The organism is Sporosarcina cascadiensis (assembly GCF_009650995.1).
In the GTDB taxonomy this organism is placed as follows: Bacteria; Bacillota; Bacilli; order Bacillales_A; family Planococcaceae; genus Sporosarcina; species Sporosarcina cascadiensis.
In genome coordinates, this window is sequence record NZ_WHVV01000005.1 from 1 (window position 1) to 115,343 (window position 115,343).

Genomic DNA, 115,343 nt, shown 5'->3' on the forward strand with positions numbered 1-115,343 from the left:
TACTCATTTTGTTTGTGTCACTAGAGTGCACAAACTGTATTTCGTTAACGTTTTGCTGTTCAGTTTTCAAGGTTCATGTTGTTGCGCTTTCGTAAGAGGCAACTTTTTAATAATACCAAATCGCTGTATTGTTGTCAACACTTTTGTTTAATTTCTTTTAAAGTGTTTTTCCAGCTGAGTTGCTGTCTTGCAAATGCGACGCTTATTAATATACCATCGTCTATTTCATAATGCAAGCAATTTTATCAATTTCTTTGAAACTTTCTCTTTAAAGCTAGTTCTAAGACTCTCTATAGAAGTAAAGAGCAAGAATCCTTCTATAATGAGAGGCTTCCTTGCTCCATTTATCAAAAGATCTTTTCAATTGTAATTTTTCTGTTTGATGATAAATCTAAATGAGTTCCGCTTCCCAGCACTTTAACGATCGGCCGTAACGGGAAATCACGGTGAAGATAAATAACTTCTGCTATTTCATCTGTTGTCAGCTTCACTTTTGTACCGATCGACAGCTTATTGATCAGGTCATGGAGCACTTGAATAATCTTTACATCAAATTTCCCAAACTCTTCTTCTCTCATTAACTCTATTACTTTGAAGGAGTTCTCCTTTTGACGATAGGGCCTTTCTGATGCCATTGCATGATAAACGTCGGCCACAGAAATAATCTGAGAGATTTCCGTGATTTCCTGGCCTTTCAAGCCGCGTGGATAGCCGCTGCCGTCAAAGCGCTCATGATGCTGCAAAATTGCTGCTTTCATTTCCGGGCGCACTAAGGAAGAATCCTGCACCATCTGAAAACTGTGGATGACGTGCTTCTTCACTTCACTCAGTTCTTCACTGGTCAGAAATGCTACCTTATCAAGAATTTTTTGGTCAACTTTTGCCATTCCGCTGTCAGCTAACACGCCGGCAATGCCCACTTGCAGAACTTGTCCCCTTGGATAACCCATCTGCTCACTAATGAGCGCCGCCAATATTCCTACGCTGATGGAATGGTGGGAGCGGTAGTTTTGAATAGTTGAAAACTCGTTCAACCTTCTAACATACTCTTTATTTTCAAGGAAAGCCTGGATGACAGGAAGTACGATTACCCGTACTGCAGCCACATCCAGTTTCTTGCCCGATCTATAACCCGCAAACTCTTTTTGATAAACCTCTACCGTTTCATCGTATAAAGCTTCCAAAGTTCTTGATTTCGGCGGTGAGCTCTGCATTACTAATTTTTCGACTTCAGGTGTCAATTTTACTTCTGTAACTTGATCAACCAGAGGCTGTTCGGATGAATTTTGAGCTTTGGATTCTATTAGTACTCTCGAGATGCCGAATGTACGGAGCACTTCGAAATGTTCTAATGTCAGCTTTGTATCTTTTACTATAATGGGATTTTTTGTATTTGCATATAAATCTTCTTTCAGGAAGCTGCCCGGTCTTAATTCACTTATCTCTTTATAAATATCCATACTCTCACCCAATTTCTTCTATACTCTATCTATTATCATATAATATTCTCAAATATTTGGATAGATGAATGAGTAAAAAATACTAAATCATAAAAAAGGTCATTGAAGCGGCACTTTACGCCCTTCAATGACCTAAGATCAATCTACTTCTTCCGAATCCTCTGTTTCAATTTCAGCAATCTCACTGTCTTCTGCCATGTCAATTGCTTCAATTGAGTCCGGCTCTAGCTCTTCTTCCGGATCTTCCTCACTTTTTTCGACTTTCGCTACTGTCGCTACGCGTTCATCATCAGCTAATCGAATCAAACGCACACCTTGCGTAGATCGCCCAAAAATAGAAATATCGCCGATTGACATACGAATTAGAATTCCATGAATCGTAATCAGCATCAGATCTTCTTCACCGTTTACTGACTTCATCGCAACAATATCTCCATTGCGTTCTGTCATATGCATCGTTTTCAAACCATATCCGCCACGTGACTGCGAACGGTATTCACTTTCAGGCGTACGTTTACCGTATCCTTTTTCAGTTACTACGAGGATGTCGTCGCCTTGATCCACTATATCCATGCCGACAACTTCATCATCTGTACGTAAGCGGATACCGCGCACACCGGCGGCTGTTCTTCCAAGCGGGCGTATATCCTCTTCTGCAAAACGAATAAGCATGCCTTGCTTGGTACAAATCGCGATATCTGATTGACCGTCTGTTGATTTAACAGAGATCAGCTCATCTTCATCACGCAGACCTAATGCAATCAGACCGTTCGCCCGGATATTCGCGTAGCCCATAATGGACGTGCGCTTGATGACTCCGTGTTTTGTTGCAAAGAATAGATAATGATCTTCGCTGAACTCGCTGATTGGAATCATGGCCGTTACCTTTTCACCTTTTTCAAAATCAATGAGGTTGATAATCGGCAATCCCTTCGCAGTCCGGCTGTATTCAGGTACCTCATAGCCTTTCTTACGGAACACACGGCCTCTGGTAGTAAACAGTAGAATCGTATCGTGTGTTGATGTATTCAACAGATGCTCAACAAAATCGTCTTCATTTGTACCCATGCCTTGAATACCGCGGCCGCCGCGCTTTTGACTGCGATAGGTATTCGCAGGCAGACGTTTAATATAGCCTTGGTGAGTTAATGTCACGATGGAGTTTTCAACCGGGATCAAGTCTTCGTCTTCAAGCATTTCAGAACCGCCCAGCATAATTTCAGTCCGGCGTTCATCTGAGAAACGTTCTTTAATCTCTGTTAATTCTTCACGGATAATTTCGATTACCTTTTGCTCATCCGCTAAAATCGCGCGCAACTCTTCGATCAGCGTCACAAGCTCTTGGTATTCAGACTCAATCTTGTCCCGCTCCAAACCTGTCAGACGCTGTAAACGCATGTCCAGGATTGCCTGGGACTGACGGTCGGAAAGCTCGAACGTTTCCATCAGATTCGCTTTTGCTTCTGCCGTAGTTTTCGATCCTCGAATTAATGCAATGATACGGTCGATATGATCGAGCGCAATACGCAAACCTTCTAAGATGTGAGCACGGTCTTCAGCTTTATTCAGCTCAAACTGTGTACGGCGTCGGATAACCACTTTTTGATGCTCTAAGTAATGAAAGAGAATTTCTTTCAATCCAAGTACTTTTGGCTGCTTATCTACAAGTGCCAGCATGTTAATACCGAAGCTTGTCTGCAAGGCAGTCTGCTTGTACAGATTATTCAACAATACATTGGCGTTTGAATCTCGTCGCACTTCAATGACGATCCGCATTCCTGTCCGGTCGGATTCATCTGCCAGGTGAGTGATGCCGTCAATTTTCTTATCGCGCACCAGCTCTGCAATTTTTTCAATGAGCTTTGCTTTATTCACCTGGAATGGAATTTCCGTGACAATAATAGTTTCTCGTCCGTTTGACGCCGTTTCAATTTCCGCTTTACCGCGGATAATGAGGGAACCGCGGCCTGTCTCGTACGCTCTGCGGATACCGCTGCGTCCTAAGATCATACCACCGGTGGGAAAATCAGGTCCCGGAACGATTTCCATCAATTCTTCGGTAGTGATTGCACTGTTTTCCGCTAACGCTAGCACCGCGTCAATTGTTTCGCCCAGATGGTGAGGGGGAATGTTCGTGGCCATTCCAACCGCGATCCCTGATGTACCGTTAACCAGTAAGTTGGGATATCGGCCTGGCAGGACAGCCGGCTCTTTTTCCTGCTCATCATAGTTGGCCTGGAAATCAATCGTATTTTTATTGATATCACGCAGCAGTTCCATAGCGATTTTCGACATGCGCGACTCTGTATAACGCATGGCTGCTGCTCCGTCCCCGTCAACAGAACCGAAGTTTCCGTGACCGTCTACGAGCATATAGCGATAACTGAAATCCTGCGCCATCCGTACCATTGTGTCGTAAACGGCACTGTCACCGTGCGGGTGATACTTACCGATTACGTCCCCTACGATACGAGCAGATTTCTTATGCGGTTTGTCAGCTGTAATGCCCAGGTCGTGCATTGCGTATAAAATCCGTCTGTGTACTGGCTTGAGCCCGTCACGGACATCAGGAAGCGCCCGTGAAACAATAACACTCATTGCATAGTTCAGAAATGAAGTTTTCATTTCCGTATTAATATTTATTTCTTGCACACCGCTTCGTGGCAAATCTGCCATGTTGTCAAGCTCCTTTCACCACTTATATCTATAAGTTCAGCTGTGCCGGTCAACTGGCTGCTGATCAGGTATCGATATTCTGTACGAATACCGCATTATCTTCAATGAACTTTCTGCGCGGCTCTACTTCATCGCCCATCAGTTCATCAAACGTAGTATTTGCTTCCATTGCATCTTCCAGACGGACTTGCAGGAATGTACGCTTATCAGGATCCATCGTTGTTTCCCACAGTTGCTCAGGATTCATTTCACCCAGACCTTTGTAGCGTGTGATGTCTGGCTTTGGTGAGGCGGGCATACTTGCCATGATTTCCTGCAATGCTTCCTCGTCGTAGCAATACTCTTCTCTTTTACCCGCACGCACGCGGTATAGCGGCGGTTGTGCAATGTAAACATAGCCTGCTTCAATTAACGGACGCATGAATCGGAAGAAGAAGGTTAATAATAACGTACGGATGTGCGCACCGTCGACGTCAGCATCTGTCATAATGACAAGCTTATGATAACGGGCTTTTTCTAAATTAAATTCTGAACCGATTCCTGTACCCATTGCCGTAATGATCATGCGGATCTCTGCGTTGCCGAGTATACGGTCTAAACGGGCCTTTTCTACGTTCAGAATTTTCCCGCGCAACGGCAGGATTGCCTGGAAATGACGGTCTCGGCCATTTTTGGCTGAACCTCCGGCAGAGTCACCTTCTACGATGTACAGTTCACTGAGAGCCGGATCTCTTGAAGAACAGTCGGACAGTTTACCCGGCAGACTGGACACTTCAAGCGCTGACTTGCGGCGCGTCAATTCGCGGGCGTTTTTAGCTGCCATGCGTGCTCTTGCCGCCATCGTGCTTTTTTCGACTACTTGCCGGGCGACTACAGGATTTTCAATCAGAAAACGCTGCAATGCTTCAGAAAACAGCGAGTTTGTAATCGTGCTGACCTCTGAGTTTCCAAGCTTCGTTTTTGTTTGTCCCTCAAATTGAGGATCAGGGTGCTTGATAGAAACGATCGCAGTCAGGCCTTCACGTACATCATCGCCGGATAAATTGCCGTCCGCTTCTTTCAGCAGGCCATTTTTCCGGGCATAATCATTAATGACACGTGTCAATGCTGTTTTAAAGCCGGATTCATGTGTACCGCCCTCATACGTGTGTATATTATTAGCGAATGAAAGCAGGTTTTCCGCATAACCGCTGTTATACTGCATAGCGATTTCTACAGCAATGCCATCACGTTCTCCTTCAATGTAAATCGGATCTTCAAAAATCGGTTCCTTATTTTCATTGAGGTGCTGAACGTATGATTTAATACCGCCTTCGTAATGAAACAGTTGAGACTTTGGCTCTTCTTCCCGTTCGTCTGTAATCGTAATACGCAGACCGCGGTTTAAATACGCCAGTTCACGCAGGCGCGTGGACAGCGTGCTGTATTCATACACAGTCGTTTCCGTAAAGATTTCAGGATCGGCTTTAAATCGGATGGTCGTACCTGTTTCAGTCGACTCACCGATGACTTCCAGCTCTTTTGAAACCGGTCCTCTTGAAAATTCAATCGCATATAATTTATTGTCACGCCGAACAAATACTTCAGTCTTTTCTGACAGCGCATTAACAACCGAAGATCCTACGCCGTGGAGACCGCCTGATACTTTATAGCCGCCACCGCCAAACTTACCGCCGGCGTGAAGAACCGTCATAATGACTTCTACAGCAGGTCTGCCGGTAGACTCTTGAATGCCTACAGGAATACCGCGGCCGTTGTCTTCTACCCGGATCCAATTGTCTTTCTCAATTGTTACTTCTATGTGATCGCAATAGCCGGCGAGCGCTTCGTCGATACTATTGTCGACAATTTCCCATACGAGATGATGAAGTCCCTTTGCACTTGTCGTCCCAATATACATACCCGGGCGTTTACGGACAGCTTCTAGACCTTCCAACACTTGTATCTGATTCGCATCATAAGCTGTCTGTACATCTTTCTCTTCCATTGCCAACGTCTTCACCTTTCCTTTCAACCATCTCAAACTCCAAAAACCTATTCCTTACACAAAACCGAACCATCGTGCACTTCGAAAATAGCTGCCTTCTGCAGTGTTTCGTGATCGATTCCGGCAATATTTGTTGTCGTAACAAATGTCTGAACCTGTCCCTGCATCGTGCTCAGCAAATGAGACTGGCGGTAATCGTCTAACTCTGATAACACATCGTCCAGCAATAAAATCGGTGTTTCTCCCACCTCTTGTTTAACCAGCTCAATTTCAGCGAGTTTCAAAGACAGTGCAGTTGTCCGCTGCTGGCCCTGTGATCCATACGTCTGAATATCATAGCCATTGACAAAAAACTGCAAATCATCACGATGCGGGCCTACCAGCGTAAGCCCCCGTTCTAATTCGCGTCTTCTTACCGATTTCAGCTGATCTTCAAAAATTGTCTCCATTTCTTCAACAGTCTGCCCAGAATGAAGGTCTTTTAAAGTTCCATATGAAACTTCCAGTGTTTCCAAACCGCGTGAAATTCCCTGATGAATGGGATTTGCCCATTTTTGCAGTAATTCCATGAAGTAAAACCGTTTGCGGATAATTTGTACCGCGACTTGAATATATTGTTCTGTATACACATCGAACATGACATCCTGCAGATCCAGTTTGCCGCGATGGGTTTTCAACATGGCATTTCGCTGTTTCAGGATCTTTTGAAAATTGACCAGATCGTGCAGATAAACTCTCGAAATCTGTCCAATCTCCATATCTAAAAATCGCCTGCGCAGTTGGGGGCTGCCCTTTACGATATTTAAATCTTCAGGCGCGAACATGACTACGTTCATCTGTCCCACATACATACTCAGCCGGTTTTGTTCTAAGTGATTGACTCTTGCTTTCTTTCCTTTTTTGGAAATCGTCAATTCTAATGGCAAACGACCAAATTTCCGTTCGACATCCCCTTCTATTTTACCACACTCTTGTTCCCAGCGTATGAGTTCACGATCATTTGCAGTGCGATGAGATTTTGCCATGGCCAATACGTAGATTGCCTCCATGATATTGGTCTTTCCTTGGGCATTTTCACCAATTAATACGTTCATAGTTGGGGAGAATTCTAATTCGAGCGAGGCGTAATTTCGATAATTCGTTAAAGCAAGCCGGTCAATATGCATCCGGCTGTCCAGATTCATCCGCTGACAGTTTAAACTTTCCTGCGCCCGGAATATTCACGACATCTTCATCATATAATTTCTTACCGCGGCGCTGTTCCGGCTCGCCGTTTACATAAACAACATTCTCTGACAAAAACCATTTGGCCATACCGCCTGAACTGATCGTATTTGTCATTTTCAATAATTGACCAAGTGTAATGTACGGTGCATTGAATTGTACTTTTTCCATATTTGCTCAATCCCTCATCAATAGTCTGTCCCTCTAGTTTACCTAACTTTTCGCAATAAGTAAAAAGGATAGCCAACATGTTGACTATCCTATCCATACTTATTTTCTTATCGGTGAAATTAAAACGTCCGAACCGGCAAAATTAATTGCAGAATTGCTTCACTGTCAATGGATTTTAAAATGAACGGTCGCATGCTGCCAGTGAAATGAATCATCAGATCCTGACCGTCAATCGCTTTCAATGCGTCCATCATATATTTTGCACTGAATGAAATTTTCAAAGGTTCTCCTTCGATATTCACCGCTTCCACTACTTCCTCTACATTTCCGACGTCCGGAGAGTTTGAGGAAATTTGGATATTGTTGCTGCCGTCTGTGGAAAAGTGAACAATATTATTGCGGTCTTCGCGGGCAAGCAATGATGCACGGTCAATTGCCTGTAATAAATTCCGCCCGTTTACTGTAATCGATGTCTTGTATTCATTCGGAATTAAACGGGATGTATCCGGATAATTGCCTTCAAGCAGTCTCGAATAAAATAACACGTTATGCAATTTAAACAATACTTGTTGATTCGCAATGAAAATTTCTACTGCCGTCGAGTGATCCGGAAGAATTTTGCTCAATTCCTGAAGACTTTTACCGGGAATGACTGCATTGAATGGTGTGCTCGCCTGTACTTCAGGTTTGATAATACGTCTTGCCAAACGGTGGCTGTCCGTTGCGATGCAATACAGCTCATCCTCTTTTACTGTCCATTGAACACCTGTCAGTACGGGACGTGTTTCTTGTTGTGATACAGCAAATACCGTTTCACGAATAATGGATTTCATCAGGTCTGCCGGCAGTTCAAAACGTTCTGCATCTTTAATATCCGGAAGAATTGGATATTCATCAGCACTTTGGGCAATGATATGGAATTCAGACTGTCCTGAACGGATATGTGTTTTCATTCCATCACGCAATTCAATCATCACTTCATTTGTTGGCAACTTGCGAATAATCTCGTTAAAGACTTTTGCCTGCAGCACTAATGTACCCGGCTGAATCATTTGGATAATCTGATTGCCGTCCTCTTCGAGTGGAATGAATGTGGAAATCGTAATATCCGAGTCACTTCCGGTCATCGTCAATCCTTTTTCTGTTGCCTCTAATTTTATCCCGGTCAAAATAGGTGTCGTTACTTTTGAACTGATTGCTTTGATGACATCGCTTAATCCATCCAGCAATCTATCACGCATAATTTCAAACTGCATCTCGATACCTCGCTTATATAATAGTTATTAAAGTACTTAAAGATAGTAGTAATAGTAGTAGGGCCTGTGGATATGTGGAAAACGCCAATAAACTCATGCGCAGTAAAGTTTCCCACATGTGCATAAACAGTGGATGACCCTGCACACCTTGTCCACATTTATCCACAGCTTTTTTACGCGCGCCCTAAGGTTTTCTTAATGTCCTGTATATCCTGCTGTAAAGACTTATCCGATTCCAGCATCTTCGAAATCTTCTCATGAGCATGAATCACGGTCGAGTGATCACGTCCCCCAAATTCCGATCCGATCTTCGGCAAAGAAGAATCGGTCAATTCTCTTGATAAGAACATCGCAACCTGGCGCGGATAAGCAATAGCCCGCGTTCTTTTTTTCGCAACGAAATCCTCAAGACGTATATTGTAATGCTCACCGACGGACTTTTGAATATCTAAGATGGAAATAATGCGAGGGCGTGAGTTAGGGATAATATCTTTCAATGCCTCTGCTGCCAAATCAGTTGTAATGTCTGCGTTTACTAAAGAAGAGTACGCTACCACACGGATCAGCGCGCCTTCAAGCTCCCGGATATTCGAATCAATTTGATTGGCAATGTACAGCATTACATCATTAGAGATATCAATCAGCCCGTCAGCCTTTGCCTTTTTACGAAGAATGGCAATCCGCGTTTCCAGATCAGGCGGAGCAATATCTGTAATCAAACCCCATTCAAAGCGCGAGCGCAGCCGGTCTTCCAATGTAGGAATCTCTTTTGGCGGCCGGTCACTGGAGATAATGATCTGCTTGGATTCCTCGTGCAGCGTATTAAATGTATGGAAGAATTCCTCCTGTGTCTGTTCTTTTCCTGCCAGGAACTGAATATCATCAATCAGCAGCACGTCTACGCTGCGATACTGATCCCTGAAGTCGCCAGCCTTATTATCACGAATTGAATTGATGAATTCATTGGTGAATTTTTCGGATGACAAATAAGAAACTTTCAAGGCAGGGTTTTGTTCCAGCACATAATGACCAATTGCATGCATTAAATGTGTCTTTCCCAGCCCAACGCCTCCATAGATAAAGAGAGGATTGTAAGCTTTAGCCGGTGCCTCTGCGACAGCAAGCGAAGCAGCGTGGGCGAAACGGTTTCCTGATCCGATAACAAATGTATCGAATGTATATTTCGGATTCAGCATGCCTGCAGAATTAGGCATAGGTACTTTCTCAGCAACCTTTGGCGGTGTTTTAGGAATTTGAATATCGTTTTCCGCCATATCCTGCGGCACGATAAACTCAATAATCCGGTCTTCGCCTGTCAGTTCGGACAAAATCCCTGTGATCAGATGAACGTAATGAGTTTCGAGCCAGTCTTTTGCGAATGAATTTGGAACCGAAATCGTGGCATTTTCCGCTTCGTATGTCAGCAGTTTTGTCGATTTCAGCCATGTCTCAAAACTGGGCTTCGAAACACGCGCTTCGATATTCTTCAATACCTGGTCCCATAAATTCGATAAATTTTCCAATCGTGTGCCTCCTTTTCGATGAGATAATAAAAGTCTGGAATCTGCTTATACACAGTATCCAAACTTGTGGATAAAAAATATCGAAACATGTTGAAAAAACTATCCACACTGTATTCACAACTGTGGATAAGAATTTATAAAATAATTATGCACACAATAAAAGCTTTTTAATTGTAACAGGGAACCTGAATATTGACAAGGAGTCTAACGATTTATTCACAATCCCTTCAGCTGTGCATAAAGTGGTTATCCACAAGCCTTGGTATGTGAAAAACTTGTCGACAAATGCCGGAATAAAAAATCCACAATTTTTATATGCGCACACTTTGTCCAGAAGTGAAGCTCAGTAGACTGTGGATAACTTATTAGGATTTATAGACAAACTCAAGTGAGAACCAGATTGCATCATTATAAAATCATTGACATTCTTTTACTGGGTCGCTATACTATTCAAGACTGTCACAATAGTAAAAGAGACAATCAAAGCAGGAGGTGTCTTACGAAATGAAACGTACATTCCAACCAAATAAACGTAAACGCAGTAAAGTCCACGGATTCCGTCAGAGAATGAGTTCAAAAAACGGCCGTAGAATTTTAGCAGCTCGTCGTCGTAAAGGAAGAAAAGTTCTTTCAGCATAAGGCCACTGACTTATCAGTGGTTTTTTTTTTGCTGTTTAAGCTAATACCTACGAAGATCGGCTTGGAAGCTGAAGAAAATTAAAGCAGGTGGAAACGTGAAGAAGAGCCAGCGAATTAAAAAAAATAAAGAATTTCAGACGGTTTTTAAGAAAGGGAAATCTTTCGCCAACCGCCAATTTATTGTCTATACCTATAAAAAAGAAGACCAGGAAGAGTTTCGTATCGGACTGTCCGTCAGCAAGAAAGTAGGAAATGCAGTCACTAGAAATCAAGTAAAACGCTATATACGGCAAGCATTTCTGGAGATGAAGGATGAGGTCAGACAGGATCTCGATTATGTTATTATCGCAAGAAATCAAGCTGCCACGCTTGATTTCCATACGGCCAAGAAAAATCTGCAGCATGTCCTGCGAATTGCAAAAGCATATAAGAAGTAGAACGTTTGGAGTCATCATGATAAACTGAGAAAAAAGTTGAGAAATCAGCTTGCTACTGTTTGGGGGAAAAAATGTGAAAAAGAAATTAGTATTTCTTTCGCTGCTCGTTGTTGTTGCTGTCTTTATGGCAGGGTGTTCAGAGTTCAAGCAACCGATTACAGCAGAGAGTACAGGGATTTGGAACGAGTACATCGTCTGGCCGCTCGTTTCATTAATTACGACATTTAAAGGATGGCTTGGAACTTATGGACTGGCGATTATTGTCGTTACAGCAATCATTCGTACCGCATTGCTTCCATTAATCATTCAACAGACGAAAAGTTCAAAACGCATGCAGGAAATTCAGCCGCGTTTGAAAGCGCTAAAAGAAAAGTATAAGTCGAAAGATGCTGTGACGCAGAAGAAGTATCAGGAAGAAATGCAGCAGATCATGATCAATGAGAAAATCAATCCGGTAGCCGGATGTCTTCCTGTCATTATCCAGATGCCGATCTTCATTGGTTTCTATCACGCAATCAGCCGAATGAATGCTACACCGACCATTGAATTGGGAAGCTTCCTCGGAGTTGCACTCGGTACACCGAGTATCATATTTGCAGTCATCGCCGGGTTATTTCAGCTAATGGTACTTCGCACAGGACCTGCAATGGATAATCCGCAGATGAAAACGATGATGTATATCATGCCGTTCATGATCATGGTATTCGGTGCATTCGTGCCGTCCGCACTTGCTTTGTACTGGGTCGTCGGAAATATCATTTCATTAATCCAAAACATTTTTATCTACAAACCATTTGATAAACCCAAAGAGGTTGACGTAGTAAAAACAGGAGGGAAAAAGAAATGAAGCAACTTACACAAAGGGCTGCAACCGTTGAGCTAGCGATTAAATCGGCTTTACAGGACCTGGGTGTAACAAAAGATGAAGTTGAAATAGAAGTGCTTGAAAACGGAAGAAAAGGTTTTTTGGGCTTTGGGGCCAAAGATGCGGAAGTTCTCGTAACAGTTACACAAACTGAGGTAAAACCGGAATCAGTTCCTTCTATAAAAGAAGAAAAACCTGAACCGGAAACTTCAGTTATACTGACAGAGAACAGTGAAGTACCGCCTCTTGTTACAGAGCCGGCACCGCAGGCTGTTCTGAATCCCGAGCCAGAAATTGATACAGACGAAGAACCAGAACCCGCCGTCATCTTCCATGAAGCTGCTGAAAGTACAGACGAAGATCTCGCACGAGCGAAGAAATGTAATGAGCAAGAAGCAATTGAAGAAACGAAGTGCTATATAGATGATATGGCAAAAGAAATGGGAATTACGGATTTAGTGATTACTTGCGAAACCAAAGGAAAGTACATGAATTTCCATCTGGAAAGTGAAAAAGCTGCTTTCTTAATCGGAAAAAGAGGCCAGACACTCAACGCTATCCAGCAACTGGCCCAGCTGGTCACCAACAAAGTCACGAACCAGTTCAAGATTGTACGCGTCGACGTAGGTGATTACCGTGAACGCCGTGAACAATCACTTGAACAGCTCGCAGACCGCATGGCTGACCGGGCAATCCGCACAAGACAACAGGTAGCACTCGAACCGATGCCTTCCTACGAAAGAAAAGTCATCCACAACGCCTTATCACGCAGACTGGACGTGGAGACATTCTCAGATGGCAAAGACCCATACCGCCACATCGTCATTAAAGGAATTGAATAATTCGAAAGAGCTGTCCAGAAAGTGAGAAATCACTTCTGGACAGCTTTTTTAGTCTGGATATTAGCTGCGCGCACCAAAATAGCCCGGATCCGTGCCAAAAGCGGTAGGAAGAGCATCAAAACCATTCAACACCGCGCCAAAACCGCCTCGCACCGCGCCAATCTGCTATCGCGGCGAACTAAAACAACTGCAGGCCGCACATTGCCCGATTTCCTTCAAACATACTGCCATATCCACAAGTTTTATTCGTCAGAAATCTTCTAGCACGAACGTAATTCTGCAGCAAGACAAATTATCCACAACTTTTCATTTCGCATGCTAGGAGATTTCGACGATTTATGATAATATAGGATGTTAGAAAGCTGTGTCCGCGTTGAAGATATTCACATGTGGATAACGAAGCCAGGAAGGTGAAAAACTTGCATTTTGATACAATAGCCGCCATTTCAACTCCAATGGGAGAGGGAGCCATCGCAATTGTTCGGATCAGCGGAGAAGACGCATGGAAAATTGCAGACCGCATATTCCGTTCACCTGCAGCCAAACCGTTATGCGAACAGCCCACTCATACCATTCATTACGGACATTTACACGATCCCGCTACAGAGGAAACAGTGGAAGAAGTCATGGTCTCTATTATGAAAGGACCTAAGACGTTCACACGGGAAGACATCGTGGAAATCAATTGTCATGGAGGAATCACTTCAGTCAATCGGGTACTAACACTTGTTTTGTCAGAAGGGGCGAGATTGGCGGAACCAGGCGAGTTCACCAAGCGGGCATTTCTAAATGGTCGGATTGATTTATCGCAGGCTGAAGCAGTTATGGATCTCATCAGAGCCAAAACGGATAAAGCGATGAATGTAGCGCTCAATCAAATGGAAGGAAAGCTGTCCCATTTAATCGGCCAGCTGCGTCAGGCTCTTCTCGAAACACTGGCACAGGTGGAAGTAAACATTGATTATCCGGAATACGATGATGTGGAAGAAGTGACGATTCCCTTGATGATTGAAAAAGGGGAATGGGTGCGCGATGAAATCGATCAGTTATTACGGACTTCTTCGCAGGGGAAGATTTTACGCGAAGGACTGTCTACCGTTATTGTCGGGCGTCCGAATGTCGGAAAGTCTTCATTGCTCAATAGCTTAGTTCAAGAAAATAAAGCAATTGTGACTGACATTGCAGGCACGACCCGTGATATTATAGAAGAGTATGTCAATGTAAGAGGAGTTCCGCTGCGTCTGGTTGACACAGCAGGAATCCGGGAAACCGAAGACATTGTGGAGCGAATTGGTGTGGAACGTTCCAGACAGGTGCTGAAAGAAGCCGATTTGATTCTGTTGATGGTCAGCAGTTCAGAGCCGCTGACCGAGGAAGATGAACGGTTATTTGAAGCAGTGGATGGGATGGACGTCCTGGTCATCGTCAATAAGACCGACTTGCCGGCAAAAATTGATTTGCAGCGAGTGAAGGAATTGGCGGGAGAAGAGCGTGTGATCACCACTTCTATTCTGCAGGAGCAGGGCATCACAGAATTGGAAGAAGCAATTGCCTCGCTATTTTTTGGAGGAGCAATTGAATCAAATGACCCGACGTATGTTTCCAATGCCCGTCATATTGCACTGTTGAAACAGGCGCGCAATACGATAGAGGATGCGGTTCAGGCAGCTCAGTCGGGTGTACCGGTTGACATGATTCAGATAGATGTGACACGTACATGGGAAATTCTCGGTGAAATCATCGGGGATACTGTTCAAGATAGTTTAATTAAAGAGTTGTTTTCAAAATTCTGCCTCGGAAAATAACCATTTTATATATAGGAAGGATGAACGAACATGCCACAATTTGAAGCAGGCACGTTCGATTGTATCGTCATTGGTGCTGGACATGCCGGCGCAGAAGCTGCTTATGCTGCAGCGAAAATGGGCGCATCGACTTTAGTGTTAACAATGAATTTAGATATGATCGCTTTCATGCCGTGCAACCCGTCTCTCGGAGGTCCTGCAAAAGGAATCGTCGTGCGTGAAATTGACGCACTCGGCGGTGTGATGGCGAAAGTAATAGATAAAACGCATATTCAAATGCGTCTGTTGAATACAGGGAAAGGTCCGGCTGTCCGTGCACTGCGCGCGCAGGCCGACAAAGTGCTGTATCAGCAGGAAATGAAACGAGTGCTTGAAGAACAGCCGAATCTGACACTGCGTCAGGCGGTTGTCGAGCGATTAATTGTAGAGGACGATGAGGTAAAAGGTGTCGTAACGCAAATCGGTGCTATTTTCCGTGCGAAAACGGTTATCATCACAACGGGCACATTTTTACGCGGGGAAGTCATTATCGGCGACCTGAAGTATTCCAGCGGCCCGAATAATCAGATGCCTTCAATAAAGCTTGCAGATCACCTGCAGGAACTCGGCTTGAAGACGGTGCGCTTTAAAACAGGTACACCGCCGCGGATCAATGCCAATACGATTGATTACAGCAAAACAGAAATACAGCCGGGCGACGACGTACCGCGTTCATTCAGCTATGAAACGACGGAGTTCATCATGGATCAGCTGCCGTGCTGGCTGACATACACAACGCCTGAGACACACGAAATCATCAATGAAAATCTTCATTTGTCGCCGATGTATTCCGGCATGATTAAAGGGAAGGGGCCCAGCTACTGTCCTTCTATTGAAGATAAAATCGTCCGCTTTGCAGATAAATCCCGTCACCAGATTTTTCTGGAACCTGAAGGGCGCAATACGCGTGAAGTATATGTGCAGGGGCTTTCCACAAGTCTACCTGAACATGTGCAGCATCGTTTGATTGCCAGCGTTCCGGGACTTGAGAAAGCGGAAATGATGCGTGCTGGATATGCAATTGAGTATGATTCTGTCATTGCCACGCAGTTATGGCCGACACTGGAAACAAAGAAAATTAAAAACCTTTATACGGCCGGCCAAATTAACGGAACATCCGGTTATGAGGAAGCGGCTGCACAAGGATTGATGGCCGGAATTAATGCCGCGTGCAACGTTCTTGGAAAAGAGGAAGTTGTGTTGGCGCGCAGTGATGCGTATATCGGAGTGCTGGTCGATGACTTGGTCACGAAAGGCACAAGTGAGCCATACCGTTTACTGACTTCAAGAGCAGAATATCGTTTACTATTACGCCATGATAATGCAGATATGCGTTTGACGGAAATCGGCTATCAAAATGGCATGATCAGCGAAGAACGTCACGAAAAATTCTTGACGAAGAAAGCGCAGATCGAAGCAGAAATAGATAACCTTCGTAAAGTTTCCGTTAAACCAACTGAAGAAATTCAGGCTATCATCGCTGAATCAGGGGGCACAGCACTTCGTGAACCAATGAAAGCTGCCGATCTTTTGAAGCGGCCTGAAATGAAATACAGTGATTTGCGTAAAATCGTTCCTCCTCTTGAAGAAATGAATGAGGAAGTGGCGGAGCAAGTAGAAATTTTCATTAAGTATGAAGGATATATCGAAAAGTCCATGCAGCAAGTAGAACGAATGAAGAAGATGGAGAATAAGCGGATTCCGGAGCACATTGATTATGATGCGATTTCAGGAATTGCGAAAGAAGCGAAAGCGAATCTGAAAGCTGTACAGCCATTGTCGATTGCACAGGCTTCCCGTATTTCAGGTGTTAATCCTTCTGATATCTCCATCTTGCTGGTCTACATTGAGCAGGGGAAAATCGCAAAAGTATCCGGTTGAGTATATGACTGGCGCTTACAGGCGTCAGTCTTTTTGAAAAGGAATGAGAACATGACGGAAGAAGAGTTTTACGAAGCATTGAAGCAGAAAGGCATTGAATTGTCGGACGCACAGAAGCAGCAATTCAAGCGCTATTTTGAAGTGCTCGTAGAGTGGAATGAAAAAATGAATTTGACCGCGATCACTGACGCACCATCCGTTTATCTAAAGCATTTCTATGATTCGATCACTAGTTCATTCTACATGGATCTGACATCTGTCAAATCCGTTTGCGATGTGGGTGCAGGTGCAGGATTTCCAAGTATTCCATTGAAAATTTGCTATCCTCATCTCGAAGTGACGATTGTTGATTCATTGAATAAACGGATTACCTTCTTAAATCATCTGGCAAGTGAATTGAAATTGGAAAAGGTGGCTTTTGTTCATGCCAGGGCAGAAGAGTTTGGACGCAATCTGAAGTTTCGCGAACAGTTTGATTTAGTTACAGCCCGTGCGGTTGCGCGTCTATCCGTGCTATCTGAGTTATGCCTGCCATTAGTGAAGCAGGGCGGATTATTTGTTGCAATGAAAGGCGCGGCTGCCGCAGAAGAATTACAGGATGGTGCAAGAGCAGTAAAATTACTCGGTGCAGTATTGCAGGAAGAGCATGAATTTTTATTGCCGGTTGAAAATAGTGAACGGCATATTTTCATATTTGATAAGAAGAAACAAACTCCAAAAAAGTATCCGCGCAAAGCCGGGGTGCCTAATAAGACACCTATTACAGACTAAATTTGTAAAAGTGTTTCACGTGGAACAAAAAAAGAGATAGAATGGTAAGAGGGACTAGTTTCGAAAAGGTGGTGCAGGGGTTGAAAAATACTTTTTCGCGCTTTTTTGGTGGGGGAGAGAAGATGGGTGCTATAGAAGAAGAGGCCCATCAACTTGAAAAGGTAGAACAAATTGCAATTGACATGATTAAACCGAATCAATTCCAGCCGCGAACGATTTTTAGTGAGGAGAAAATTGAAGAACTCGCTAGAACCATTCATACGCATGGTGTGATTCAGCCAATTGTAATTCGTCAAATGGATGAAGAACAGTATGAAATCATTGCAGGAGAAAGAAGATACCGCGCCATGCGCAAGCTGGGCTGGTCAGAAGTTCCGGCAATCGTTCGAAATCTCAGCGATAAGGAAACAGCTTCAATTGCTTTGATTGAAAACTTGCAGCGTGAAGAACTGACTGCGATTGAGGAAGCCTATGCTTACGAAAATCTGCTGAAACTTCACGAACTGACGCAAGAAGCATTGGCTCAGCGATTAGGTAAAGGGCAGTCTACAATCGCTAATAAAATGCGTTTATTAAAGCTGCCTGAAGAAGTGCAGGACGCCATTTTACATCAGCAGATTTCCGAACGGCATGCGCGTGCTTTGCTGCCGTTGAAAGATGCTGTTCTTCAGTTAGAAGTAATGGAAGAAGCGAAGGCGAATCATTATAACGTCAAACAGCTTGAAGAACGAATCCAAGAAATTCTGCATCCCAGTGAAAAAGCGCAGCCTGCCAAGAAAAAAGCACCCCGTCGAAAAGCAGTCAGCAAAGATGTGCGAATTGCAGTGAATACACTGAGACAATCGCTTTCGCTCATGAGCAAAAGCGGGATTGACGTAGAATCGGAAGAAGTGGACTCAGAAGAATTCTACACAATCACAGTTAAAATACCTAAAAAGTAACGACTAAAAAACTCTTGCTGCGCAGCTGTAGCAAGAGTTTTGTTATATATCAATAGAGTTCGTCTAGTGAAGATGATAAAATGAATAAGAGAGTTAAAAATTTAGTCTAATAATTTTGAGTCTGCACCAAAATTTGATCATAACAATCTGTCACGTACGAAATGCGAAATTCGTGTTACAGTTTTAACCCGCCTCGGCGCTAGAGGATTGCCTTACGCTATGAGCCTACTGGCGAAGAGAGTGCATCACTGCCTTAATTTCTGCAAAGGACGCAGAAATACGGCAAAGCGAACCCTATGCCGTTCGCTTAGCAACGGCCGACCCCGCAGTTGCACCTTCGCTGGTGTTAGAGAAAGTATGTCATACTGCTCTTTTACAAAGTGTGGATTTAGTTAGTATGGTTTTCGTTTCTCGACTTTGTAAATTCATTGATCACAAGAATCTAAGCCTTTACAGAATGGTAGGCAGTGCATGCCTTACCTATAATAAAAATCTCAAATAGTATGCTCATACTGTCAATTACATGAAAAGTTTTGAAAAACCAGCCAGTGTACCGAAGTGGAAGGCAACCTAAGTACGCCGCGTCCTGCGGCAACGGTTGCATGACTCACTTCGTGTGAGCCCGCGGCTAAAAACACTCGGGGAGGATCAGCCCGATAGGATGAGACAACTAAAGGGAGCGAAGCGAAAGAAGGTGGCAGAAGGAACCCTGTATTGCCTTAATTTCTGCAAAGAGCGCAGAAATACGGCAAAGCGAACCCTTCGCTGTTCGCTTGGCTCACCGAGGGCCCTCCGGAACGCGTCCGCCTGGAACGCAGGGAAACGGTCTCCTCCCATTTCCCCTTTGGTGAAGACACTTAATTTTATAGTATATAGCGCACGTTAGGTTAAATAGAGAGAACTAAGAAGGAAAGCAGGTGCTAGAGTGGGTAAGATTATTGCCATAGCAAATCAAAAAGGAGGAGTCGGTAAAACGACGACTTCTGTAAACTTAAGCGCATGCCTTGCCCATATCGGCAAGAAAGTGCTTTTAATCGACTCTGATCCTCAAGGAAATGCGACAAGCGGAGTGGGTATTAATAAAGGAGATGTGCAGGACTGTATTTACAGTATCCTGATCGATGACGTGCCGGTAAAAGATGTGATACTCCAAACAGAAATTGAAAACTTAGAAATTGTCCCTGCAACCATATCTTTAGCAGGCGCTGAAATTGAACTGGTGTCGACAATTTCGCGGGAAGTGCGAATGAAACATGCTATTCAGGATATTAAGGATGAATACGACTATGTCATCATTGACTGTCCGCCTTCATTGGGACTGCTGACGTTAAATGCATTAACAGCGGCTGACTCGATTATTATTCCTGTGCAATGCGAGTATTACGCTTTAGAAGGACTTAGTCAGCTCCTCAGTACCATTCGTCTCGTTCAAAAACATCTGAATGATCAACTGTATATTGACGGTGTGTTGCTTACGATGTTCGATGCGCGTACAAATTTGGGGATCCAAGTCATTGAAGAGGTTAAAAAGTATTTCCAAGACAAAGTATATCGGACTATTATTCCCCGGAATGTCAGATTAAGCGAAGCACCCAGCCATGGAAAACCGATTATTATGTATGATATGCGTTCAAAGGGTGCGGAAGTCTATTTAGAGTTGGCAAAGGAAGTGGTGGAGAATGAGTAAAGGTCTAGGTAAAGGTCTGAATGCATTATTTCCTGGCGAGTCACTGGAAAAGGTAGAGCTTCTGCGGTTGAACAGCATCATTGTGAATCCTTATCAGCCTCGAAAAGAGTTTGATGACGCATCGCTTGCGGAATTAAGTGAATCCATTAAAGAACACGGTGTTTTACAGCCGATTATTGTGCGTAAAGCAGGAACACAGTACGAAATTGTCGTAGGGGAACGGCGCTACCGTGCTTCTAAACTAGCTGGGAAAAAGGAAGTACCGGCCGTCATCCGCGAATTGTCAGATGAACAGTCCATGGAAATGGCGATTTTGGAAAACTTGCAGCGAGAAGATTTGACACCGATTGAAGTGGCGGAAGCTTATCAGAAACTGATGGAAAACCTTCATCTGACACAGGAACAGCTTGCTTTCAGATTAGGCAAGAGCAGACCGCATATTGCGAATCATATACGGTTGCTTACGTTGCCCGAGCAAGTGAGAAAAGACATTTCCCAGGGGAAGTTAACGATGGGACATGGCCGAACATTGCTGGGACTGCGAAAAAAAGAACAAATTTTATTGATTGCTGAAAAGGTGAAGAAAGAACACTTGAATGTTCGCCAGTTGGAAAGACTGGTTCAGCAATTAAACGAAGATGTTCCACGTGAAACAAAAAAAGAACCAAAGAAAGACGTCTTCATTGCAGCTCAGGAAACTACGCTGCGTGAACAGTTCGGAACGAATGTTACGATCAAAAAGACGAAAAACAAAGGGAAAATCGAAATTGAGTTTTTCTCGGATGAGGATTTCGAAAGAATACTTGAATTATTGAATGATTAATTGGATGTAACTGCCTATTTTGCAAAACAGCAAAATAGGTTTTGTCTGTATACAGATAAAAGCCTCTGGCGGAATCTTGAAAAGAACATGGACGTGACGGTATGGTGTTATTTGGTTCTTTATTTAATGTGTTGACGATAATACTCGGTACATTGATTGGCCGCTTTTTGCACGGAATTCCCGAGCGGATGAAAGAGACGATCATGTATGGTATTGGGCTGGCTGTTGTCGCAATCGGTCTGCAGATGACATTTGCAACAACGCAGATTGTCATCGTGATTGTCAGTATAGTTATTGGCGCGATCATTGGAGAATGGATGAATCTTGATGGTAAGATTAATCTGCTTGGCCAATGGATAGAAGGGAAACTTCCTGCGAAAAAGGAAGGGCCGGGTATAGCGCAGGGATTCGTTACCGCTACGCTCATATTCTGTGTAGGCTCCATGGCGATCATCGGAGCGATTGACAGTGGCTTGCGAAATGACCACAATGTGCTGGTGATGAAAGGCATACTGGATGGATTCACTTCCATCATCTTAAGTTCGACACTTGGAATTGGTGTGGCGTTTTCTGCTGTACCGTTATTCTTATATCAAGGAAGTATTACGTTTCTGGCTTCAATTATCAGCCGTTTTGTGCCGGATGATCTGCTGCAGTTCTTTATTTCTGAAATGACAGCTACCGGCGGTTTAATGATTGCAGCGATTGGCTTGAATTTAATCGGCTTGACGAAAATCAGGATAGCGAACTTCATTCCGGGAATCGCCGTAGTGGCGGTTGCCGTGACGATTGTCTATGCTTTCTGACTTCTGACGGTGATGGGCAAGCTGCAGGGCTCTGCCGATGATCCGGCTCATTTCGAATGGCAGATGCAGCCGTGTGCTTTGCAGGACTGCCTGCTCCATAAAGCCCGCAATATTGACGATTCCTTTAATCGAGACATCACCGACAGGCGGCAGTTCTTTACCTACTGCTTTACCTGGAGAAATCGGCCCGCTATGGAACAATAGATCCCCGACTGCGTCCCTTTTACTGAGGCAGGCATCTATGGCTACGGCAAAAGCGTCTGGATGTAAAACGGTTGTCTGTTCTGTGCGCTGCTTTAGATTTAAAGCATGCAGCGGCTCCTGCAATGTACCGATGACCGGGTAAGGGAACAGACTTAATTCGGATAAATAGGAACCGGTCAGAGGGCCGAGTGAATCACCTGTGGAACGGTCCGTGCCAATGCAGTAGAAGACGATTGGCTGCTGTTTGAACGGGATATGTTCCAGAAAGTAAGAACTTAATTTCCATGTGACACCGGACTCTTTATAGGGTATTCGGTAATGATAAGAAGAAGGCTCAGCAATATACATAGGGAAACACCAGTCCTTTATGAATTTTTATATGAAGTACGGTGAACAATGAAGGTCAGTGCGTATTGCTGTGAAGTATAGCCTCAGGGGGTGAGGTTTATACGAAAGGAGGATTTCTTTCCATGACAGTACCTGCAAAAGCAGACGTGAAAGAAAATCTGGAAGGCGTGGAAGAGAAGCTGAAGGATGTAGTAGACCAAACCGCTAAACATGCAAACGATACAATATTTGATACAGCATTTTGGCTGGATACCGGACTTTTTGTGTTTAAAATTATTATGATCGTTGTTGTGGCGGGTATTATGGTAAAAGTTGGACAAGTGATGATCCGGCGGTTTTTTGCCATAAAACTGAAAAGCCCGACGCAAAAATCTGATCGGCGTGAAAAAACGTTGATTAAGCTGCTGGAGAATACGCTGAAATATGTCGTGTATTTTTCTGCCATCCTGGCTATCCTGACAGAGTTTGAAATTGATGTAAAAGGACTGCTGGCTGGTGCCGGGGTCCTCGGTCTTGCTGTCGGTTTCGGTGCACAGAGTTTAGTGAAAGATGTGATTTCTGGGTTTTTCATTATTTTTGAAGATCAATTCGGCGTCGGAGACTATGTGCGAATTAACGCGGCAGAAGGAACTGTGACGGAAATTGGTCTGCGCACGACGAAAATAGCTTTGTTCGGAGGCGAACTGTATACGGTGCCGAACGGTCAGATCGGTGAGGTCATTAACTTTTCCGTGACGAATTCGCTCGTACTGTTGGATATCGGTGTGTCATACGAGACGGATATCGATCATGCCGAAGAGCTGATTAAAGAGTTTTTGAAGAATCTGCCCAAGGAACGTTACAGTCAGGTAATAGGGATTCCCGAGGTGCTCGGTGTGCAGAATATTGAGCCTTCGCGGATTGTACTGCGGATCATGGCTGAAACGGAGCCGGTTGCAAACTTTGGAGTCGGACGTAAATTGAGACAGGATTTGAAGAAGTTCATGGACCAGAACGGGATTGAAATGCCTTATCCGAGAATGGTTCTGTACGAAGAAAAGAAGAGAGGGGATTCAGGAGATGGCGGAGAAAGAATTTAATTTGCATGACGTAGTGGAAATGAAAAAGCAGCACCCTTGCGGCAACAATGCATGGAAGATCATCCGCATGGGTGCCGATATCCGAATTAAATGTGAGGGCTGCGGCCACAGCGTCATGATTCCTCGCAATGAATTTGCCAAGAAGATGAAAAAAGTGCTGCTGAAGAACGAGTCTTGAGAACAAATAGACATTCAGTCAACTTGTCCTTATAATGAAATGGTTGACCAACGAATAATGAAGGTTTGAATAGATGAGAAAGGTGTGGGAAGAATGGCGTTAACAGCTGGGATTGTAGGTCTTCCGAACGTGGGAAAATCAACATTATTTAATGCAATAACGAAAGCGGGAGCCGAGGCGGCAAATTACCCGTTCTGTACGATTGATCCGAACGTCGGGATCGTGGAAGTGCCGGATGAGCGTTTAGATAAGCTGACAGAGCTTGTTGTGCCGAAGAAGACCGTGCCGACTGCATTTGAATTTACAGATATTGCAGGAATTGTAGAAGGCGCGAGTAAAGGGGAAGGACTTGGAAATAAGTTTCTTTCACATATTCGTGAAGTAGATGCAATTTGTCAGGTCGTCCGCTGTTTCGTGGATGAAAATATTACACATGTAGCCGGCAAAGTAAGTCCGATTGATGACATTGAAATCATTAATCTCGAATTGATTCTGGCAGATATGGAAAGCGTGGACAAGCGATTGGCACGTGTGTCCAAGATGGCGAAGCAGAAAGATAAAGCAGCGATGATTGAAGAGCCGGTTCTATTGAAGTTAAAAGAAGGGTTTGAAAATGAATTGGCTGCGCGTTCTGTTGACCTGACAGATGATGAGTACCAGGTCGTCAAAGGCATGCATTTATTGACGATCAAGCCGATGCTTTATGTGGCGAATGTATCAGAAGATGAAATTGCGGATGCTGATAATAATCCATATGTACAGCAGGTTCGTGACTTTGCAGAGAAGGACAATGCAGAAGTGATTGTCGTCTGTGCGAAGATTGAAGAAGAGATGGCAGAGCTTGAAGATGACGAGAAGGAGATGTTCCTTGAAGAACTCGGCATCAAAGAATCAGGTCTTGACCAACTGATCAAAGCGACATACAATTTGCTTGGTCTGGCAACATACTTCACAGCAGGTGTGCAGGAAGTACGTGCATGGACGTTCATTAAAGGCATGAAAGCGCCTCAGTGTGCGGGTGTCATCCATACTGATTTCGAACGCGGATTCATCCGTGCGGAAACGGTGGCCTATGATGATTTAGTAGAGAACGGTTCGATGGCGGCAGCAAAAGAAGCCGGCAAAGTCCGTTTGGAAGGTAAAGAATACATCGTGAAAGACGGCGACGTTATGCTGTTCCGTTTTAACGTGTAATTGCAAAGTTGAAAAGCTGTTTCCTCGTTATGATGGGGAAGCAGTTTTTTTTGCGTTCAATAGGTACTTACATGGCAATAGAAAAATAAATTTACCAATATGCAAACTTTTTTCGGATGGCTTACGAATATACTTAAGAGAACAAAAGTGAATGAAGCAAGTAGGTGGCGTCTGAATGGATCAAGAGAAGAAGTGGATTAAACAGCTTCAAAAAAATATAAAAGCATCCGCTGCGAATGATCTTGTAGCAAAATACTATAAAGAAATCTATGCGTTTAGTTATAAGCAGACGCTGGATGTCGAGTTGTCTCTTGATTTGACACAGGATATTTTTATGGGTGCGCTCCAGTCCATTCATCAATACAATGATAAAAAAGCATCGTTTCGAACGTGGTTGTATAAGATTGCATCGAATCGTCTGGTAGATTATTACCGGTCGAAAAGTTATCGGTATGCACAGCTTACACAGCCGATGGAGGATGACCAATTCGAAGATGAATATGATATGACTCTTTCTTTGGAATATAAAGAGGACTATGCGCGTGCGGCTGCATACATAAACAAACTGGATGCCCGTTCTCAACAAGTCGTTCGTCTCAAACTATTTGGGGAGTACACATTGCAGGAAATTGCGGAAATCGAAGACCTCCCGTTGTCGACAGCGAAAACGAGATATTATACGGCTCTACGGTGGATTCGGTCAAAAATGGAGGCAGATCATCTTGAATAAAGATAAGTTTCAGGTACCAGAGTTGGATGAACATTTGATGCAAACACAGATAAAACAAATTGTAGAACAAAGTGTTTTCGCCAGACCTGCGTTTTCTCGTCAGATGGCTGCAATGTACTCACAAATCAGCATACGGCAGATATTTGCAGATCGAAAGGAATTAAGCCTCGTTTTCTTAATTGGAATGTTTTTGTTTGGCTGGTTGTTTTCCATGCAGCACCACTTAGAGAGTGAGGCAGTCTATACTGGACTGTTTCTCATATCACCTGTTTTATTTCTTGGGTTTTCCTTATATAGCTATTGGACAAGAGTGGAAAAGGATACGTATGAAGTCGAAATGGCTTGTAAGTTTAACGTTTATCAACTCATGGCATTTAGGATGCTGGCCTTTAGTGTGCTGTCCATCTTAGTCAATAGTTTATTCATAACTTTAGTTGCACAAGTTCATCCGAATATTCATTTCATTCGGGCATTGATGATTTCCTTAACTTCATTGTTTATTTTCTCGAATCTGTTTTTATGGACTTTGATGAAGCGACACTCGCTTGTAACTACTGCAGCTATGGTGTTTGGTTGGATCTTTTCGAATCTTCTGCTCCACTATGGAATGGGCTCATTATACGGTGAGCTGCTTGTGCAGATCCCCATAGTTATCTATGTGCTTGTTCTGCTTGGCAGTTTGTATGTATATGGTGGCCTGCTGAAAAAATATTTTGATTTACGACAAATGAAAGGAGCTGTTTAACGTGTTAGTGGTAAAAGAGGTTTCAAAACAATATGGAGATTTTACTGCCTTGCGAGATATACAGTTGGAATTTGAAACAGGACTCTATGGCTTGCTGGCTCCGAATGGTGCAGGCAAAACAACGCTCATTAAAATGCTGGCGACTTTACTATATCCAACAAAAGGAGAAGTTCTCTATAACGGCAACAATATTATCGATATGGACAGCAGTTATCGGGAACTGCTCGGCTACTTACCGCAGCAATTTGGCTATTACAAGAACTATTCGCCTAAGCAGTATTTACTTTATTTATCCGCCTTGAAGGGAATAAGCAAAAAAGAAGCATTACCTAAAATTATAGAACTGCTCGATAAGGTAGCACTTGGCGATGTCGTGAATAAAAAGATGAAAAAATTTTCGGGCGGGATGGTCCAGAGGGTCGGCATTGCACAGGCTTTGCTCAATGATCCGAAGATCTTGATTTTGGATGAACCGACTGCCGGCCTTGATCCAAAAGAGAGAGCAAGATTTCGAAATTTGCTGACCGATCTGGCTCGTTCGCGGCTTGTCATAGTTTCCACCCATATTGTATCGGATATTGAATCCATTGCAAATGAAATTATCATGATTAAAAACCAGCAGATTCTTTACAAAGATTCGGTAGAAACTATTTGTGGAACATTGGATGGAGCAGTTTTTGAAACATCAATGGAATTCGAACAGCTGGAATCCTTCCGTCAAGATCATGTATTGCTTTCTGAAAAGCAGGAGTACGGAAAAATGATTGTCCGATTTATTCATAAAGAAACTCCACTCGTTGATTGGCTGCCTGTACAGCCGCAGCTAGAAGATGTTTTTCTGTATGAATACCGGGATGAAACAAACGGAACAGTGCAATGAGGATTTTATTGTATGAGTGCAGGAAAGTAATACAATCGCCAATTTTCTTAGGACTGTTTCTCCTATTTTCTGTTTATAACATTTATCTGATCGTCAGTTCATCAGATCATAAAGAAGAGTTGAAAATAGTCAACGAACTGATTGATACATATGGACGTGATATTTCAGACACTTCACTTGCACAGTTGGATCAGGATATTCAGCAGGAAATGACCCAGTTGAAACGCAGTGCAGGACTGGAATTCCAAAGCGTACATGAACTCTTAGAAAATATGTCGTTAGAAGAACAAGAAGCATACAGCCAGGAACACTGGAATCAAATTCAGCAGCTTGCAGTAAAAGAAATGTATTTCAATACAGCCCGTTCAATAGATGAGAGCTATGCAGGAATTGACATTCAGGCAACAGGAGAAGGAGAAGTGAGAATGTACGGGCTCAGCGGCTCGTCAGCGTCCTATCTTTTGCAGGAATATGAGAAACTGGATAAACGTTTTGAAGAGCTAGTGAAAAATGGAGAGCAGAAGCAATGGTTTTTTGCGGGCAAAGCCTACTTCATGCATAGCTTTCTTTTTCAAACGGTTTTCAGGCATATCATCATTGAATCGTTGCTGCTGATTGTCCTAGCAACAGCTTTAATTACCGCGTATGAATTTGAACAAAAAACACAGCTGCTTACATTTTCGACGAAGCGTGGAAGGAAGTTGATGAAAGATAAATTTTCTGCTTCCATAGCCATTGCAGTTGCCACGATGATTTTATTACTCGGCATCACCTTGGGTACTTTTTTTATTGTATTTGATTATTCGCATGTATGGTCAACTTCCATTAGCAGTGCATTCAACTGGGAATATAATTTTCCTTATATTGCTTGGTGGGATATATCGGTGGGAACATTTTTATGGCTGGCGGCTGGCATGGTCTTGGCGGGGGGGCTACTCATGTCTTGTTTGACATTTGCGTTGGCTACCGTAGTGAAAAATAGTTACATCGCTTTTGCAGGCATCGCCCTCTTTTTTGTGGCTGTTTTGCTATTGCCGAGTTTTATGTCCAAATCGTCTATTCTGTTTTTCATTACAGGCTATAATCTTTCTCAATTATTGCTCGGAATCTCTAACTCGTTTATGGGAGGCGGTCTGACTGGTTCTCGAAATTACGAATGGCTGACAGTCAGCTGCTGGACGCTGATTGCAGCAGGAATTTGCTTCGCAGCATATAGAAGATTTACTAAAACGGATATAGGGTAGGTGATAGGCGATGCGAATGATTTTGAATGAAATGAAGAAAATTTTAACGTGGAGAATGCTGACGTTTTTGCTTCTTGTCAATACTGTTTTGTATTTTTTATTAATAAGTTTTGACATTGAATATTTTCCGAATGGCAGACCAGCACTTGACGGATACCGTCTGGGCATAGAAATGATAGAAGAATATGGTGTGAAGATGGATGAAGAAGACATGCTGGATTTCAGCCGGCAGTATAAATCGCTAAAAAAGGAAGCAGATGAGTATTTGCAGGCGCGTCCTGAATTTGCAGCTGCCGGCTTGGAGAATTATGAGAAGCTTATAACTTCTGATTGGAATAACGAGGAGCAACAGAAGTTGAGTAATCAAATATTTCATGAAGAGCAGGTAGATCTTTTTTGGGAACTGCAGGAGAGGTCACGGCTCATGGAATTTCATGACATGAAAGAAATGATAGGGTTTGAGGCGAATGCTTTGCAACAAAAACGTTTTGACGAATTACTCGCTGAAGGAAAGTATCAAGCATATTCAGAAGTAGTCATCCAAAATTTTAAAGACTTTATTGTCCATGTCGGAATTACGGTCTTATTCAGCGTCGTACTTCTCATTTCACCATTCATATTAAAAGATCGAACAAGGCGGCTGCTTGATCTGCAATACACGGCAAAAGTCGGCAGAAATCTCTATAAAACAAAATTAATTGCCGGCATTCTTTCCGCAGGGATGGTCATCACGGTGCTGTTGGCTTTCTATTTCAGCTTATACGCACAAAATGGCACTTCACCATATTTTGGATTAGGAGTGAATGCATTCATTGCGAACCTGACTTGGTATGATCCAACTTTTTTACAGTATATTTGGCTGTGCATCTTGGCGATTTACGTCATCGGAATAATTTTTACGATGCTGGCAATGACTGTTTCAAGTGTTGTACCTAATTTCGTCACATTGATTGGTATTCAAATACCTTTACTATTTGTGATGCTTCTAGTGGGATTCAAAATATTGTTGAGTCACATTATTTCTGTGCAATCTCCACAATGGCTCGTTCCATGTTTGTATGGCTTATTGAGTATTGTGAGTGCCGGTCTTCTAATTTATTTGATTAGGCGAGAAAAACTCAGGGATATTTTGGAGTGAACCAGAAATTACTGCTATGTACAGATGAAGAGCTGTTTCCTCGTTGAATGGGGAAACAGCTCTTTTCATTCCCCAGGATAAATATAAAGCTTCGGCAGTTCAGGATCGTCTTTCACCATCGACTCATCCGGAAACTTCTTGAGTTCTTTATACATCGCAAAATCACCGGCCGCCCCGCCGATCAGCAGTGCACCAAGCGTCAGAAGAACACCGTCACCGATATAAAGTGCAATGACGGCAGGCAGGATTCCTGTCATCCAGAACGGCAGCAGCAACGCTTTGCGGATCCCTTTATTGTCCATCAGCTGGTCTGCCGTGGCGTAGGCAATCCCCATTTTCAGATTCACGCCATAGTCCATGTTCTTCCAAGGAACATTACAGAAAATACGGAAGCCGAGCAAATGGAAAAACTCATGAACCACAATTAAAACGAGATAACCGATAAACCCATAAAGCAGATACCAAAATGAAAATGTCAGATGCAGTCCGCCATCCAAGAAGAAGCGGATCAGGAAGAGCGTCAAAAGCGGAAGGACAGTCAGCCAGATGCTTTCCTTCGCCACTTTCTGTAAATCTAATTCCACAATGACAGGCCTTTGTTCTTCCATATGAATTCACTCCTTAATTCATTCAGTATAGTATATTCAGGGTTGATGTTCCAATCAGGATATGATAATATATACTGATGTGAGTAATAGTAAAATTACTTACTCCTTGCCCGCTTGAAAAAGCAGGGCCCAAGTCCATAAGGAGGTGACTATTGATGAGAAAGTACGAAATTATGTACATTATGCGCCCAACTCTTGAAGATGACGCGAAAAAAGCGTTGATTGAACGTTTTGACACTGTCCTAACTTCAAACGGTGGGGAAATCATCGAGTCGAAAGAGTGGGGCAAGCGCCGTCTTGCATACGAAATCGACGACCTGCGTGAAGGTTACTACCAGTTAGTAACACTTAACTCTGGTGCTGAAGCAATCGATGAATTTACACGTTTAGCGAATATCAATGAAGGTATCATCCGTCATATGGTAACTCGCGTTGACGCGTAAGCTGATATAAATTACTGAATTCTAAATGATGAGGGAGGTTTGATTCTGAATGATAAACCGTGTCGTTTTAGTTGGTCGATTAACGAAAGATCCTGAGCTGAAGTATACACAGAGTGGTATTGCTGTGACTCGATTTACACTGGCAGTGAACCGTGCGTTCTCTAACCAGCAGGGTGAACGGGAAGCAGATTTTATCAGCTGTGTAGCTTGGCGTAAACAGGCTGAGAACATCGCGAATTACTTACGAAAAGGAAGTCTTGCCGGAGTAGATGGCCGTATTCAGACGGGCAGCTTTGAAGGACAGGACGGTAAGCGTGTTTACACGACAGAAGTTGTTGCGGACAGTACCCAGTTCCTTGAGCCGCGCAGTGCAAATGCAAATCAAGAGCGGCAGCCGTCACCGTCTTACGGTGGAGGAGCGCCATCTTATAATAACGCACCTGCACAAGATCAAGGACAGGGCTACAATCAGCAATCCTACCAACCAAGTCAGCAAAATATGACGCGTGTCGACAATGATCCATTCCAGCCGGGCGGCGGTCCAATCGAAGTAACAGATGACGACTTGCCATTCTGATTGAAATAGATTTACGATTACGCAAACAGGAAGGAGGACAACAATTATGGCACCACGTCGTGGAGGTCGCAAACGCCGTAAAGTTTGCTATTTCACTTCTAACAACATTACACACATCGACTATAAAGATGTAGATTTGTTGAAGAAGTTTATCTCTGAGCGCGGAAAGATGTTGCCTCGTCGAGTTACTGGTACAAGCGCTAAATACCAACGTAAATTGACGATCGCAATCAAACGTGCACGCATCATGGCACTTCTTCCGTTCGTAGCTGAAGAGCGGTAATATAGGAACCGTCGCTGACATTTTAGTCAGTGGCGGTTTTTTTATTTAAATGAAAATGATCATACAACTACCCGCAATGATCATACACACAGCATCCGCGCTCAAACGGCTTGGCCAGCCGCTCATTCAGCACGTCCGCATGATCATAGAGGCATTACATGTGATCATTGACTATCGTTTCGTGATCATAGAACAAATGAAATCACCGGCCGCGCGCGTAACCCGGGTTTCCGCGCGCCAAACTCCGTCGCTGACGAACCAAAACACCACGCGTCCACACCAATCATAGTCTCAGTTCCTCCTATCAGACAGCTTGTCTGTGAAATGACAGCAGCAGACAGCACATTCTCAGCAGTTTAGAAAGTAGATGATTATTTGCCATTTAATTGGAATAATATACTGTCTCTACTTTTGTTTTCAGACCGAATCGTGATACAATTAGAAAGATGATATTAAAATTATTAGAGTGGTCAGAAACACTTCTTCTATCCGGAAGTATTTTTTGTTTTTCCTGACGGCAGAAGCTGTAAATGAATTGAGGCGTGAACTTTATGCATGATCAAGCAAGAAAAATAACGCATGGTGCCATGATGATTGCACTGTTCGCTATATTACTGGCACTTACGCTGTATGTGCCGATTTTTATTATTGTGACAGTACCGATGCTTCCTTTACCTGTCACTCTGTACCGTTTGCGCTATGACCGGACTTCAACATTTGCAGTGATGGCGGCTATTGTTCTCATCAGCCTGATTATCGGCGGACCACTGTCTGTTCCGACAGCTATTGTAATGGCTTTGATCGGCTTAATTATTGGCGACACCATCCGCACAGGCAAATCAAAGCTCTACATATTCATGGCGACAGGATTGACGCTGCTGATTTCGCTCACTGTACTTTATCTCGGGACGGTCTGGTTAGTTAAAGTGAATCCCGTTGAACAGTTTATGGCAAGCTTTGGAACTGTGCAGCAGGAAGTGTTAAAGACCCTGTCAGATATGGGCAGTTCAACAAGAGATGTAGAAAAGATGGTAGCTGAATCAATTGCTTATTATCAAACGGTCGTTCCATCGCTGTTTATATTAGCTGTTTTTATCATGGGCTATCTGTTTGTCATGCCGATTATGGCAATTGCTGCCCGATTACATTTTGAAGTGCCGAAGTTTGCTTCATTTACGAACATGCGTCTTCCATTTGCAACAGTTGCGGTTTATATGGTGCTGCTATTGGTTTCTATTCTCACTCAGGCAGAGCAGGGAACTACATTCTATCTCATGGAAGCAAATGCCATTCTCATCTTTAGATTCTTATTCTTCATGCAAGGTTTGGCGCTGATCTATTTTGCACTGCAAACGATGAAGATTTCAGGAATTGTCAAAGTACCGGCCACACTGCTTGCGATGTTCCTCAGTCCGTTCACTGTCATGCTCGGTGTGATCGATATCGCTATCAATGTACGTGCTTGGATAGCGAAAGACAAGAGAGGGTAGGAGATGAAATATTGAATTTATTTTATAAAAAACGGGCGGTTCGAATACCGTTGGCACTTCTCTCTCTTCTTGGGGGAGTAAGTGCCGTGCTGCTGATGCTGTTCCAATTTTGGGTAGGGCTATTTTTTGCAGTCGGTTATGCCCTTGCTTTGGGAATGGCCTGGAAATTGGAGAATGACAGCTATCAAGAAACTGAAAAGTATATTGAAACGCTGTCCTATCGAATGAAAAGGGTCGGAGAAGAAGCATTATTGGAACTGCCTATCGGAATTATTCTGCTCAATGACAAACATCAAGTCGAATGGGTGAATCCATTCATTTCCTCTATCTTTCCGGGTGAATCGTGGATCGGCACGGATCTGTATGATATGAATGAAGATTTCCGGCAAGTAACGAAAGAGGATAATGACCAGGACATCATCATTCTCAATGGACGTTCTTACAAGGTGTACTACAAGCCGGAAGAAAAACTACTCTATCTATTCGACGTTACAGAACGTGTGAAGATCCAGTCACTTTATTATGCTGACCGGACGACCATTGGAATTTTGCTGGTCGATAACTACGATGAACTGTCACAGACGATGGATGACCAGACCAGAAGTCAGATGAACTCCCTGATTACGTCTCTCGTGAATGAATGGGCAGATGAATATGGTATTTTCGTAAAACGTATTTCATCCGAGCGTTTCTTGGCAGTCTTCAATGAAGAAACGCTGGAGCAATTGGAGAAAACTAAGTTTGCGCTGCTGGATACGATACGTGAGAATACAGCTAAACACACGGCACCGCTAACCTTGAGTATCGGGGTAGGGACAGGCACAACGTCTCTCACAGAGCTCGGTGAACTGGCTCAGTCCAGTCTGGATTTGGTTCTTGGACGCGGAGGAGACCAGGTGGCCATTAAACACCACGACGGCAAGCTGAAGTTTTTCGGCGGGAAGACCAATCCTGTTGAAAAACGAACGAGGGTGAGAGCACGAGTGATCTCACATGCGCTGCGCGACTTGATCCAAGGCAGTGACCGGGTGTTTGTCATGGGCCACAAAATGCCCGATATGGATGCGATCGGCGCCTCGATTGGTGTGCGCAAGATGGCGCGTATGAACGGAGTAGAAGGCTATGTGGTTGTAAACTTCAATGAGCTGGATGCCAGTGTCAACCGTTTGATGGATGAGGTTCAAAAAGACGAAGAGCTGTACAATCATATGCTTATGCCGGATGAAGCGCTGGAATTGATGACAGACCGTTCATTAGTCGTCATTGCCGACACACATAAACCGAGTATGGTCATCGACGAACGAGTGCTGGACAAGGCTCAGAAGGTCGTTCTCATTGACCACCATCGCCGGGGAGAAGAGTTTATTAATAATACGGTGCTCGTTTATATGGAGCCGTATGCATCTTCTACAGCAGAATTGGTCACGGAGCTGCTGGAATATCAGCCGAAGAATGAAAAACTGACAATGCTTGAATCGACAGCGATGCTTGCAGGGATTGTGGTCGATACGAAAAGCTTCACGCTGAGAACCGGTGCGCGGACATTCGAAGCAGCTTCTTATCTGCGGACAAATGGAGCGGACACCGTAATGGTTCAGAGACTGCTGAAGGAAGATATTGAGACGTACATTGAACGCTCTAAATTAATTGAAACCGTAGAATTTGCAGGAGATGGAGAAATTGCGATCGCGAAGGGCAATTCCGGAGTGATTCATAGCTCCGTACTCATCGCACAGACCGCAGATATTCTTCTGACAATGCAGGGCATTTCCGCATCGTTCGTTGTCGCACAGCGCAATGATGGAAAAGTCGGCATCAGTGCGCGGTCACTTGGTGAGTTGAATGTACAAGTTATTATGGAAGACTTGGGCGGCGGAGGCCATCTGACAAATGCGGCGTGTCAATTACAAGCAGCGTCAGTGGAGGAAGCGGTCGATATGTTAAGAAATACATTAAATCAATACGTGGAGAGGGGAAATGAAGGATGAAAGTGATTTTCTTGCAGGACGTTAAAGGAAAAGGTAAAAAAGGCGAAGTGAAAGAAGTATCAACAGGCTACGCGCAGAACTTTTTATTGAAAAACAATATGGCGATTGAAGCTACAGCAGCGAGTATGAGCCAGCTGGAAGGTCAGAAAAATCGCCAGAAAAAAGATGCAGCGGCTGAATTGGCTGAAGCGAAAGAACTGAAAGAAACGATTGAGAAGCTGACAGTGGAACTGAAAGCAAAGTCTGGTGAAGGCGGCCGCCTCTTTGGCTCCATCACATCCAAACAAATTGGACAGGCGCTGGAAAAGCAGCACAAGATTAAAGTGGACCGCCGTAAAATGGAATTGCCTGACGCAATCCGTGCACTTGGTTTCACGAATGTACCGATTAAATTGCACCCTGATGTAACTGCAACGTTAAAAGTACAGGTTACAGAAGAATGATAAGGAGATAATAGCTTGGACCAGATGATCGAGCGCACGCCTCCCCATAACAATGAAGCTGAACAGTCGGTCATCGGGGCTATATTTTTAGAACCGCAGGCACTGATTACCGCATCGGAAATTTTACTGCCGGAAGACTTTTACCGGATTGCCCATAAAAAGATATTCGAAACGATGCTGGTGCTAAGCGATAAAGGACAGCCGATTGACCTGGTGACCATCACCGAAGAATTAAAGGTGAAAAATGAGCTTGAGGATGTCGGAGGAATCTCCTATTTAGCCGAGCTCGCGAATGCAGTTCCGACGGCTGCGAATATTGTTCATTATGCAAATATTGTAGAAGAGAAGTCTTTACTGCGCCGTCTAATCCGTGTGGCAACCGGCATTGTCGAAGACGGCTATACACGGGAAGACGAAGTCGAAGCGCTGCTCGGTGAAGCCGAAAAAAAGATGATGGAAGTATCCAACCGGAAAAACGCAGGAGACTTCCGTCATATCAAGGACGTTTTAGTAGAAACATATGACAACATCGAATTGCTGCATACCCGTAAAGGTGAGGTTACAGGAATACCGACGGGTTTCCGTGATCTTGATAAGATTACAGCGGGTTTCCAGCGCAATGATTTGATTATCGTGGCGGCGCGTCCGTCTGTCGGTAAGACGGCATTCGCTTTGAATGTCGCACAGAACGTTGCGACGAAGACTGATGAAAATGTTGCGATCTTCAGTCTCGAGATGGGAGCAGAACAGCTCGTCATGCGTATGCTATGTGCAGAAGGCAACATCGATGCGCAGGTGCTGCGTACCGGAAATCTGGAAGCGGATGACTGGCGTAAACTGACGATGGCGATGGGCTCACTGTCTAACGCAGGAATCTTCATTGACGACAGTCCGGGTATTCGAATCAATGAAATCCGTTCGAAATGCCGCCGGCTGCAGCAGGAGCACGGGCTCGGCATGATTATGATCGACTATTTGCAGCTCATTATGGGAAGTGGGCGCGGCAGTGATAACCGTCAGCAGGAAGTTTCCGAGATTTCCCGTTCATTGAAGGCACTGGCCCGTGAATTGAAAATACCTGTCATTGCACTTTCGCAGCTTTCACGGGGTGTGGAGCAGCGGCAGGATAAGCGGCCGATGATGTCCGACTTGCGGGAATCGGGAAGTATTGAGCAGGACGCCGATATTGTATCGTTTCTATACCGGGAAGATTATTACGATAAAGAAACCGAAATGCAGAACATGATTGAAATCATCATCGCGAAGCAGCGTAATGGTCCGACTGGCACGGTCACTTTGGCATTTGCGAAGGAATATAATAAGTTCTTGAATATTGATTGGAGCCAGCATGAAGGCCCACCGTCATTTTAAACGGCAACACTTCCTTTTCTATGGACGTAGAAAAGGAAGTGTTGTTTTTCGACATGAATCGGGAAAATATTCCCCGGGAAATAACACCAAGTGGAAACTACTTGAAAAAAGTGCGAAGTGGCGGTAATCGTGATAGAGTTAAAAGATATGAAAAGAACTTTTTTGATTGCTAGCTGTCTATAAAACGACTGCCTATATGGCGGGAAAGGAACAAATCATGCAAAACAAAACCATATTTATAGTAGATGATGAAAAGCCCATCGCAGACATAATAGAATTCAACTTAAAAAAGGAGGGTTTCACAGTATTTTGCGCATATGACGGAGAAGACGCCATCAATCGCGTAGAAGAAATCCAGCCGGACCTCATGCTGCTCGATATCATGCTGCCGAAACGCGACGGAATGGAAGTATGCCGCGAAGTGCGGAAGAAGTATGACTTTCCCATCATTATGCTGACGGCTAAGGATTCCGAGATTGATAAGGTGCTCGGCCTTGAACTTGGAGCAGATGATTACGTAACAAAACCATTCGGAACACGTGAATTGATTGCACGAGTGAAAGCAAACCTGCGCCGTCATGCAAGAACCCTCGAAGAAGATAAAGAGGAAGCAACAAATGATATTACAGTCGGCCAGCTCATTATACAGCCGGATGCTTACTTCGTACAAAAGCGCGGTGAAACGATTGAGCTGACACATCGTGAATTCGAATTACTCTTTTACCTGGCCAAACATATCGGACAAGTTATGACACGTGAGCATTTGCTGCAGACTGTTTGGGGCTATGATTACTTTGGAGACGTACGGACGGTTGATGTAACAATCCGCCGTTTGCGTGAAAAAATTGAAGACACGCCGAGCCATCCGAGCTGGATCGTGACAAGACGGGGCGTAGGGTATTATCTGCGCGATCCGGAACAGGAGTAAACCGCTATGCAGAAAGTCGGTTTTTTTCGGTCAATTCATGTCAAGTTCGTATTGATTTATGTACTGCTAATTCTTGTTTCCATGCAGATTATCGGGCTGTACTTTGCTCGCGAGCTGGACCAGAGGCTGAAAGAGAATTTTATGAACTCGATTGTAGACCGGATGAATCTCGTGGAGTTCAGTGTACGGGAAGAAATTACGAAAAAGCGTATGGACAGTGATCCGACACCTGAACAAAGCCTGAAAAACGTTCTGGCCGAGTTTACTTCGGATGACATCATTGAGATCCGGGCAATCAATAATAAATATCGTATTTTAGCCACCTCTTCATATGAAAATCAAACCCGGGTCGGTCAGCATTCTACCGATGAAAGCGTAAAAAAGTCCATCACTTCTGAACAAATACAAGATGTCATTAGAATCGATCGGCAATCACGTAATCACGTGCTGTCATTGGCCAAACCAATATTTGACGGAGATGAAGTGATCGGATCGCTTTATGTAGACGCGAATATCGAAACCGTTTTCAGGCAGATTGAACAGATTAATGGAATATTGGCGAAAGGCGCTGCTGTCTCGCTGACTATTACCATTATCGTAGGAATTTTCATTGCCCGGACCTTTACACGGCCGATTTCGGATATGCGGAGGCAGGCACAGGCGATGGCGAGCGGAAACTTTATGCGGAAAGTAAAAGTCTACGGAACAGATGAAATGGGTCAGCTGGCGATTGCGTTCAACCATCTGACCAATCAGCTGCAGGAGTCGCAGTCCACGACTGAAAGTGAAAGGCGAAAGTTGGCCTCCGTTCTCGAAAATATGACAGACGGAGTCATCTCAACGGATCGCAGGGGACGGGTCAGTCTGATCAATGACTCAGCTCTGCAGATGCTTGATATGACGACCGATCTTGTGATTAACCGCCCGATCGCCAGTATTCTGGGCATTGAATCAGAGTATACATTTGAAGAATTGATTCAGGTTAAAGAATCGATTCCGCTGGATTTCAGTACAGAAGAGCAATCCTATATCCTGCGTGCGACCATTTCCGTTACACAGCGGGAAACCGGCTTCGTCAACGGCCTGATTGTTGTGCTGCATGATAATACCGAGCAGGAAAAGATTGATATGGAACGGCGTGAATTCGTCTCGAACGTATCGCACGAATTACGAACCCCGCTGACGACCATGCGCAGTTATTTGGATGCACTCGCCGAAGGTGCCTGGAGAAACGAAGAAATTGCGCCGAATTTCCTGAGTGTGACACAAAACGAAACCGAGCGGATGATCCGTCTGGTAAACGACTTGCTGAAACTTTCGAGAATGGACAGCAAAGAGTATGAGCTCAACAAGGAGTATGTAGAGTTCAATCGCTTCTTCAATGCAGTCATCGAAAGATTTGAGTTTTCAAAATCGCAAAATGTCCGCTTTGCACGCAATCTGTACTCAAGCAGCCTGTTCGTTGAAATCGATACCGATAAGCTGACACAGGTGCTTGATAATATTATTTCTAATGCATTGAAATACTCACCTGACGGCGGCGAAGTGCGCTTTGGCGTAACCGTTTCGGGCGATTATATTAAAGTAATGATTTCTGACGATGGCATGGGAATTCCAAAATCCAACGTCAACCGCATTTTCGATCGTTTTTACCGGGCAGACAGAGCCCGTTCCCGCGCACTTGGCGGAACAGGTCTTGGACTTGCGATTGCAAAAGAAATGATTACGGCACATAAAGGAGATATTTGGGCTCAGAGTGAGGAAGGGAAAGGAACAACGATTTTCTTCACGCTTCCATTTGAACAACAAGAGGACGGTGAATGGGATTGAAATATATAGAGACCATCAAATCCATCGTATTGCTGTTGCTTGTCATTCTGAGTGTCATGTTCACGTTTACCATCTGGACTTTCTCGCCAAATTACGAACAGATGGAACAATCCCAAACGGTTGATATTTCTATTGCAGAAAAAAAGACCATCGATCAGATCATAAAACCGTATAAAGTGATTACGAATTTAAAAGATCAGGTTCTGGGATCTGTGGAAACTAGTAAAATCGAGACGATTCTTTCCGAAATGAGTACATGGCATGTAACGGATTTGCAGCTCGTCAGCACGGATTTGACCAAGTTTGACGTGGCACAGGTACTGCGGCAGCCAAGTCAGATGTCTCTGTACTTTTCGGGGGAAGTACCGATGCTGGTCTATGATAATGTGCTGCTGATGGATGATGCCAATATTCCGGAAGCCACTTTCAATCGTCTGGTCATTGACTGGAGTCAGTCCACACAAATGCCGTTGGTTCATTTTCTGAGTGAAGCGGGAGGCGTACATTACCAGGCGCAGGTCAATTTGCAGAGCCGATCAAATTTCCTGCGCAATGTGTTGGATGTCGGCCAGTCGTTTGATGAATACGCGGAAATTGACCGCGGCAATGCGCCGTTCCTGGCTGTCCCGAAAAATCCTGTGATGACGACACGCAATACGTATTTGCAGCAGGAAATCGATCCGCTTGTATTTCGGGATGCGCTCTTCAGTGATCCGAAAGCAGTTCGCCGCAATCAAGTCGACTCTATACATTATGAGTATGGCGACAACCATGCCCTCATGAATCTTAATACGAAGACGAAACTGTTGACGTTTTCTAATATGCCTGCAACAGAAAGTCAGGAGCCTGCGATCCCTTCTGAACTGCTGCTGAATACTATTGATTTCGTCAATGAGCATGGCGGCTGGACGGATGATTTCCGTTATGATTATATGAATCCTCTTTCACGCCGTGTGAAATTTCAGCTGTATGCGGACGGACTGCCTGTCTACAGCGACCAGTCAGAGACTAATGAAATCACGCAGAAGTGGGGAGAGTCAGGAGTCTACCAATACATCAGACCTTATTTTACACTGTTGGATTTCAAAGATGAAAAAGTGGAGGAAGAGCTCCTGCCGGGTGTTGAAGTGGCAGAAGAACTGAGAGAATCCGAGGAACTGGATTTTGATTTGATTGAAGAAATCTCTGTTGGCTATTATATGATCCGCGATGAAGACCAGGGACTGATTACTCTGCAGCCTTGCTGGTATTACCTCATCAAAGACAACTGGTTCCGCTTTATGCCGGAAGAAACCCAGGGAGGTGGCCAGATTGGATTGGAATAGAACCAAAACAATCTTTATCATCGTCTTTTCCATTTTGAATATATTCTTATATTCTATGTATGTGAATCGGCAGGTCGGCGTAGATAATATGCAGGTCATTGGCAAAACATCTGTGGAAGAAACGATGAAGCTGGAGAATATTTCATATAACCCGATTCCGTTCGCCAAAAAAGAAGTATCCTATTTATCGGCTCATATTTCTACCTTCTCGGATGAAGATTTAAAGTCTTTAACGAATCAGTCATTTGTGTTGATTGAAAAATCTCGGCTGCTGTCTCATCTGAAAAATCCCGTAAAGGTGAAAAATGAAAAAGGCGATTATGACTTTGAAGAATTTTTGACAAATTATGTGCTTGAAGGTGACAACTATGTTTTATGGGATATTGACGAAGATGAACAGCGTGCGGTCTTTTTCCAGCGGGTAAAAAATGAAACTATTTTCTATAGCCCGAACGCCATGCTGGTTGTTCATTGGGAAGACGATGACGGAGAAATTACACATTATGAACAGCGCATGCTCGACGACTTTGTCAGCTTTAACCATAAGAAAGAATTGCTATCGCAAGATGATGCCGTCGGTTCGCTTGTCACGAGAGGGTTTTTAAAACCGGACTCGACAGTCATTCAAGTAAAGTCAGGCTATTCCACTTTAGTTCAGCTGACGGAAACTCAAGTATTTGCACCGACGTGGAACATTCAGGTAAAATTGAAGGATGGGACGATTGAAAACTACTTTATCAATGCAATCGAAGGTAAAGTAATTGAGTTCCAGCCTGATCTTCTAGAAGAACAAACAGAATAGGAGTTTTCCACATGCGTTTTAGCATTTTGGCGAGCGGCAGTACAGGCAACTCGCTCTATATAGAGACAGATGAGCATGCATTTCTTGTGGATGCCGGGATGAGCGGTAAGAAAGTAGAAGGCCTGCTCAGCTCGATCAACCGTTCTATGAAACAAATTGACGGCATCTTCGTTACACATGAACATAGTGATCATATAAAAGGAATCGGTGTACTTGCACGAAAATACAAGACGCCGATTTATGCCAATGCAAAGACTTGGCAGGCAATGGACGGTCTGGTGGGAGAGATTCCACTAGACCAGCGTTTTCATTTTGATATGGAGACCGTCAAGACATTTGGTTCACTCGACATTCAGTCCTTTGCGGTATCTCATGACGCTGCTGACCCGATGTTCTTTACTTTCAATGAAGGTGAACGCAAATTAGCGGTCATTACGGATACTGGCTATGTCAGCGACCGGATGAAAGGCCATATTAAGGGCGCAGACAGTTTTGTATTTGAAAGCAATCATGACGTCAGCATGCTGCAGATGGGGCGTTATCCCTGGTCCATCAAACGACGGATTTTAAGTGATGTCGGCCACGTGTCGAATGAAGATGCAGCCGTTGCGATGAGCGAAGTGGTTGTGCAAAAAGATACGCATATTTACTTAGCGCATCTGAGCTTGGATAATAATATGAAGGATCTTGCAAGGATGAGTGTAGCACAGACATTGGAAGACTGTGGCATCCGTGCGGGTGAATATGTGCATCTGCGCGATACAGATGCAACTGTTTCAACAGAGCTTGTGCCGGTCTGAAAAAATTGCGAAAGCCTTGCTGAAAATAGTAAGGCTTTTTGCGTTGAATTACCTGGTTTGGGGTAAAGTAAGAATACATTATGTAAAATTTCGGATGAGGAGGATGCGCAGATGGATGAAGAAAGACGCGAGACAGAGTGGCAGCCGATTCCGCCTCAGGAGACTCGACGTGAACCAAAGCGAAGAAGCAGCTTTTGGCCGGGATTGCTTGGCGGTTTAATTGGCGGTCTGATCGTATGGCTCGTTGTGATGTTTGCAACTGACCAATCAACGCCAGTCTCAAATCAAAGCACAGCGGATAAAAATCCAGGAACTTTGAATACGCAGCATAACCAAATTCCTATGGATATCTCTACAGAAATAACAGATGTAGTGGATGAGGTAGCGACTGCGGTTGTCGGAATTACAAATATCCAGACAGTACAGGATTTCTGGTCAGCAAATTCTTCTGTACAGGAAGCCGGCACAGGGTCAGGCGTGCTGTATAAAAAAGAGGGCGATAAGGCGTATATTGTCACCAACCATCACGTCGTAGAGAACTCTGAGCAGCTGGAAGTCAGTTTTGATGACGGAACTAAAACAGAAGGTAAGCTGATCGGCAGTGATTTATGGACAGACTTGGCGGTTGTCGAAATTGACTCTAAGCATGTAGATGCGATTGTGGAGTTCGGTGATTCAGATGCACTGAAACGCGGCGAGTCAGTTATCGCAATTGGAAATCCGCTTGGACTTGGGTTTGCAGGCTCTGTCACGGTAGGAGTCATTTCAGGAAAAGACCGCTCGATTCCAATGGATTTGAATAAAGATGGGATTATTGATTGGCAGGCAGATGTCTTGCAGACAGACGCGGCAATCAATCCGGGCAACTCAGGCGGTGCCTTGATCAATATGGCGGGCCAGCTGGTCGGAATCAACTCAATGAAGATTTCGCAGGAGACGGTAGAAGGGATTGGCCTTGCTATTCCCATCAATATTGCATTGCCGATCATTGAACATTTAGAGGAAACGGGACAAGTGAACCGGCCGACAATGGGCGTATCATTACTTGATCTGCAGCAAATCCCGATCCAGCAGCAACAACAGACACTTGAACTGCCGAAAGACGTTACGGAAGGTGTAGTAGTAACGGAAATCATGCCAAATTCGCCGGCAAAAGCAGCGGGCATAGAAAAGTATGATACAATTGTTCAGCTGGACGATGAGAAAGTGACAGATATGGTTACACTGCGCAAGTATTTATATAACAAAAAAGAAATTGGCGACAAATTGAAAGTAAAGGTCTATAGAGGCGGAAAGCCAGTGGAGTTAGAGATGGTCTTGAAAGACGGTAACACATTCTGATGATATCCACACAGTGAACAACTTTCCTTCCACATCAGGCATACAGCGAAAACGCGCTGCCATGCCTGATTTTTTTGTGCAGTTATCCTATTGTGGATAAAGTCTAAATAATGTGTATAATATTGTGTGAAAGAAAATTGCTTTGTAAGGACAAATATATTAGTAAGTGTAAGGTGAAAAGCCTTGGCACCCTTGCGTTTGGGTCTTCTAAAATGTAATAAGGAAAATCAAAGTTTTCATTGTAAGTTTTAAATGATAAAAAGTTATCCACAAATTATGATTTGAGTAATCAGAGAATTTGATATGTAGTAGAGGAAAAATAGACGGACACAATATGTAGAAAGACTTGTGGATATGTGCATAAGTATTGTGTATAACTTTTAGAGGGCGAGTGGATAAACTGTGAATATAACGATTGTGACCGTGGGTAAGTTAAAAGAGAAGTATTTGAAGCAAGGAATTGAAGAATATACAAAACGGCTGAACAGCTATGCGAAATTGCAATTAATCGAAGTGGCGGACGAGAAAGCACCCGAAACATTAAGCAATGCCGATATGGAAATCGTCAAAAAGAAAGAAGCGGAACGGATCCTGGCAAAGATTGCGTCAGATGCACATGTCATTGCACTGGCAATCGACGGCAAGATGAAAACATCAGAGGAATTTGCGGCGAGTATTGATTCTTTGATGACGTATGGAAAGAGTAAGATTGTCTTTGTTATTGGTGGATCGCTGGGCTTGCATTCAAGTGTGCTGCAACGGGCAGATGAAAAGCTGTCTTTTTCTAAGATGACGTTTCCGCATCAGTTGATGAAGCTGGTGTTGGTAGAGCAGGTGTATCGGGGATTTCGGATTATTAAGGGGGAACCGTACCATAAGTAATTGAGGTTTTTTCGAATAGTCGTATTTAACGATATTATTGATCTTCTCTTCAGGCAGAAGCTTTCATCGGAGTGACCTGAGCCTCCGAAGCAAACTAAGTTTATTAAAAAATAATATTGGAGTTAATTTCATAAATCGTATTTAATTATTAAAATACGAACAATACTTAATTTATTGATTGGAGCGACAGGCAGCGACTCCAGCGGGATGAGTGAGACAGAGGAGTCATTACAATCGATGTGAATGCGGCGGCAATGGCTCATCGCTCACCCCGCGGAAAGCATGCTAATTTATGTTATTAATTCATTGGTATAATGAAAAAACTATTTTTTATTTGGGGGAATGTAATTTGAAGGCCATGATTATTAATCAGTATGGGAAAGTACCGATGCGATTAGCAGAAATGCCTATGCCTAAAATGGGAGAATACGAGGTACTTGCAGAAATTCATGCTGCTAGTATTAATCCAGTTGATTTTAAAATGCGAGACGGAAAAGTTAAGTTATTAATCAAAAATAAAATGCCACTGATTCTCGGAAATGACTTTTCAGGGGTTGTGACAAAGGTTGGTGCAAAGGTAACTCAATTTAAAGTGGGCGATGCAATTTATGGACGTCCACGTAAAAGTAAAATTGGTACTTTTGCTGAATATATCGCAGTCCATGAAGATGACATAGCGTTAAAACCTAGAAATCTAAGCTTTGAGGAAGCTGCCTCTATACCATTAGTTGGCTTAACGTCTTATCAGGCGTTACATGACATACTGCACTTACAAAAGGGCGGAAAGGTTTTAATTCATGCCGGGTCTGGAGGTGTTGGAACATTTGCGATTCAACTCGCAAAATTAATGGGTGCCTATGTTGCAACAACTGCGAGTGAAGCTGGTGCAGATTTAGTGAAATCCCTCGGTGCTGATGAAGTTATTAATTACAAAACAGAACAATTTCAGGATAGATTACAAAACTATGATGGTGTATTTGATACACTTGGCGGTAAATCACTCGAAACATCATTCCAGATTATAAAAAGTGGTGGGAAAGTCATTTCTGTTTCAGGATTGCCGAATGCTCGTTTTGCTAAAGAATACGGATCAGGCTTTATCAAAACGGTGTTGTTTTCAGCTGCAAGCTATAAATTAACGAAACTTGAAAAAAAGCATAATGTTCAATATACATTTTTATTTATGAAGCCAAGCGGAAATCAATTACGTGTTATTGCAGACTATATTGAATGTGGGAAAATCAGACCTGTAATTGATCGTGTTTTTCCTTTTGAAGATGCTCAAAAGGCCATGGAATATTCGGAAGGAGGAAGGGCTAAAGGAAAGATTGTTTTGAAAATCCGATAGTCATCCTAGTGAATAAAAATTCTTCGATGAGAAATTAATTTAAGAAAAAAGGAAGACTTTTCGAAAGACTTCAGAACAGTCAAAGTAAATAGTGTGAAGGTAAATATCCCAAATGGTGTAAGAAGAGATATTATAGGGAGCATTCAAATAGCGGAAGTGCTGAAGGGTATCAATATGACTCATAATGATAGAGTCTTTAATTTTATTAATGAAGGAAAGTTTAAAGCTGAATATCTAAATAGTTGGTTATGTACGTTTATAAAGGAATTCGGAATATTAAATATTCCTGAATCTAAAACTACCTATTCAGTTGAAACCTTTAGAAATTCTGTAGTTGTAGAAAACTAATTAATCAGGGGTTATATTTCATATTACAGTTACCTATAAAAATTGGGGGAAGTAATATAAGTAATATTTTGCTTTCCCCCGTTTTAGTATTGCTGAAAGACAATTTGAGTAGTTACTTACCGTTAGAGGTCAGTAACAATTTCACTATAATCAATCCCATTCAATTTTTTATTTCGCATTAGTTATAACCTTATAAAAAAACGGGAAATAAGGAATTTTAATCTAAAAACTACAATCGTTTAGTTTTAAAAGTTATATAAATTGGGACATCAATACGGTCTCTGGCTACACATACTCCGCTGTGAACAATATAGTATTCAACGTAATGACCACCCTTGAATTGTGTCTCTTCTACCTTGCGAGAAGTACCTTTTATAATTTCTCCTCTTAATTGCTTTCGTCTAATAGCCTCGTCACCACGATTCCGAACCTTCCAATAAATAACAAAGGGGAGTCCTTTCCCCTCTATCTCATTGTTTGTTATAAAGAAGTTTAAACTTTTATTAGGAAGTAGTAGTTTTTTCTCTCTTAGCAAGATACGAAGTAATGTCTCTCTGAAACCGTTTTGTTTAACCTTACAATCAATGCTAACGTTAAAACTAATATCAACGGGGAACATATTATGTATGAATTCCTCTCTATCTGTTATGGAAGCATGAGCATACGTTAATTGTTCTGAATTTAAGGAAAATCATAAGAAAATGCGAAGCTTTAGTAATTTCAAGGTCTATTTCGAAGCGGGAGATAGGCCTTTTAGGCGTTTCAGAGCAATCGCGATTAGTTTTGATTGTAACTAATAGTAGGCGGTTGAAGTGATAAGATCAACATAACAGGATAAAGCCCCGAAATTAATAAATTACCAATTTGAAATCATGTTTTTGACTTCATTTTTATAAAATTATATACACAGGGAACAAAACACATCCTTTTTCATTAGTTTTGAATTGTTAGAATGATCCCTTTCTCACATATTAAAAGTTAAAACCGGTTAAAAAGTCTTGAATTTAATGGAGTTACGTGAGATTATAAGGAAGCGTAATTTTAAACAAAACTATAGAAGTTAAAGGCAAACTGATCTGAAAGGACAGGACGCAAAGCTTAGGGTCTAAAGTTTAGGGATTAATTAAAAGTCCTGCATTCTAAACAATGATCGCCTGGTTACCAAGTTTATGGATTAATATATTCCTTTGGCTATTCTATATTATATAGAATAGTTTTTTGGTGTTTAAAATTACTTGGCATGAGTTTGGCGTAAAGATATAGTCAGAAAGGATTAAGAGATTCTTGAAGTTATCAATTTAAACTATCATAAATAGAAAGAAGTGTAAAAATGAGTAAGAAAAGAATTTCGTTCAAAGCAAAGTTATTGGTTTTTTCATTATTACTATCACTAGTACCAATTATTTTTATTGGAGTTTTAGTTAATAAAACAGTTAGCGAAAAAACCGAGGATGATTATATCAGTTTCAGCGAGAAAGAAATTAAACAGGTGGACAATGGCATTTCGCTATACTTTCAAACGATTAGGGAAAATGTCAATTTATTAGCTAATGACAAATCAGTTTTAAATGCCGATTCAAGTATTACTTTATATAAAGATCTAGCGGGGGATGACTCTATTGATATGACCCCTTCAAAAAACGGGGATAAAGAGAAAGCCATTTATGATGTGTTTTCTCAATTTAGTATTCATCATCCTAAAGCCTCTTATGTTTATATGGGCACATCGGATGGAGGTTATGTCCAATATCCTGAGGGACCCGTGGCAGCAGGTTTTGATCCTAGAGACCGTCCTTGGTATAGCACAGCTATTGAAGAACCAGGAGAAGTGAAATTAACAAGTGCCTATGAGGCAACTGGTATAGAAGGAATTATAGTAAGTAATGTAGTGTCCATTGAAAAAGATGGAAAACAAACAGGCGTGTTAGGTCTAGATGTAAGTTTGGAAGGCTTAACAGATATTATCAAGGACATTAGTATAGGTGACAATGGTTATGTAATTCTCGCGCAAGAAGATGGAACAATTCTCGCACATCCAAAAGATCCTGAATTGAACTTCCAACCAGTGTCTAAACTAAATATTCCTTCTTTAAAAGACTTAAGCAAAGATGGCTCATTTGAAGCTGAACTAGATGGGGAAGACTATGTATTAAACACAATTACTTCAGAAATTGATGGCTGGAAGTATATTGCTGTTATAAAGAAGGATGAAATTTTAAGTACCGCCACTTTCATTCGCTCAATGCTTTTTCTAATTGGCGGGATTTTTGCAATTCTTGCTGTAATCGCATCTATTGTTATGAGTTTACAGATAACAAAGAGAATTAAAAGTATTAGTGATTTGTCTTTAGCGATGTCAAACGGTGATTTGACTCAACAAGTCACGGTGAAGGTAAGAGATGAAATTGGGGATATGGGTGAAAATTTCAATACCATGTCTAACAGTTTAAAAGAAACAATAAAAAAAATTGCGCATGAATCTCAACAATTATCTGCGACATCTGAGGAGCTGGCAGCCTCTTCAATCCAAAATCAAACAGCTTCCAATGAAATATCCGAATCGATTCAATTTGTTGCTACTGGGACAGATGAACAGGATGCTGCTATGAAAAATGCAGTAGGTATTATCAATGAGGTGTTTAGGCATGTTGATGACGTGACAGTGAGCATGGACAATGTAAGTAATTCCATACATTATTCAACAGAAACTGCTATACAGGGCAGTGATGTCGTTGAGCAGACTGTAAATCAAATGATTGAAATTGATAAAAACGTGAGTTCTTCCGCTGAGAAAATTAGCATGTTAAATGAAAAATCAAATGAAATTAAACAAATCAGCTTTATCATTCAATCAATTTCAGAACAAACGAATTTATTAGCTTTGAATGCTGCAATTGAAGCTGCAAGAGCTGGCGAACATGGAAAGGGATTTGCAGTAGTGGCAGATGAAGTTCGAAAACTCGCAGAGCAATCCAGTAATTCAGCATTGCAAATCAATGAAATTATTCAAGATATTGAAGGTGGCATTGAAGATTCGATGGGTCTAGTAAATCTAGGGGTAAGCTCGGCAAAGGAAGGGATGAAACTCGTGAATGAAAGCGGGAAAGCGTTTGGAGAAATTAAGGACTCTATTCTCGCTGGTACGACAAAAATATCCGAGGTTAACATGGCAATGGAAAACATGAAGAATCATATAGCTGAAGTGGTAGTGCACATAGAGGATGTTTCAAAAACCAGTATAGAAGTAAATAATTATTCCCAAAACGTTGCAGCATCCTCTGAAGAAATGAGTGCCTCAATGGAGGAGGTTTCATCGGTTTCTCAAGAGTTAGCTAGGATGTCAAATGAATTGGAAGCAGCCATCCAGGAATTTAAACTGTAAAAGGATAATTTCTATCAAAACAATAACCACAAGAATGTGTTAGATATCCTAACATTTTGATCTATTATATTTAACCTTGTTTATGATTTACAGGAATATTGTATAAATCGACCTCTGAATATTGTTTTCAGAGGGAAAATTTATAGTTAATTTGTTTTAGAATAGGGAGGAAACATCATGTTTAACATATTGAATAAAGTTAGAACCTTGATTGCTCTTATAGTAGTAGTGGCCGTGCTTCCATTGGCAAGTGTCTCTGCGGAAGAAAATGATTTTAATCCATTTGAAAAAAGTATTAGCGAAATTTCCGATGCTTTGGATAACAATCAAATTAAATCTGAGCAGTTGGTTAAGTATTATCTAGAACGTATAGAAGCATATGACAAGCAAGGCCCTGCGATTAATTCGTTCACTAATATTAATGAAGACGCTATAGAGATGGCAAAGCAATTAGATGCAGAGAGACAAAGTAAAGGCAAAAGAAGTGTACTTCATGGTATTCCAATCGTTGTAAAAGATAACTTTGACGTCAAAGGCATGCCGACAACGGCAGGCTCTGTTGCACTAAAGGATGCTTATCCCGTAAAAGATGCTTTTGCTATTCAGAAACTTAAGGATGCAGGAGCCATTATCATTGGAAAAACAAATATGTCAGAGTTTGCAGCATCTTATGGGAGATTAGGATATAGCTCTTTGGGCGGTTTAACCTTGAATCCTTACAACCTTAAACGTGATGCTTCTGGTTCTAGCAGCGGAACTGCCGCAGCAATTACAGCAAACTTTGGTGTATTTGGATTAGGTACTGATACGTCTGGATCGGTCAGAGGACCATCTCATGTTACGGGACTCGTCGCTATCAGACCGACATTAGGTTTAATAAGCCGCGGCGGAATCGTCCCGTCCTCGTTAAATTTCGATACTGCTGGTCCAATGGCTAGATCTGTTGAAGATGTAGCGATTGCATTGAGTTTTATGGCTGGAGTCGATGAAAAAGATGAACAAACCCTATCTGCAAAGGGACATATTGTTGAAGACTATAGTAAGTCCTTAGACAAGACTGCTTTGCAAAATGCAAGAATTGGAGTAGCTGTTGACTTTTTTGGAGACAACGCTGAGGTGGATACAATTACTAATAAATCCTTGAAGAAAATGGAGGAAATAGGGACGGAACTTATTCCGGTATCTTTCTCAGAGACGACACAATATCTTTGGACACCAATTATTGGGCCGATTAATGAGGCTAATTTTAAGTCTCAGTTGGAAGAGTATCTAAAACAGTTCCCTGAAAGCCAGCCGAAAACACTGGAAGAAATAATTAAAATCAGTGAATCACCAGAAGTTTTGAATTCAGCAACACCAGTAAACCCAGCAGGTTTGGAAGGTTTAAAAACGAATGTAAAACAAGCGGCGTTTAAAGATACACCAGAATACGATGATTTAGTAACAAAAGAGATACCTAAAGTACGGGATGAAGTACAAGCAATAATGGAAAAAGAAAATTTGGATGCCATTGTTTTTCCAACAATGTCATGTCCTGCATCACCAAGATTCGATAAGGAAGACCCGACATACTTATGTGATGCCTATGACACGTATGCCGCGAGTTATGTAGCGTCGGCTACAGGATTCCCTGAGATTACTGTTCCTGCCGGTGCTACTGAGGAAGAACTGCCTGTTGGGATCTCTTTCATGGGATTGGCATTTAGTGAACAGTCTCTATTAGATATAGCTTATTCTTTTGAACAAGCAACCAATGCTAGAACGCTGCCTAAAACAACGCCTAATTTCAAAATGAATACAGATGAAAAGCCTGTATTTAAAGATGTAAATTCATATGTCGATGAAATTATGTATTTGACAGATAAAGGAATAATTAATGGTTATCCAGATGGAACATTTAAACCAAATGATTCAATTACACGTTTACATGCTATACGATTGATTTTGAAAGAAAAGGGAATTGTCGACTTTTCAGATGTCACTAACCCAGGTTTTGTTGATGTTTCACCTGGCGATAACGGGTACGAGGAGATTGCTAAGGCTGTTGAATTGGGTATCGTCAACGGAAAAGTTAACGCTCAAGGTAAAAAGTATTTCGACCCTAACGGAAAATTAAACCGCTCGCAAGCGGCTGCAATCTTAGTGTTAGCTTATGACTTAAAAGGCACAAACCCAACCGATTTTAAAGATGTTCCCAAGGAGAACTGGGCTCACAGCTATATTTCTGCGTTGGTAGCAAATAATATTACTACTGGTTATTCCGACGGTGAATTTAAGCCTAATATGTATATATCACGTCAACATTTCGCGGCATTTATGGCCCGATACCTAGATGATCAATTTAAGCCCACGAAGTAAAGATCGTTAGAGACCTTTCTTCAAGTTAGATAAAGGTCACACAAAAATTATAGAAAAAATTTAGGCTTCTCATAAGCAATCCAAGCTTATGAGAAGCTTTTTGTACGTGTAGAATTACGGTGAACCGTATCCTAAGTAAGTGTGGTTTCAGGCTGTCATATCAGATGTTAAATGTACGTCTTGCTCATGCAAAAAAATATGCAAAAGGCCTCTGCCTAATACACAGAAGTCATTACTGCATAAAAGAAGAGGCCGTCAAGCAAGGACAAGGACTAACTTTGGTTCTTATCCAAAATCTTATTCTACTCACTAGCAAAGGCGCAACTGCGAGGTCAGCCGTTGTCGTGAGACAGCTAGCGTGCTCTTTGCTAGTTGGCTCATGACGTAAGGCAATCTCCTAGCGCCGAAGCGTATTAAAACCGGTAAGCTATATTTCTTACGCTGTCCCATCCTCAAACAACTCGGGGAATAAATACGCAATAATTTCTATAGTCAAACGCCGGGACGTCCCTTTGTAGGGATAGATATGCATATACATAGATGGATTAAAGTTGGCTTCAATAATTCCATAAGCATTTTCATCAGCTGCAGGAACTTCGGTGTTTTCAATAATTAAATCGATGCCGCTGATTTTTGCTTCCAGCGCAGCTACCGCGTCCGCCGCGATCTTCTTATAATCCTCAGGAATTTGATCGGTCACGTCAATGGAATCTCCGCCTGTGCTCACGTTGGAATTCTCACGCAGATAAACGACCTCATCCGCTTTTGGAATTGAATCTAGTTGATATCCCTGTCCTTTAAGCATAAGGACCTCCAGATCACCTAATTCAATAATTTCTAATGGTGTTCTGTGGTCTCTGCCTCGCAGCGGATCACGGTTCTTTTCGTTCACCAGCTCTTCAATTGTCTGTTTACCGTTACCTGTCACGTTGGCAGGTGTGCGCAGCAAGACTGCGTGAACCTTTTCATTCAGCACGAAGAAGCGATACTCTGTTCCACTGAGAAACTCTTCTATGAGTACAGAAGAATCTTCTTGAAATGCCAATGTAATAGCCTGTTGATAATCATCATAACCGGCACCGTCTTTAAAGATAGAAATCCCTAATCCATAGTTAGTAGTTTTCGGCTTCACCACAAAAGGCTTGGCGGAAAACACCTCATAAGCGCGCAGTGCATCTTCTATATCATTAAACTCATCACCTAAAGGCACACGGAATCCCTGTTGATGAAGGATTTTCTTCGTTACTGTTTTATTTTCCATAATTAAAGGGGAGACATAACTATCTTTACTTGTCATATTCCCGTTTTTTACATACTCAATATGATCATGTAATTTCAGCTTCAAAAATTGATCTTGCCGGTCTAAAATTTCCACCTGCAGTCCCTGCTGGATTGCATCAAACATTAGAATCTGTGTAGACAGCTCCATGTCAGTAAATCCTGTTAATTGATAGGGTTTAGCCCATGCCTCAGCATAATTTTCTTTCGCAATACTCACTGCTGTTTGTTTCTGGCTGCTTACTTCAATTTCTTTATATAGTCTTCCTGCTAAAGTTTTACTCGGGTCCGCCAGCATTTCTCTTAAGTTAACAAATAATGTATCTGAAACCGTCAGGCCTAAGATTTCTGCTGCCCGTTCCATTTCATCAATCATCTGTTCAGCTTCCGTTTTAAACTGAGTAGGCTCCAATGGATGCTCAAGAGCTACAGTATTATTGTAAGACTCACCTGATTTACAATCGGTGCTTTCATCTTTCCACAGCAAATATAATAGAAACAGATGCAGAAACTCCACTTGCTCGCGGCCGATCCCATACATTTCAAAAGGATTTAAATCTATATTTCTCACTTCAACATAGCGGACGCCCTGCTCTTCCAGTTTTGAGACATGACCTTTGCTTCTTAGACGGATAGCAGAATAAAACTCTTTTTCTTCTATTAAATATCCCTTTTTAACCATTGATTCAAGATCAGCCGCATAGTTTTCAATGCTGCTGTACGAAACTTGAACCTCGTCAGAATTTGTGTAACCATATTTACTGCTTCTAATACTTCTTACGGGCTTGCTAAAAGAATCCTCTTCGAAAAAGTTCTTTTCACTCACAGGGGAAGCTCCGTAAAAGTAAGTTGTCAGCCAGCGGTACTGTATATAGTTTCTCGTAAGTTTTAAGTAAATTTCACTCTTAAAATGACGATATTCTTTGATCTCCGACTGCAAATTAAATAACACTCGAATCAGTTGGTCATCAAATTCAAAATTAAAATGAATTCCGCTGATCATTTGTTTGCGGCGTCCATAGGATTTGGCTAAGTATCGGCGGTACAGAACACTCTCAAAATTTTTCAGCTTAGCAATGACAATATCTTCTTCCCTTTCCGGTAACTGCGGCGGCATGCTTAACGGCCAGATCATTTCTTGCTCACTCATAGAACGATAGGCAACGTCATGAATTGCTGATAAATGGTTAAACAGCTCTTCTATTGAATCAGTAACAGGCGTAATTAATTCCATTTGTGTTTCTGAAAAGTCCCGCTGAATGTATGGATGTTGATCTCTTGCGGAAAGCACTTCAGGATGGTCTGTTTTCGCTAAGTTTCCCGACAGATCCACCCGCTGGCCTTCTTTCTCAATTCCGTAGCGAGCTTTTAATAAGTATGGTCTAACGCGTTCATTGCCTAACATTTCTTTTAAATTCATAGTAGCTATCGCCCCCTGATTACTTTTTCACAGCAGTCTTTTCAGGAAATTAACCGCAATTTATAACAGAAAGCAGAAATTGAAAATATCCACATTTGGTTGAAATGTGGATACTTTCAATTCCACGTTTTATGATAAAAAGGGAATTAACCTAAGTGTTTCATATGGAAAGCAAAATGATCATCCAAGAAAGAAGCAATAAAGAAATAGCTATGATCATAACCATCTGCTTTTTTATAACTAACTGCTTGATTACTTTTCTGGGCATTTGCTAAGAATGCAGTTTCATCCAATTGTTCCGGATAAAACGTATCTTCGATACCTTGCGTAATGAGAATGGGCGGCATGCCAGTTTCTTTGATCAGTTCTGAAGCATCCCATTCTCTCCAAGCTGCTCGGTCCTCACCTAAATAAGCCGAGAAAGCTTTAATCCCCCATGGAACGTCACTGGGGCTGAGTATAGGAGAAAAAGCAGAAATGGCTTTGAATCTCGAAGCGTTTTTCATGCCGATAACCAACGCGCCATGGCCGCCCATTGAGTGACCCATTATGCTTTCTTCACCTGAGAAATCAGGAATTAATGTGGACGCAATTTCTGTTAATTCCTCTGTAATATACGTATACATTTTATAGTTAGCCGCCCATGGATCTTGAGTGGCGTCTACGTAAAAGCCTGCTCCTTTTCCAAGATCCCATGCTTCATCGTCCGCGGCATGTTCTCCGCGCGGCGATGTATCTGGAATCATGACAGCAGTTTGATGTTTGTCAGCCAATCGCTGAAAACCGCTTTTTTGACTGAAATTATCGTCTGTACAAGTCAAACCGGACAGCCACCAAATAAGAGGAATCTTTTTACCCTCTTTATTTGACGGCAGATAAAGGCTAAACGTCATATCACATTGTAAGACTTCTGAATAATGATGGTACTTACATTGCTCTCCATCAAAAGAGCGATGCTGTTCAATGCGTTCAATACTCATGCTCTCACTCTCCATATGTTAAGACTGTGCGGATCGATTCGCCTTTGTGAAGCAAATCGAATGCTTCATTAATATCCATAAAGTCTAAATGATGTGTAATAAATGAATCTAAATCAATCTTACCATTCATATAGTCTTCAATCATTCCCGGAAGCTCAGTTCTGCCTTTTACTCCACCAAAAGCTGAACCTTTCCAAACACGACCCGTAACTAGTTGGAATGGACGGGTCTGAATCTCTTTCCCTCCAGCTGCTACACCGATGATAATACTCTCTCCCCAGCCTTTATGACAGCATTCAAGAGCGGATCTCATGACTTCCACATTTCCAATACACTCAAAACTGTAATCCACTCCGCCATCAGTCATTTCAATGATCACTTCTTGGATTGGTTTATCGAATTTTGACGGGTTAATAAAGTCGGTAGCGCCCATCTTTTTAGCCAGTTCAAATTTGTCTTCGTTCATATCAATTGCGATAATGCGGCTTGCTTTTGCTTGAGCCAGACCTTGAACTACAGCTAATCCGATAGCACCTAAACCGAATACGGCCGTCACGGCTCCTTCTTCCACTTTCGCTGTATTATGGACAGCGCCAATCCCAGTTGTCACGCCGCATCCGAATAAACAGACTTTATCAAGCGGTACATTTGGGTCTTCTACTTTTACTAATGAAATTTCGGATACGACAGTATATTCACTGAACGTACTTGTTCCCATATAGTGATAAATTGGCTCGCCATTATAAGAGAAACGAGTTGTTCCGTCAGGCATTAACCCTTTACCCTGCGTTTCGCGAATCGCACTGCACAGATTTGTTTTCCCCGATAGACAGAACTTACATTTTCCACACTCAGGTGTATATAGCGGAATCACGTGGTCTCCCGGCTTTACTGAAGTTACTCCTTCACCTACAGAAACAACGACACCCGCACCTTCATGACCGAGTACAGCCGGAAATACGCCTTCAGGATCATCACCTGATAAAGTGTAGGCATCTGTATGACAGACAGAAGTGTACAGAATCTTTACTAATACTTCTCCTGCTTTTGGATCTTCTACATCAATTTCTACAATCTGAAGCGGTTCTCCCGATTTAAATGCAACAGCAGCTCTACTTTTCAAATGAAGACCTTCTTTCTACTATTTATAATAGTGATACTATACCCATAATTACATATCGCGAACCGATCAGCAATACTGACATATTTGTCACTATACGGGGTAAACTTCATTTATAACATATGACATGATGATGTTTACATTTACATACGGGCATACTATAATTCATCTTACCATACTGACAAATTTGTCAATTTGAATACAACGCTAATGGAAAGGTATGTGAATAAATAGTGATTCATTATAAAGAAAAAGAATATTACAGCAGTAAAGATTTGGCCTTGTCCGTTATAGGAGGACGATGGAAAATAGCGATTATTTGGTGCTTGCTTCAACAGTCTCCATTACGATTAAGTGAAATTGAAAAAAAGCTTCCCGATGCCAACCAGCGTATGCTGATTAGACAACTAAGGGAACTGGAAGACGATAAAATCATCACCCGGTTTGTCTATCCGATTGTCCCGCCTAAAGTGGAGTACGAATTAAGTGAAATCGGTCTTCTCCTGGAACCTGTTGTCACTTCGATCTGCAATTGGGGAGATACTTTCAGTAAGTTTTTAGAAGAGGAATCAGACGACTAACCATGCTGTTTGTTAAAATCGATTCAGTATCTATATGTGAATAGAAACAAGAATAATACGGCCCATTCCGACAGGGCCGTATTATTTTTATTGACCTTCAAGTTACTTTAAGGTGTATTCTTTTTGTAAGGAGGCTTGATTGATTTGAGTGAATTCATGACAATACAGGACTTTTCAAAAAGGACGGGTATTCCTAAGAGCACCTTACGCTATTATGAAGCAGAAAAGCTGCTTTGTTCTGTCGATAGGAATGGCAGCGGGTACAGAATATATAGAGAAGATCAGGTATCAGTAGTAAATTTGATTTCTAGTTTACGTTTAGCTGATATTCCCATGAAAGAAATCAAACTGTACTTGAACGAAGAAAATAATACTAACCGTCAAGGCATGAAAAAGCACTGGATAGAAAATATAAGAATGAAACAGGAAATACTACACATCGGCCTTCAGTATTTGGAAAGTGACTCGTTACTAAATGAAATATACTTGATAGATAAAAAGCGTGAAACGATTATTTGGTTTTCTGTCCAATCGGAAAAAGGCGGGTTCAAGAATCACTTTCTAAAAAGAGCTCAAGAATTGAAGGTTAATAAAATATTGGTCGACAGTTGGTATTTGAAATATGTTTCTGGTGATGAATATGTTAAAGCGCACATTGGTTTTGGTATTTCTTGTGCGACAGACACCGACCGACTAACTGAAATCGAGTCAGTCGAGCGAATGGGGGAGGGGATTTATATAACAATGCCTTTTCATGATCCGATTGAACAGATACATGAGGGATACTATAAATTAATGGATTATGCCATCCAGCATGAATGGATAGCTACCGGTCCCATAGTGGAATGGTATCGCGGTCCTCACTTCACCGAATTAGACCTAATTATGCCGGTAACTCAAATGACGCGCAAGGAGGAGAAGTGAATGGACAGTTATGAAGAGCTGGCTGTGAGAGTTGTAGAACTATCAGGAACCTATTATCAAATGGGTGTACAGCAGAGCAGAGAATTCAGCTCCTTCAATCATCTATGGAAAAATCGTTTTCAGTCCCGTATGAATGAACAAGCCGATGTGCAATGTGCAGAAGAGTTAGTGGGGAAAATTGCTCCGTCTATTCTTCATGAATTACATGGTTTAGCGACCGGGCTAGAGCTGCCGGCAGAAGAAGTAATCAGGCTCTATAGCGGCTACAATATTGATTTTCCTGAGATGGGCTGTACTTCATTTGTGTGTGATGGCCACTATGTACGGAATTATGATTTCAGCCCCGCACTCTATGATGCCAGACTCGTGTTTACCAATCCTAAAACTGGTTATGCAAGTGTCGGTTTTAGTCAGCAGGTAATCGGGAGGCTTGATGGTATGAATGAAAAGGGACTGGTGGCGGGTCTGCATTTTGTCTCAGCTGAACACAAGCAACCGGGATTCATCGCGACGACGATTGTTCGCATGCTCTTGGAGAAATGTGCCACTATTGAAGAGGCAATCAAGTTACTTGCAGAGATTCCACATGGATATTGCTATAATTATTCACTGACGGACCGGAGTAGGAAAAGTGTGATGATCGAAGCTGCTCCAGATAGTCAAGTGGTGAACAATACTAATCCTTTAATCTGCACGAATCATTTTGAATCAGAAACTCTCAAAACGAAAAATCGTGAAAACATACAGAATTCCATTCAGCGCAAGAATTTTATAAGCAGTTTACAAGGGGAAGAACTGACGCCAAGCAGCTTGTACAGCCAATTTAATGACGGAGGTTCCCCTTTATTTTTCAAACAATATAAAGAATACTTCGGAACGTTGCATACAGTTGTTTATTCACCAGCAGATTTATTACTTATGGTAGGTATCGGAGAAAATTGCGTTCCTGAAAAGTGGTCATTGCAGGAATTTTTAGAGGGGACTTTACTACTTCCTGAAAGTATTAAGGGCCAAATCAGGCATAAGACATAAGAGTCTGATGTGCTGCTCTGACCCTCGCATAAGACAATGAACGTAAAAACATACTATACTAAGAAGAACAACTGCAAACAGGAAAGGTATCAGGTGATCGCATTGAATAATAACGATATATTAGCCCGTTTACGATACGCATTGGATATAAAAGATGCTGCTATGGTCGAGATCTTTGAATTGGGCGGCGTGGAAACAACTAGACAGGAAGTCCGCGACATGCTGGCGAAAGCCAAAGACGATCAGGATTATGATTCACAGGAAAGTGAATATGTCAGAGAAATCGACAATCAGACGCTGGAATCGTTTCTGAATGGTCTGGTAACGCAGAAAAGAGGAAAGCAGGAAGGTCAATCGGAGAATACGCCGAATCAGTTCCTGATATCAGCCAATCATCGAAACAAAAATAACATTCTTCTCAAAAAACTGAAGATCGCACTTTCACTTACAGGCGAAGATATGATGGAAATTTTACACGAAGCAGGCGTTGATTTATCAAAAAATGAATTGAGTGCAGTGCTGAGAAAAGAAGGACACCGGAATTATAAAGAATGCGGCGACCGATATGCCAGAAACTTCCTAAAAGGATTGGCACTGCGTTATCGAGAATAAGCAAAAGAGGAGAGGACGGCATGTTCGCGACGATTGATGAAAAAAAGAGAAGGTTAGATGCGGCACGCCCATTACCTGAATATACGGTTCAAAGTCTAAGAGAAAAACTGTTCTTAGAGTGGACGTACAACTCCAATGCTATTGAAGGCAATACACTGACATTAAACGAGACGAAGGTAGTGCTTGAGGGAATAACAGTCGGTGGTAAAACTATGCGGGAGCACTTAGAAGTGATTAATCACCGCGATGCGATTTCATATGTGGAAGAGATTGTGCATAAAGCGGACGCCATGTCAGAATGGCAGATTAAGAATTTGCACCGGCTTGTTTTGAAGGGAATCAACGACGAGTATGCGGGTGTCTATCGAAATCAGCAAGTATTTATTTCAGGCGCTCAGCATATACCGCCAGAGCCTTTTAAAATTCAAGAACAAATGGAACAGCTTCTTACTTGGTATCATGGGGCAGCACAAAGTCTGCATCCGATTACCAGAGCGGCCATGCTGCATGCAATATTCGTAGGAATTCATCCATTTATCGATGGCAACGGAAGAACATCAAGACTGTTAATGAACTTGGAACTAATGAAGGCTGGTTATCCTCCTGTAATAATTAGAGTGGAAAGTCGTCTAACTTATTACAATGCATTGGACGAAGCCCATACGACTGAAGATTATCAGGATTTTATTGATTTAGTGGCGGGGGAAGCAGAGTCTACACTGAACCTGTACGTAAAAGCAGTAAATTGTAGATAGACGAATGTAGAGCACCTGGATCTTATAGTGAGATCACAGGTGCTTTTAGCATTCAGCTAATCATTCATACACAATCTAATCTTGTTTCTTCTTCACCTGTTTCAACGTTGCCACAATCAAAAAGCTGACGATCACCAGCAGCAGCCACGAACTTAGCTTCCCGATCCCGACCAGATGCCAAGTCTCGCTTTGATTCGGGTATCTCCAGGCACCGAAAAATGTCGCGATATTTTCGGCCACCCAGATGAAAAATCCAATGAGTACAAATGAAAACGCGATTGGCATACGGTAGCGGGTTTCGCCGACTTCATACGTTACCCATGACTGCCAGAAGACGATCAGCACGAGCGCAGACAGCCACCAGCGGATATCAATCCAGTAATGATGAGTGAAAAAGTTCAGATAGATGGCGGCAGCGAGCGGTGCAACGAGCCAAAGCGGCGGCCATTTCACCAAATCCACATGCAGCCTTCTCCATGCCTGGCACAGATAACTGGCGACACTGGCATACATGAATCCGCTGTACAGCGGCACCCCGAGTATTTTGAAATAGCCTTCTTCCGGATACGACCAGGACCCCATATTCACTTTAAATATTTCCAGAGCCAGTCCAATTAAATGGAAAAGCGTAATGACTTTTAATTCATCGCGCGTTTCGAGGCCGGAACGCACCATCCACCACTGCATGAGCAGGAAAATAATCAGCAGCCAGTCGTAGCGTGGCAGGAAAGGCAGAGGTATCACTTGGGTCAACGCCAATGAACCGAAAATAACAACCGGAAACAGACAGGACAGGGCCTGCTGCCAGCCAAAGCGGACGAGCTGCATCCATGCTGCTGCGATGGTAATTTTAATCGTTTTTTTCTGTGTCAAAGTTTTTTGCATAGGACACCGCCTTTTTATCAAAATAGACCGAATTCTTTCTGGAAATTAGTATGACGATAGCTGAGCTGTTATGGTTCACTCTTTGTTGGGAATTAGCTGGCTATCTGTTATATAATGAGTACGCACCATACATAAGGGAGTTGTAAAAAATATGTTCGTACGTAAAAAAACACTCTATTTACTATTCAGCTTAACAGCGCTTGTCTTCTTGCTGATGGGCTGCGGATCAAAAACAGAAGAGGGAAAACTGGTAGAACAGGAAGTTCCGGAAGAGCCGGTAAACGAGCCTGAAGAAGTGAAGGAAAAAGCAGCAGATTATTCAGCAGACGTAGAAGAAAATCCAATCGTGACGATTACGATGGAAAACGATGAGAAGATCGTCTTGGAGCTAGAGCCCAAAGTAGCGCCGAACACGGTAGCGAACTTTGTTTCATTGGTGGAAGAAGGCTATTACGACGGATTGATTTTCCATCGTGTCATTCCAGGCTTCATGATTCAGGGCGGAGATCCTTCAGGAAACGGTTCAGGCGGTCCAGGGTATTCAATTGACGGGGAATTTACGAATAACGGATTTGAAAACAATATGCTGCACGAGCGCGGTGTTCTGTCTATGGCCCGTACACAAGACCCGAACTCTGCCGGTTCACAGTTTTTCATTATGGCAGAAGATGTACCAGATCTTGATTCGGATTATGCTTCATTCGGCAAGGTAATCGAGGGAATGGAAACAGTGGATGCCATCGTGGCTGCTGAAACAGATCCTTCAGACAAGCCTTTAAAGGATCAGAAAATGAAAACAGTTGAAGTGGATACAAAAGGTTTTGACTATCCGTCCCCAACAGTTAATAAGTAAAACACACGAGGCTGCCCTTCAATAAAAAGGGCAGCCTGTATTTTATTCGTGCAGCGTCGGCTGAATGGTCATGGCTTTTATGTAGGGGATAAATAAACTAATAAACACGCCTGTGAAAAGTGCATTTACCAATGTACCAATGCCGATTGCTCCGTCAAAAAAGAAAGCTATGATTACGAGAATAATACTGATAATAGCTCGTGCATACGTTGTACTTAATCCGGTTAACCTGGATAATATTAGCATGGAACGATCCATGGGATTTGGTGCAAATGAAGATTGTAAATAAATTGCCACGCCCAAACCGATTAATACAATACCTAAGACTACGCATGTCCACTGACCAATCCAAGTGTGCGGTACGATCCAGTCACGCAATAAAAATAACCACGCATCAATTCCAAGCCCTGTAACAAACGAAGTGATAAGTGCGTAATACTCCGGTCTTTTTTTATCAGCGATGGCGTTGCATAAAACCAGTGATGCTCCGACGACAATTTCCCAGCTGCCGATGGTCAAGCCGAATGTGCGGTACAAGCCGACGAGCAGTGCGTCAAACGGGGAAGCACCGAGCGCTGATTGTATGGTAAAGGTGATGCCTAATGTTAAAACAATCAGGCCGATGAGATAATTATGAAATCCAGCCTGTAATAGTCGCAAAATATTTCATCTCCTTCATATGACGCAATCTTCTCTTTTTTATTGTAACCTACATAGGTATAGCCTTCTATAGAAAGCGGGGATAATTATGAACAGACGCCTGATCGATGCGCATATTCATTTGGATATGTACAGCGACGAAGAAAGAATCTTACTCCTGAAAGAGCTGGAAGCAAGTTATGTCGATGCATTGGTTGCGGTTTCAAAAGATTTATCGTCTTCCCATCGACAACTGGAGTCCGCACGTTTCGACAGCCGAATTAAGGCGGCAATCGGCTGGCATCCAGAGCAAGCTGTACCAAGTGAAGAAGAACTGCAGGCGATCTTGAACTTGATTGATGAAAATCATCATCTTCTGACGACGGTCGGTGAAGTAGGGCTGCCTTATTATCTGCGGCAGAAAAAAGCAGATCTGGATTTGCTGCCTTATGTAAAAGCACTCGAGAAATTCATTCAAAAAGCTGCCCATACCAAGCTGCCAATCGTTCTGCATGCAGTCTACGAAGATGCAGCTGCCGTATGTGATTTATTGGAAGCCTATTCAATTATGTCTGCTCATTTTCATTGGTTCAAGGGGGAGGATGCGGTGCTGAAGCGAATTCTTGCAAATGGCTATGTCGTTTCGGTTACACCTGATGTGGTGTATAAAGAAAAGATCCAGCATATTGTCGAACAGACACCGCTGTCACAGCTGATGGTGGAAACGGACGGACCCTGGCCATTTGAAGAGCGCTTTTCAGGTAAGCTTACACATCCTTCGATGATGCATGAGAGCGTACAGAAGATTGCTGATATCAAGCGAATGAATGCGGATGAAGTGTATAAAAGCATCTATGAAACAACTAAAGCGTTTTATCGGATTGAATAATAGAAGAAACATGCCCTCATCGAGTTAGAAGGTCCAGGTCGATTGCTTAAAATAACCAGTCAATTAATTGCGCTTCATTAGCATCTATTTTTGACATTCTGTCTTTAAGCATTATAAAAAGTGCGTTGAGGGGATTGCCTACGTCTTGAGGCTGCAGTTGCGCCTTTGATGGCCGGTGGAATATATCGAGATTCTGTTTCAACTGAATTCAACAGCGGACTGGCAGGTTAAACACATGTTTTGGTGAGGAACCAAATTAGTATTAGATTAGAACATTAATTAACAACGAATCCAGCTTTATAATCCAATACTTCAAACAACCTTTGGGTCTTGATGTTCAGCTGGTCGAAAAGTGCAGACGAGCCACACTTCCGCTCGTAACTTCATTCTCACGCACAAAAAAGCAGACACAAAGTGCATGTCTGCTTTTCTTACTTTAATCATTAAACACCATATCGTCTTCCTCACTACTCGTCGCATCGACATGCAGATAAGGCCCCAGTTTACTAACCCTGACCGTAATACCGTAGTAAATCCTGTGACTGCCCGGTGCTACCTTGCTATCCGGGAAGTCGATAAAGAATTCCCCAGTTTTCTTCGGAGTAATTCGGAACACATTCGTCCCCGGATCTCTCGTCACAGTCGCGATCTGCTCACTCCCCTTAGGCAGCACATGCTTGCCGAGTAGAGCGCCATCCCATATTTTCACTACTTCATCCTGTTTGATCGGGGTTATATGAGTATAGTAATAAAATTGGTCTTTGGCTTCAATCGACGAAATATAATAATGCATCTCCACACCATCAGTATACGTGACCGTCGCAATGAATTCTCCCGTCTGATCCATTTGGATGACATTGCAATATTGCAGCATCTGATTATCGCATCGCTTAAACGCCACGCGATCGTTTACCAGTTCCCCTTCCGCTGTCGCAAGAGTAATCGACTTAGCATCTATGAAAGCTCCGTTGTCATCCCTTCTTTCATAATACTTCCAAAGCTCCACAGGTGTAGAATAAATATCTGTAGTCTCTTCCAATGAGATATCCCATTTACCATTCACTTTTTTAACATGCACATAGTACTTTCTATAATTTTTATCAGAAGAATCAGCTTGTGCTTCTCCGGAAAACGTTAGCGTGCCCGTGCCTTCTTTTTTTGGAACAATATGAACCATCGTCTTTAAATTGATCTGGCTCGGTATTTCACTGTCAGCCACGATATCAAATACATCTGAGTTTGTTTTACTGACATCGTTGAATCGTTTCCATTTATAATCCTTCGCGTGTAACTTCAGAATCCCTGTCTTCACATCTTCTGACGCTTTCAAAATTTTTGCTGCTTGCCCTCTTGTAATGGAATCGTTCGGACTGTATGTCGTAGGAGATGTCCCCGTCGTCAAGCCAAGCTGATACAAACTATAAATACCGTCTCTGTGACCGTTTTTATGCACGACGTCCTTGAACCCGTAATCCGGATCACGATACAGCGGTAAGTCAAACGCTTTAATAATGATGGATGCCATCTGTGCTCGCGTGATGAAGTCATTCGGTCCGAAACGTCCATCACCGTAACCGTTGATCACACCTTTTCCAGCTAATGCGGCTATTGCCTTGTAATAACCGTTTGCCGTTGAGACATCCTTAAACTTTGGATCTTTCATATTTGCAGTATCGAGCTTTGTCATCTTCACAATAATTGCTGCCGCCTGTCCCCGCGTGATAGATTTGCCAGGTTTGAATGTGCCGTCCGGATAACCCCCTATTATATTGCGGGCCGCCAACTCATTGACCGACTCGGCAAAGTGTTTAGACGGCGGTACGTCCGAAAATGATTGTTCACTTGCAGCCATGCTCGTTACAGACATACTGCATGCCAGCAAAACAGCTCCACATACCGATAATATTTTCTTTTTCATTCGATTTCATCCTCTCCATAGTCTTGTAAGGTACCTTACAGACGGAGAAACCATGAAATAGTTTCAGAGTATTATAAGTTTATTTTCTCAAGAGGCAATACACGGTTAGACGCTGGTTTGGCGCGGTTCTTACTGTTCATTGCGCGGTCTGTCAGTAATTTAGAAGAGTCCTACATCTCGCACACTACTAAAAAGAAGGTTGTTCCAGTGGGTACGAAACGTTTTGAAATTATCGAGGAACAAGGTAAGCTGCAGCAATTCCTGGTGATCCGCGACAAGACGGGCGTTCTAAAAGCCTGTATCAAAGATTACTTTGTGATCTAAGATACAGGCTTTTTATTTCATCTCTACTATCTCTTCACACATTACAAACAAAGTACAATAATCTGAGAAGGTGCTGCCTGTGCGGGGATGCTTCTCGTAGTTGCTCCGTATACCACAATTAAATTTCTTCCGCCGACCTCGCCGGTGAACGGCTGCCCGTTTTGCAGTACTATTTGTGTTTGAGGAGAAATGTTCAGTTTCAGCGTCCCGTCACGGCTTTCTAAACGGCGGTTGAAATAATCCACTTTTACACGGTAATAAGGAGAATCTTTACTCATAATGAGGGCTCTGTATTGGGGCGGATAGATCATGGGTGCCGGGGCATTTGCATCATAAAATCCAGTGACCCGGTCGCCTGTATTGATTATTGCATGATCGACAAAATAGGTTGTCGGCTCCACAACAAAATTGACAATATTTCCATACCCGTTATCGACCGTGAACATTTTATAGCATCCGGCTTCATTTTCCTGCCCAATCGAAAAGTCCTCAATCATCATCACTGTGCCGCTGAAAGATAGAAAGTTCATCATTCGGCCCCTTCCGTTATTTAATCAGTCCACTTGTATAGCCTATGTAAATTTTGAAGTTCGGTGAATACGGACAGAAAGTCTAATGGAAGATTGCTGAATCATTCAGTACTAAATTAATAAGATCGTTTTCTGTCGAAAAGTAACGAGTGATTCATCCCGGAAATAATTGACATGGCAGGCAAGACAGGATATAGTAAATGATAATCGTTCTCATTAATTGAATGGTATGAAAAGATATACATAGTAAAGGCCGCCAGTCACACAAATGTCATGAAGGTTCATAATAAATCTTTGAATTTATGGCCGAAAGACAAGGGATTTGTGAGATACTTTATAGGTGGGAATCTGCCCAGCATATAGAAAAACCTATATCAATTATCCTTAAGATGGAACTAACATACTGAAAGGGGACGAATAAATAATGAAAAATGGATTTATTTTTGTTTTATTAGCCAGTGTTCTCATGCTGACAGTGGCTTTGCCGCAAGCATCGGCACAAGTTGCAGATGGAACGCATTCACTCGATTATCAGGTGAATCAGCCAAATAGCAGCTCTGCTTCGATTGCCAATGATTACTTCTTGAAGCCCGCAAAGGCAACGGTCAAAAATGGGGTTGCCACAGTGGGGCTTACATTGAAAAACAGCACGTGGATCACAAAATTCCAGCCGCCTGGCGGTGCGACTGTACTCAGTGAGGATAAGGCAGCAGATACACGTGTCGTACAGTTTACAGTGAACGATCTGTCAAAACCTCTCACGATCGAAATGAAGGTAGATGTAGATGATATTAATTACCACCATGAATATTCGGTTGACCTCGTTTTTGACGAAGCAGCGGCAGTCGCTCCACCGGTAAAAGATGAAACAGTGAAACCAACTCCGGAAAAGGATAAAGCACCTGCTTCCAGTACGACAGGAACAAAGAAACCGTCGGCTGAAAATCAAGTGAAAAATCCGCAAACTAGTGATTCAACGCCGTACTTACTAATCTTTGCATTAGCAGGTTCAGCATTTTTACTTTATAGAACTAGAAACCAAAGAAAACAGGGGGAACAATCATGACAAAAAAGACTACATCACGCGCAACAAAAGCGGTACTGGCTTCATTACTGGCAGCATCCATCGCACTTCCATCAGCTGCTTCAGCAAGCACGAACCCGATCAGCTCAAGCAATAATGCAGCAACTACACTTGCTGAGACAATTGCAGCAGATCAGATTATCGACTTCCACGTATATAAGCCAGGAACAACTGAACCACAACCGGCAATTAGCGGCCACATCGTACCTCAGGGGACACTTGTTGAAAAAGACGGAAAAACTACAGCGTATTTAACGGTTGCAGCTAAATCTGCCCCTATGATTGCAGGTTTACAAACGAAACAAGGCGAAGAGTTTGTTGATGCAGCTGGCGTGAAAAACACAGATGGTACAATCACATACAGTTTCCCGGTTGTTAAAGATACAGTTTATCCAGGTAAGATTCATGTGGTAGTACCGGCGATGAGCATGGACACATGGTATGAATTCGACTTCAAAGCAACAGCAGCTAAAAACGATGTAGAAGCAGAAGTTAAATCAGTACCTGTAAAAGTTTATAAAGATGGAACAAGCGAAGAATCTATGATGAAGCAGTACATGTCTTCAACTGCATCTGTGAAGAAGCTGGCAGACGGCAATGAAGTAACGGTTTCATTCCCTAAAGGCCACTACATCCAAGAGTTCAAAGTGGATGGCAAGGTTGTAGCAATTGCTACAGACGACAAGTCTACAGGTGAACGTACGTATACGTTCAAAGTAGCAGACTTAACAAAATTAGTGAATGCTGACCTGCATGTGATTGTAGACGAAGCGGGCGTTAAGTATGATTCAAATCATAAAGTTCAAATTGGACTGGACGGAGCGAAGCCGGGCGACAAGCCAGTGGAAACGCCAAAGCCTGAACCTACTCCCGATCCAATCGTAAATCCATTCAAAGACATCGATAAAGACGGCAATAAAGAAGCAATCCTTGCACTTTACAAGAAAGATATTATCAAAGGTGCAGACAAGTTCAACCCGCGCAACAACATCACCCGCTCACAATTTGCGTTGATGATCGCACGTGCATTAGACTTGAAATCTTCAGGATCTGCAGGCTTTAAAGACCTTGGCAATATTACAGATAAAGAGCGCGTAGACGCTATCAATGCCTTGGCGCAAGCAGGTATTGTTCAAAAGAACGAAAAGTTCAATCCGAATAACACATTGACTCGCCAGCAAGGTGCATTAATGCTTTACCGTGCTGTGAATCACGCGGCAGGAAATGAAATGAATATCGGCGATACAAGCCTTAAATATTATGCAGACGGAGCAGTTGTCACAGATCCTGAAACGAAAAAAGCATTTGCTTTATTGTATGCAGGAGGAATCATGACAGGCTCTCAGACGGCTGACGGTAAAAAGGTAATTAACGCAGGCAGCCCGCTGCAGCGCACACAAATGGCTAAGATCTTAAACGGTTCATTGGATTTTATGGACAAAAATAAATAAGTAATTCGAACAGATACTTCCTCTCGCTTTTTTCATTAAGCGGGAGGAAGTTCCTGTCGTTTTATCTGTAATCGGCCAGAATAGGAAGGGAGCGTGCGGGTTTGAAATGAAAAGAATAGGTGGTCTTTCCATCCTGATTTTGATGATCTCTGTACTGCTGCCTTATCATTCAGCTGCAGACGCGGCTGAACAAAAAAACGTCAATGGTATGTATCAAGTTGAGCTAAGTTTTCAATCAGATGAATCAGCAGGTCAGGAAATTTTATTCGGCGACAAGGCTGAACTGACGGTTAGAGAAGGTCGCTACATTCTCTCGGTTCCAGTAAAGTATCAGGACGTCATCAAGAAAGTAACCGTTCAGCAGTCAGGAAACCAGATGAAGTCATCGCTGAATGCGGATGAAAATTTAGTTCAGTTTGATATGGAGAATGTACTGGCAAGTGTCATGATTGAAGGAGAGTATCAATGGTCCGAAGATGATCTTTTACTATCCTTCTCGCAGGAAATAGTAATTCTTGCAGATTCTTTACCGAAGGAAGAGCAGAAGCCGGCAGCTGACGGCACGGTGCTGACCGACAGAAATAAACAGCTGCCCGTCAAAACTGAATCTGTCCATCGGAATAAAACTCCAATCATAAAAGAGCGGGAAAAACGTACCTATACCCCCCGGCCGTCCAGGCATTCAAAAGAGGCTGCAGAAGCCCGAGAGAAAAAGCAGGCTGCAGAAATGGCACGAAAAGCAGCAACTGAAGAAGAGCAGCTGGTATTTGATCGTACACAGGATGCAGCAGCAAAAGTGCAGTCAGCAGTAAAAGAGCAGACTCCTGTGAGACCGGCAGTCGTACAGATAGCAGGGGAAAAAGCGGAAGTGGCATCCACTTCAGTTCATACAGCAGAAGGCCAGGCTATTCCATTTAATGTTGTAAAAGTCTGTATCCTGTTTCTTGCCTGTATCCTTTCAGGAGTTTTATTAATTCGGCGACTGGTCAGCAGAAAAAAAGAAGTTATCAGTAAATGATGAATGGAGGATCAGAGCGTGCAGAAAACATGGAGATATTTTACGTTGTTCGCAGCTGTTTTGTTACTAGCTTTTGCGGCAGGCTGCGGTGCAGATACAGATAAGGAAAGTGCGTCAGCTGAAGCCGGTAATGACAAAGCAGAAGGTTCGGATCAACGCATCATAGCGGGGACAGTCGTTATCGCAGATATCCTGGATAAATTAGATATTGACGCAATTGCGATACCCGAATCAGAAAAACAGCTGGCGCCGCGTTTTGACGGACTGCCAACAATCGGCAATGCCATGACGCCCGATATGGAGATCGTGAAGTCGCTGGATCCGACAGAAGTATTGTCCGTATCCACACTGGAATATGATTTGACGGACAGTTTTGAGCAGTTGAATATACCGGTGAAATTTTTGAACTTCCAAAGTGTTGACTCGATGATCACAGAAATTCAGACACTGGGTGAGCGTTACAACCGCACAGAAAAGGCAGATAAGCTGGTTTCGAATCTGCAAAAGAATATTGAAGCAGCAGAAACAGTCGCAGCGAACCGTAAAGGACCGCGTGTTTTGATTTTACTCGGGATTCCAGGCAGCTATCTGGTAGCTACCGAGAATTCCTATGCAGGTGATTTGGTGAAGCGCGCGGGCGGTATTAACGTGATGGAAGGGCAGGATCCTGAATATCTTTCTTCCAATACAGAATATCTTCATAACAGCAATCCAGACATAATTCTTCGGCTGTCACATGGTATGCCGGAAGAAGTGGTGGAGATGTTTGATGAAGAGTTCAAAACGAACGACGTGTGGAAACACTTTGATGCGGTGAAAAACGGCAAAGTCTATGATCTAGAAGAAGAGCTTTTCGGAACGACCGCTTCACTGCAGGTACCGGAAGCATTGAAAGAATTAATTAAGATTTTCTATCGTTGATCAGGATGATTGATGAATTACGGTGAAAAAGGAAGACCGTTATGACAAAAAGAATTGTTAGTTATGTGGCTGTAGCTGTGCTGCTCATAGTGACCATCGTTTATTCAGCTGCGACAGGCAGTATTCAGATGGGCTTTTTCGAATTTTTGGGTGCGCTTTTTGAAAAGGGAAACAGTCAGATGGAAGCGATCCGGGATCTGCGCTTTCCCCGGATCATTGTTGCTTTATTTGCCGGGGCGGCCCTTTCGGTTTCCGGTGTTCTGCTGCAGTCTGTTATGCGTAACCCACTGGCAGACGCGGGAATTATCGGAATTTCATCCGGTGCTGCTTTTGTTCAGTTATTTATTATTTCATTTTTTCCCGCACTCTTTTTCATGACTCCCTTATTTGCGTTTATGGGAGGTGCTTTTGCCTGCTTCCTCGTTTTTGCGCTGTCATGGAAGTCGGGGCTCAGTCCGTTGAAATTAATCCTTGTAGGAATCGCGATCAATGCGATGTTCACAGGCCTGACGGAAGCATTCATCAGCTTTGGCGGCTCGTTGAATGTCTCGGCGTCAAGTGTCATCGGTTCGAATCTGACACTGCGGACGTGGAAAGATGTTTCAACAATTGTTACATATGGAACGATTGGACTGGTGCTGGCGTTTGCACTGTACAGCTGGTGCAACTTGCTGGTACTGCAGGATAAAACAGCAAAGAGTATTGGTTTTCATGTGGCGCGCGCACGGCTGATCATTGCGGCAACGGCCGTTTTATTATCAGCCATTTCAGTCGTCGTGGCAGGGGTCATTTCATTTGTCGGCCTGCTCGTACCACATATCGCACGCCGGTTAGTCGGCTATGACCATAAAGTGCTCCTACCATTTACCGCATTGCTGGGGGCATTGATTATTTTGCTGGCTGACACCATTGGAAGGACGATTGTGGCCCCGCTGGAGATTCCTGCATCGACGATCATGGCAATCATTGGCGGCCCATTCCTCATATTCTTACTGCGAAAAGAGTGACCTGCTATGGAAATGAAAAGTATCATTGTCTCCCATGATAATAAAACGAACCATCTGGACGGTGTGACGACGTCGATACAAAAAGGCAAAGTTACGACAATTATCGGTCCGAACGGCTGTGGGAAATCGACGTTATTAAGTGTGCTGTCCAGAAACAATACGCCGAAGTCGGGTGCTGTTTCATTGGAAAATCGTGACCTGCTGCAGTATAAGCCAAAGGAATTCGCAAAAAAACTGGCGATAGTTTATCAACAGAATGATATACCAAAAGATTTAACGATTGAAAAGCTCGTCGGCTTTGGCCGGCTGCCGCATAAAAACTTGCTGCAGCGCGCGCGGGAAGAGGATCTTCAGGCAATCGACTGGGCGCTGTCGGTGACGAATCTGAATGATAAGCGCGATAAAGATCTGGAGGCATTATCGGGCGGTGAGCGCCAGCGTGTGTGGATTGCGATGGCACTGGCACAGCGCTCTGAGATTCTGTGCCTGGATGAGCCGACTACTTATTTGGATATCTATTACCAAATTGAGCTGCTCGAGCTGGTGAAGTCGCTGAATGAAGAATACGGCCTGACGATTGTTATGGTGCTGCATGATATCAACCAGGCAATCCGTTACAGTGATGAAATCATTCTGATGAAGGCTGGACAGATTGTGGCTGAAGGATCGCCGCGTGAAGTCATTACGAAAGATGTCATTAAGCAGGTCTATGGCGTGAACGCGGTCTTTAAGGAAGACGACGAACTTGGCCTCTATATGATGTCACTCGGTATTTAGGAGGTCTCCGAATGAAAAAACGCCTATCGAAGCTGATGCCGTTTGTCTATCTGGCGGTCTTCCTGTATTCAGGTTATTTGCTGGTACAGTATCTTTATACATATATAGAAGCTGCGGGTACATTGAAAGAAACACAGGAAATCTATGAGACGGCGCTGGGAAATGTGACAGAGCCTGCCGTTTCAGAAGGGTCAAATAAAGAGGATATTTTATCACGCTATACGATGAGGCCGCAGTTTGATGAGCTGCATAAAATCAATGACGATATTGTCGGCTGGATTTCAGTTGAGGGCTCAAAGGTCAATAACCCGATACTGCAGGCGGAGGATAATGATTTTTATCTGAACCGGAACTTCAAAGGTGATTACAGCCGTGCAGGAAGTGTCTTCATGGATTACCGCAACGATGTCACCGATATGAGCCGTAACACGGTGATTTACGGGCATGCCATGAGAAACGATACGATGTTCGGCAGCCTGAAGAAGTTTGGAGATCAGGACTATGCCAATAAACATTCCGTGATCTATGTGGATACGCTGTACGAAGGTTATGACATTGAAGTGTTTGCCGCCTATGAAACGACGATCGACTTTTATTATATTGAGACGCATTTCCAGTCGGATGAAGAGTTTGCGGGTTTCTTAGGGGAAGTGGAATCACGTTCGCTGATTGAGATGCCGGTGGAAGTGGGACCGGATGATAAAATCGTTACGCTTTCCACATGCAATAACTCTGTGAACAGTAAAGACAAGCGCTACGTAGTGCAGGGGAAATTAGTGAAAAGATAAATAAGTACCAGGTGCACAAGGGTGTGAAAAGACCAGGAACAAAAAAGGAATGCGTGGGTATGCATTCCTTTTTTGTTTTTCCTAGGAAAAATAGCGGATTGATAAGTAAAAGAGGTCTGTGTATAGTTCTGAGTTACAGACCATTCATAGGAGGTTTTTTGTTGGGAACACAATCGCTTCACTCCAGTAAAGAAACACCGTATTTTGTTATTAGTATTGTTTTCAGTGTACTCATCTATTTATTAGCTGTAATCAGCGTTGTCGGTATCGTAATTGCTGCAGCCATACTTGCAATCATATTAGTGCTGAATGCTGTCATGATCGGCGGTATTCGGGGAAACGGGATCCAGGTGAATGAAAAGCAATTTCCTGATGTTTATAAAAGAGTAGTGGATTTATCCGTTCAAATGGGAGTAGCCAAAGTGCCTGATGTATTCGTCATTAATTCAGAAGGTGCTTTAAATGCTTTTGCCACAAGATTTATGGGAAGAAATATGATGGTGATTTATTCAGAAGTGTTCGAACTGGCGAGACAGCAGGGAGAAAAGGAACTGGATTTCATTATTGCACATGAACTGGCCCATATTAAACGGAGACATGTGTGGAAAAACATTCTGATTATGCCTGCCGCTTTTATCCCTTTTCTTTCACAGGCATACAGCCGGGCCTGTGAGTATACATGCGACCGGTATGCGGCCTATTACACACAGGATGGTTTCGCTGCCAAACGTGCGCTTACCATGTTAGGCGTAGGGAAAGCTCTCTATAAAGAAGTGAATGAATTTGCTTATCTCGAACAAATTCAAAGCGAATCCAATGTGGCAGTATGGTTCTCCGAAGTGTTGGCCAGCCATCCTAATCTGCCGAAACGAATTCAGGCAGTCGGCCAGTTCATGCAGGTGGAAGGAACGCCGAACTTCCGGACGAATGCAGGGAAAATTACAGTAGGTGCTCTTATCGCAGGCGGAGCTCTTACCGCTCTGTATGTCGGTATCATTCTCTTTTTTGTTCTGGGTACTACTATTCTCTCAACGTTCCTTGGAGGCTTCCAAGAAGCCGGAGCGGATGAATACGATTCCCCTGGTTTAACTCAGCTCATGGAGGCGGCAGCGGACGGCGATGTTAGTGAAGTAGAGAAATTCTTGATGGAGGGTCATGATATTTTTGAAGAAGATGACGAGCAGACAACTGCCCTTCACTACGCAGTCTACAATAGTAATGTGGAAGCCGCCGAAGTATTGCTGGAGAACGGGGCAAATCCAAATGACTCGGATAATTACTCAACTGTTTTAACCGCGGCATTAGCAAATGAAGATTATGAGCTGGCTGCGCTGCTTTATGAATATGGCGCAGACCCATTAGTAAAAGATGTTGATGGCGAATCGGGAGTAAGTTATTTGGGTGTCAAAACCGAAGAGGAATTTAAAGAAATATTGCTGTATTAATCTGATCATGAAAGTCACTCTACTGGGGTGGCTTTTTTGTATATCTTTTATCCGGACTATAGTAATGATACGATAGATAAAAACACCGAGGTGAGAGTATTCTATGAACTTGGATCGACTGCATGATAAAATTCAAGATAGTAAATCGCTGTTCATCGGAGAAGATACGGCTTTTCGTGCGGCTGTCGTCATTCCGCTTGTGGAGTCGGACGGAGAATGGCATGTGTTATTTGAAGTGCGTTCCTTCACAATGAGAAAACAGCCGGGAGATATTAGTTTCCCCGGTGGACGCATAGATCCGACAGACGCATCCCCAATGGCGGCGGCCTTGCGGGAGACACAGGAAGAATTGGGCGTTGACCCCGCCACCGTGAAGGTGATCGGTGAATTAAGCCCGTATATTGCTTCACCGTCGTTTGTCGTACATCCGTTTGTGGCGGTGATTGACTACCATCAAATCATCCGCAGCTATAATAAAGATGAAGTGGAAGAGGTCTTTACGATTCCTGTCAAGTGGCTGCTTGAGCATGAGCCGTACATGCATCTCGTAACCGTTGAATCATCTCCATCTTCAAACTTTCCGTTCGAGAAAATTATGAATGGTGATCAGTACCAGTGGAGAAGTCATTCACTGGAAGAGTGGTTTTACGAGTATGGTAATTACACCGTGTGGGGACTTACCGCAAGAATACTCAAGCATTTTATTGAGATTATGAGAAAAACAGCATAAAAAGGCTGCAGACATCGTCTGCAGCCTTTTGACCGATTCTATCAGAGCACTTCTAATGTCACTTCGATATTGCCTCTTGTGGCTTTTGAATATGGACAGAATTGATGCGCCTTTTCTACCAAGTCCTCAAGTTTGTCCTTTTCGATGTCTGTTCCTTTTACTTGCAGCTTCACCTCGAGCTTAAAGCCGCCGTCTGCTTCGTCTTTACACAGACTGACATTTGCGGTAACTTCGGAAGAGAATTTGACATGTTCTTTGCCTGCAACTAACTGCAGCGCGCCATCAAAGCAAGATGCATAGCCGGCTGCGAATAACTGCTCTGGATTCGTAGAGTTCGAAAGTTCTTTTTCTCTTTTCGTGCCGGGCATTGCTGTATCAAATTCGACAACGCCGTTTGAGGATTTAACATGACCTTCACGGCCTCCGGTAGCTGTAGCAGTTGAGGTAAATAATTTTTCTGACATGATATCACTTCTCCTGTTCAAAATGTATTGACCTATTTGATTGTTTACCCCAATTCCTATAGATTATGTCTGTAATAGATAAATTTTTCGTTTACCGTGATAATCAGTCAATTTATGCAGGATAAGTCCGTTATAATGAAAAATAGAATGTTAATGATCAGGAGTGGAAATAATAGATGAATAAAAATGATATCGCAGACATCCGCAAACGTTTTAAAGTGGATTCAGATTTGCTGACAATCACGGATATTTATAATATTTATATTCGACAAGAAAGCAGTGAGATCTATCATGAAGAGAGTCAGGCATTTGCACTGCTGGACCGTGAGCAGCAAGAGCTGTTCTTGGCTAACTTCAAAAAGGTGCTTGGCGGCAAGCTCGGAATGAAGCTGTTTGAAGTGAAGTTTGAACCGCAGTCGGATGAACAGCCCGATCATGCACAAAAGCTGTTATACGCAGGGCTTCAAGCGGAAGAGGCCGATGAATGGAAAGATGAAATGCAGCATCTGGCTTTAAAAATGGTGAAAGAAGTGCAGTATGAAAAGGATCTTGTCGTAACGTTCATTCGGGGCAATTACTTCAAGAAGACCAAGCGCAGCAGTGAAGAAACGGAAATAGATGCGCGCGATGAAGTGTTTACGACTCCATTTATTCTATGCAGCATGAATCATACCGATTTGCCGAAACGCTCGATTGTTTTTGACTTCATTGGACGGGAATTCAAGGCGAATACGATGATTGATCCGATTATTAACTTGGCGTCACCGGTCGGCGGCTTTTTGTTCCCGAGCTTCACGGATAACGCGGCGGACGTCAATCATATTTTGTATGCTGCCGGCAGGATGAATAAGCCGGATTACCGTTTTATTGAGGAAGTGCTGAACGGCGAAGAGGTCATGACCGCTGCGGATGATAAAGCGGTATTTGAGGAAATCATCAAGCATGTGGTGGGAGAAGAAGTCGCTTCCCAGACGCTTGCCAATGTGTATGAGGCGGTGCACCGTCTAACAGAAGTCGATGAAGAAGAGGAAGATCCGGAAGAACCGCCGGCGCTGGATAAGGTACAGGTTGAGCGTGTACTGAAAATGAGCGGCGTGGATTATGTCGACGCGGAGCAAGTAAAGAATGCTTTTGAATCCGTTGTCGATAATGATATGTATGAAATGAAAGCGAGCCATATTGTACCGAGCTACACGTCGAAATCCATAAAGATTGAAACGAAGGTAGCCAATATTTCGGTCAGTCCGCAAGACTTGAAGTATGTCAAACAGGTCAACTATGATGGCAAGCGATGTATTTTGATAGAGGTAGAAGAAGATACGATTATTGATGGGTTTAAGTTGATTTCGGAGAAGCTTTTAAATTAATACTTGTTTGCAAAGTGCCGTCTGGAAAATGAAATAGCTTTCCGGCCGGCTTTTTCTATATTTCTGCGGCCAAATGCAGTGTCGCGCTCCAAAACATCCTGGAAACGAACCAAAAAGGGTTGCAACCGCACCAAAGTCTGCCGCAGCCGAACTATTTTGTTGCGGCACGGCGCTAAACTGTGCAAGGTGCGCTCCAAACTAAACGTTTACCGCACCAATGCATCGTCACTGTGCCTGACCAAGGGGCATGGGGGGAAATGGGATTAAGCGGATATCACATTGAACCTTAACTATGTTTCTTTATTAACAAATGAACTTTCTGCCGTTCTGCAGACTCTTATAAGTGAGGGGTGAAGATATGAGAATGGCCCGGTTAGTGAAGCTGGCTAAAAAAGGTGACAAAGAAGCGCTGCTGCAGTTAATCAGTGAGCAGCAAGATGAGTATTACAGGCTGGCTCTAAGCTATATGGGTAATCCACACGATGCCATGGACGCGATGGAGGAAATGATTGTTAGTCTGTACCGTCATATTCCGAAACTCAAAAAAAACGAGTCGTTTTATAGCTGGAGCAAAACGATACTGGTAAATCAATGCAGGCAGATGCTGCGCAAGGCGGACCGGCTCATATTGCTCGAAAGCTTTGAATCGGAGGAGTTTCATTCGGAAGATGTTTTGCTGGAGCGAACGGAGCAGTCGATCGATATCCAGCAAATGCTTGCTGTTGTTAATGAACAGCAGAGAGAGACGATTGAGCTGAAATACTTTCATGACTTGGATTATAAAACGATAGCGGATATAACGAAAGTGTCTGTCGGCACAGCAAAATCAAGAGTTTTTAATGGATTGAATAAAATACGTGAAGCGGCAAGGGGTGAATTTGATGACTGATCTTGAGCGGAAGCTGAAAGAAGAGAAAATGCGGCTCGATGAAATAACAGCGCCGGGTGAATTGGAAGGAAGGCTGCGTGCTGCCTTGGATAAAGTACCGAAGCAGAAAAAACATCGTATGCCGCGATGGATTCCAGTGGCGGCTGCATTACTCATTCTGTCATTGGCCGGCTATCAATATAATGCATTTGCTTATTACGGGAAACAATTGCTTGGTTTTGAAGAAATTATGCCTGATACACTGACGAAGCTTAATCAGGCAGGAAACGGTCAAAATGTGGATAAAGAGATGATGCTGCCTGATGGATCAAAGTTTACAATTGAGGGTATTTTAGCAGATGAAAACCGTTTCGTACTTTACTATACGATTGATCATTCTGAAGGAGTGAAAGATGATTTAGATTTTATGCAGCTGAATGGTTTCCTCACAAACTCCTATTCCATTCATGGCACGTCCATTATCAATGACGACGGTACGCAGTTAAAAGGAATGCGGACATTTGAGCCGGTCAGCCCGTTCGCCAAAAAACTGACGCTGGAACTTCATGATGCCAACTCACAAGAGCCGCTGGAAATTACATTCCCCTATAATCCGGACGCTGCGCTGGAGACGAGACTGAAGCAGTCCATTAAAAAGAGCGTGCAAGTCGATCAGGGTAATATCCGGTTTGATTCCATCACAGCAACACCAAGTCAGACGACAATCAAGGGGAAGATTAAAGTTGATAACTATGACCGGATTTCATTGGGATTTGAAGGCGTGAAATTGCTAGTTGACGGAGTCCAAATGGATTCTGTGGGCAGCGGGGTGTCCTCCGCATTCAATGGAGATACATTTACAATCGATTATGATGCTCTGCCGGATCAATTGGATTCACTGGCTCTCGAGATAGACACATTTGTCGGCTATAAACAGGTAAATGAAACGATACCTTTGACAGCAGGAGAGGAATCTGTTGCAGATCTAGACGGTTATGAAGCGATAATTAGACAGGCAGAAGTTACTTCAGATGGTTTAGAGGTCACAGTTGCGACGGAAGAAAATATCTTGCTCGATGCTGTGACGGTTCAAGTAGGAAATGAAAAAATTCCTCTGACAACGACGCTGAGTCAAGACTATGTAATAGGTGAAAACGACAAGGAATATAAAGAGCGGACACTGTTCTTTAATACACGCAAGTTCCCGGAAACAATGAGGATTAAAGGGATACATTATGAGAAAGAGTATGGAGAAACTATAAATATCACAATCAAGAAATAAGTAATTTGGTGCAGGAAATGCCATAAAACTATCTATATGTATCAAAAATTCGACATTTTCACTGCTAAATCCTTACAATTAAACAAGTCTCTTTAATCCGGGTTACATTTGATGTATACTAGAAAAGATGTAGTAGATGTACGATAACTAAGACAGAATAAAGTGCTCCTCGTGTGCGCCATGTTCGTTGTGACGCCTTATTCAGGAACATTTACAGTTCTGTAAATTTCATATATAAGGAAGGTCAAAATGAATAATAAACAAACCAAATCAGATGTTATCTTAATCGGTGCCGGGATTATGAGTGCGACGCTAGGAACAATGCTTAAAGAACTAGCGCCGGATTGGAAAATCTCATTGTTTGAAAAGCTGGATAAAGCAGGAGAAGAAAGTTCTCACGAATTGAACAATGCAGGAACAGGACACGCAGCATTGTGTGAACTGAACTATACTTCTGAAAAAGCGGATGGCTCCATTGATATTACCAAAGCAATCAAAGTCAATGAGCAATTCCAATTGTCCATGCAGTTCTGGTCCCATCTAGTAGACCAGAAGTTAATTGAAAACCCCGAGCAGTTCATTATGCCATTGCCGCATATGAGTATGGTTCAAGGTGATGATAATGTAGCGTATCTCAAAAAGCGTGTAGCAGCTATGACTGCGAATCCATTATTTGAAGGAATGGAGTTTTCCGATGATCCGGAAAAACTAAAAGAATGGATTCCGTTAATCATGAAGAATCGTCAACTGGGTGAATCGATTGCTGCAACTAAAATCGATACTGGAACGGACGTAAACTTCGGTGCGCTTACACGTATGCTGATCGATCACTTGAAACAGGCTGATGTGGATGTCAACTACGGTCACCAAGTAGAAGATATCAAACGTACTAGTGACGGAGAATGGGAATTAAAAATAAAGAATAATCGTGATGGTGTCCTTGAATATCACAAAGCGAAATTTGTTTTTATTGGGGGCGGAGGCGGAAGTCTTCCATTGCTTCAAAAAACAAATATTCCTGAGAGCAAGCATATCGGAGGATTCCCGATCAGCGGAATCTTTATGATCTGTAAAAATCCAGAAGTGATTGCTCAGCATCATGCGAAAGTATATGGAAAAGCAAAAGTCGGTGCACCGCCAATGTCAGTTCCTCACTTGGATACGCGTTATATCGACGGTGAAAAATCCTTGCTTTTCGGACCGTTTGCAGGCTTCTCGCCAAAGTTCCTGAAAACAGGATCTATGCTGGATTTAATCGGCTCTGTTAAACCGAATAACGTGACGACGATGCTTGCATGCGGTGCGAAAAATATGTCGTTGACTAAGTACTTGGTAGAACAAGTGGTACAGACAAAAGAACAGCGCATGAATGAACTGCGCGACTTTATTCCAGATGCGAAGAGCGAAGACTGGGATCTATGGACTGCGGGCCAGCGTGTGCAGGTTATCAAGGATACAGATAAAGGCAAAGGAACACTGCAGTTCGGTACAGAATTAGTAACGGACGCTGACGGTACAGTTGCTGCACTTTTAGGTGCTTCTCCTGGTGCGTCAACAGCAGTATCCGTTATGCTGGACCTCTTGCAAAAATGTTTCCCGGAGTATGTCAAAGGCTGGGAGCCAAAACTGAAAGAAATGATTCCTTCTTACGGCAAGTCCCTAGTGGAAAACCCTGAACTTCTTAAAGAAATTCATGCGTCAACTGCTGAAACATTAGGACTAGCTGAAAAAGAAGCGGTTCACAACTGATCAATAAAAGATGAAGGCTCTGTTACGTTCATTCGTAGCGGAGCCTTTTTGTCTGTCTAAATCTTTGAAATGAAATACCCGGTAGAAATCCCTCACCACTTACACTACTATAAATGTAGTAGACAATATGCGGAAAGAGGTTTATACAGATGACGCTTCAATTTATTAATGCAGAAAAACGTATACATGATTTTATGATATTTCCTTCATTTAATTTAACGGTTAGTTTTGGTAAGGCTGTGGCAATCTATTCAAGTGTTAATGTCCGGGAGCAGTTAATGGAAGTGCTGTTAGAAAAGATTAGGCTTTCAGCCGGAGAAGTTCAGATAGCAGGGGACTCTTATAATAAAAGTAAACAGCTGCTGGGCTTTTTGTTCCTGAATCAAGGCTTGTATGAACGATTATCCATTGAAGAAATGATCCGTTTCACCAAGCAGCTCTATACATCCAAAATATCCATAGAAGATACCATGCATGCTGTACAGTTGCATTCAAAACGGAAAGTGAAGATAAAAGAACTGAGCTATTCGGAAAGAAGACGGATGCAGCTTGCGTGCTTGCTGATGCAAAATCCTTCTTATTATATTTTTGAAGAGGCGGATCAAAATATGGATCTTGAATCTAAACGTATTTTTCTTACGATACTGCAGGGATTGAAGGAGCAAGGGAAAGGTGTATTAATTCTGACGGGAAATATGGAGAGCGCAGTCACTGCTGCCGACGAGGTCTATCGGTTGGATGACAATGGACTCCATTCGATTCAGACACGCGATGCAGTGGAAGACCAATCTGCTGCAGAAGAGTCATCCATTTCAGCAGAGTCGGTACAGCCGGTGCGTTTTGAAAAGATTCCCTCAAAAGTAAATGACAAGATTGTTTTATTTGATCCGCCTGAAATTGATTATATTGAAAGTAATGAAGGACAATCCTTTTTACATATAAAGGGAGAATCATTCTCGACGAATTTCACTCTGAATGAATTAGAAGATCGCTTGCTGCCGTTTGGTTTCTTCCGTTGCCATCGATCATATATCGTCAATTTGCAGAAAGTACGTGAAGTAATTACATGGACGAGAAACAGTTACAGTCTGGTACTGGATGACATGGAGAAATCCACAATCCCTTTATCTAAAACGAAAATGATTGAACTGAAAGAGATGCTTGGACTCTGATTCTGTCGAAATATGCATAATTTCCCGGGGAATATTTTAGAGATACAGCGGCCTGCGATAGGCCGGGCTTTCTGAATCAAAGGGTATTCAGCTGCTCATTCAGCAATCTGCTTGCTCCATTCATCCCCTGTCAGTCTCTTTTCATTCAAAATATGATGCTCGCTGCTTTTCTTTCCCTTAATCTAAAGATGCAAAGAAAACACGTACAGCAAATCATGAGGAGGATGAAAATGGAAAATATTATAGAGGTGAAGGAACTCGCAAAAGTATTCGGAAATCAAACAGCATTGGAGAGTGTAGATTTTCAAGTGAAGAAAGGAGAGATTTTCGGTTTTTTGGGACCGAGTGGATCAGGTAAAACAACTACCATTAAAATTCTTACCGGTCAGGTAACCCCTACAAGCGGGACGGCAATGGTTTTTGGCGAGCCGGTATCTCAGTTGAAGAAATCAGAATACCGCAGTCGTTTCGGCGTGCTTACGGATAACAGCGGTCTTTATGAAAGACTGTCAATTTATGATAACTTAAAACTGTACTGTGATCTGTATAACGTGCCTCATTCGGAAATTGATGAAGTACTCGATGCAGTGAATCTGCGTCAGGATCGATCGAAAAGGATATCCGCTTTGTCGAAGGGGATGGCACAGCGTGTCACACTGGCAAGAGCATTGATTCATAAACCTGAATTACTTTTTTTGGATGAACCAACCTCTGCACTGGATCCCGGAAACTCCCTTCACATACACGAGGGTTTGCGTGCGCTCAATGAAAGAGGAACGACTATTTTTCTGACCACACATGATATGCAGGAAGCAGAACTGCTGTGTGACCGCATTGCCTTTTTAGATCAAGGAATGATTCAGCTTCTTGATACGCCGAAGAAACTGAAGCAGCGTTTCTCTGATTCAACAATTACTGTGGAGCTGGCAACGGAGGAAAAGGTCGTGCTGTCTGCGGGAAATGAAGGGGCCAATCGGCTGTTTGATTATATGAACAATAATCAGGTAGTGACGGTCCATTCAAATGAGCCGACATTGGGAGAAATTTTCGTACAAGTGACAGGGAGGGAATTGGCATGATGATTTCATTAAAACGAATGAATGCAATATTAGTAAAAGACTTTAAGGACTTCTCTCGGAACTTGGCGGTTTCGACGGTATTGATCTTACCGATCGGACTCGGAATTATGTACGGCCAGACGGGTCCGAATTCGATTGAGGCAAACTTTCTACTCATCAATCTGGCCTTCGTAATGGTTGCTACTTTTGTTCAGTGCTGCTTGATCGCAGAAGAAAAGGAAAAGAACACACTTCGCGGGCTGATGCTGTCGCCTGCGAGCACCGCAGAGATAATAGGCGGTAAATGTCTGCTGACGTTTATCCTGACTATGCTGACTGTCATCATCACTATATTCTTTACGGATTACAGACCGGCGAATTTAGGTGTAATTGCGGTGGCATTCATTCTTTCTGCTCTTTTCTATATTGCTTTTGGAACATTGCTTGGTCTATTTTCAAAGTCTGTTCTCGAAGCTTCAGTCATCGTTATGCCGGTCGTTACGGTTTTCTCACTAGGATCATTTTTACCGGCAATTGTGGATCAGTATCCGATCGCTAAAATAGGAATGTATTTGCCGAACATTCAGTTGATCGAGCTGGCTGTAAAAGTGGAAGCGGGCGGAGGCTTCAGTAATGTACTGACAGAACTTCTGATTATATTCGCATGGGTTGTCGTTCTGTTTCTGCTGACACGTGTCATTTACCGCAAGAAAATGGTTGATTAATAATAAAAAGTGCCTGCGCTATAAAACAGCCCAGGCACTTTTTATTATTTAAACATCGGAACTTTCTTCAGCATCGTACATACAGGAATAGCGACTGCAATTCCGACAGCACATTGAACGAGATCGCCCGGAATCGAAGCCAGCGGGATAATCCAGCTATGATACAGAATGCTTTCTCCAATATAATAACCGGCTACCGTAACAGGAATAGACAGGATCATAGCCAGCAGGTTGAATGAAGAGCTTGTGCCTTTGCGGCCGTTCGACCAGGCAATCTTTCCGATTACATAGCCTTGCAGTCCCCGCGTAATGATCGTGATGGGCGCCCATAAGGCCCAGCCGCCGAATAAATCAAACAGACCCATTCCGACTGCGCCTGCTATCGCTCCCTTTTTCGGCCCGAATAAAATCGAAACGATAAATAGCATGGCCGTGCCAAGATGGATCAGTCCGCCGTTTGCAGCAATCGGCAGCTTGATATTTAATAATAATGTCGCTGTAAAAACAAGTGCGGCCAGCATAGAAGTTATGATTAAGTCGAACGTTTTTGTACGGGATGGTGTATAGCTGTGTGTTTTTTGCATGCTCTGAACCTTCCTAACATTGTGAGATTGGTTCATTTAGAATAATAGATATCTGATGTTTTTAAAAGCATCAATTTCTATTAAAGTTTAGTGGTCAGTTTCTTGTGGAAGTTGGAAATAATCCCAGTTGCAATTTCTTCGTATGAAAATGAAACTAAAATCAATGGAGTGTTGTCTAACATTCAGGCAGGAAGGGAGGCGGCGTGTTGAAAAAGCAGGAACGTGATCAGATGCTGCATGAAGCGATGGATGAACACGGTGATTATCTTCTGCGTGTAGTCTTTGCGGTTGTAAAAGACGCACAGCGGGCAGAGGACATTGTGCAGGAAGTATTCATTCGCTATTATCTGCATCTGAACATATTTGAAGGCCGTTCTTCTGTGAAGACGTACTTATATAGAATTGCGATGAATGAATGCAAAAATGTTTTTAAAAGCTGGTCCTATCGAAAAGTTGAGATATCCAATCTGTTTCAGAATTTGCTCGTTTTAAAGGAAACACCTGAAGAGAAAGTGCTGTTCGCAGAATCTTCAAGTCACGTCGCGCAGATGGTAGAAGCGCTGCCGGTCAAATACCGGGAAGTCATCTGGCTTTATTATTATGCGGAACTGTCTGTAAATGAAATTGGTGAAGTGCTGGACTGCCCGGTCAACACAGTAAAAACCAGATTGGCAAGGGGCAGGAAACTGGCGCGGATTGTATGGGAGGAGAGAAGTGACGATGAGTAAGCAAATTAAAAAGGATCTGAATAACTCCATACCTGAAAAACTGACATTGAATGAGGAGAAAAAACAAACCATCCTGGCGGCTGCACACAGGCGTATGACTTCTGAGCCATTGCAGAAGAATCGCCGGACAGCATCTGTTCTTGCTTCCATCGCAGTCATTGGATTAGCAGGTTTCCTTGCTTTTCCTTATCTTCAGCCAGAACGGGAGCAGTCTGCCGCATCCGAGCCGCAAGTGGTAACACATGAACAGCAGGTGGTCATGGATCATGTGGAATATAGTGATCTCATTAATTCGATTTATGTAGATGAGAATGATGAATTGATCTATACGGATGGTCATGATATCTTCTCTTATCCAATGGAGACACTGGAGGAAACGCGACTTGCAGAAGGCACAGAGGACAGGATTTCAGGTGTCACACTTGCGGCGGATGCACAGTGGATCTCCTGGGAATCCGGCGGTCTGATCCATATACTGAACAGAGAAACGGGAGAGATGCAGGATATCTCAGATCATTTCGGCATGCAGCAGATAGCGGATCAGTCCCTGCTCTATTTATCCACGCAGAAATTCCCGGCTGTCATGCAGATGGACTTGCGTACAAAGGAGCTGTATTTGCTTCATGAATATGATGGAGAAGGGGATAAACAAGCCTTCACCGCTCATGAAAGCAAAGCGGTCTTGTCAGAACAGCTCAGCGGCCAAGAGGGGCAGTATACGAAACTTACACTGTACGATTTAGAAAGCCGGGTACAATTGGGAACATACGAGATCCCTTACGGAGAAATCGGAAAAGTGGAATTGGCAGATGACAGAATCTATGCGGAAGTTTCAGCGGACGGGGAGAACTATGCCCTTGGTTACATCTCTGTGAGTGACCGCACGTTCAATGAACTGGATGCACCCCGTCACTTTGATTACGCAGTCCACGGTGATTGGCTCGCATTGAGCGTGCCGGATAAAACCTCGGATACAGTGAAAGTATATAAACTGGAAGGTGACAAAGCAGTCATCCAGCCATACTTACAGGATATAAAAGAGCGTTTAGTCCGTCCCCGTTTTACTGAACAGGGAACGCTGGTCATGAATGGCGAGGGTGCAAGACGTTCCATGCACTTTCTGCATACGGAGACACTTAAATAAAGAAATACGGTCAGGCATTTGCCTGGCTTTTTTCATATTGAAAAAATGAAAGTACACGGATTTTCTGCACTTCATCAAAATATAGAACAAAATAGTTTCCTCAACATACTATATCCATAAAACCTATTGACTAATCGGATTAATAAGGTATTATTGTATTTAATTCATATTAGTTAACTTGGTATATAAAAAGAGAGGGTGATTGTCCTTGATCGAGTTTACAGACATAGGAAAGCAATTTACACACAAGGGCAATACAATTGTAGCTTTAGATGATGTTTCGTTAACCATTGATAAGGGAGACATCTATGGAGTAATCGGCTACAGCGGAGCAGGCAAGAGTACGCTGCTCCGTATGGTGAATGCCTTGGAAGCTCCCACAGCAGGAAACGTCAAAGTGAAAGGGAAAGTACTGGGAACACTTTCAAACAGTGAACTCTCTCAAGTGAAGAAAAATATAGGAATGGTGTTCCAGCATTTTAACTTACTGGAGTCTAAGACGGTGTTTGAGAATATCGCCATTCCACTCGTTCTCAATAAAGTAAATAAAAAAGAAATTCAGACAAGAGTCAGAGAGTTATTAGAATTTGTCGGTCTGGCTGATAAGGAGAAAAACTATCCGGCACAATTGTCAGGCGGACAGAAACAGCGGGTCGGTATTGCCAGGGCACTGGTAACGAATCCGGAAATCTTACTTTGCGACGAGGCCACTTCCGCACTGGATCCGAAAACGACACTCTCTATATTGAATCTTTTAAAACAGATTAATGAAAATTTTAACATCACTATTTTGGTTGTCACACATGAGATGGAAGTCATACGTGAAATCTGCAATAAGGTAGCGGTAATGGAGAATGGGCGTGTCATTGAGTCAGGGCACGTACTGGATGTATTCGGAAACCCGCAAAATACCACAACTAAGGGTTTTGTGAAGACAGTCATTCATGATGAAATTCCGCCCAGTGTGATCGCCGAAATACAGGATGATCGAATAAACCGCAGGATCTTTCAGTTCAAGTTTCTCGGTAAAAATTCTACCAGCTCACTACTTTTCGAACTGTCAAAACAGTTTACAGCAGAGATCAAAATCCTGTTTGCAAACGTTACAGAGCTTCAAGGCACGACACTCGGAATCTTTACTGTCGCTTTTTACGCCGATGATCCTGAAATTGAGCGAATGGTCCGTTATGTGAAAGAAAAAGAAGTTTTGATTCAGGAGGTGAAGCTATGAATGGTGTATCGACAGAGTTAATTATGCGATCCATCTATGAAACGGTGTATATGGTTTCTGTTTCCCTCTTAATCGGTGCGTTGATTGGTATTCCGCTGGGGATTTTATTGGTGTTGACACGGCCGAACGGTATTAAGCCAAATGCAGTTTTTTTCACCGTACTGAATGGCCTTATTAATATTTTACGGTCCATTCCATTCATTATTCTACTGGTTGCGATTACGCCGCTTACCCGGCTGATCGTCGGGCAGACGTATGGTTCGACAGCGGCGATCGTGCCGCTTCTCGTTTATATCGCTCCGTTTATTGCAAGGCTGGTAGAGAATTCCTTGCTGGAGGTCGGGCCGGGTATTATGGAACTCGCCAAATCACTGGGTGCAACTACATTCCAGACGATCCGATTCTTCTTGCTTCCTGAAGCACTCGGTTCGCTGGTACTGACGCTGACAACGGCAACGATTGGGCTAATCGGGGCTACTGCGATGGCGGGGACAATTGGCGGCGGCGGGGTAGGAAGTCTGGCAATCACATATGGCTATGAACGGTTTAATACATTCGTCATCGTGCTGACAGTCGTCATTTTGGTTATTATTGTACAGATTATTCAAGGGGCGGGCAATCGCCTGGCAAAAAAACTAAGACATGAGTAAAGGGGACAGGAAAATGAGAAAGTTTTCGATTATCGTAAGTTTATTGGCAGTGTTTGTATTGGCTTTGGCAGGCTGTGGAAAAGATGATAATGCAGATGATGCAGATAAAACAGAGATTAAAGTAGGGACATCACCAGGTCCTTACAGTTTATTGTTCTTGGATGCAGTTAAACCGATTTTGGAAGAGGAAGGCTATACAATCAAGCAAGTGGAATTTAATGATCTATTGCAGGCAGATGTGGCATTGGCAGATGGCGGTATTGATTTGAACGTGGATCAGCATACAGCTTATTTGGAAAATTTCAATGAAAATAAGAAAGCTGATTTAACGAGTATAACTCCAATTCCAACGGTGCCGGCAGGTCTATTCCCAGGTAAGAAAACTTCATTGGATGATATAAAGGAAGGCGACACCATCGGAATTCCGAATGATCCGTCGAATGCAGCTCGAGCATACGCAATCCTTCAGAAAGCTGAAATTATCAAACTGAAAGACGGCGTAGAACCAATTAAAGCAACGGCTGCCGATATTGAAGAAAATCCTCATGGCGTAAAAATAGTAGAGATGGATTCTGCACAGATTCCCCGTTCGTTAAGTGATTTGGAGTATGGCGTGGTTCCGGGAAGTATTGTCTTTGCTTCAAACATGGACCCATCAACTAAACTGGTTTCGGAAGATGTATCGGATCACTTAGTATTAGTGGCTACAACAACTGAAAAGCATAAAGATTCACAATGGGCGAAGGACGTAGCGGCCGCATATAAGTCTGACGAATTCAAAGAGTATTTAAGGGAACATAACAAAGATGATTACTGGTTTGTTCCGAAAGAATTGCAGTAATTCATAGTGTATCGCCTGCAAGGTATGTAGTTGACCTTGCGGGTTTTTTCATTACTATAAAGGAGGAATAGGAATATGGCTAGCAAGCAAACAACAATTAATAATCTACATGACAGGTTGGCAAAGACGGCTCAAGAAGCAGTCGAGTGGAGACGTCATATGCACCAGCATCCCGAACTGTCTTTTCAAGAGGAAAAAACAACATTATACATTCAAGAAAAGTTGCACAGTTTTGGATTGCAAGTGACGTCAAATATCGGAGGATACGGAATTACAGCTGTTCTCGAAGGAGCCCACCCAGGAAAGACGATTGCGTTCAGAGCGGACTTTGATGCACTGCCGATTGAGGATGAGAAAGAAGTTCCTTATAAATCACAGAACCCCGGTGTGATGCATGCCTGTGGACATGACGGGCATACGGCCGCATTATTATGGACAGCGCAAACACTCAGCAGATTCAAACAGGATATCCATGGGAAGATTGTTTTCATCTTTCAGCCTGCAGAAGAATTACCTCCGGGAGGCGCAAAGTTCATGGTGGAAGCAGGAGTGTTAGAAGGTGTAGATTATGTTTTTGGGGCACATCTGGATTCTCAAACGCCTTTAGGGACTATGGTTGTCGGAGAAGGTTACCAGATGGCTGCGGTTGATAAGTTCTCCATAAAGATTCAGGGCGTAGGCGGTCACGGTGCAAGGCCCCATCAAGCAGTGGATGCTGTTGTAATTGCCACTGAAATCGTGAATTCCCTGCAGAAGATCGTCAGCAGACAAGTCGATCCATTGCAGTCGGCAGTAGTTACAATCGGCGTGTTGCAAGCAGGGAGCGCGTTTAATATTATAGCCGATAAAGCTTTATTAGAGGGAACTGTGCGGACATTTGACACAAATGTGCGGAAGCAAGTAGAAAAACAAGTCTATCAGATAGCCGAAGGCATTGCTGCTGCTTTTGGAGCTACCTGCCTCATCGACTATCTAAACGGTTACCCCGCTTTATATAACCCGCCGGCTGAGACGGCAACCGTACGCACTTTATTTGTGGAGGAGTTTTCAGCTGAACAAGTAATAGAAATGGAGCCATCCATGGGGGCAGAAGACTTTTCGTATTTCTTGTTGGAGAAGCCCGGCACGTATTTTAGGGCAGGTTCACGAAATGAAGATCCGGCCACCCATTATCCTCATCACCACCCGAAATTTGATTTTGACGAGAGAGCTTTAGAAAATATCGCAAGGGCTTTTACGAAGATTGCTGCTTATTATGTATTTTGAATAAAAGTCCATCAAAAAAGCTGTTCCGCAGTCGTATCAAAAACGACCTGCAGAACAGCTTTTAATTTATTATAGAAGCTTTTTCACTTCTTTATATTCCTCATCTGTGAAGACACGTGATTCGGTAATGAAATGTTTCTCTTCAATACTGTCTAATGAAAACTCTGCTCCGCGCCCAGGCGTTGCATCAAGGATGAGCTGAGTATGCTTCCAATATTCATATTGACTTTTATGCATATGGAAAGGAGTACCGTCAATTATGTCGAGCAATACATCCGCATCCCCAAGCTGAAAATCGCCCTCTCTGTAACACATTGGAGCAGAACCATCACAGCAGCCGCCTGATTGATAGAACAAAACGCTGCCGTGAATGTTCTTTATCTTATTCAGTAAAGACAAAGCTTCTTCTGTAGCTGTCACTCGTTCAATCATAACGCAACGAATCCTTTCGATTTAGAAGAATCCTTGAGAGCTTTTATCGTAGCTGACCAATAAACATTTTGTTTGTTGATAGTGATCGAGCATCATAGCATGGTTTTCACGGCCGATACCCGACATTTTATAGCCGCCGAACGCTGCGCCTGCAGGGTATTGGTGATAAGTGTTTGTCCATACCCGGCCTGCTTGGATGCCGCGTCCTGCACGGTATGCGGTGTCGCCTGAACGTGACCAGACGCCTGCACCCAATCCGTATAACGTATCGTTTGCAATTTCCATAGCTTCGTCGAAGTCTTTAAACGTTGTGACAGCAAGAACAGGTCCGAAGATCTCTTCTTGGAAGATGCGCATTTTATTGTGACCTTTGAATACAGTCGGCTCAATGTAATTGCCGTTTTCAAGATCGCCGCCCAAGTGATTTTCTTTTCCGCCGATTAGACATTCTGCGCCCTCTTCGGCACCCAGTTTGATGTAAGAAAGAATTTTTTCTTTTTGTTCATTTGAAGCTTGTGCACCCATCATCACTTCTGTATCAAGCGGGTTGCCGACTTTGATGGCTTTCACTCGCTCAAGTGCGCGTTCCATGAATTTATCGTAAATGGATTCTTGGATCAAAGCTCGAGAAGGACAAGTACAAATTTCGCCTGAGTTCAAAGCGAACATGACAAAACCTTCGATTGCTTTGTTCAAATACTCATCATCATGAAGCATTACGTCTTCAAAGAACACGTTTGGTGATTTACCGCCGAGTTCAAGAGTCACTGGAATGATATTTTCCGTAGCATATTGCATGATCTGGCGTCCCACTGCGGTAGATCCCGTGAAAGCAATTTTTGCAATTCGAGGATTTGTCGCAAGCGGCTTGCCTACTTCAATGCCGAATCCGTTGACGATGTTTAGTACACCAGCTGGAAGTAAATCTTGGATTAATTCCATAAGAACCATGATGGAAGCCGGTGTTTGTTCAGCCGGTTTCAGCACGATGCAGTTCCCTGCGGCTAAAGCCGGAGCAATTTTCCACACAGCCATTAAAATCGGGAAGTTCCAAGGAATAATTTGTCCTACCACACCAAGCGGTTCTTGGAAGTGGTAAGCAACCGTGTCATTATCTAATTGGGATGTACGGCCTTCCTGCGCACGAATTGCGCCGGCAAAGTAGCGGAAGTGATCAATAGCCAACGGAATATCCGCATTTAATGTTTCACGGACCGCTTTCCCGTTATCCCAAGTTTCAGCAACCGCGATCATTTCGAGATTCTCTTCCATGCGATCAGCGATTTTATTCAAAATAAGTGCACGTTCCGCAGCGGAAGTTTTGCCCCACGCGTCTTTTGCAGCATGAGCGGCATCGAGAGCCAGTTCAATATCTTCAGCAGAAGAGCGGGCGATTTTTGTGAATACTTCGCCGGTAATCGGTGTTTTATTGTCAAAGTATTGTCCATTAACAGGGGCTGTCCATTTGCCGCCAATAAAATTATCATATTTTTCCTTGTATTGAACGACTGAGCCCTTAGTATTGGGGTTTGAGTAAATCATAGATGTATGTCTCCTTTAAGAGTAGTTTGGAACTCCACCCAAATCATATCGAAAAGTTATTGTGTAAAAACGTTATTCAGGTGATGTCCTATTATTATAATGTGCCTAATCGCTTTAAAATGCAAGAATCATAAACTTTCTATTGTGGTTTTATTTAATAAAGATATATTGATATACGTGTTGTGTGGAAATGAAGGGAGAAGTATATTGCTGTGCAACGTTTATTTGTCTGAGGTAATATACCTAAATATTTATAGAAGGCCAGTTTCCAACTTGCTTATGATTTGTATAGCATGGGCAGGCGCTTATGGCATGGAGGCCGCGGTGATATGTAAGCAAAGAAGGGGGGAGGGGGTGCCGTTAATCGGAATCATCGCTGGTCCGAAAGCTTTTCCTGTGAGCAGGAAGGCCAGATCTGGTAGCGGTTGTTTCGTGTAAAGAAGTGGAAAGGGCATATCCCGGACGGCACACTGTTTATCAGAAATGGCTACAATAAAAGCGGGCTGCATGGCGGAGATTGGGCATCTATTTACGATGTTCTGCTGGAGTCCAGACTGGCAAAGTGGGCTCACTGGATAACGATACTGCCCAGTTTTCTGTTCTTTTTATGGAATCCGGTATGGGCAGCCTGGCTTAAAGCCATAGGCGGTATTATTCAATCTGCCGTTGGTCGTTGTGCAGCGATATAACCGGCCTCGGCTGAAAAGACTTTTGCGTGTAACACGGTAGGCTTTTGCAGTATGATAGATTGGGTGCAGTATGATAACAAATTTGATTTACAGCAAACTTTAACGCAAAAGAGCACGGGCAGCAGCCCTTCTCCTTTGCGCTTTTTTAGTTTCGTATTTTTTTGAATGCAATGAAGACAATGCTCAATGCTATCAGTGCCAGACAGATCAGAATGGTTGTGATGATGGCAGGGTATTCTCCATGGAATCCGCTTATTGATATATGTTTCGAATAAATACCATAGTATGCCCAGATCAGTACAAGACCGTAAGCGATATCTTTAAGGCGGAGTATAGCCAGGATTCCGATGGCAGCGCCGGTCAGTAAAATCATGATCGTCCACGTTACCTCAGCCAAGCCAAAACCATCCCAGTCAATAGACACAAGATAGGCCGTGATGTTCGCAATAGTGGCGATGGTAATCCAGCCGAAGTAGACACTGAAAGGTATTCTGACAAAGAAGACTTCCCTGCGTGACAGACCATGTTCATGAGTCAGTTTATTGATTTTGATTAAGATCACCAGCATACCCAGCATGATCAAAACGGAGAGAAGCAGCCGTTCATAATGCCAGGTAAGAATCCACAGCGCATTCAGAACGGAAGAAGTACAAAAATAGATACCGATTGGATGCAGCAGAGCCGAACGATGCTTTTTTTGAAATAGCCCCAGCTGATACAGGACATGTAATGCCAGTAATACATAGATGACACTCCAGACAGCAAACGTAAATCCGGCCGGAGCAAATAGATTTCCGTACTTGTCGGATATTTCGCCGGTCGTCTGTCCGTTGATCGGTAGGATGTTTGCCAGTGCATTTACGGCAATCATCAGAACATAGGTAATGATAAGCCCGGCAGTGAACCATACAGAAGATTTTTTGTCCCTCATACTCTCACTCCCTCTCTATGCATAGTATTTTCGATGTTAGACAACTATTCCTGTTAATTGTCGGGTTGAAACGTGATGTCCCGGTCTTTTCTTTACAAGCGATACTTACGGATCAAAGACGTGAATGAATATGGGGCTTTCCATATTAAAGCGGGAATATTAGTTCTCTTGCGTAATGAAATATCATCAGCTGCCAAACATACACAGATGCCAAGTCCTTCATTTTCATGTAAAATGGCAATGGCAGCTTAAGTTGCCTGGAAGGACGGAATGAAACGTGAAGACAACATCAGCAAAAAGAAAGCTGCTCAACGAATACTTGTGGATTATGGTTGGATCGGTATTTGTCGGATTGGCCTTTAATATATTTTTTCTTCCTGCAAGACTTGCGGCAGGCGGAGTGTCAGGGGTCAGTACCCTATTATATGAGCTCTACAACTTTGAACCAGCCTATGTACAGTGGATTATCAATATCCCGATCTTTTTTCTTGGATTGGCATTGCTTGGAAAAGATTTCAGCCTGAAAACGCTGGTCGGTACATTTTTTGTACCGCTGACCATCTATCTGAGCCGAGACATTCCCTATACAATCGATAATCCTCTATTATCCGCTATTTACGGAGGGATTTTATTGGGATTCGGATTGGGGATTGTTTATCGCGGCAACGGATCGACGGGCGGTCTGGCTACGATTGCGCAAATTGTAAAGAAGTATACCGGCTTGTCCAGCGGCTATGCCCAAATGATTGTAGATGGAATGGTAGTCATCGCTTCTGCCTTTGTTTTTGATTTGGAGCTGGCGCTGTTTGCGATGATGGCGATTTTTGTAACGAGTAAGGTCATTGATTTTGTACAATTGCAGACATCACATTCAAAACTGGTGTTGATTATCACAGATCAAGAAGAGCGGATTCAGGCGATTATTAAAGAAGAAATCGACCGAGGATTAACAAAAGTACGGTCTGTCGGTGGCTTTGCAAATCAAGAAAAGACTATGATCTTATGCGTGGTGGAGCAGCAGGAAGCTATTTATTTGAAAAAGATTCTGCAGGAAGAAGAACCGCACTCCTTTGTGGTGTTTTTGAATGCGTCAGAGATTTTGGGAAGAGGATTTTCGCTGGCGAAGAGCTAAAGAACGGGCGATCAGAAGAGTCTTTAATGACCTTCCTGATCGCCCGTTTTCAAAATTTATACTGGCTGTAAAGCCATATTCTCGTTAGCGATGATGTCGAGTAGATCATCAAGAAAGCGAATGACTTGAGCAGAAGCGGTTTCGAGCTGACGTAAATTTTCTTCTGCCCCCGCAATATTGCCGCTTTCGAAATTAACAGCTGCTTCACGCGCATATTTATGCACATCAGCATGATAGCTGTCTATTTGCTGATAGGAGGATAAATGACCAAGTCTTTTCTTCGTTGCTTCTTGGTTATACCATTTGCCGAGCCGGCAATCCTGATGCGATGAAACGTCTGTTGATTTGACTGACTCCAAGCCTAACAGCATATTGTAAATTCGCCATTTCCAAAGAATATGATCTGCTTTCGACAACTGCAGCAGAGCACTGGAAGATAGCTTTACATTATTTTCTTCTATGACACGCAGGCGGAAGTTATTGATTTCCTGACTCAGTTGGTAAATAGAAGAAGACGTACTTTCACCGAAATGACGAATATCTTCCTGCGTCCGCGAAATAGCCATCATCCGATTGGACACTTCATCAATCGAAGCAGCCTGCTCCTCAGAAATGGCTGCTGTATTGCTGACGTCTAAATTAATTTCCTCAATTGCTGTAACAATAGCTGTCAGTAACGGCAGGGCATTCTTTGCCTCTTCAGTTGCGTGGGTAATAATCTTCGTTGTGTCTTCAATTGAAGTCGACATATTGTTTGTATACGATTTCAGCTGTCCAACATTATCGGTCACTTCAGCCAGTGCAGAAACTGTACTTTCCGCAAGTTTTCGTACCTCCTGTGCAACAACTGCAAATCCTTTCCCATGTTCCCCGGCACGTGCTGCTTCAATTGATGCGTTCAATGCTAATAAATTCGTCTGGCCGGCAATATTATTGATCAGCTGCACGACATTTTCGATTTCCCCGATGCGATGCTGTAAGGAAGCAAATGTTTCCACTATCGACCGAAATTGCTTTTCAGTCTGGAAAATGTCTGCCAATGTCGTTTCAATTGTTTTTTTACTGTTAATTGCATAATTAACCGAGTTAGCAGTCTTCTCAGAAATACGTGAAGAGGTATTGGCTACTTCTGTAATGGATGCTGTAATCTGCTCGGTAGCTGCAGTGGAAGATTGAATTTCGTCAGACTGATGATCCAAGCTGAAAATCAAGTCTTTCATGAACATAATCTTGGCATTGGCATCGACCAGCTGGGAAATTTCCGTTACGACATGTTCTACAGTCTGCTCAGTCATGAGCTCAATATAAAGCTGTTGATCAATATTTACCGCTGCTTGCAGTGATTTCAGCAATTCAAAAGCTTTTCCCGGGCGGTATCCGAAATGATATAAAAGGTGTGTCTGGATATAAAATGCGAACTGATTGAAGAGGACAACCGTCTTTCCTGGTTCAAACTGGTTTTTCCGCAGAGCAAAGAAGAATTTCAATGCTTGCTCCATATATTCTGAATCACGAGTGTGAGTAAAGAAGTTTATTAAGTAGGTGTCAATCAGCGACTTGGGGATAGTATTTTTAAGATCTGGGGAGATCTCCTCTAAATATTGCTCAAAAATATTTATTATTTTCGGCGCCATATTTTCCAGCTTTTTATATAACTCTTGCAGGTTTTGAACATCTGCCTGTCGGAAATGATTGTAATACAAGGTTTCTTTTAAACGCTGAGGTGCTTCCAAATCTGTACCTCGCTGCAATAGTTGATCCACATTCATTTTGGGACGAAATGATGACATGAAGTCGGCCTCCTAAAAATTTAGTTATTCTAAGTATAGGTAACAATGGGTATAAATCAATACAACATATGAATTAGCATTATTTCTTTTCGGGTATAAAGTTTTCATCTCTGACAGTTCATTATGTCTACTGTCATCGGTCTGGATCATAGAAGTGGACATTTGGCTATGATTCAAGGACGATAAGATCAGATCTATCATATGTCTAATGAAATGAAAGGAGAACATATGAATATACAACATCCTATTGGCTGGAATATGAAAATGAGTTTCCGTGAGCTACCGGAAGCGTTTTATTCGGAAGTGGAGCCGAACATTGTAAATTCACCGCAAATCATTTTGCTGAATGATGAACTTGCAGTTACGCTTGGACTGGACACAGAACAATTGAAGACAGCAGACGCAGCAGCTGTTTTTGCAGGCAATGAAAAAATCGAAGAAATCGAACCGATTGCACAGACGTATGCTGGCCACCAATTTGGGAACTTTACGATGCTCGGAGACGGACGGGCCCTGCTGCTTGGGGAGCAGATTACACCTCAGGGAAATCATGTGGATATTCAATTGAAAGGTTCTGGTCGGACTCCGTATTCCCGCGGAGGAGACGGCCGTGCAGCGCTGGGCCCGATGCTTCGCGAGTATATGATCAGTGAAGCGATGCATGGATTAGGAATTCCGACGACACGCAGTCTTGCCGTGACAGTGACGGGAGAGACGGTATTGCGTGAAACCGCATTGACAGGTGCTGTGTTGACTCGTGTAGCCGCTAGTCACTTGCGAGTGGGAACATTTCAATATGCGGCTGCCAGGAAAGTAACGGAAGATCTTCAGTCGTTGGCTGATTATGCCATCAGACGTCATTATCCGGAAGCAGCGAATGAAGAGCAGCCCTATCTTGCTTTGCTTGGAAACGTCATAAAAAGACAGGCTTCATTAATCGCAAAGTGGCAGCTGTTCGGTTTCATTCACGGCGTCATGAACACAGACAATATGACAATCAGTGGTGAAACAATTGATTATGGGCCATGTGCCTTTATGGATGTGTACGATCCGGCAACTGTGTTCAGTTCAATTGATGTACAGGGGCGTTACTCGTACCGAAACCAGCCGGGCATTGCAGAGTGGAATTTGACGAGGTTCGCCGAAACATTATTACCTCTGCTGCACGATAATCAGGAAGAAGCTGTAAAGCTAGCTGAAAGTAAGCTTTCCGAATTTGCCAGATTGTACGTGACGGCCTGGATGAATGGCATGAGAGCGAAACTTGGTCTGTTCAATGAAGAAGAGCAAGATGAAACACTTGTGAAAGATTTATTGGAATTGATGAAGGAGCACCAGGCAGATTACACGAATACGTTCCGCTCATTGACGCTAGGCGAGTCGGAAGGTCTGTTCAGTACACTAGGATTTATTGAATGGAAAGAGCGCTGGACAGCGAGACTGCAGCGGCAACCGAATGACAAGGAAGCAGTGAAGCGAATGATGAAACAGCATAATCCTTCCGTGATTCCAAGAAATCATCGAGTGGAAGAAGCATTGCAGGCAGCGGAAGCGGGTGATATGGGGCTCTTTATGAAGCTGCTGAGCGTGCTGGAAAATCCGTATGCCTATACAGCGGAACAGGAAGAATATAAAGAACCGCCTGCAGACGGAGGCTCCTTTCAGACGTATTGCGGAACATGAAGAAGGCCTGCTTGACAAATGTTTGTCAAGCAGACCGTTTTTCAATTATACTCATCCTTTAATTTATACAAATTACTTGGTCTTCCCTTGGAAACGGCTTTTTCCTCACCGACTTGCTTTATAATTCCTGCAGTAGTTAATGCCAGAAGAGCACGTTGCGTATTGCGGTCACTCATTTTTAACTCAAACGCAAGGTTTTTTGCCGTAAAGGCAGTCCATTTCTTGCGCCTGATGATTTCACGTATCCTATCAAATAATTGAATGTTAATATTTTCGGTCTTTAAAAGGTCTAGCAAATGCTCCTCATGATAGACTGAAGACTCGTCATATTGATCCTTTGGTAAATCAAGGATCTTCCCTTCGTGATCAATCAAAATAATCGTGTCCGGCTCTCTTTGCGTAAGTTGCAGTGCCTTCCTAGCATGCATTTCGGCTTTGAGGGCAGAGTCACCAAATCCTATACCACTTGTGATTTTCTTATCCCACGCACGTTCTAGTCTTCCAATCGTTTCCCGTAATATAGAAAATGTATCAATGATTTCTCCGCGTGAACTGAAAATCATATACTGTCCTTCTCGATAGCTAATAAAAGATCCATTCATTTCTCGACTTAATAGAAGCAACTCTTCATTCAACTTCAGCGTAGTGAATTGAATATCATACGATAGCTTGTTGGAATTTTCGTACAACAGATTATCAATATGAACCATACACACACCGATTTGTGAGCGTTTTAAAAATGAAATTTCTGCATGGTTATCGATGATTTCCAACACATGCCGCGTTGCTAGTTTTGTTGTACTGATCCAATCGGCAGGGATGCCCTTTTTGTGTAATGCATTCATGATATCGGGATAACATGTCAAGACGGCATCGACCTTTCCGGACTCCCATAAGCGGACATGATGTTCGTACAATGACCAATAATCGACAGCTGCGTCAAATGCCTCCACAAAGACTTCCTTGACCGGGAGATCCAGTTGGCTAAGAGATGCGTCGACTACATTCGAGGTATTAATAATATCAATACTTAATCGCTCAATCGGTTTTCTTACTTGATTCGTTATATTAAGCAATGCTTTGTAGAGCCCGGTTTCCAACAGAACGATTGAAAAGAATTTAGCAGAATCCAAACCCGTCCGTTTAGCCAGTTCATAAGGAATGGGACCGGAGAATAAAAAATAATCAAATGAGTCATATTGTGCCTTAACGATATTGGTGGTTTCGATTGCTGTTTCATAAGTGAAAGAGGTAAATACCAGCCGTGTAGGGAAATTTTCAATTACACTCTGGATCCGTTCGACAGAAACTAGCGGACCGATAATTGCCACTTTAAACATTCTATACCTCCCATAAAACCTCTGTATTTATGTCAGTATACCAAAGAAACAACTTGTAACAATAAATTACTTCAGGCAGAGGAGCCTCCCATTCTTTGAGATGAAAAAGTGTCTCTCGGCCGTAAACACCGCTAAGAGACACTCTGAACATTACTTATTTAAAAAAATAGGTGCATCCGGTCCCACTGGGATACCCAGTAAATACCAAGCAATTAACAGGAGAATCCAGAAGATTCCATAGAACACGGAGTAAGGGAACAGTCCTGCAATTAACGTACCGAGCCCAGCTTTCTTATCAAACTTCTGAGCGAAAGCTAATATGAGTACCAAATATGGAAACATTGGTGTTATAGGATTCGTAATGGAGTCACCGATTCGGTACATCATTTGTGTAAATGCCGGGTGATAATCCAAGTACATAAACATTGGTACAAAGATTGGAGCTAAGATAGCCCATTTTGCAGAAGCGCTTCCAATTAATAAATTGACCAAGGCCACAAACAAGATAAAAGAAACGAATAGTGGAATGCCTTTAAATCCAATAGAATCTAAAAAGTTTGCCCCTTTAATTGAAATAATAGCTCCTAGGTTACTGGCGTTAAAATACGCTAGCATTTGAGCAGAGACGAAAACAAGAACGATGTAAGGCCCCATCGAGCTCATTGCACGCCCAATTTGCTGTGCAAAATCCTTAGAGCTCTTAATCGTTTGTGCCCCGATACCGTAGAAAATGCCTGGTACTAAGAACAAAATCATTACTAACGGAACAACCGCTGCCATAAGTGGAGAGTCCTGAATGATAGAACCCGTCTCTGCATTCCGCAACCAACCGTTGACCGGAATGACGCCGATCAACAGGATTGCCACTACAATCCCGACAGAAATATTTGCCCAGCGTAAACCTTTATGTTCAAGTGGAGTAATTGCTTCATTCTCCAACATATCTCCCTCGAATGTGCCATAACGAGGAATTGTAAATTTATAAGTGACCCATGTCCCAACAGCCAGTAGGAAGAAAGTTGATACGGCAATAAAGTAATAGTTCATGGCCGGATTCGCAACGAAAGAAGGATCTACAGTTTGTGCGCCGATTTCCGTAAATCCAGCAGCTAATGTGTCGGTCATACCGATAAGTAAATTTGCGGAAAAAGCACCAAGCGTTGATGCATAAGCGGCAATTAATCCCACAAAAGGGTGGTAGCCAAAAGACATCAGAATCGTTGCAGCAAGTGGCGGCAATACAACTTGTGTTGCATCTCCCGCGACGTTACCAATAATAGCAATTAAGATGATCATCGGGATGATAATCTTTTTCGGTGTAGAAAGTACCGCTCTTCTCATTAATGTCTTGAAGTAACCACTTTCATCTGCCAGACCGACACCAAGCATGATGACCAAAACTGCACCAAGTGGCGGGAAATCACTAAAGTTTTTGACCATTCCTGTCAGTTGCTCTAAGATTCCATCTCTTGAGAGGAGATTCTTTGCTAGGATCTCCTTCCCATCTACAGGACTAATTGCCGAAACGTTAAAGAAAGAGGAAACGGCTGAAATGACAAGGATAGCTAAAGCTATTATGGCAAATAAAACGATAGGATCTGGCAACCGGTTACCCACGACTTCAATGCGGTTTAGCATGCGGTCAAAAATTGAATTTTTGTTTTTTACAGCACTTGATTTTTTTGACATGTCATCACCTCTTAGGATTGGCTAGTTAAAAATAGGGCAGTTGAAACGAAATAAGAGATGCCTATTTTAAGTGCCTCTTCATTAATTTCAAAGCGTGGGTGATGATGAGGATAAAAGACATCATCTTTCTTTTTCATAGCGCCAACACCGATATAACAACCCGGCACGACATTACTAAATGCGGAAAAGTCTTCTCCGCCCATCATTGGGGGGATTTCCTCTACCTTTGCATCCGTAAAGAATTCGGTTAAATGTTGCATCACTTTGGTCGATAAGTCGATATCATTGAAGACCGGATCATAACCATATTGATAAGATAACTCAGCTGTAGCGCCATGAGCTTCTGCGATATTTGTGCTGATTTTCTCTAGATTATCTTTAATTTTCTCTCTGACGTCATTGGATAGAGTACGAACGGAACCACCAATTAACGCTTGGTCGGGAATCACGTTATAAGCATCCCCACTGTGGAAACGAGTACAAGATACCACACCGCTTTCCAGGGGACTCAAAACTCGCGAAACGATTTGCTGAAGGTTTGAAACGATTTGAGAACCGATGGCTAGTGCATCTATTGCACTTTCCGGCTGCGAAGCATGTCCTGACTTCCCTTTAACTGTAATATCAAAAATGTCCGATGCAGCTGACATTGGACCTTTTGTCACTTGAATTTCTCCGACAGGTAAAGTGGACCATAAATGCATACCTAAGATATAATCCACGCCTTCAAGCACTCCCGCTGCGACCATTTCCTGAGCACCGCCAGGGGGTAACTCCTCTGCGTGTTGAAATATAAAAACAAACTCCCCGGTAAGCGTTTTCTTTATTTCGGAAAGAATTTTTGCTGTCCCAAGCAACATAGATGTATGCCCATCGTGACCGCAAGCGTGCATCTTCCCGTCCACTTTTGATTCAAAAGAGATACCCGTCTCCTCACGAATTGGCAACGCATCAATATCTGCCCGCATAGCAATCGTCTTGCCATCGCCCGCTAATCCTTTTAATCTTCCCATTACACTAGTTTTAGTGGGTCTTGATACTTCTATTCCATCGAATGTAATCAGCTGTTCTTCGATAAATTTAGATGTCTCATACTCTTCAAATGATAGTTCAGGATGCTGATGTAAATGACGTCTCCAATTTACTACTTGCGGAAATGTTTCCTCTACCATTTTTATAATTGCTTTCTCTTGCATTTAATTACCCCTTTAAATTAACGCAAATTTAACGACTTAGTCGCTATTTGGCTATTATAGTATCTGTACAGTAATAATATCAATAGCTAAATTTTCGCATTTATCAAAGGAGGAGCAATATTCTCCTTGTTAGAGGGAAAATAAAAGGCAGAAAGATTGCTGTAGCAACCTTCTGCCCACTTCGAATAATTTAAATTAGCCATTAATATTTTCATTGCTCATGCCGTAATATCCCGTTTAGTAAATACGGTATAGCTGATCAACAAGAAAATAACCAGGTAAACTGTCAAAACAGCGAGTGAGAACGGCATAGTGATTCCATCCACAAATACTGAACCGCTTTCATACATCGTCAAGTCCATATGTGTGAACAACAGATATTTTACAATTTCATACTGTGAAAGCAGCAGAACAACCATATTACCTGTAAAGAAAATAAACAGAGATAGACCGATGGCCATCCCGTTTGAACGGAAGACACTGCCGATCATGAAAGCAAATGTGGCCGTAATGATGACGTTGACGAAAGCCAGAACAAGCATATACAAGCCATGCCCCCAGACAGATACCGGGACAACCGCGTTGCCGTCCAACTTCAATTCCTGACCCGCTCCTGCAGGGAACAGAATATACGCACAGATCACGGTGACTGCAAATCCGATAAACATTAGCAGGACACCGAATAATAGAACCGTCACGTATTTAGACGTCATGATCTTCCATCGTTTGACAGGCCGCGTCAGCAACATCTTAATCGTTCCCTGGGAAAACTCGGAGGCGACAATTCCCGCTGCAACAATGACGGTAAGCAGTACGACAAGACTGCCGATGCCTACCGGGTTAATGATCAGCGATTCCCGGCCGTCTTCAGCAAGCGGCGGGATATCATTCGCCAGCCGGTATTCCAAAATCTTAACAGTTTCTTCATTCTGCTCTCGTTCCATCTCCGGCAGATCGAGTTCAATCGCTTCCTTTGTATATTGTAGTTGCTCCTGTGTGTTGGCTTTCCAGTCAGTATGCTCGGTCGTATTCTGATTGTTTATCCACTTCGTCAGCGCCATCAGACCGATGACGCAGGCAATCAGCAGAACCGTCATGATCCATGTCCCTTTTTTAGCCCACAGTTTCATCCATTCATTTCGTATGAGATTCAGCAATCTGTCCGCCTCCCGTCATTTCCAGGAATTGATCCTCTAGTGTTTTGCGGTGCGGCTGTACAGCGAACACTTCGATTTCATTGGCAGTCAGCAGCTGGATGATAGATGGTACCTGATTTTTCTCAGCCGGCACCACCAATCCCAGAGGAAGTGATTCCACTGTAAAACCTTTTGAAATCAGCAGCTCCTTTGCTTTTTCGGCAGGGGACAGTTCCAGATAATAATGAGACTGTGCAGTTACCGACATGTCACGGATATCGACGAGGCGGCCGTTTTGGATCACCGCAATCCGGTCGCACATTAATTCGATCTCTGAAAGCATATGGCTGGAAACGAAGACAGATACACCTTCCGTTTCAGCAATGACCCGTAAGTGTTCACGGAATTCCCTAATGCCTGCAGGGTCCAGTCCGTTTGTCGGTTCGTCCAGGATCAAGAACTTTGGCCGGTGAAGCAAAGCCTGTGCCAGACCAAGACGCTGCCGCATGCCGAGGGAATAAGTGGACACTTTTTCGTGAATCCGCTGTTCCAGTCCGACTTGCCGGACGACTTCATCAATTCGCTCTTTGCTGATATTTTTCTGCATGCGTGCGAAGTGCAAAAGGTTTTTATAGCCGGACATGAATTTATACATCTCGGGATTCTCTACGATGACGCCGATTTTGGAAAGGCCGCCTTCAAAGTCTTCGGAAAGCGATTTTCCGTCAATGACAATGTCGCCACCGGTACGTTTCATCAGGCCGACCATCATGCGGATAGTCGTCGTTTTACCAGCTCCGTTCGGTCCGAGAAATCCGGTGATCTGCCCGGGATATAAGGATAAGTTCAAGTCATCGATGATTTTCTTGTTGCCGATGACTTTCGTCAGATGTTTCAATTCCACTACAGGTTCCATAACTGTGCATCCTCCTCTATCATTCGTTTTAGTATAGTGCCTGTAATAACTAACGTTTGATGCGGATAAAAGTTTTCACGCCAGATTATTTATGGGTAAAATCCAGCTTCCTGACGATCCGGATAGAAAGCAGGATAGAGAGCCAGGTCAGAAATGCGCTGACCAGCAGGAATAGGAAGGCGATAGACCATTGCTTTTCCGTGAAAAGCTGTAATAAAAACTGAAAAAATTCTTGCTCTGTCTTCATACGCGGATTTTCCATAATGTTTTTCACCATGGTCAGTGATATCATAGCCGCAAAAGGCGCTAGGACAGTTAGCGTTGATGCCAGAATATAGCCTGCTTTAAGTAGCAGTGGATAAAATATCGCCAGCAGTATGAAAAAACTTCCCAAGGCGATGAGCAACTCGGGGACCGTCATCATCCGTGCAGGAAATGGTGCGAACGTATCGAACAGAAAGATGTAAAATAAAACCGCGGCAGCCGCCAAGGCGAACCACATGAAACCAGCAGCGTATTTAGCTAAAATAAATTGCTTCCTTGTAATTGGCAGACTGTTAATCAGCACAGACTCCTTCTCGAACGTAGTATTGGTAGAAGAAATAGCGATGAAGTAGGCCACAATTGTCAGCAACAGGACATGCCGGGCAGGTTGGCCATCTGTAAAAAAGTTCGTGAATATGATAAACCAGAGAATCGTCAGAAAGTACGTACTCAACTTTTGCGTATACAAATCTTTACGAATTAAAGCGATCATTAGGATCCCCCCCTTACTGTGTAGTACAGGATATCTTCCAGCGTCGGTTTTTCGGTCCATACTTCCTGCAAACGCGCAACCGGGATTTGCATCGTATCCGCCAGGCACTCAAAGCCCACGTCCGTGGCGCGCAGTCCGATCACAGGCAATCCGTTCAGCAAGCTGCGCTGATCGGCACTGCCTTTCACCAAGACATAGCGCTCAGTGAATTCATCCTTCTCGCCCTGAAAAATAATTTCCCCGTCATAGATGAAAATTATGAAATCGGCAATCCTCTCCAGATCGGTCGTAATATGCGTCGAAAAGAAAATCGCTTTTTCTTCGTCCTGTATGAGTTCCTGCATCAGATCGAGCAGTTCCCGCCGGACAACCGGATCCAGTCCCGCAGTCGGTTCATCCATAATGATGAACTGCGGATGATGCGCCAACGCCATGGCCAGTGAAAATTTCATCCGCATTCCTTTGGACAGATGTTTTACACGTCTATCAGCAGGCAACTGAAATTTACGCAAATAATGACAGAACAGTCCATCATCCCACTGTGAATAAAAAGGTGCCAGCACCCGCTTGTTTTGCTCAATGGAAAGATCTTCATAATAATAATTTTCGTCATAGACAAAGCCAATCCGTTCTTTAATATCGGCCGTATGATCGTCATGAGACTCACCAAATAACCGGACTTCACCAGAATCACTGCGGATCAAATCCATCAGACAGCGAATCGTCGTACTTTTTCCGGCACCATTCGGACCGATGAACCCGGTAATGAATCCTTTCTTGATCTCAAAGTTCAAATTCCGCAGCGCAAATCCATCGAACTGCTTCGTCAAATTCCGTACTTCCACTATATTTTCCACTTTCTTCACTCCTCGTGCAGCAATGTCAGCATGTGAATCAATTCCTCGAGACTCACATCAAACGCCCGGCTGTCTTCTATGACGCTGGCTAGCTGTTCTTCAATTTTTTTCAACTGTTCTTCTTTCAAAAGTTCATGGTTCTGCGCAGCGACAAAGGAGCCTTTTCCGGGAAACGTCTCAATCAGGCCATCTCGTTCCAATTCTTCATAAGCTTTTTTTGTCGTAATGACACTGATTTGCAGATCTTTTGCAAGTTTTCGAATGGAAGGCAACGCTTCCTTCTCTTTCAGCTCTCCCAGCAAGATCTGCTCCTTCAACTGGTTCTTAATCTGCAGATAAATCGGCTGATTCACCGAATTGGAGATGACGATATTCAATACATCACCCTTTTCTTTAGTAAACTGTATATGTACAGTATATACGGTTGATACGGTGGTGTCAACAATAAAAAAGGGAGCTGCATAAGAAGTCAGTTAACTGAATTCTTGTGCAGTCCCAATTATGTTGAGGCGTTCCTAGTTTTAAATTGTCAGAAGTATGAGCTGTCTTCCTTATAATCTAATTGAAATGGCTCACACTACAGAAAATCAGATATGCGAGGAGATCATGCTGAAATGAACAAACCTTTCATTCCGCAGTTAGTCTACTTTGAACCGAATGCCTTGGAATATCCGCTCGGACAAGAATTGAAACGTAAATTTGAAGCGATGAACATTGAAATCCGCTATACGACTTCACACAATCAAGTGCGTAATCTGCCCGGTGAGACAGATGCCCAGAAATATCGCATTGCCAAGTCCACATTAGTCGTCGGTATCCGAAAGACATTAAAATTCGATACTTCCAAACCGTCTGCGGAGTATGCCATTCCGCTGGCGACAGGCTGCATGGGCCATTGCCATTACTGCTATTTGCAGACGACGATGGGGACCAAGCCGTATATCCGGACGTATGTGAATGTGGAAGAAATTTTAGAGGCTGCCGACAAGTATATTGAAGAGCGTGCACCGGAAATCACTCGTTTTGAAGCGGCTTGCACTTCCGATATCGTGGGCATAGATCACCTGACTCATTCATTAAAACGGACGATTGAGCATATCGGCCGGACTGAGCTTGGCCGTCTGCGATTCGTAACGAAGTTTCATTTTGTCGATCATTTATTAGATGCGGAGCACAATGGCAATACTCGCTTCCGTTTCAGCGTCAATGCGGATTACGTTATCAAAAATTTTGAACCCGGCACCTCCCCGCTGGATAAAAGAATAGAGGCAGCGGGGAAAGTGGCACGGGCGGGCTATCCGCTTGGTTTCATTGTAGCACCCATTTATTTGCATGATGGCTGGGAAGAGGGCTACCGTCATTTATTTGAACGCCTCGATGAAGAACTGCCGCAAGACGCCCGGGATGACATCACTTTCGAATTAATTCAGCATCGATTTACAAAACCGGCTAAGAAAGTCATCGAAAAAAACTATCCCAAGACGAAGCTTGAGCTGGATGAAGAAAAGCGCCGGTATAAATGGGGAAAATACGGAATCGGTAAGTATATTTATCCGAAAGATGAGGAAGATCAGATTAAGGACAGGCTGTACAGCTATATCGATGAATATTTCCCGAATGCGAAGCTGGAATATTTCACTTGATCTTTAATTGCAGCGTTAGGACTTCACATTTTTGATTAGTTGTAATAATTCATTGAATCGCTTGTCCAGAGCCTTATATTGCGGATCTTTCGGTGTCATAAAGGATAGTTTTCCTAACACGGCTTGTTTTTCTGTTTCTAGTGCAAGCAGTTCTTCATTTGTATGGTTCACAGCGTTCGGTAAATGAAGGCTTCCGTTTTTAATTATGACATTTCTGGTTGCGATTTTCTCACGAAAGAAATGGTCATGTGAAACTAATAGTATGGTGCCTTCATAAGCAGCTAATGTTTCTTCCAGCTGCTTACGTGAAGCGAGGTCAAGGTGATTGGTTGGTTCATCCAATATCAGCAGATTTCTATCCTCAAAAATAAATTGGGCAATTTTGAGTTTAATACGCTCGCCCATACTTAAATTATTAATCAATGTGTGCCAGTGAGCATCGCTGAAACCTAACAGGATAAGCTGTGTACGAATCTGGCCTTCTTCATCAAAGTTTTCATACGAAAAAAATTCGGCAACAGTTTGCTGAAGGGGGAGGTCAAAAACGGATTGAGATAAATAACCTGTATTAGCCGATTCAGAAAGCCACAGTTCTCCCTGGCTCACAGTACTAGCATAAATCGCACGCAGTAGAGTAGACTTTCCGGCTCCGTTGGCACCGAGTATTGCGATTTTTTCGCCGCGTGTCACTACCAGGTTGATATCTCGTAATACTGGATAAACCGCACCTTTTTTTATCTCCAGTATCCGTTTGCCCACTGTTTGTTCCGTTTTAATGGAGAAGTGAATGCTTTGTTCTTTACTTACCTTTTCCACACGATGTTCCTGCAGCTGCTGTTCCAGTTTTTTTCTTTTTGATTTCACTTGCTGATCTGCACGTTTGGCCTTGGTGCGGTAATACTCCTTCGCACCCATTGCTTTTGGATGGTGCGAAGCCGTAGATTCCTTATGCATAGTGGCGGACCATTTTTTCAAATCGTCCATCTGCTGTTCGACATGCGCTATATTTTTTTGTTGGACAGCATATGCGTGTTCCTGGCTGTCGCGCTGTGCTTTACGCCAAGATTCATAATGACTGTAATTACCAGGCAATACATCTATTTTACCATCAGTAATTGCCCAGATAGTTGTCGTGATTTGATCTAAAAAGAAGCGGTCATGCGAAACAATGAGCCAAGTCTTAGAACTTGCTGTAATTATTTCAATTAATTTTGTTACACTGGCCTCATCCAAGTGATTAGTTGGTTCATCAAGTAAAATAATAGAGGCGCCTGATGTTAAAGCCTTGGCTAACCGTATCTTTAATTGCTCGCCTCCGCTTAATTCCCTGTAAGCAAAGTGAGGTACTCTCCAATCACTCAGAAGAGCCAACTCTTCAGATGTATAGTCCAGTTTTTCATTTTGTGTTTCTTGCTCCACAAGGGAGCTCGTTTTGATTGCTGCGTGTAGTTGATGCAGTAAGGTAGATTTGCCACAACCATTCCTTCCTATAATTCCAATTACTTCACCTTTTTTAATGGATACGTTTTTTTCTTCGAATAAACGATGCGATACCGTGATTTGCATAATCTCTCTCCTTTTGTTTAGAAAGAAAAAAATCCCTCTAAACGAATAGTTTAGAAGGATTAGCCATGTGTAAAAAACGCACAATTATTGTGCGGGCGGCAAAATGTACAGACTAATACTATGGTGTTGAAAGCGAAAAAATATTCGTTTCATTCATTTGCCATAGATTAGTTATCCATCGTCCACCCGTCACTCCGATCTTGTAATAGTAGAATTAGTATAGTAGGCAATCTCTGAATTGTCAAATTAAGATAAAAATTTTTGAGACTGGCAAAGGTTCAACTGGCCAAGCGTTATTTCAAATTGTCTAAATACTGTGATAAGATGGTGCAAAAGGAGTGTAGATAATGGGCAGATGTACAATAGATCATTCACAAGAAGACACGCTGAAAAAGCTGCAAGAACAGCGGGATTATTTACCGGTAAGTCTAATGGAAAGCTGTGAGATTTTTTTGAGAAGGCCATTGGGACAGGAGACATTGAATGAGGTGTTTCATCTATTGAAAAAATATGATTTGGCAACGGAAAAAGAAAGACTGGAGCGGAATCAGCAGCTTGAGAAACTGCTTGGTTGAGTAAATAGTGAAATCAACCGGGTGTAATGTATTATAACTCGCCCAGCAATAAAGCAATTGCTGATGTAAGCAGCTTGATATCTTCAAGGATAATGCTTTTGATATCGGCGGGTGCAGTATTGTATTCGTCTGTCAGAAGTTGAAGTTCTCGGCTGAGAATGAAACTCTCTTTTATATTATTCATAATCGCGACCCTCCTTATAAGTCAATTTACCCGATACAAAGCGGTTATAAACTGAATATCAGTCAAATATTTCATTTAGATGACATTTTGCTGTCTGACTAACTGCAAACGATTGGGGGACCAAGTCCGCAGAAATTGTTTTGTCCGGTTTCTTCCGATCGTAAGCAGTTCTTCCATTTGCTCCTCTGTCATGTCAAATTGTGTGGCGCTGTAATCATCGACGGGAATGAAGATGATATTTTGTTCGTGCTCACGGGATATATATTTTTCATCATGTGCATTTTTCATGGTGGAGAACAAAGCTTCAAATAGCTGTAACGCGTTATGGATGGTACGCCCCGGCATGTCTTCTTGGCGCCGGCTTAATTTCAGTCCGATCACCGGACGCTTTTTTGATTTCCTATCGTCAAAAATCCACATGGGAAAGTTACTGAGCACGCCGCCGTCTACAACAATAGTGCCTTTCGGTGCGTCGAGACGGACGGGTTCGAAAAAGTAAGGGATACCGCAGCTCATGCGCAATGCTTTGGCGATGGAAAATTTGTCAGGATCATAACCGTATTGCTCTAAATCATCAGGAAGCACCATCATTTTGCCATTGGTCAGATCAGAAGCGACTAACTTTAATGAACCGCTCGGCAAATCGCCGAATGCATAGCAGCCTTTGCGAGCCAGCTTATCGAAAAACCAGTCTTCCAGTGCCTTTCCCTGGTACAGTCCCATCCGCCAATAAAGCGAAACCCATTTCATGAAAGGAAACGGAAGCAGTGTTTTTCTGGGATCAAGGAGTGACTGAAAATCTTCTTCTGCTAAGAGTTCCCCAATATCATCTGCTGTATAACCGGCCGCTAAAAAACTGGCCAATATGGCGCCAGCACTTGTTCCGGCTACTTGTTCAAATTGATAACCCTGTCTCTCCAATTCCTGTACAGCCCCGACTAATGCAAATCCTTTCAATCCGCCGCCTGAGAACACTCCGTCAATGCGCACATCATCCCTGCTTTCATTTGTAGTCTTCTTCTACTGTAGAGCTGCACACAATGAAATAGAACCGAATCCTCATGAAAGATGCATGAAAACGCCCGATTGGCGAATCATAGGAAAGAATCTTCATCATTGGATTCAATCATGTGATGCCGAGGAGGTGTATGGAATGAGTATGTTTATGCGGGTTGCATTGGCTTTGGTCATTATAGGTGCTCTTAACTGGGGACTGATCGGATTTTTCAGCTTTGACTTGGTAGCCACTATTTTTGGAGGACAGAACACTCTATTGGCAAAGATTATTTATGCGGTAGTAGGGCTTAGCGGCTTAGCTGCGATAGCACTGCTGTTCCGTCCGGATGAAGAGGCGGAAGAAGCGGTTAGAACAAACCGGGACACAGCCAGAAATATGGATTACAGCACAGAATTCGGTGATGAGCCGGACTTTACCGACGTACGCAAGGATACCAAGCAGAATGATAGTAAGAAAAAGCAATAACTATCATATGGTATAACAGCAGTCCCCTTTACTTTAGGTAGAGGGGATTTTTCTTTTTTAAAATATAATATTTTTAAAAATATTTGAAAAAAACTAAAGTTTTGAGTCCTTTGACCGATAACTAACTTGTATAACATTATACACGGATAGGGAGAATAGTACATGAAAAGATCAATTAAAACAAAAATCATCACCACTTCTATGGTTCTGTTTTTCTTAGGAGCCACTGTAATGACAGTTTTTAGCAGTTCGGCTGTACAAAGTAATTCCTTTGAAAACAATGTGGAAGCAAGTGCAGCGATTGTGAATGAAATGAGTCGTTCGATAGAGAAATACATAGGGCAATTCGAGAAAGGTCTGGATCAGTTAGCAAAATCATCAGACTTCGAAGGGTATAAAAGTACTTCCGCTCAGTTTAAATCGACCACGCAGCAGCCGCTCCATGAAGAATTACAGGACTTTTTAGATGTCTATGACCAAACAACTTTTATTTATTATGCGACACCTGATAAAAATATGCTTCATGTTCCGTTTATTGAAATGGAAGAAGGATTTGATCCAACAAGCAGAGGCTGGTACATAGGAGCTGAAAAAGATCCTGATTCAGTATTTTGGACAGATCCATATATAGATGCAGGAACGAATGAATTGGCTATTACAGGTGCAAAAGCAGTTGTAAGAGGTGGAAAGGTTGCCGGGGTAATCGGTATCACACTGGATTTGTCCACATTTACATCAGAACTGGAATCAACCGATTTGGGTTTCAATGGTTATCCGATTATGCTGGACAATACAGGCACAGCTATTTCACACCCCACTCTTCAAGGGGAAAGCGTCATGGATTTTCCTTTCATTGCCGAACTGTATAAGGAAAATAAGAAACTAGGCATCCTCGAGTATGTATTAGATGGCAAGGATCACTTAATGGTCTATTCTACACTCCCTGATTTGGGTTGGAAAATCGGTGCGGTTTATGACACGGAGAACGTGAACGCAATGGCATCCAAGCTAAGAATCTCCATGATTGTGATTACCGTACTTACACTGATCATCATCGCTGCTTTCTTATACGTATTGATGTCCAGAACATTGAGACCGGTAAGCACGCTGAAAAATCTTATGGCCTCTGTCGCACAAGGTGATTTGACTGTCCGTTCTGTTAATCAGTCGAAGGATGAATTCGGTGATTTAGGAAATTCATTTAACACGATGGTCGAGAATATGGACGAGATCATTACAGTGGTCAATCGATCTTCAGAAGATGTCAGAATGAATTCAGAGAGTATGAGTGCTGTGGCGGAAGAAACCAGTGCTTCCAGCTCAGAAGTGGCTCATGCTGTTCATGAAATTGCAAAAGGTGCATCAAAATCTGCTGAGGACGCAGAAGAGGTCACTGCCCAGGCAGAGTTATTAGGCGACCAAATCAATGAAATTGCCAGCCGCTCTCAACAGATGACGGAAATGGCCCAGCAAGCCGGTGTGATGAACACGAGAGGTTCCAGTCAGATGAGGCAGATGCAGGGTTCATTCACAGATTGGGAAGACGATTTGAAATCTATGTTCAGCGTAATCGGCAATCTTGGAGATAAGGTGAAAGCAATCGGCAGTGTCATGGAAACTATAACCGGCATCTCTTCTCAGACTAATCTGCTGGCGTTAAATGCAAGTATTGAAGCTGCCCGCGCAGGAGAGCATGGAAAAGGTTTTGCGGTAGTGGCTGATGAAGTACGAAATTTGGCAGAGCTATCTGCCCGCTCTACAGACGAAGTCAAGGTAACTGTGCTGGAGCTACAGGAAGAATCCAGAATGGTTACGGCCCAAATGCAAGAGACAATGGATAACTTTCATCGTCAAAGTGGTGTCGTGGAAGATACAGAAATGATATTTGAAGACATCTCGAAAATGATGAGCGGTATGCAGAAGTCAATTGATGATGTATTCCGTCAAGTGCAGAGCGTGTCAGAATATAAAGAACAAGTGGCACAAACCATTCAGATGATGGCTGCAACTTCTCAGGAAACAGCAGCAGCGTGTGAGGAAGTGAGTGCATCAACAGAAGAGCAGCTGCGCGCTACCCAATCAGTAACGGATTCAGCAGTGAAACTGACCGAGCTCAGTGAAGAACTGAATGAAGCAGTTGAAAAGTTTAAGATTTAATATAAATTCAGAAAGGCGTTGACCTAGTCAGCGCCTTTTTTACTATGTAATGAAAGTTGTAGTGGAAAAGTCAGGAAGTTCTACATAGAAACCTCTTCGTCTGTCAAAACGTAAATAGAGTACAGATAGTTATGAAGGGAAGGGGTCGGAATGACACGCAGAAAGATCATGTTCTTATTTATTACATGCAGTTTCTTACTGATGGCAGCTTGTTCCAAACAAACAGAGGATCAGCAGGTTCAGGATTCTGTTGCTGCAAATACAGATGATCAAGAAGTGACAGAGGAAAACGGAGGCGATAATTTTCCAACTGCTGCACAAACCATTGAGGAGTTGATGGAACAGCCTCCGGGTACATTGGTGGAAGAATTTATGGATCCTGATATTGAGGCGTCGCGGACGGTTAATTTCGTTCATTACCTCCGTTTTTATGAA

106 protein-coding genes, 1 pseudogene and 1 riboswitch (1 of these 108 running past the window's edge) are annotated in these 115,343 nt (G+C 43.0%); of the genes and pseudogenes, 73 read left to right on the top strand and 34 right to left on the bottom strand.

Going from position 1 to position 115,343, the window contains the following annotated elements; all coding sequences use genetic code 11:
* Positions 1–347 precede the first annotated feature (347 nt).
* The 7 genes from GDZ68_RS06720 to dnaA all read right to left on the bottom strand — a co-directional run bounded on the left by GDZ68_RS06720 (position 348) and on the right by dnaA (position 10,297).
* Positions 348–1,460, bottom strand: a complete 1,113-nt coding sequence (locus tag GDZ68_RS06720; protein ID WP_153721512.1) for an HD-GYP domain-containing protein — start codon at positions 1,458–1,460, stop codon at positions 348–350.
* A 138-nt stretch (positions 1,461–1,598) separates the two neighbouring features.
* A complete protein-coding gene (gene gyrA / locus GDZ68_RS06725) occupies positions 1,599–4,136 on the bottom strand; it encodes a DNA gyrase subunit A (protein ID WP_153721513.1) in 2,538 nt (845 codons plus the stop codon).
* Positions 4,137–4,200: 64 nt separating this feature from the next.
* Entirely contained in the window at positions 4,201–6,123 is a 1,923-nt protein-coding gene (gyrB, locus tag GDZ68_RS06730; protein WP_228551041.1) for a DNA topoisomerase (ATP-hydrolyzing) subunit B, read from the bottom strand.
* 47 nt (positions 6,124–6,170) lie between these two features.
* Positions 6,171–7,289: a DNA replication/repair protein RecF gene (gene recF, locus GDZ68_RS06735; protein WP_153721718.1), complete on the bottom strand. Its 1,119-nt coding sequence runs from the start codon at positions 7,287–7,289 to the stop codon at positions 6,171–6,173.
* Positions 7,279–7,518 (bottom strand): S4 domain-containing protein YaaA, encoded by a 240-nt coding sequence (yaaA, locus tag GDZ68_RS06740; protein WP_153721514.1) that lies wholly within the window; start codon positions 7,516–7,518, stop codon positions 7,279–7,281. Before yaaA ends, recF begins: the two co-directional genes overlap by 11 nt.
* Positions 7,519–7,637: 119 nt before the next feature.
* Positions 7,638–8,774 carry a DNA polymerase III subunit beta gene (dnaN, locus tag GDZ68_RS06745; protein WP_153721515.1) on the bottom strand — a complete coding sequence of 379 codons (1,137 nt, stop codon included), beginning with the start codon at positions 8,772–8,774 and terminating at the stop codon, positions 7,638–7,640.
* Between the two features lie 173 nt (positions 8,775–8,947).
* On the bottom strand, positions 8,948–10,297 hold the full coding sequence (dnaA, locus tag GDZ68_RS06750) for a chromosomal replication initiator protein DnaA (protein WP_153721516.1): 1,350 nt from the start codon (positions 10,295–10,297) through the stop codon (positions 8,948–8,950).
* Positions 10,298–10,801: 504 nt separating this feature from the next.
* Between dnaA and rpmH the strand changes: the two genes are divergently transcribed.
* The 11 genes from rpmH to GDZ68_RS06805 all read left to right on the top strand — a co-directional run bounded on the left by rpmH (position 10,802) and on the right by GDZ68_RS06805 (position 21,833).
* Entirely contained in the window at positions 10,802–10,936 is a 135-nt protein-coding gene (gene rpmH / locus GDZ68_RS06755; RefSeq protein ID WP_114925257.1) for a 50S ribosomal protein L34, read from the top strand.
* A gap of 95 nt (positions 10,937–11,031) precedes the next feature.
* A complete protein-coding gene (gene rnpA / locus GDZ68_RS06760; protein WP_153721517.1) occupies positions 11,032–11,373 on the top strand; it encodes a ribonuclease P protein component in 342 nt (113 codons plus the stop codon).
* Positions 11,374–11,446: 73 nt separating this feature from the next.
* On the top strand, positions 11,447–12,220 hold the full coding sequence (yidC, locus tag GDZ68_RS06765) for a membrane protein insertase YidC (RefSeq protein ID WP_153721518.1): 774 nt from the start codon (positions 11,447–11,449) through the stop codon (positions 12,218–12,220).
* The gene (gene jag, locus GDZ68_RS06770) at positions 12,217–13,080 is read left to right on the top strand and encodes an RNA-binding cell elongation regulator Jag/EloR (RefSeq protein ID WP_153721519.1); all 864 of its coding nucleotides are present in this window, start codon (positions 12,217–12,219) and stop codon (positions 13,078–13,080) included. Before yidC ends, jag begins: the two co-directional genes overlap by 4 nt.
* Positions 13,081–13,499: 419 nt before the next feature.
* On the top strand, positions 13,500–14,885 hold the full coding sequence (mnmE, locus tag GDZ68_RS06775) for a tRNA uridine-5-carboxymethylaminomethyl(34) synthesis GTPase MnmE (protein WP_153721520.1): 1,386 nt from the start codon (positions 13,500–13,502) through the stop codon (positions 14,883–14,885).
* 30 nt (positions 14,886–14,915) lie between these two features.
* A complete protein-coding gene (mnmG, locus tag GDZ68_RS06780) occupies positions 14,916–16,805 on the top strand; it encodes a tRNA uridine-5-carboxymethylaminomethyl(34) synthesis enzyme MnmG (protein ID WP_153721521.1) in 1,890 nt (629 codons plus the stop codon).
* A gap of 51 nt (positions 16,806–16,856) precedes the next feature.
* On the top strand, positions 16,857–17,576 hold the full coding sequence (rsmG, locus tag GDZ68_RS06785) for a 16S rRNA (guanine(527)-N(7))-methyltransferase RsmG (protein ID WP_153721719.1): 720 nt from the start codon (positions 16,857–16,859) through the stop codon (positions 17,574–17,576).
* 80 nt (positions 17,577–17,656) lie between these two features.
* The gene (noc, locus tag GDZ68_RS06790) at positions 17,657–18,517 is read left to right on the top strand and encodes a nucleoid occlusion protein (RefSeq protein WP_153721522.1); all 861 of its coding nucleotides are present in this window, start codon (positions 17,657–17,659) and stop codon (positions 18,515–18,517) included.
* A gap of 925 nt (positions 18,518–19,442) precedes the next feature.
* Complete coding sequence (locus GDZ68_RS06795) at positions 19,443–20,204, top strand: ParA family protein (protein WP_153721523.1); 762 nt, start codon at positions 19,443–19,445, stop codon at positions 20,202–20,204.
* Complete coding sequence (locus GDZ68_RS06800; protein ID WP_153721524.1) at positions 20,197–21,027, top strand: ParB/RepB/Spo0J family partition protein; 831 nt, start codon at positions 20,197–20,199, stop codon at positions 21,025–21,027. Before GDZ68_RS06795 ends, GDZ68_RS06800 begins: the two co-directional genes overlap by 8 nt.
* Positions 21,028–21,128: 101 nt before the next feature.
* The gene (locus GDZ68_RS06805) at positions 21,129–21,833 is read left to right on the top strand and encodes a DUF554 domain-containing protein (protein WP_153721525.1); all 705 of its coding nucleotides are present in this window, start codon (positions 21,129–21,131) and stop codon (positions 21,831–21,833) included.
* Here GDZ68_RS06805 and yyaC read toward each other — a convergent pair.
* Positions 21,744–22,385, bottom strand: coding sequence for a spore protease YyaC (gene yyaC, locus GDZ68_RS06810; RefSeq protein WP_153721526.1), 642 nt, complete (start codon positions 22,383–22,385; stop codon positions 21,744–21,746). The genes GDZ68_RS06805 and yyaC overlap by 90 nt on opposite strands.
* A gap of 122 nt (positions 22,386–22,507) precedes the next feature.
* On the opposite strand from yyaC, the gene GDZ68_RS06815 reads away from it, so the two are divergent.
* The 8 genes from GDZ68_RS06815 (at position 22,508) to GDZ68_RS06850 (ending at position 29,573) form a co-directional block, all read left to right on the top strand.
* Complete coding sequence (locus GDZ68_RS06815; RefSeq protein ID WP_153721527.1) at positions 22,508–23,464, top strand: mechanosensitive ion channel family protein; 957 nt, start codon at positions 22,508–22,510, stop codon at positions 23,462–23,464.
* Positions 23,445–23,642, top strand: coding sequence for a DUF951 domain-containing protein (locus tag GDZ68_RS06820; RefSeq protein WP_153721528.1), 198 nt, complete (start codon positions 23,445–23,447; stop codon positions 23,640–23,642). Before GDZ68_RS06815 ends, GDZ68_RS06820 begins: the two co-directional genes overlap by 20 nt.
* Before the next feature lie 93 nt (positions 23,643–23,735).
* Positions 23,736–24,836 (top strand): redox-regulated ATPase YchF, encoded by a 1,101-nt coding sequence (gene ychF, locus GDZ68_RS06825; RefSeq protein WP_153721529.1) that lies wholly within the window; start codon positions 23,736–23,738, stop codon positions 24,834–24,836.
* A 175-nt stretch (positions 24,837–25,011) separates the two neighbouring features.
* Entirely contained in the window at positions 25,012–25,566 is a 555-nt protein-coding gene (locus tag GDZ68_RS06830; protein ID WP_153721530.1) for an RNA polymerase sigma factor, read from the top strand.
* Entirely contained in the window at positions 25,559–26,311 is a 753-nt protein-coding gene (locus GDZ68_RS06835) for a hypothetical protein (RefSeq protein WP_153721531.1), read from the top strand. Before GDZ68_RS06830 ends, GDZ68_RS06835 begins: the two co-directional genes overlap by 8 nt.
* Position 26,312: 1 nt before the next feature.
* Positions 26,313–27,191 (top strand): ABC transporter ATP-binding protein, encoded by an 879-nt coding sequence (locus GDZ68_RS06840; RefSeq protein WP_153721532.1) that lies wholly within the window; start codon positions 26,313–26,315, stop codon positions 27,189–27,191.
* On the top strand, positions 27,188–28,435 hold the full coding sequence (locus GDZ68_RS06845) for a hypothetical protein (protein WP_153721533.1): 1,248 nt from the start codon (positions 27,188–27,190) through the stop codon (positions 28,433–28,435). The genes GDZ68_RS06840 and GDZ68_RS06845 overlap by 4 nt, the downstream gene beginning before the upstream one ends.
* 10 nt (positions 28,436–28,445) lie before the next feature.
* Positions 28,446–29,573 carry an ABC transporter permease subunit gene (locus GDZ68_RS06850; protein WP_153721534.1) on the top strand — a complete coding sequence of 376 codons (1,128 nt, stop codon included), beginning with the start codon at positions 28,446–28,448 and terminating at the stop codon, positions 29,571–29,573.
* Positions 29,574–29,638: 65 nt separating this feature from the next.
* Here GDZ68_RS06850 and GDZ68_RS06855 read toward each other — a convergent pair whose 3' ends face one another.
* On the bottom strand, positions 29,639–30,181 hold the full coding sequence (locus GDZ68_RS06855; protein WP_153721535.1) for a DUF3267 domain-containing protein: 543 nt from the start codon (positions 30,179–30,181) through the stop codon (positions 29,639–29,641).
* A 155-nt stretch (positions 30,182–30,336) separates the two neighbouring features.
* Here GDZ68_RS06855 and rpsF point away from each other — a divergent pair, with 155 nt between their 5' ends.
* From rpsF to GDZ68_RS06930, 15 genes are all read left to right on the top strand, one after another.
* The gene (rpsF, locus tag GDZ68_RS06860; RefSeq protein WP_153721536.1) at positions 30,337–30,624 is read left to right on the top strand and encodes a 30S ribosomal protein S6; all 288 of its coding nucleotides are present in this window, start codon (positions 30,337–30,339) and stop codon (positions 30,622–30,624) included.
* Between the two features lie 49 nt (positions 30,625–30,673).
* Positions 30,674–31,201, top strand: coding sequence for a single-stranded DNA-binding protein (ssb, locus tag GDZ68_RS06865; protein WP_153721537.1), 528 nt, complete (start codon positions 30,674–30,676; stop codon positions 31,199–31,201).
* Between the two features lie 43 nt (positions 31,202–31,244).
* Complete coding sequence (gene rpsR, locus GDZ68_RS06870) at positions 31,245–31,484, top strand: 30S ribosomal protein S18 (RefSeq protein ID WP_304625223.1); 240 nt, start codon at positions 31,245–31,247, stop codon at positions 31,482–31,484.
* A 551-nt stretch (positions 31,485–32,035) separates the two neighbouring features.
* The gene (locus GDZ68_RS06875; RefSeq protein ID WP_153721539.1) at positions 32,036–32,974 is read left to right on the top strand and encodes a YybS family protein; all 939 of its coding nucleotides are present in this window, start codon (positions 32,036–32,038) and stop codon (positions 32,972–32,974) included.
* 11 nt (positions 32,975–32,985) lie between these two features.
* Positions 32,986–34,962, top strand: a complete 1,977-nt coding sequence (locus GDZ68_RS06880) for a DHH family phosphoesterase (protein WP_153721540.1) — start codon at positions 32,986–32,988, stop codon at positions 34,960–34,962.
* Positions 34,959–35,405 (top strand): 50S ribosomal protein L9, encoded by a 447-nt coding sequence (gene rplI / locus GDZ68_RS06885; RefSeq protein ID WP_153721541.1) that lies wholly within the window; start codon positions 34,959–34,961, stop codon positions 35,403–35,405. The genes GDZ68_RS06880 and rplI overlap by 4 nt, the downstream gene beginning before the upstream one ends.
* A gap of 24 nt (positions 35,406–35,429) precedes the next feature.
* Positions 35,430–36,776, top strand: coding sequence for a replicative DNA helicase (dnaB, locus tag GDZ68_RS06890; protein ID WP_153721720.1), 1,347 nt, complete (start codon positions 35,430–35,432; stop codon positions 36,774–36,776).
* 217 nt (positions 36,777–36,993) lie between these two features.
* The gene (gene yycF, locus GDZ68_RS06895; protein WP_153721542.1) at positions 36,994–37,704 is read left to right on the top strand and encodes a response regulator YycF; all 711 of its coding nucleotides are present in this window, start codon (positions 36,994–36,996) and stop codon (positions 37,702–37,704) included.
* A gap of 6 nt (positions 37,705–37,710) precedes the next feature.
* Positions 37,711–39,534: a cell wall metabolism sensor histidine kinase WalK gene (gene walK, locus GDZ68_RS06900; RefSeq protein ID WP_153721543.1), complete on the top strand. Its 1,824-nt coding sequence runs from the start codon at positions 37,711–37,713 to the stop codon at positions 39,532–39,534.
* Complete coding sequence (locus tag GDZ68_RS06905; RefSeq protein WP_153721544.1) at positions 39,525–40,859, top strand: YycH family regulatory protein; 1,335 nt, start codon at positions 39,525–39,527, stop codon at positions 40,857–40,859. The genes walK and GDZ68_RS06905 overlap by 10 nt, the downstream gene beginning before the upstream one ends.
* Positions 40,846–41,661, top strand: coding sequence for a two-component system regulatory protein YycI (locus GDZ68_RS06910; RefSeq protein WP_153721545.1), 816 nt, complete (start codon positions 40,846–40,848; stop codon positions 41,659–41,661). Before GDZ68_RS06905 ends, GDZ68_RS06910 begins: the two co-directional genes overlap by 14 nt.
* A gap of 11 nt (positions 41,662–41,672) precedes the next feature.
* The gene (locus GDZ68_RS06915; protein WP_153721546.1) at positions 41,673–42,461 is read left to right on the top strand and encodes an MBL fold metallo-hydrolase; all 789 of its coding nucleotides are present in this window, start codon (positions 41,673–41,675) and stop codon (positions 42,459–42,461) included.
* Positions 42,462–42,572: 111 nt separating this feature from the next.
* Entirely contained in the window at positions 42,573–43,802 is a 1,230-nt protein-coding gene (locus GDZ68_RS06920; RefSeq protein ID WP_153721547.1) for a S1C family serine protease, read from the top strand.
* A gap of 402 nt (positions 43,803–44,204) precedes the next feature.
* Positions 44,205–44,684, top strand: a complete 480-nt coding sequence (gene rlmH / locus GDZ68_RS06925) for a 23S rRNA (pseudouridine(1915)-N(3))-methyltransferase RlmH (protein ID WP_153721548.1) — start codon at positions 44,205–44,207, stop codon at positions 44,682–44,684.
* A gap of 349 nt (positions 44,685–45,033) precedes the next feature.
* On the top strand, positions 45,034–46,032 hold the full coding sequence (locus GDZ68_RS06930) for an NADP-dependent oxidoreductase (RefSeq protein ID WP_153721549.1): 999 nt from the start codon (positions 45,034–45,036) through the stop codon (positions 46,030–46,032).
* Between the two features lie 577 nt (positions 46,033–46,609).
* Here the strand turns inward: GDZ68_RS06930 and GDZ68_RS18060 are convergent.
* Positions 46,610–47,029 (bottom strand): nucleotide-binding domain-containing protein, encoded by a 420-nt coding sequence (locus GDZ68_RS18060; RefSeq protein ID WP_228551042.1) that lies wholly within the window; start codon positions 47,027–47,029, stop codon positions 46,610–46,612.
* A 406-nt stretch (positions 47,030–47,435) separates the two neighbouring features.
* A riboswitch (cyclic di-GMP riboswitch) is annotated at positions 47,436–47,546 on the top strand.
* Positions 47,547–47,710: 164 nt separating this feature from the next.
* Here GDZ68_RS18060 and GDZ68_RS06935 point away from each other — a divergent pair.
* Together GDZ68_RS06935 and GDZ68_RS06940 are read left to right on the top strand one after the other, a co-directional pair.
* Entirely contained in the window at positions 47,711–49,762 is a 2,052-nt protein-coding gene (locus GDZ68_RS06935) for a methyl-accepting chemotaxis protein (protein ID WP_153721550.1), read from the top strand.
* 177 nt (positions 49,763–49,939) lie between these two features.
* Positions 49,940–52,120 (top strand): amidase family protein, encoded by a 2,181-nt coding sequence (locus GDZ68_RS06940; protein ID WP_153721551.1) that lies wholly within the window; start codon positions 49,940–49,942, stop codon positions 52,118–52,120.
* Between the two features lie 436 nt (positions 52,121–52,556).
* Here GDZ68_RS06940 and gshAB read toward each other — a convergent pair whose 3' ends face one another.
* The 3 genes from gshAB to GDZ68_RS06955 all read right to left on the bottom strand — a co-directional run bounded on the left by gshAB (position 52,557) and on the right by GDZ68_RS06955 (position 56,921).
* Positions 52,557–54,818 (bottom strand): bifunctional glutamate--cysteine ligase GshA/glutathione synthetase GshB, encoded by a 2,262-nt coding sequence (gene gshAB, locus GDZ68_RS06945; protein ID WP_153721552.1) that lies wholly within the window; start codon positions 54,816–54,818, stop codon positions 52,557–52,559.
* Positions 54,819–54,964: 146 nt separating this feature from the next.
* Positions 54,965–55,798 (bottom strand): S-formylglutathione hydrolase, encoded by an 834-nt coding sequence (gene fghA / locus GDZ68_RS06950; protein ID WP_153721553.1) that lies wholly within the window; start codon positions 55,796–55,798, stop codon positions 54,965–54,967.
* Between the two features lie 4 nt (positions 55,799–55,802).
* Entirely contained in the window at positions 55,803–56,921 is a 1,119-nt protein-coding gene (locus tag GDZ68_RS06955; protein ID WP_153721554.1) for an S-(hydroxymethyl)glutathione dehydrogenase/class III alcohol dehydrogenase, read from the bottom strand.
* Between the two features lie 227 nt (positions 56,922–57,148).
* Here GDZ68_RS06955 and GDZ68_RS06960 point away from each other — a divergent pair, with 227 nt between their 5' ends.
* The 5 genes from GDZ68_RS06960 to GDZ68_RS06980 all read left to right on the top strand — a co-directional run bounded on the left by GDZ68_RS06960 (position 57,149) and on the right by GDZ68_RS06980 (position 60,822).
* Positions 57,149–57,499: a winged helix-turn-helix transcriptional regulator gene (locus tag GDZ68_RS06960; protein ID WP_153721555.1), complete on the top strand. Its 351-nt coding sequence runs from the start codon at positions 57,149–57,151 to the stop codon at positions 57,497–57,499.
* 144 nt (positions 57,500–57,643) lie between these two features.
* Entirely contained in the window at positions 57,644–58,423 is a 780-nt protein-coding gene (locus GDZ68_RS06965; protein WP_153721556.1) for a MerR family transcriptional regulator, read from the top strand.
* On the top strand, positions 58,424–59,455 hold the full coding sequence (locus tag GDZ68_RS06970; RefSeq protein WP_153721557.1) for a C45 family autoproteolytic acyltransferase/hydolase: 1,032 nt from the start codon (positions 58,424–58,426) through the stop codon (positions 59,453–59,455).
* 96 nt (positions 59,456–59,551) lie between these two features.
* Positions 59,552–60,067, top strand: coding sequence for a YehS family protein (locus GDZ68_RS06975; protein ID WP_194841093.1), 516 nt, complete (start codon positions 59,552–59,554; stop codon positions 60,065–60,067).
* 20 nt (positions 60,068–60,087) lie between these two features.
* Positions 60,088–60,822: a Fic family protein gene (locus GDZ68_RS06980; RefSeq protein WP_153721559.1), complete on the top strand. Its 735-nt coding sequence runs from the start codon at positions 60,088–60,090 to the stop codon at positions 60,820–60,822.
* Positions 60,823–60,897: 75 nt separating this feature from the next.
* Here GDZ68_RS06980 and GDZ68_RS06985 read toward each other — a convergent pair whose 3' ends face one another.
* A complete protein-coding gene (locus tag GDZ68_RS06985; RefSeq protein WP_194841087.1) occupies positions 60,898–61,707 on the bottom strand; it encodes a DUF817 domain-containing protein in 810 nt (269 codons plus the stop codon).
* Between the two features lie 151 nt (positions 61,708–61,858).
* Between GDZ68_RS06985 and GDZ68_RS06990 the strand changes: the two genes are divergently transcribed.
* Complete coding sequence (locus GDZ68_RS06990; RefSeq protein ID WP_153721560.1) at positions 61,859–62,560, top strand: peptidylprolyl isomerase; 702 nt, start codon at positions 61,859–61,861, stop codon at positions 62,558–62,560.
* A 42-nt stretch (positions 62,561–62,602) separates the two neighbouring features.
* Here the strand turns inward: GDZ68_RS06990 and GDZ68_RS06995 are convergent, their stop codons facing one another.
* The gene (locus GDZ68_RS06995) at positions 62,603–63,220 is read right to left on the bottom strand and encodes a YczE/YyaS/YitT family protein (RefSeq protein WP_228551031.1); all 618 of its coding nucleotides are present in this window, start codon (positions 63,218–63,220) and stop codon (positions 62,603–62,605) included.
* An 88-nt stretch (positions 63,221–63,308) separates the two neighbouring features.
* Here GDZ68_RS06995 and GDZ68_RS07000 point away from each other — a divergent pair, with 88 nt between their 5' ends.
* Positions 63,309–64,088 (top strand): TatD family hydrolase, encoded by a 780-nt coding sequence (locus GDZ68_RS07000; RefSeq protein WP_153721562.1) that lies wholly within the window; start codon positions 63,309–63,311, stop codon positions 64,086–64,088.
* A gap of 436 nt (positions 64,089–64,524) precedes the next feature.
* Here GDZ68_RS07000 and GDZ68_RS07005 read toward each other — a convergent pair whose 3' ends face one another.
* On the bottom strand, positions 64,525–66,006 hold the full coding sequence (locus tag GDZ68_RS07005; protein WP_153721563.1) for an S-layer homology domain-containing protein: 1,482 nt from the start codon (positions 66,004–66,006) through the stop codon (positions 64,525–64,527).
* A 365-nt stretch (positions 66,007–66,371) separates the two neighbouring features.
* Positions 66,372–66,863 carry a hypothetical protein gene (locus GDZ68_RS07010; protein WP_153721564.1) on the bottom strand — a complete coding sequence of 164 codons (492 nt, stop codon included), beginning with the start codon at positions 66,861–66,863 and terminating at the stop codon, positions 66,372–66,374.
* Between the two features lie 421 nt (positions 66,864–67,284).
* Between GDZ68_RS07010 and isdC the strand changes: the two genes are divergently transcribed.
* The 9 genes from isdC (at position 67,285) to GDZ68_RS07055 (ending at position 76,081) form a co-directional block, all read left to right on the top strand.
* Entirely contained in the window at positions 67,285–67,926 is a 642-nt protein-coding gene (isdC, locus tag GDZ68_RS07015; RefSeq protein ID WP_153721565.1) for a heme uptake protein IsdC, read from the top strand.
* Positions 67,923–69,395, top strand: coding sequence for an NEAT domain-containing protein (locus GDZ68_RS07020; RefSeq protein ID WP_153721566.1), 1,473 nt, complete (start codon positions 67,923–67,925; stop codon positions 69,393–69,395). Before isdC ends, GDZ68_RS07020 begins: the two co-directional genes overlap by 4 nt.
* A 106-nt stretch (positions 69,396–69,501) precedes the next feature.
* Positions 69,502–70,413 (top strand): hypothetical protein, encoded by a 912-nt coding sequence (locus GDZ68_RS07025; protein ID WP_153721567.1) that lies wholly within the window; start codon positions 69,502–69,504, stop codon positions 70,411–70,413.
* Between the two features lie 3 nt (positions 70,414–70,416).
* Complete coding sequence (gene isdE / locus GDZ68_RS07030) at positions 70,417–71,334, top strand: heme ABC transporter substrate-binding protein IsdE (protein ID WP_153721568.1); 918 nt, start codon at positions 70,417–70,419, stop codon at positions 71,332–71,334.
* 41 nt (positions 71,335–71,375) lie between these two features.
* The gene (locus GDZ68_RS07035) at positions 71,376–72,341 is read left to right on the top strand and encodes a FecCD family ABC transporter permease (RefSeq protein ID WP_153721569.1); all 966 of its coding nucleotides are present in this window, start codon (positions 71,376–71,378) and stop codon (positions 72,339–72,341) included.
* A gap of 6 nt (positions 72,342–72,347) precedes the next feature.
* Positions 72,348–73,118, top strand: a complete 771-nt coding sequence (locus tag GDZ68_RS07040; protein ID WP_153721570.1) for an ABC transporter ATP-binding protein — start codon at positions 72,348–72,350, stop codon at positions 73,116–73,118.
* An 11-nt stretch (positions 73,119–73,129) separates the two neighbouring features.
* The gene (gene srtB / locus GDZ68_RS07045) at positions 73,130–73,906 is read left to right on the top strand and encodes a class B sortase (RefSeq protein ID WP_153721571.1); all 777 of its coding nucleotides are present in this window, start codon (positions 73,130–73,132) and stop codon (positions 73,904–73,906) included.
* Between the two features lie 161 nt (positions 73,907–74,067).
* Positions 74,068–75,351 (top strand): M48 family metallopeptidase, encoded by a 1,284-nt coding sequence (locus GDZ68_RS07050; RefSeq protein ID WP_228551033.1) that lies wholly within the window; start codon positions 74,068–74,070, stop codon positions 75,349–75,351.
* A gap of 103 nt (positions 75,352–75,454) precedes the next feature.
* Positions 75,455–76,081 carry an NUDIX hydrolase gene (locus GDZ68_RS07055; RefSeq protein WP_153721573.1) on the top strand — a complete coding sequence of 209 codons (627 nt, stop codon included), beginning with the start codon at positions 75,455–75,457 and terminating at the stop codon, positions 76,079–76,081.
* Between the two features lie 41 nt (positions 76,082–76,122).
* Here GDZ68_RS07055 and GDZ68_RS07060 read toward each other — a convergent pair whose 3' ends face one another.
* A complete protein-coding gene (locus GDZ68_RS07060) occupies positions 76,123–76,545 on the bottom strand; it encodes an organic hydroperoxide resistance protein (protein ID WP_153721574.1) in 423 nt (140 codons plus the stop codon).
* Positions 76,546–76,721: 176 nt separating this feature from the next.
* Here GDZ68_RS07060 and GDZ68_RS07065 point away from each other — a divergent pair, with 176 nt between their 5' ends.
* The 7 genes from GDZ68_RS07065 (at position 76,722) to GDZ68_RS07095 (ending at position 84,766) form a co-directional block, all read left to right on the top strand.
* Positions 76,722–77,912, top strand: a complete 1,191-nt coding sequence (locus GDZ68_RS07065; RefSeq protein WP_153721575.1) for a DUF4317 domain-containing protein — start codon at positions 76,722–76,724, stop codon at positions 77,910–77,912.
* Positions 77,913–78,270: 358 nt separating this feature from the next.
* The gene (locus tag GDZ68_RS07070; RefSeq protein ID WP_153721576.1) at positions 78,271–78,801 is read left to right on the top strand and encodes an RNA polymerase sigma factor; all 531 of its coding nucleotides are present in this window, start codon (positions 78,271–78,273) and stop codon (positions 78,799–78,801) included.
* Complete coding sequence (locus GDZ68_RS07075) at positions 78,794–80,062, top strand: DUF4179 domain-containing protein (protein ID WP_153721577.1); 1,269 nt, start codon at positions 78,794–78,796, stop codon at positions 80,060–80,062. The genes GDZ68_RS07070 and GDZ68_RS07075 overlap by 8 nt, the downstream gene beginning before the upstream one ends.
* Before the next feature lie 249 nt (positions 80,063–80,311).
* Entirely contained in the window at positions 80,312–81,811 is a 1,500-nt protein-coding gene (locus GDZ68_RS07080; protein ID WP_153721578.1) for a malate:quinone oxidoreductase, read from the top strand.
* Positions 81,812–81,960: 149 nt separating this feature from the next.
* Positions 81,961–82,983: a LytTR family transcriptional regulator DNA-binding domain-containing protein gene (locus GDZ68_RS07085; protein WP_153721579.1), complete on the top strand. Its 1,023-nt coding sequence runs from the start codon at positions 81,961–81,963 to the stop codon at positions 82,981–82,983.
* Positions 82,984–83,213: 230 nt separating this feature from the next.
* A complete protein-coding gene (locus tag GDZ68_RS07090) occupies positions 83,214–84,062 on the top strand; it encodes an ABC transporter ATP-binding protein (RefSeq protein ID WP_153721580.1) in 849 nt (282 codons plus the stop codon).
* Positions 84,059–84,766, top strand: coding sequence for an ABC transporter permease (locus GDZ68_RS07095; protein ID WP_153721581.1), 708 nt, complete (start codon positions 84,059–84,061; stop codon positions 84,764–84,766). Before GDZ68_RS07090 ends, GDZ68_RS07095 begins: the two co-directional genes overlap by 4 nt.
* Before the next feature lie 44 nt (positions 84,767–84,810).
* On the opposite strand, the gene GDZ68_RS07100 is transcribed toward GDZ68_RS07095, so the two are convergent.
* Positions 84,811–85,350: an ECF transporter S component gene (locus tag GDZ68_RS07100; protein WP_153721582.1), complete on the bottom strand. Its 540-nt coding sequence runs from the start codon at positions 85,348–85,350 to the stop codon at positions 84,811–84,813.
* Between the two features lie 203 nt (positions 85,351–85,553).
* On the opposite strand from GDZ68_RS07100, the gene GDZ68_RS07105 reads away from it, so the two are divergent.
* From GDZ68_RS07105 to GDZ68_RS07130, 6 genes are all read left to right on the top strand, one after another.
* Entirely contained in the window at positions 85,554–86,078 is a 525-nt protein-coding gene (locus GDZ68_RS07105) for a sigma-70 family RNA polymerase sigma factor (RefSeq protein ID WP_228551034.1), read from the top strand.
* The gene (locus tag GDZ68_RS07110) at positions 86,071–87,222 is read left to right on the top strand and encodes a hypothetical protein (protein ID WP_153721584.1); all 1,152 of its coding nucleotides are present in this window, start codon (positions 86,071–86,073) and stop codon (positions 87,220–87,222) included. Before GDZ68_RS07105 ends, GDZ68_RS07110 begins: the two co-directional genes overlap by 8 nt.
* A gap of 208 nt (positions 87,223–87,430) precedes the next feature.
* On the top strand, positions 87,431–88,453 hold the full coding sequence (locus GDZ68_RS07115; protein ID WP_153721585.1) for a methionine ABC transporter ATP-binding protein: 1,023 nt from the start codon (positions 87,431–87,433) through the stop codon (positions 88,451–88,453).
* The gene (locus tag GDZ68_RS07120) at positions 88,450–89,103 is read left to right on the top strand and encodes a methionine ABC transporter permease (protein ID WP_153721586.1); all 654 of its coding nucleotides are present in this window, start codon (positions 88,450–88,452) and stop codon (positions 89,101–89,103) included. The genes GDZ68_RS07115 and GDZ68_RS07120 overlap by 4 nt, the downstream gene beginning before the upstream one ends.
* A gap of 13 nt (positions 89,104–89,116) precedes the next feature.
* Positions 89,117–89,944, top strand: a complete 828-nt coding sequence (locus GDZ68_RS07125; RefSeq protein ID WP_153721587.1) for a MetQ/NlpA family ABC transporter substrate-binding protein — start codon at positions 89,117–89,119, stop codon at positions 89,942–89,944.
* Positions 89,945–90,019: 75 nt separating this feature from the next.
* Positions 90,020–91,210 carry a M20 metallopeptidase family protein gene (locus tag GDZ68_RS07130; protein WP_153721588.1) on the top strand — a complete coding sequence of 397 codons (1,191 nt, stop codon included), beginning with the start codon at positions 90,020–90,022 and terminating at the stop codon, positions 91,208–91,210.
* Positions 91,211–91,279: 69 nt separating this feature from the next.
* Here GDZ68_RS07130 and GDZ68_RS07135 read toward each other — a convergent pair whose 3' ends face one another.
* Together GDZ68_RS07135 and exaC are read right to left on the bottom strand one after the other, a co-directional pair.
* Positions 91,280–91,642 carry a DUF779 domain-containing protein gene (locus GDZ68_RS07135; protein WP_153721589.1) on the bottom strand — a complete coding sequence of 121 codons (363 nt, stop codon included), beginning with the start codon at positions 91,640–91,642 and terminating at the stop codon, positions 91,280–91,282.
* Positions 91,643–91,663: 21 nt separating this feature from the next.
* Positions 91,664–93,184 (bottom strand): acetaldehyde dehydrogenase ExaC, encoded by a 1,521-nt coding sequence (gene exaC, locus GDZ68_RS07140; RefSeq protein WP_153721590.1) that lies wholly within the window; start codon positions 93,182–93,184, stop codon positions 91,664–91,666.
* A gap of 425 nt (positions 93,185–93,609) precedes the next feature.
* On the opposite strand from exaC, the pseudogene GDZ68_RS07145 reads away from it, so the two are divergent.
* A pseudogene (locus GDZ68_RS07145) lies at positions 93,610–93,913 on the top strand (glycosyl-4,4'-diaponeurosporenoate acyltransferase CrtO family protein).
* A gap of 105 nt (positions 93,914–94,018) precedes the next feature.
* On the opposite strand, the gene GDZ68_RS07150 reads toward GDZ68_RS07145, so the two are convergent.
* Positions 94,019–94,804 carry a TspO/MBR family protein gene (locus GDZ68_RS07150; protein ID WP_153721592.1) on the bottom strand — a complete coding sequence of 262 codons (786 nt, stop codon included), beginning with the start codon at positions 94,802–94,804 and terminating at the stop codon, positions 94,019–94,021.
* A 328-nt stretch (positions 94,805–95,132) separates the two neighbouring features.
* Between GDZ68_RS07150 and GDZ68_RS07155 the strand changes: the two genes are divergently transcribed.
* Positions 95,133–95,936: a YitT family protein gene (locus GDZ68_RS07155; RefSeq protein WP_153721722.1), complete on the top strand. Its 804-nt coding sequence runs from the start codon at positions 95,133–95,135 to the stop codon at positions 95,934–95,936.
* 56 nt (positions 95,937–95,992) lie between these two features.
* Here GDZ68_RS07155 and GDZ68_RS07160 read toward each other — a convergent pair whose 3' ends face one another.
* Positions 95,993–97,726, bottom strand: coding sequence for a globin-coupled sensor protein (locus GDZ68_RS07160; RefSeq protein WP_153721593.1), 1,734 nt, complete (start codon positions 97,724–97,726; stop codon positions 95,993–95,995).
* Positions 97,727–97,954: 228 nt separating this feature from the next.
* Here GDZ68_RS07160 and GDZ68_RS07165 point away from each other — a divergent pair, with 228 nt between their 5' ends.
* On the top strand, positions 97,955–99,409 hold the full coding sequence (locus GDZ68_RS07165; protein ID WP_228551035.1) for a protein adenylyltransferase SelO: 1,455 nt from the start codon (positions 97,955–97,957) through the stop codon (positions 99,407–99,409).
* A 41-nt stretch (positions 99,410–99,450) separates the two neighbouring features.
* On the opposite strand, the gene GDZ68_RS07170 is transcribed toward GDZ68_RS07165, so the two are convergent.
* The 8 genes from GDZ68_RS07170 to GDZ68_RS07205 all read right to left on the bottom strand — a co-directional run bounded on the left by GDZ68_RS07170 (position 99,451) and on the right by GDZ68_RS07205 (position 107,677).
* Positions 99,451–100,749: a hypothetical protein gene (locus GDZ68_RS07170; protein WP_153721594.1), complete on the bottom strand. Its 1,299-nt coding sequence runs from the start codon at positions 100,747–100,749 to the stop codon at positions 99,451–99,453.
* Between the two features lie 150 nt (positions 100,750–100,899).
* Positions 100,900–102,438: an AbgT family transporter gene (locus GDZ68_RS07175; protein WP_153721595.1), complete on the bottom strand. Its 1,539-nt coding sequence runs from the start codon at positions 102,436–102,438 to the stop codon at positions 100,900–100,902.
* A gap of 11 nt (positions 102,439–102,449) precedes the next feature.
* Complete coding sequence (locus tag GDZ68_RS07180) at positions 102,450–103,634, bottom strand: M20 metallopeptidase family protein (protein WP_153721596.1); 1,185 nt, start codon at positions 103,632–103,634, stop codon at positions 102,450–102,452.
* 218 nt (positions 103,635–103,852) lie between these two features.
* Positions 103,853–104,791: an ABC transporter permease gene (locus GDZ68_RS07185; protein WP_153721597.1), complete on the bottom strand. Its 939-nt coding sequence runs from the start codon at positions 104,789–104,791 to the stop codon at positions 103,853–103,855.
* Positions 104,769–105,686, bottom strand: coding sequence for an ABC transporter ATP-binding protein (locus tag GDZ68_RS07190; RefSeq protein ID WP_153721598.1), 918 nt, complete (start codon positions 105,684–105,686; stop codon positions 104,769–104,771). Before GDZ68_RS07190 ends, GDZ68_RS07185 begins: the two co-directional genes overlap by 23 nt.
* Positions 105,687–105,771: 85 nt before the next feature.
* A complete protein-coding gene (locus GDZ68_RS07195; RefSeq protein WP_194841088.1) occupies positions 105,772–106,443 on the bottom strand; it encodes an ABC-2 transporter permease in 672 nt (223 codons plus the stop codon).
* Positions 106,443–107,291: an ABC transporter ATP-binding protein gene (locus GDZ68_RS07200; RefSeq protein WP_153721724.1), complete on the bottom strand. Its 849-nt coding sequence runs from the start codon at positions 107,289–107,291 to the stop codon at positions 106,443–106,445. Before GDZ68_RS07200 ends, GDZ68_RS07195 begins: the two co-directional genes overlap by 1 nt.
* A 14-nt stretch (positions 107,292–107,305) precedes the next feature.
* Positions 107,306–107,677 (bottom strand): GntR family transcriptional regulator, encoded by a 372-nt coding sequence (locus GDZ68_RS07205; protein WP_153721600.1) that lies wholly within the window; start codon positions 107,675–107,677, stop codon positions 107,306–107,308.
* 237 nt (positions 107,678–107,914) lie between these two features.
* Between GDZ68_RS07205 and splB the strand changes: the two genes are divergently transcribed.
* The gene (gene splB / locus GDZ68_RS07210; RefSeq protein WP_153721601.1) at positions 107,915–108,943 is read left to right on the top strand and encodes a spore photoproduct lyase; all 1,029 of its coding nucleotides are present in this window, start codon (positions 107,915–107,917) and stop codon (positions 108,941–108,943) included.
* A gap of 15 nt (positions 108,944–108,958) precedes the next feature.
* Here the strand turns inward: splB and abc-f are convergent, their stop codons facing one another.
* Positions 108,959–110,509 carry a ribosomal protection-like ABC-F family protein gene (gene abc-f / locus GDZ68_RS07215; protein ID WP_153721602.1) on the bottom strand — a complete coding sequence of 517 codons (1,551 nt, stop codon included), beginning with the start codon at positions 110,507–110,509 and terminating at the stop codon, positions 108,959–108,961.
* A 347-nt stretch (positions 110,510–110,856) separates the two neighbouring features.
* Between abc-f and GDZ68_RS07220 the strand changes: the two genes are divergently transcribed.
* Positions 110,857–111,084 (top strand): group-specific protein, encoded by a 228-nt coding sequence (locus GDZ68_RS07220; protein WP_153721603.1) that lies wholly within the window; start codon positions 110,857–110,859, stop codon positions 111,082–111,084.
* 31 nt (positions 111,085–111,115) lie between these two features.
* On the opposite strand, the gene GDZ68_RS07225 is transcribed toward GDZ68_RS07220, so the two are convergent.
* Complete coding sequence (locus GDZ68_RS07225) at positions 111,116–111,268, bottom strand: hypothetical protein (protein WP_153721604.1); 153 nt, start codon at positions 111,266–111,268, stop codon at positions 111,116–111,118.
* A 75-nt stretch (positions 111,269–111,343) separates the two neighbouring features.
* The gene (locus GDZ68_RS07230; protein WP_153721605.1) at positions 111,344–112,258 is read right to left on the bottom strand and encodes a patatin-like phospholipase family protein; all 915 of its coding nucleotides are present in this window, start codon (positions 112,256–112,258) and stop codon (positions 111,344–111,346) included.
* Positions 112,259–112,421: 163 nt separating this feature from the next.
* Here GDZ68_RS07230 and GDZ68_RS07235 point away from each other — a divergent pair, with 163 nt between their 5' ends.
* The 3 genes from GDZ68_RS07235 to GDZ68_RS07245 form a co-directional block, all read left to right on the top strand.
* Positions 112,422–112,751, top strand: a complete 330-nt coding sequence (locus GDZ68_RS07235) for a DUF378 domain-containing protein (RefSeq protein ID WP_153721606.1) — start codon at positions 112,422–112,424, stop codon at positions 112,749–112,751.
* A 162-nt stretch (positions 112,752–112,913) separates the two neighbouring features.
* Positions 112,914–114,908 carry a methyl-accepting chemotaxis protein gene (locus GDZ68_RS07240; protein ID WP_153721607.1) on the top strand — a complete coding sequence of 665 codons (1,995 nt, stop codon included), beginning with the start codon at positions 112,914–112,916 and terminating at the stop codon, positions 114,906–114,908.
* A gap of 150 nt (positions 114,909–115,058) precedes the next feature.
* Positions 115,059–115,343, top strand: partial view of a VWA domain-containing protein gene (locus GDZ68_RS07245; protein ID WP_153721608.1) — the 5' end (the start) only. Its footprint extends 1,131 nt past the window's final position; the window shows 285 of its 1,416 coding nt (coding positions 1–285); it begins with the start codon at positions 115,059–115,061; its stop codon lies off the right edge, out of view.

Bases quoted from the DNA above. Each gene is read 5' to 3' on its own strand.
- GDZ68_RS06720 (WP_153721512.1), bottom strand. From the start codon at position 1,460: ATGGATATTTATAAAGAGATAAGTGAATTAAGACCGGGCAGCTTCCTG.
- gyrA (WP_153721513.1), bottom strand. From the start codon at position 4,136: ATGGCAGATTTGCCACGAAGCGGTGTGCAAGAAATAAATATTAATACG.
- gyrB (WP_228551041.1), bottom strand. From the start codon at position 6,123: ATGGAAGAGAAAGATGTACAGACAGCTTATGATGCGAATCAGATACAA.
- recF (WP_153721718.1), bottom strand. From the start codon at position 7,289: ATGCATATTGACCGGCTTGCTTTAACGAATTATCGAAATTACGCCTCG.
- yaaA (WP_153721514.1), bottom strand. From the start codon at position 7,518: ATGGAAAAAGTACAATTCAATGCACCGTACATTACACTTGGTCAATTA.
- dnaN (WP_153721515.1), bottom strand. From the start codon at position 8,774: ATGCAGTTTGAAATTATGCGTGATAGATTGCTGGATGGATTAAGCGAT.
- rpmH (WP_114925257.1), top strand. From the start codon at position 10,802: ATGAAACGTACATTCCAACCAAATAAACGTAAACGCAGTAAAGTCCAC.
- jag (WP_153721519.1), top strand. From the start codon at position 12,217: ATGAAGCAACTTACACAAAGGGCTGCAACCGTTGAGCTAGCGATTAAA.
- mnmG (WP_153721521.1), top strand. From the start codon at position 14,916: ATGCCACAATTTGAAGCAGGCACGTTCGATTGTATCGTCATTGGTGCT.
- rsmG (WP_153721719.1), top strand. From the start codon at position 16,857: ATGACGGAAGAAGAGTTTTACGAAGCATTGAAGCAGAAAGGCATTGAA.
- GDZ68_RS06800 (WP_153721524.1), top strand. From the start codon at position 20,197: ATGAGTAAAGGTCTAGGTAAAGGTCTGAATGCATTATTTCCTGGCGAG.
- GDZ68_RS06805 (WP_153721525.1), top strand. From the start codon at position 21,129: ATGGTGTTATTTGGTTCTTTATTTAATGTGTTGACGATAATACTCGGT.
- yyaC (WP_153721526.1), bottom strand. From the start codon at position 22,385: ATGTATATTGCTGAGCCTTCTTCTTATCATTACCGAATACCCTATAAA.
- GDZ68_RS06815 (WP_153721527.1), top strand. From the start codon at position 22,508: ATGACAGTACCTGCAAAAGCAGACGTGAAAGAAAATCTGGAAGGCGTG.
- GDZ68_RS06820 (WP_153721528.1), top strand. From the start codon at position 23,445: ATGGCGGAGAAAGAATTTAATTTGCATGACGTAGTGGAAATGAAAAAG.
- ychF (WP_153721529.1), top strand. From the start codon at position 23,736: ATGGCGTTAACAGCTGGGATTGTAGGTCTTCCGAACGTGGGAAAATCA.
- GDZ68_RS06830 (WP_153721530.1), top strand. From the start codon at position 25,012: ATGGATCAAGAGAAGAAGTGGATTAAACAGCTTCAAAAAAATATAAAA.
- GDZ68_RS06845 (WP_153721533.1), top strand. From the start codon at position 27,188: ATGAGGATTTTATTGTATGAGTGCAGGAAAGTAATACAATCGCCAATT.
- GDZ68_RS06850 (WP_153721534.1), top strand. From the start codon at position 28,446: ATGCGAATGATTTTGAATGAAATGAAGAAAATTTTAACGTGGAGAATG.
- GDZ68_RS06855 (WP_153721535.1), bottom strand. From the start codon at position 30,181: ATGGAAGAACAAAGGCCTGTCATTGTGGAATTAGATTTACAGAAAGTG.
- rpsF (WP_153721536.1), top strand. From the start codon at position 30,337: ATGAGAAAGTACGAAATTATGTACATTATGCGCCCAACTCTTGAAGAT.
- ssb (WP_153721537.1), top strand. From the start codon at position 30,674: ATGATAAACCGTGTCGTTTTAGTTGGTCGATTAACGAAAGATCCTGAG.
- GDZ68_RS06875 (WP_153721539.1), top strand. From the start codon at position 32,036: ATGCATGATCAAGCAAGAAAAATAACGCATGGTGCCATGATGATTGCA.
- rplI (WP_153721541.1), top strand. From the start codon at position 34,959: ATGAAAGTGATTTTCTTGCAGGACGTTAAAGGAAAAGGTAAAAAAGGC.
- dnaB (WP_153721720.1), top strand. From the start codon at position 35,430: ATGATCGAGCGCACGCCTCCCCATAACAATGAAGCTGAACAGTCGGTC.
- yycF (WP_153721542.1), top strand. From the start codon at position 36,994: ATGCAAAACAAAACCATATTTATAGTAGATGATGAAAAGCCCATCGCA.
- walK (WP_153721543.1), top strand. From the start codon at position 37,711: ATGCAGAAAGTCGGTTTTTTTCGGTCAATTCATGTCAAGTTCGTATTG.
- GDZ68_RS06905 (WP_153721544.1), top strand. From the start codon at position 39,525: ATGGGATTGAAATATATAGAGACCATCAAATCCATCGTATTGCTGTTG.
- GDZ68_RS06915 (WP_153721546.1), top strand. From the start codon at position 41,673: ATGCGTTTTAGCATTTTGGCGAGCGGCAGTACAGGCAACTCGCTCTAT.
- GDZ68_RS06920 (WP_153721547.1), top strand. From the start codon at position 42,573: ATGGATGAAGAAAGACGCGAGACAGAGTGGCAGCCGATTCCGCCTCAG.
- GDZ68_RS06935 (WP_153721550.1), top strand. From the start codon at position 47,711: ATGAGTAAGAAAAGAATTTCGTTCAAAGCAAAGTTATTGGTTTTTTCA.
- GDZ68_RS06940 (WP_153721551.1), top strand. From the start codon at position 49,940: ATGTTTAACATATTGAATAAAGTTAGAACCTTGATTGCTCTTATAGTA.
- gshAB (WP_153721552.1), bottom strand. From the start codon at position 54,818: ATGAATTTAAAAGAAATGTTAGGCAATGAACGCGTTAGACCATACTTA.
- fghA (WP_153721553.1), bottom strand. From the start codon at position 55,798: ATGAGTATTGAACGCATTGAACAGCATCGCTCTTTTGATGGAGAGCAA.
- GDZ68_RS06970 (WP_153721557.1), top strand. From the start codon at position 58,424: ATGGACAGTTATGAAGAGCTGGCTGTGAGAGTTGTAGAACTATCAGGA.
- GDZ68_RS06980 (WP_153721559.1), top strand. From the start codon at position 60,088: ATGTTCGCGACGATTGATGAAAAAAAGAGAAGGTTAGATGCGGCACGC.
- GDZ68_RS06985 (WP_194841087.1), bottom strand. From the start codon at position 61,707: ATGCAAAAAACTTTGACACAGAAAAAAACGATTAAAATTACCATCGCA.
- GDZ68_RS06990 (WP_153721560.1), top strand. From the start codon at position 61,859: ATGTTCGTACGTAAAAAAACACTCTATTTACTATTCAGCTTAACAGCG.
- GDZ68_RS07000 (WP_153721562.1), top strand. From the start codon at position 63,309: ATGAACAGACGCCTGATCGATGCGCATATTCATTTGGATATGTACAGC.
- GDZ68_RS07005 (WP_153721563.1), bottom strand. From the start codon at position 66,006: ATGAAAAAGAAAATATTATCGGTATGTGGAGCTGTTTTGCTGGCATGC.
- GDZ68_RS07010 (WP_153721564.1), bottom strand. From the start codon at position 66,863: ATGATGAACTTTCTATCTTTCAGCGGCACAGTGATGATGATTGAGGAC.
- isdC (WP_153721565.1), top strand. From the start codon at position 67,285: ATGAAAAATGGATTTATTTTTGTTTTATTAGCCAGTGTTCTCATGCTG.
- GDZ68_RS07020 (WP_153721566.1), top strand. From the start codon at position 67,923: ATGACAAAAAAGACTACATCACGCGCAACAAAAGCGGTACTGGCTTCA.
- GDZ68_RS07025 (WP_153721567.1), top strand. From the start codon at position 69,502: ATGAAAAGAATAGGTGGTCTTTCCATCCTGATTTTGATGATCTCTGTA.
- isdE (WP_153721568.1), top strand. From the start codon at position 70,417: ATGGAGGATCAGAGCGTGCAGAAAACATGGAGATATTTTACGTTGTTC.
- GDZ68_RS07035 (WP_153721569.1), top strand. From the start codon at position 71,376: ATGACAAAAAGAATTGTTAGTTATGTGGCTGTAGCTGTGCTGCTCATA.
- GDZ68_RS07040 (WP_153721570.1), top strand. From the start codon at position 72,348: ATGGAAATGAAAAGTATCATTGTCTCCCATGATAATAAAACGAACCAT.
- srtB (WP_153721571.1), top strand. From the start codon at position 73,130: ATGAAAAAACGCCTATCGAAGCTGATGCCGTTTGTCTATCTGGCGGTC.
- GDZ68_RS07055 (WP_153721573.1), top strand. From the start codon at position 75,455: ATGAACTTGGATCGACTGCATGATAAAATTCAAGATAGTAAATCGCTG.
- GDZ68_RS07060 (WP_153721574.1), bottom strand. From the start codon at position 76,545: ATGTCAGAAAAATTATTTACCTCAACTGCTACAGCTACCGGAGGCCGT.
- GDZ68_RS07065 (WP_153721575.1), top strand. From the start codon at position 76,722: ATGAATAAAAATGATATCGCAGACATCCGCAAACGTTTTAAAGTGGAT.
- GDZ68_RS07070 (WP_153721576.1), top strand. From the start codon at position 78,271: ATGAGAATGGCCCGGTTAGTGAAGCTGGCTAAAAAAGGTGACAAAGAA.
- GDZ68_RS07075 (WP_153721577.1), top strand. From the start codon at position 78,794: ATGACTGATCTTGAGCGGAAGCTGAAAGAAGAGAAAATGCGGCTCGAT.
- GDZ68_RS07080 (WP_153721578.1), top strand. From the start codon at position 80,312: ATGAATAATAAACAAACCAAATCAGATGTTATCTTAATCGGTGCCGGG.
- GDZ68_RS07085 (WP_153721579.1), top strand. From the start codon at position 81,961: ATGACGCTTCAATTTATTAATGCAGAAAAACGTATACATGATTTTATG.
- GDZ68_RS07090 (WP_153721580.1), top strand. From the start codon at position 83,214: ATGGAAAATATTATAGAGGTGAAGGAACTCGCAAAAGTATTCGGAAAT.
- GDZ68_RS07095 (WP_153721581.1), top strand. From the start codon at position 84,059: ATGATGATTTCATTAAAACGAATGAATGCAATATTAGTAAAAGACTTT.
- GDZ68_RS07100 (WP_153721582.1), bottom strand. From the start codon at position 85,350: ATGCAAAAAACACACAGCTATACACCATCCCGTACAAAAACGTTCGAC.
- GDZ68_RS07110 (WP_153721584.1), top strand. From the start codon at position 86,071: ATGAGTAAGCAAATTAAAAAGGATCTGAATAACTCCATACCTGAAAAA.
- GDZ68_RS07120 (WP_153721586.1), top strand. From the start codon at position 88,450: ATGAATGGTGTATCGACAGAGTTAATTATGCGATCCATCTATGAAACG.
- GDZ68_RS07125 (WP_153721587.1), top strand. From the start codon at position 89,117: ATGAGAAAGTTTTCGATTATCGTAAGTTTATTGGCAGTGTTTGTATTG.
- GDZ68_RS07130 (WP_153721588.1), top strand. From the start codon at position 90,020: ATGGCTAGCAAGCAAACAACAATTAATAATCTACATGACAGGTTGGCA.
- GDZ68_RS07135 (WP_153721589.1), bottom strand. From the start codon at position 91,642: ATGATTGAACGAGTGACAGCTACAGAAGAAGCTTTGTCTTTACTGAAT.
- exaC (WP_153721590.1), bottom strand. From the start codon at position 93,184: ATGATTTACTCAAACCCCAATACTAAGGGCTCAGTCGTTCAATACAAG.
- GDZ68_RS07150 (WP_153721592.1), bottom strand. From the start codon at position 94,804: ATGAGGGACAAAAAATCTTCTGTATGGTTCACTGCCGGGCTTATCATT.
- GDZ68_RS07155 (WP_153721722.1), top strand. From the start codon at position 95,133: ATGGTTGGATCGGTATTTGTCGGATTGGCCTTTAATATATTTTTTCTT.
- GDZ68_RS07160 (WP_153721593.1), bottom strand. From the start codon at position 97,726: ATGTCATCATTTCGTCCCAAAATGAATGTGGATCAACTATTGCAGCGA.
- GDZ68_RS07165 (WP_228551035.1), top strand. From the start codon at position 97,955: ATGAATATACAACATCCTATTGGCTGGAATATGAAAATGAGTTTCCGT.
- GDZ68_RS07170 (WP_153721594.1), bottom strand. From the start codon at position 100,749: ATGTTTAAAGTGGCAATTATCGGTCCGCTAGTTTCTGTCGAACGGATC.
- GDZ68_RS07175 (WP_153721595.1), bottom strand. From the start codon at position 102,438: ATGTCAAAAAAATCAAGTGCTGTAAAAAACAAAAATTCAATTTTTGAC.
- GDZ68_RS07180 (WP_153721596.1), bottom strand. From the start codon at position 103,634: ATGCAAGAGAAAGCAATTATAAAAATGGTAGAGGAAACATTTCCGCAA.
- GDZ68_RS07190 (WP_153721598.1), bottom strand. From the start codon at position 105,686: ATGGAACCTGTAGTGGAATTGAAACATCTGACGAAAGTCATCGGCAAC.
- GDZ68_RS07195 (WP_194841088.1), bottom strand. From the start codon at position 106,443: ATGATCGCTTTAATTCGTAAAGATTTGTATACGCAAAAGTTGAGTACG.
- splB (WP_153721601.1), top strand. From the start codon at position 107,915: ATGAACAAACCTTTCATTCCGCAGTTAGTCTACTTTGAACCGAATGCC.
- abc-f (WP_153721602.1), bottom strand. From the start codon at position 110,509: ATGCAAATCACGGTATCGCATCGTTTATTCGAAGAAAAAAACGTATCC.
- GDZ68_RS07220 (WP_153721603.1), top strand. From the start codon at position 110,857: ATGGGCAGATGTACAATAGATCATTCACAAGAAGACACGCTGAAAAAG.
- GDZ68_RS07225 (WP_153721604.1), bottom strand. From the start codon at position 111,268: ATGAATAATATAAAAGAGAGTTTCATTCTCAGCCGAGAACTTCAACTT.
- GDZ68_RS07235 (WP_153721606.1), top strand. From the start codon at position 112,422: ATGAGTATGTTTATGCGGGTTGCATTGGCTTTGGTCATTATAGGTGCT.
- GDZ68_RS07240 (WP_153721607.1), top strand. From the start codon at position 112,914: ATGAAAAGATCAATTAAAACAAAAATCATCACCACTTCTATGGTTCTG.